Annotated in this window: 107 protein-coding genes and 2 pseudogenes (1 of these 109 only partly in view); 74 read left to right on the forward strand and 35 right to left on the reverse strand. The window is 71.5% G+C overall.

Annotated elements, in window-relative coordinates; translation table 11 throughout:
* From ACZ4VW_RS19200 to ACZ4VW_RS19220, 5 genes are all read right to left on the reverse strand, one after another.
* Positions 1-1,289 (reverse strand): cellulase family glycosylhydrolase (locus ACZ4VW_RS19200; RefSeq protein ID WP_467963830.1); only part of this gene is annotated, 1,289 nt, incomplete at its 3' end.
* A gap of 302 nt (positions 1,290-1,591) precedes the next feature.
* Positions 1,592-2,233, reverse strand: a complete 642-nt coding sequence (locus ACZ4VW_RS19205; protein ID WP_467963832.1) for a hypothetical protein — start codon at positions 2,231-2,233, stop codon at positions 1,592-1,594.
* A 22-nt stretch (positions 2,234-2,255) separates the two neighbouring features.
* Positions 2,256-3,677, reverse strand: a complete 1,422-nt coding sequence (locus ACZ4VW_RS19210) for a flotillin family protein (RefSeq protein ID WP_467963834.1) — start codon at positions 3,675-3,677, stop codon at positions 2,256-2,258.
* A gap of 58 nt (positions 3,678-3,735) precedes the next feature.
* Positions 3,736-4,242 (reverse strand): hypothetical protein, encoded by a 507-nt coding sequence (locus ACZ4VW_RS19215; protein WP_467963836.1) that lies wholly within the window; start codon positions 4,240-4,242, stop codon positions 3,736-3,738.
* A gap of 145 nt (positions 4,243-4,387) precedes the next feature.
* Positions 4,388-5,296 (reverse strand): MBL fold metallo-hydrolase, encoded by a 909-nt coding sequence (locus ACZ4VW_RS19220; protein ID WP_467963839.1) that lies wholly within the window; start codon positions 5,294-5,296, stop codon positions 4,388-4,390.
* A gap of 133 nt (positions 5,297-5,429) precedes the next feature.
* On the opposite strand from ACZ4VW_RS19220, the gene ACZ4VW_RS19225 reads away from it, so the two are divergent.
* A complete protein-coding gene (locus ACZ4VW_RS19225) occupies positions 5,430-5,687 on the forward strand; it encodes an FAD-dependent monooxygenase (protein WP_467963841.1) in 258 nt (85 codons plus the stop codon).
* Between the two features lie 406 nt (positions 5,688-6,093).
* Here ACZ4VW_RS19225 and ACZ4VW_RS19230 read toward each other — a convergent pair whose 3' ends face one another.
* Positions 6,094-7,218 carry a magnesium and cobalt transport protein CorA gene (locus ACZ4VW_RS19230; RefSeq protein WP_467963843.1) on the reverse strand — a complete coding sequence of 375 codons (1,125 nt, stop codon included), beginning with the start codon at positions 7,216-7,218 and terminating at the stop codon, positions 6,094-6,096.
* 182 nt (positions 7,219-7,400) lie between these two features.
* Here ACZ4VW_RS19230 and ACZ4VW_RS19235 point away from each other — a divergent pair, with 182 nt between their 5' ends.
* On the forward strand, positions 7,401-8,561 hold the full coding sequence (locus tag ACZ4VW_RS19235) for a winged helix DNA-binding domain-containing protein (protein ID WP_467963845.1): 1,161 nt from the start codon (positions 7,401-7,403) through the stop codon (positions 8,559-8,561).
* A gap of 123 nt (positions 8,562-8,684) precedes the next feature.
* On the opposite strand, the gene ACZ4VW_RS19240 is transcribed toward ACZ4VW_RS19235, so the two are convergent.
* Positions 8,685-9,500 carry a helix-turn-helix transcriptional regulator gene (locus ACZ4VW_RS19240; protein ID WP_467963847.1) on the reverse strand — a complete coding sequence of 272 codons (816 nt, stop codon included), beginning with the start codon at positions 9,498-9,500 and terminating at the stop codon, positions 8,685-8,687.
* Positions 9,501-9,591: 91 nt separating this feature from the next.
* Here ACZ4VW_RS19240 and ACZ4VW_RS19245 point away from each other — a divergent pair, with 91 nt between their 5' ends.
* Both ACZ4VW_RS19245 and ACZ4VW_RS19250 read left to right on the forward strand, forming a co-directional pair.
* Complete coding sequence (locus tag ACZ4VW_RS19245; RefSeq protein WP_467963849.1) at positions 9,592-11,268, forward strand: AMP-binding protein; 1,677 nt, start codon at positions 9,592-9,594, stop codon at positions 11,266-11,268.
* A complete protein-coding gene (locus ACZ4VW_RS19250; protein ID WP_467963851.1) occupies positions 11,265-12,872 on the forward strand; it encodes an AMP-binding protein in 1,608 nt (535 codons plus the stop codon). Before ACZ4VW_RS19245 ends, ACZ4VW_RS19250 begins: the two co-directional genes overlap by 4 nt.
* Before the next feature lie 57 nt (positions 12,873-12,929).
* On the opposite strand, the gene ACZ4VW_RS19255 is transcribed toward ACZ4VW_RS19250, so the two are convergent.
* Entirely contained in the window at positions 12,930-13,475 is a 546-nt protein-coding gene (locus ACZ4VW_RS19255) for a GNAT family N-acetyltransferase (RefSeq protein WP_467963853.1), read from the reverse strand.
* 29 nt (positions 13,476-13,504) lie between these two features.
* Complete coding sequence (locus ACZ4VW_RS19260) at positions 13,505-14,239, reverse strand: TIGR04222 domain-containing membrane protein (protein ID WP_467963855.1); 735 nt, start codon at positions 14,237-14,239, stop codon at positions 13,505-13,507.
* Positions 14,240-15,003: 764 nt separating this feature from the next.
* Here ACZ4VW_RS19260 and ACZ4VW_RS19265 point away from each other — a divergent pair.
* The 12 genes from ACZ4VW_RS19265 (at position 15,004) to ACZ4VW_RS19320 (ending at position 28,595) form a co-directional block, all read left to right on the forward strand.
* Positions 15,004-15,828 (forward strand): methyltransferase, encoded by an 825-nt coding sequence (locus tag ACZ4VW_RS19265; protein ID WP_467963857.1) that lies wholly within the window; start codon positions 15,004-15,006, stop codon positions 15,826-15,828.
* A 92-nt stretch (positions 15,829-15,920) separates the two neighbouring features.
* The gene (locus ACZ4VW_RS19270; protein ID WP_467963859.1) at positions 15,921-16,712 is read left to right on the forward strand and encodes a HalD/BesD family halogenase; all 792 of its coding nucleotides are present in this window, start codon (positions 15,921-15,923) and stop codon (positions 16,710-16,712) included.
* A gap of 31 nt (positions 16,713-16,743) precedes the next feature.
* Positions 16,744-18,006 carry a fatty acid desaturase gene (locus ACZ4VW_RS19275; protein WP_467963861.1) on the forward strand — a complete coding sequence of 421 codons (1,263 nt, stop codon included), beginning with the start codon at positions 16,744-16,746 and terminating at the stop codon, positions 18,004-18,006.
* 4 nt (positions 18,007-18,010) lie between these two features.
* The gene (locus ACZ4VW_RS19280; protein ID WP_467963863.1) at positions 18,011-19,471 is read left to right on the forward strand and encodes a phosphoribosylamine--glycine ligase; all 1,461 of its coding nucleotides are present in this window, start codon (positions 18,011-18,013) and stop codon (positions 19,469-19,471) included.
* Between the two features lie 8 nt (positions 19,472-19,479).
* Positions 19,480-20,799, forward strand: coding sequence for an ATP-grasp domain-containing protein (locus ACZ4VW_RS19285; protein ID WP_467963865.1), 1,320 nt, complete (start codon positions 19,480-19,482; stop codon positions 20,797-20,799).
* 35 nt (positions 20,800-20,834) lie between these two features.
* Positions 20,835-22,166: a diaminobutyrate--2-oxoglutarate transaminase gene (locus ACZ4VW_RS19290; RefSeq protein WP_467963867.1), complete on the forward strand. Its 1,332-nt coding sequence runs from the start codon at positions 20,835-20,837 to the stop codon at positions 22,164-22,166.
* Positions 22,167-22,186: 20 nt separating this feature from the next.
* Entirely contained in the window at positions 22,187-23,455 is a 1,269-nt protein-coding gene (locus ACZ4VW_RS19295) for an ATP-grasp domain-containing protein (RefSeq protein WP_467963869.1), read from the forward strand.
* A 43-nt stretch (positions 23,456-23,498) separates the two neighbouring features.
* Entirely contained in the window at positions 23,499-24,779 is a 1,281-nt protein-coding gene (locus ACZ4VW_RS19300; protein ID WP_467963871.1) for an MFS transporter, read from the forward strand.
* On the forward strand, positions 24,776-26,026 hold the full coding sequence (locus ACZ4VW_RS19305) for an ATP-grasp domain-containing protein (RefSeq protein WP_467963873.1): 1,251 nt from the start codon (positions 24,776-24,778) through the stop codon (positions 26,024-26,026). Before ACZ4VW_RS19300 ends, ACZ4VW_RS19305 begins: the two co-directional genes overlap by 4 nt.
* 2 nt (positions 26,027-26,028) lie before the next feature.
* Complete coding sequence (locus ACZ4VW_RS19310; protein ID WP_467963875.1) at positions 26,029-26,370, forward strand: hypothetical protein; 342 nt, start codon at positions 26,029-26,031, stop codon at positions 26,368-26,370.
* A 56-nt stretch (positions 26,371-26,426) separates the two neighbouring features.
* On the forward strand, positions 26,427-27,368 hold the full coding sequence (gene nudC / locus ACZ4VW_RS19315; RefSeq protein ID WP_467963877.1) for an NAD(+) diphosphatase: 942 nt from the start codon (positions 26,427-26,429) through the stop codon (positions 27,366-27,368).
* Positions 27,369-27,467: 99 nt separating this feature from the next.
* Entirely contained in the window at positions 27,468-28,595 is a 1,128-nt protein-coding gene (locus ACZ4VW_RS19320) for a DUF6421 family protein (RefSeq protein WP_467963879.1), read from the forward strand.
* A gap of 90 nt (positions 28,596-28,685) precedes the next feature.
* On the opposite strand, the pseudogene ACZ4VW_RS19325 reads toward ACZ4VW_RS19320, so the two are convergent.
* A pseudogene (locus ACZ4VW_RS19325) lies at positions 28,686-29,117 on the reverse strand (hypothetical protein); the annotation flags it as partial.
* A gap of 922 nt (positions 29,118-30,039) precedes the next feature.
* Between ACZ4VW_RS19325 and gcl the strand changes: the two are divergent.
* Positions 30,040-31,827 (forward strand): glyoxylate carboligase, encoded by a 1,788-nt coding sequence (gene gcl, locus ACZ4VW_RS19330; protein ID WP_467963881.1) that lies wholly within the window; start codon positions 30,040-30,042, stop codon positions 31,825-31,827.
* Between the two features lie 28 nt (positions 31,828-31,855).
* Here gcl and ACZ4VW_RS19335 read toward each other — a convergent pair whose 3' ends face one another.
* Positions 31,856-32,875: a transcriptional regulator gene (locus ACZ4VW_RS19335; protein ID WP_467963883.1), complete on the reverse strand. Its 1,020-nt coding sequence runs from the start codon at positions 32,873-32,875 to the stop codon at positions 31,856-31,858.
* A 58-nt stretch (positions 32,876-32,933) separates the two neighbouring features.
* Between ACZ4VW_RS19335 and ACZ4VW_RS19340 the strand changes: the two genes are divergently transcribed.
* Positions 32,934-34,136 carry an MFS transporter gene (locus ACZ4VW_RS19340; RefSeq protein ID WP_467963885.1) on the forward strand — a complete coding sequence of 401 codons (1,203 nt, stop codon included), beginning with the start codon at positions 32,934-32,936 and terminating at the stop codon, positions 34,134-34,136.
* Here ACZ4VW_RS19340 and ACZ4VW_RS19345 read toward each other — a convergent pair.
* The 4 genes from ACZ4VW_RS19345 to ACZ4VW_RS19360 form a co-directional block, all read right to left on the reverse strand.
* Entirely contained in the window at positions 34,072-34,737 is a 666-nt protein-coding gene (locus tag ACZ4VW_RS19345) for an HNH endonuclease family protein (protein ID WP_467963887.1), read from the reverse strand. The genes ACZ4VW_RS19340 and ACZ4VW_RS19345 overlap by 65 nt on opposite strands.
* A 463-nt stretch (positions 34,738-35,200) precedes the next feature.
* Positions 35,201-36,658 carry a catalase gene (locus ACZ4VW_RS19350; protein WP_467963889.1) on the reverse strand — a complete coding sequence of 486 codons (1,458 nt, stop codon included), beginning with the start codon at positions 36,656-36,658 and terminating at the stop codon, positions 35,201-35,203.
* Between the two features lie 190 nt (positions 36,659-36,848).
* On the reverse strand, positions 36,849-37,739 hold the full coding sequence (locus ACZ4VW_RS19355; protein WP_467963891.1) for a 2-hydroxy-3-oxopropionate reductase: 891 nt from the start codon (positions 37,737-37,739) through the stop codon (positions 36,849-36,851).
* A gap of 42 nt (positions 37,740-37,781) precedes the next feature.
* Positions 37,782-38,633 carry a TIM barrel protein gene (locus ACZ4VW_RS19360; protein WP_467963893.1) on the reverse strand — a complete coding sequence of 284 codons (852 nt, stop codon included), beginning with the start codon at positions 38,631-38,633 and terminating at the stop codon, positions 37,782-37,784.
* Between the two features lie 140 nt (positions 38,634-38,773).
* Between ACZ4VW_RS19360 and ACZ4VW_RS19365 the strand changes: the two genes are divergently transcribed.
* The 9 genes from ACZ4VW_RS19365 (at position 38,774) to ACZ4VW_RS19405 (ending at position 46,805) form a co-directional block, all read left to right on the forward strand.
* Positions 38,774-39,022: a thiamine-binding protein gene (locus ACZ4VW_RS19365; RefSeq protein WP_467964317.1), complete on the forward strand. Its 249-nt coding sequence runs from the start codon at positions 38,774-38,776 to the stop codon at positions 39,020-39,022.
* A gap of 44 nt (positions 39,023-39,066) precedes the next feature.
* Positions 39,067-39,405 carry a helix-turn-helix domain-containing protein gene (locus ACZ4VW_RS19370; protein ID WP_467964319.1) on the forward strand — a complete coding sequence of 113 codons (339 nt, stop codon included), beginning with the start codon at positions 39,067-39,069 and terminating at the stop codon, positions 39,403-39,405.
* A gap of 156 nt (positions 39,406-39,561) precedes the next feature.
* A complete protein-coding gene (gene uraD / locus ACZ4VW_RS19375) occupies positions 39,562-40,077 on the forward strand; it encodes a 2-oxo-4-hydroxy-4-carboxy-5-ureidoimidazoline decarboxylase (protein ID WP_467963895.1) in 516 nt (171 codons plus the stop codon).
* Entirely contained in the window at positions 40,074-40,463 is a 390-nt protein-coding gene (gene uraH / locus ACZ4VW_RS19380) for a hydroxyisourate hydrolase (protein WP_329114186.1), read from the forward strand. The genes uraD and uraH overlap by 4 nt, the downstream gene beginning before the upstream one ends.
* Before the next feature lie 5 nt (positions 40,464-40,468).
* Positions 40,469-41,392 (forward strand): factor-independent urate hydroxylase, encoded by a 924-nt coding sequence (pucL, locus tag ACZ4VW_RS19385; protein WP_355106816.1) that lies wholly within the window; start codon positions 40,469-40,471, stop codon positions 41,390-41,392.
* Positions 41,393-41,461: 69 nt separating this feature from the next.
* Positions 41,462-42,868, forward strand: coding sequence for a nucleobase:cation symporter-2 family protein (locus ACZ4VW_RS19390; RefSeq protein WP_467963898.1), 1,407 nt, complete (start codon positions 41,462-41,464; stop codon positions 42,866-42,868).
* Between the two features lie 48 nt (positions 42,869-42,916).
* Complete coding sequence (locus tag ACZ4VW_RS19395) at positions 42,917-44,305, forward strand: 8-oxoguanine deaminase (RefSeq protein ID WP_467963900.1); 1,389 nt, start codon at positions 42,917-42,919, stop codon at positions 44,303-44,305.
* A gap of 302 nt (positions 44,306-44,607) precedes the next feature.
* On the forward strand, positions 44,608-46,056 hold the full coding sequence (locus tag ACZ4VW_RS19400; RefSeq protein ID WP_467963902.1) for a nucleobase:cation symporter-2 family protein: 1,449 nt from the start codon (positions 44,608-44,610) through the stop codon (positions 46,054-46,056).
* A gap of 98 nt (positions 46,057-46,154) precedes the next feature.
* Entirely contained in the window at positions 46,155-46,805 is a 651-nt protein-coding gene (locus tag ACZ4VW_RS19405; protein ID WP_467963904.1) for an aspartate/glutamate racemase family protein, read from the forward strand.
* 64 nt (positions 46,806-46,869) lie between these two features.
* Here ACZ4VW_RS19405 and ACZ4VW_RS19410 read toward each other — a convergent pair whose 3' ends face one another.
* A complete protein-coding gene (locus ACZ4VW_RS19410; RefSeq protein WP_467963906.1) occupies positions 46,870-47,460 on the reverse strand; it encodes a TIGR03086 family metal-binding protein in 591 nt (196 codons plus the stop codon).
* A gap of 106 nt (positions 47,461-47,566) precedes the next feature.
* A complete protein-coding gene (locus tag ACZ4VW_RS19415; protein ID WP_467963908.1) occupies positions 47,567-48,145 on the reverse strand; it encodes a hypothetical protein in 579 nt (192 codons plus the stop codon).
* Between the two features lie 132 nt (positions 48,146-48,277).
* Here ACZ4VW_RS19415 and ACZ4VW_RS19420 point away from each other — a divergent pair, with 132 nt between their 5' ends.
* Together ACZ4VW_RS19420 and ACZ4VW_RS19425 are read left to right on the forward strand one after the other, a co-directional pair.
* Entirely contained in the window at positions 48,278-49,228 is a 951-nt protein-coding gene (locus ACZ4VW_RS19420; protein WP_467963910.1) for a fibronectin type III domain-containing protein, read from the forward strand.
* Positions 49,229-49,282: 54 nt separating this feature from the next.
* Positions 49,283-51,148, forward strand: a complete 1,866-nt coding sequence (locus tag ACZ4VW_RS19425) for a hypothetical protein (protein WP_467963912.1) — start codon at positions 49,283-49,285, stop codon at positions 51,146-51,148.
* Positions 51,149-51,219: 71 nt separating this feature from the next.
* Here ACZ4VW_RS19425 and ACZ4VW_RS19430 read toward each other — a convergent pair whose 3' ends face one another.
* From ACZ4VW_RS19430 to ACZ4VW_RS19440, 3 genes are all read right to left on the reverse strand, one after another.
* Positions 51,220-52,377 carry a GDSL-type esterase/lipase family protein gene (locus ACZ4VW_RS19430; RefSeq protein ID WP_467963914.1) on the reverse strand — a complete coding sequence of 386 codons (1,158 nt, stop codon included), beginning with the start codon at positions 52,375-52,377 and terminating at the stop codon, positions 51,220-51,222.
* A gap of 293 nt (positions 52,378-52,670) precedes the next feature.
* Entirely contained in the window at positions 52,671-54,293 is a 1,623-nt protein-coding gene (aceB, locus tag ACZ4VW_RS19435) for a malate synthase A (RefSeq protein WP_467963916.1), read from the reverse strand.
* Between the two features lie 224 nt (positions 54,294-54,517).
* The gene (locus tag ACZ4VW_RS19440) at positions 54,518-55,132 is read right to left on the reverse strand and encodes a nucleotidyltransferase family protein (protein WP_467963918.1); all 615 of its coding nucleotides are present in this window, start codon (positions 55,130-55,132) and stop codon (positions 54,518-54,520) included.
* Between the two features lie 155 nt (positions 55,133-55,287).
* Between ACZ4VW_RS19440 and ACZ4VW_RS19445 the strand changes: the two genes are divergently transcribed.
* A complete protein-coding gene (locus ACZ4VW_RS19445; protein ID WP_467963919.1) occupies positions 55,288-55,611 on the forward strand; it encodes a DUF5955 family protein in 324 nt (107 codons plus the stop codon).
* A 61-nt stretch (positions 55,612-55,672) separates the two neighbouring features.
* On the opposite strand, the gene ACZ4VW_RS19450 is transcribed toward ACZ4VW_RS19445, so the two are convergent.
* Positions 55,673-56,311, reverse strand: coding sequence for a response regulator (locus ACZ4VW_RS19450; RefSeq protein WP_467963921.1), 639 nt, complete (start codon positions 56,309-56,311; stop codon positions 55,673-55,675).
* On the reverse strand, positions 56,308-57,480 hold the full coding sequence (locus ACZ4VW_RS19455) for a sensor histidine kinase (RefSeq protein WP_467963923.1): 1,173 nt from the start codon (positions 57,478-57,480) through the stop codon (positions 56,308-56,310). Before ACZ4VW_RS19455 ends, ACZ4VW_RS19450 begins: the two co-directional genes overlap by 4 nt.
* Before the next feature lie 112 nt (positions 57,481-57,592).
* Here ACZ4VW_RS19455 and ACZ4VW_RS19460 point away from each other — a divergent pair, with 112 nt between their 5' ends.
* Together ACZ4VW_RS19460 and ACZ4VW_RS19465 are read left to right on the forward strand one after the other, a co-directional pair.
* Entirely contained in the window at positions 57,593-58,678 is a 1,086-nt protein-coding gene (locus ACZ4VW_RS19460; protein ID WP_467963925.1) for an ABC transporter permease, read from the forward strand.
* Positions 58,675-59,355 carry an ABC transporter ATP-binding protein gene (locus ACZ4VW_RS19465; RefSeq protein WP_467963927.1) on the forward strand — a complete coding sequence of 227 codons (681 nt, stop codon included), beginning with the start codon at positions 58,675-58,677 and terminating at the stop codon, positions 59,353-59,355. The genes ACZ4VW_RS19460 and ACZ4VW_RS19465 overlap by 4 nt, the downstream gene beginning before the upstream one ends.
* Before the next feature lie 133 nt (positions 59,356-59,488).
* Here the strand turns inward: ACZ4VW_RS19465 and ACZ4VW_RS19470 are convergent, their stop codons facing one another.
* Complete coding sequence (locus ACZ4VW_RS19470; RefSeq protein ID WP_467963929.1) at positions 59,489-60,298, reverse strand: IclR family transcriptional regulator; 810 nt, start codon at positions 60,296-60,298, stop codon at positions 59,489-59,491.
* Between the two features lie 334 nt (positions 60,299-60,632).
* On the opposite strand from ACZ4VW_RS19470, the gene allB reads away from it, so the two are divergent.
* Both allB and alc read left to right on the forward strand, forming a co-directional pair.
* Entirely contained in the window at positions 60,633-61,967 is a 1,335-nt protein-coding gene (allB, locus tag ACZ4VW_RS19475; RefSeq protein ID WP_467963931.1) for an allantoinase AllB, read from the forward strand.
* A 1-nt stretch (position 61,968) separates the two neighbouring features.
* Complete coding sequence (gene alc / locus ACZ4VW_RS19480) at positions 61,969-63,084, forward strand: allantoicase (protein ID WP_467963933.1); 1,116 nt, start codon at positions 61,969-61,971, stop codon at positions 63,082-63,084.
* 105 nt (positions 63,085-63,189) lie between these two features.
* Here the strand turns inward: alc and ACZ4VW_RS19485 are convergent, their stop codons facing one another.
* Positions 63,190-63,930: an SDR family NAD(P)-dependent oxidoreductase gene (locus tag ACZ4VW_RS19485; protein ID WP_467963935.1), complete on the reverse strand. Its 741-nt coding sequence runs from the start codon at positions 63,928-63,930 to the stop codon at positions 63,190-63,192.
* A gap of 170 nt (positions 63,931-64,100) precedes the next feature.
* Here ACZ4VW_RS19485 and ACZ4VW_RS19490 point away from each other — a divergent pair, with 170 nt between their 5' ends.
* The 3 genes from ACZ4VW_RS19490 to ACZ4VW_RS19500 all read left to right on the forward strand — a co-directional run bounded on the left by ACZ4VW_RS19490 (position 64,101) and on the right by ACZ4VW_RS19500 (position 65,944).
* Positions 64,101-64,712, forward strand: coding sequence for a dihydrofolate reductase family protein (locus tag ACZ4VW_RS19490; RefSeq protein WP_467963937.1), 612 nt, complete (start codon positions 64,101-64,103; stop codon positions 64,710-64,712).
* Between the two features lie 102 nt (positions 64,713-64,814).
* Positions 64,815-65,567 carry a DMT family transporter gene (locus ACZ4VW_RS19495; protein ID WP_467963939.1) on the forward strand — a complete coding sequence of 251 codons (753 nt, stop codon included), beginning with the start codon at positions 64,815-64,817 and terminating at the stop codon, positions 65,565-65,567.
* An 11-nt stretch (positions 65,568-65,578) separates the two neighbouring features.
* Positions 65,579-65,944, forward strand: coding sequence for a hypothetical protein (locus ACZ4VW_RS19500; protein ID WP_467963941.1), 366 nt, complete (start codon positions 65,579-65,581; stop codon positions 65,942-65,944).
* 191 nt (positions 65,945-66,135) lie between these two features.
* Here the strand turns inward: ACZ4VW_RS19500 and ACZ4VW_RS19505 are convergent, their stop codons facing one another.
* Positions 66,136-67,170, reverse strand: a complete 1,035-nt coding sequence (locus tag ACZ4VW_RS19505) for a helix-turn-helix domain-containing protein (protein ID WP_467963943.1) — start codon at positions 67,168-67,170, stop codon at positions 66,136-66,138.
* Between the two features lie 109 nt (positions 67,171-67,279).
* Between ACZ4VW_RS19505 and ACZ4VW_RS19510 the strand changes: the two genes are divergently transcribed.
* Entirely contained in the window at positions 67,280-68,176 is an 897-nt protein-coding gene (locus ACZ4VW_RS19510; RefSeq protein WP_467963945.1) for an alpha/beta hydrolase, read from the forward strand.
* A gap of 244 nt (positions 68,177-68,420) precedes the next feature.
* Positions 68,421-69,500 (forward strand): serine hydrolase domain-containing protein, encoded by a 1,080-nt coding sequence (locus ACZ4VW_RS19515; RefSeq protein ID WP_467964321.1) that lies wholly within the window; start codon positions 68,421-68,423, stop codon positions 69,498-69,500.
* Positions 69,501-69,590: 90 nt separating this feature from the next.
* On the opposite strand, the gene ACZ4VW_RS19520 is transcribed toward ACZ4VW_RS19515, so the two are convergent.
* A complete protein-coding gene (locus ACZ4VW_RS19520; protein WP_467963947.1) occupies positions 69,591-69,809 on the reverse strand; it encodes a hypothetical protein in 219 nt (72 codons plus the stop codon).
* A gap of 146 nt (positions 69,810-69,955) precedes the next feature.
* Here ACZ4VW_RS19520 and ACZ4VW_RS19525 point away from each other — a divergent pair, with 146 nt between their 5' ends.
* Genes ACZ4VW_RS19525 through ACZ4VW_RS19540 form a run of 4 tightly spaced genes read left to right on the forward strand, consistent with a single transcriptional unit; the run spans position 69,956 to position 73,577 of the window.
* A complete protein-coding gene (locus ACZ4VW_RS19525) occupies positions 69,956-71,173 on the forward strand; it encodes a sensor histidine kinase (protein ID WP_467963949.1) in 1,218 nt (405 codons plus the stop codon).
* Positions 71,170-71,838: a response regulator gene (locus ACZ4VW_RS19530; RefSeq protein ID WP_467963951.1), complete on the forward strand. Its 669-nt coding sequence runs from the start codon at positions 71,170-71,172 to the stop codon at positions 71,836-71,838. The genes ACZ4VW_RS19525 and ACZ4VW_RS19530 overlap by 4 nt, the downstream gene beginning before the upstream one ends.
* Positions 71,839-71,894: 56 nt before the next feature.
* Entirely contained in the window at positions 71,895-73,073 is a 1,179-nt protein-coding gene (locus tag ACZ4VW_RS19535) for a cytochrome P450 family protein (RefSeq protein ID WP_467963953.1), read from the forward strand.
* A gap of 6 nt (positions 73,074-73,079) precedes the next feature.
* Positions 73,080-73,577: a PaaI family thioesterase gene (locus tag ACZ4VW_RS19540; RefSeq protein WP_467963955.1), complete on the forward strand. Its 498-nt coding sequence runs from the start codon at positions 73,080-73,082 to the stop codon at positions 73,575-73,577.
* A 57-nt stretch (positions 73,578-73,634) separates the two neighbouring features.
* Here the strand turns inward: ACZ4VW_RS19540 and ACZ4VW_RS19545 are convergent, their stop codons facing one another.
* Together ACZ4VW_RS19545 and ACZ4VW_RS19550 are read right to left on the reverse strand one after the other, a co-directional pair.
* The gene (locus ACZ4VW_RS19545) at positions 73,635-74,066 is read right to left on the reverse strand and encodes a DUF4383 domain-containing protein (protein WP_467963957.1); all 432 of its coding nucleotides are present in this window, start codon (positions 74,064-74,066) and stop codon (positions 73,635-73,637) included.
* 83 nt (positions 74,067-74,149) lie between these two features.
* Entirely contained in the window at positions 74,150-75,160 is a 1,011-nt protein-coding gene (locus ACZ4VW_RS19550) for a Gfo/Idh/MocA family protein (protein WP_467963959.1), read from the reverse strand.
* 141 nt (positions 75,161-75,301) lie between these two features.
* Here ACZ4VW_RS19550 and ACZ4VW_RS19555 point away from each other — a divergent pair, with 141 nt between their 5' ends.
* From ACZ4VW_RS19555 to ACZ4VW_RS19605, 11 genes and pseudogenes are all read left to right on the forward strand, one after another.
* Entirely contained in the window at positions 75,302-76,021 is a 720-nt protein-coding gene (locus ACZ4VW_RS19555) for a GntR family transcriptional regulator (RefSeq protein WP_467964323.1), read from the forward strand.
* A gap of 87 nt (positions 76,022-76,108) precedes the next feature.
* Entirely contained in the window at positions 76,109-77,128 is a 1,020-nt protein-coding gene (locus ACZ4VW_RS19560; RefSeq protein WP_467963961.1) for a sugar ABC transporter substrate-binding protein, read from the forward strand.
* On the forward strand, positions 77,125-78,174 hold the full coding sequence (locus ACZ4VW_RS19565) for an ABC transporter permease (RefSeq protein WP_467963963.1): 1,050 nt from the start codon (positions 77,125-77,127) through the stop codon (positions 78,172-78,174). The genes ACZ4VW_RS19560 and ACZ4VW_RS19565 overlap by 4 nt, the downstream gene beginning before the upstream one ends.
* On the forward strand, positions 78,171-78,968 hold the full coding sequence (locus ACZ4VW_RS19570; RefSeq protein ID WP_467963965.1) for an ATP-binding cassette domain-containing protein: 798 nt from the start codon (positions 78,171-78,173) through the stop codon (positions 78,966-78,968). Before ACZ4VW_RS19565 ends, ACZ4VW_RS19570 begins: the two co-directional genes overlap by 4 nt.
* Positions 78,969-79,004: 36 nt before the next feature.
* On the forward strand, positions 79,005-80,183 hold the full coding sequence (locus ACZ4VW_RS19575) for an ROK family glucokinase (RefSeq protein ID WP_467963967.1): 1,179 nt from the start codon (positions 79,005-79,007) through the stop codon (positions 80,181-80,183).
* Entirely contained in the window at positions 80,180-80,755 is a 576-nt protein-coding gene (locus ACZ4VW_RS19580) for a hypothetical protein (RefSeq protein WP_467963969.1), read from the forward strand. The genes ACZ4VW_RS19575 and ACZ4VW_RS19580 overlap by 4 nt, the downstream gene beginning before the upstream one ends.
* 153 nt (positions 80,756-80,908) lie before the next feature.
* Positions 80,909-81,247 carry a MerR family transcriptional regulator gene (locus ACZ4VW_RS19585; RefSeq protein ID WP_467963971.1) on the forward strand — a complete coding sequence of 113 codons (339 nt, stop codon included), beginning with the start codon at positions 80,909-80,911 and terminating at the stop codon, positions 81,245-81,247.
* A gap of 286 nt (positions 81,248-81,533) precedes the next feature.
* Positions 81,534-81,737 carry a cold-shock protein gene (locus ACZ4VW_RS19590; protein ID WP_467963973.1) on the forward strand — a complete coding sequence of 68 codons (204 nt, stop codon included), beginning with the start codon at positions 81,534-81,536 and terminating at the stop codon, positions 81,735-81,737.
* A 211-nt stretch (positions 81,738-81,948) separates the two neighbouring features.
* Positions 81,949-83,472, forward strand: a complete 1,524-nt coding sequence (locus ACZ4VW_RS19595) for a DEAD/DEAH box helicase (RefSeq protein ID WP_467963974.1) — start codon at positions 81,949-81,951, stop codon at positions 83,470-83,472.
* Between the two features lie 43 nt (positions 83,473-83,515).
* A pseudogene (locus ACZ4VW_RS19600) lies at positions 83,516-83,782 on the forward strand (CBS domain-containing protein); the annotation flags it as partial.
* Between the two features lie 57 nt (positions 83,783-83,839).
* Positions 83,840-84,148, forward strand: a complete 309-nt coding sequence (locus ACZ4VW_RS19605) for an SCO5918 family protein (RefSeq protein ID WP_467963976.1) — start codon at positions 83,840-83,842, stop codon at positions 84,146-84,148.
* A 190-nt stretch (positions 84,149-84,338) separates the two neighbouring features.
* On the opposite strand, the gene ACZ4VW_RS19610 is transcribed toward ACZ4VW_RS19605, so the two are convergent.
* A complete protein-coding gene (locus tag ACZ4VW_RS19610; protein WP_467963978.1) occupies positions 84,339-85,847 on the reverse strand; it encodes a right-handed parallel beta-helix repeat-containing protein in 1,509 nt (502 codons plus the stop codon).
* A gap of 169 nt (positions 85,848-86,016) precedes the next feature.
* On the opposite strand from ACZ4VW_RS19610, the gene pcaDC reads away from it, so the two are divergent.
* The 3 genes from pcaDC to ACZ4VW_RS19625 are packed head-to-tail and all read left to right on the forward strand — an operon-like array spanning position 86,017 to position 88,792.
* Positions 86,017-87,285, forward strand: coding sequence for a bifunctional 3-oxoadipate enol-lactonase/4-carboxymuconolactone decarboxylase PcaDC (gene pcaDC / locus ACZ4VW_RS19615; RefSeq protein ID WP_467963979.1), 1,269 nt, complete (start codon positions 86,017-86,019; stop codon positions 87,283-87,285).
* A gap of 40 nt (positions 87,286-87,325) precedes the next feature.
* Positions 87,326-87,958 carry an MBL fold metallo-hydrolase gene (locus ACZ4VW_RS19620; RefSeq protein WP_467963980.1) on the forward strand — a complete coding sequence of 211 codons (633 nt, stop codon included), beginning with the start codon at positions 87,326-87,328 and terminating at the stop codon, positions 87,956-87,958.
* A 54-nt stretch (positions 87,959-88,012) separates the two neighbouring features.
* On the forward strand, positions 88,013-88,792 hold the full coding sequence (locus ACZ4VW_RS19625; protein ID WP_467963982.1) for an exodeoxyribonuclease III: 780 nt from the start codon (positions 88,013-88,015) through the stop codon (positions 88,790-88,792).
* Between the two features lie 166 nt (positions 88,793-88,958).
* On the opposite strand, the gene ACZ4VW_RS19630 is transcribed toward ACZ4VW_RS19625, so the two are convergent.
* On the reverse strand, positions 88,959-89,990 hold the full coding sequence (locus ACZ4VW_RS19630) for a glycerophosphodiester phosphodiesterase (protein WP_467963984.1): 1,032 nt from the start codon (positions 89,988-89,990) through the stop codon (positions 88,959-88,961).
* A gap of 131 nt (positions 89,991-90,121) precedes the next feature.
* Between ACZ4VW_RS19630 and ACZ4VW_RS19635 the strand changes: the two genes are divergently transcribed.
* The 5 genes from ACZ4VW_RS19635 (at position 90,122) to ACZ4VW_RS19655 (ending at position 93,926) form a co-directional block, all read left to right on the forward strand.
* Entirely contained in the window at positions 90,122-90,559 is a 438-nt protein-coding gene (locus tag ACZ4VW_RS19635; protein ID WP_467963985.1) for a DUF6278 family protein, read from the forward strand.
* 141 nt (positions 90,560-90,700) lie between these two features.
* Entirely contained in the window at positions 90,701-91,447 is a 747-nt protein-coding gene (locus tag ACZ4VW_RS19640) for an amino acid ABC transporter ATP-binding protein (RefSeq protein ID WP_467963986.1), read from the forward strand.
* 16 nt (positions 91,448-91,463) lie between these two features.
* Positions 91,464-92,381: a glutamate ABC transporter substrate-binding protein gene (locus ACZ4VW_RS19645; RefSeq protein ID WP_467963987.1), complete on the forward strand. Its 918-nt coding sequence runs from the start codon at positions 91,464-91,466 to the stop codon at positions 92,379-92,381.
* A gap of 16 nt (positions 92,382-92,397) precedes the next feature.
* Entirely contained in the window at positions 92,398-93,042 is a 645-nt protein-coding gene (locus ACZ4VW_RS19650) for an amino acid ABC transporter permease (RefSeq protein WP_467963988.1), read from the forward strand.
* Positions 93,039-93,926 carry an amino acid ABC transporter permease gene (locus ACZ4VW_RS19655; protein ID WP_467963989.1) on the forward strand — a complete coding sequence of 296 codons (888 nt, stop codon included), beginning with the start codon at positions 93,039-93,041 and terminating at the stop codon, positions 93,924-93,926. Before ACZ4VW_RS19650 ends, ACZ4VW_RS19655 begins: the two co-directional genes overlap by 4 nt.
* A gap of 39 nt (positions 93,927-93,965) precedes the next feature.
* Here ACZ4VW_RS19655 and ACZ4VW_RS19660 read toward each other — a convergent pair whose 3' ends face one another.
* Positions 93,966-95,492, reverse strand: coding sequence for an alpha/beta fold hydrolase (locus tag ACZ4VW_RS19660; protein WP_467964325.1), 1,527 nt, complete (start codon positions 95,490-95,492; stop codon positions 93,966-93,968).
* Between the two features lie 200 nt (positions 95,493-95,692).
* On the opposite strand from ACZ4VW_RS19660, the gene ACZ4VW_RS19665 reads away from it, so the two are divergent.
* The gene (locus tag ACZ4VW_RS19665) at positions 95,693-97,147 is read left to right on the forward strand and encodes a hypothetical protein (RefSeq protein WP_467963991.1); all 1,455 of its coding nucleotides are present in this window, start codon (positions 95,693-95,695) and stop codon (positions 97,145-97,147) included.
* 7 nt (positions 97,148-97,154) lie between these two features.
* Here ACZ4VW_RS19665 and ACZ4VW_RS19670 read toward each other — a convergent pair whose 3' ends face one another.
* On the reverse strand, positions 97,155-98,507 hold the full coding sequence (locus tag ACZ4VW_RS19670) for a radical SAM protein (RefSeq protein ID WP_467964327.1): 1,353 nt from the start codon (positions 98,505-98,507) through the stop codon (positions 97,155-97,157).
* A 141-nt stretch (positions 98,508-98,648) separates the two neighbouring features.
* Here ACZ4VW_RS19670 and ACZ4VW_RS19675 point away from each other — a divergent pair, with 141 nt between their 5' ends.
* On the forward strand, positions 98,649-99,266 hold the full coding sequence (locus ACZ4VW_RS19675; protein ID WP_467963993.1) for a hypothetical protein: 618 nt from the start codon (positions 98,649-98,651) through the stop codon (positions 99,264-99,266).
* Positions 99,267-99,324: 58 nt separating this feature from the next.
* Entirely contained in the window at positions 99,325-100,581 is a 1,257-nt protein-coding gene (locus ACZ4VW_RS19680) for a cytochrome P450 (protein WP_467963995.1), read from the forward strand.
* On the opposite strand, the gene ACZ4VW_RS19685 is transcribed toward ACZ4VW_RS19680, so the two are convergent.
* A complete protein-coding gene (locus tag ACZ4VW_RS19685) occupies positions 100,532-101,263 on the reverse strand; it encodes a hypothetical protein (RefSeq protein WP_467963997.1) in 732 nt (243 codons plus the stop codon). The two genes, ACZ4VW_RS19680 and ACZ4VW_RS19685, sit on opposite strands and share 50 nt — an antisense overlap.
* Positions 101,264-101,367: 104 nt before the next feature.
* On the opposite strand from ACZ4VW_RS19685, the gene ggt reads away from it, so the two are divergent.
* Entirely contained in the window at positions 101,368-103,170 is a 1,803-nt protein-coding gene (gene ggt, locus ACZ4VW_RS19690) for a gamma-glutamyltransferase (protein ID WP_467963999.1), read from the forward strand.
* 165 nt (positions 103,171-103,335) lie between these two features.
* Here ggt and map read toward each other — a convergent pair whose 3' ends face one another.
* Positions 103,336-104,103 (reverse strand): type I methionyl aminopeptidase, encoded by a 768-nt coding sequence (gene map, locus ACZ4VW_RS19695; protein ID WP_467964001.1) that lies wholly within the window; start codon positions 104,101-104,103, stop codon positions 103,336-103,338.
* A 33-nt stretch (positions 104,104-104,136) separates the two neighbouring features.
* On the opposite strand from map, the gene ACZ4VW_RS19700 reads away from it, so the two are divergent.
* From ACZ4VW_RS19700 to ACZ4VW_RS19710, 3 genes are all read left to right on the forward strand, one after another.
* On the forward strand, positions 104,137-104,439 hold the full coding sequence (locus ACZ4VW_RS19700) for a helix-turn-helix domain-containing protein (protein ID WP_467964003.1): 303 nt from the start codon (positions 104,137-104,139) through the stop codon (positions 104,437-104,439).
* Positions 104,436-104,816 carry a PPOX class F420-dependent oxidoreductase gene (locus ACZ4VW_RS19705; protein ID WP_467964005.1) on the forward strand — a complete coding sequence of 127 codons (381 nt, stop codon included), beginning with the start codon at positions 104,436-104,438 and terminating at the stop codon, positions 104,814-104,816. The genes ACZ4VW_RS19700 and ACZ4VW_RS19705 overlap by 4 nt, the downstream gene beginning before the upstream one ends.
* A gap of 109 nt (positions 104,817-104,925) precedes the next feature.
* On the forward strand, positions 104,926-106,278 hold the full coding sequence (locus tag ACZ4VW_RS19710; protein ID WP_467964007.1) for a UL36 very large tegument protein: 1,353 nt from the start codon (positions 104,926-104,928) through the stop codon (positions 106,276-106,278).
* 59 nt (positions 106,279-106,337) lie between these two features.
* Here ACZ4VW_RS19710 and ACZ4VW_RS19715 read toward each other — a convergent pair whose 3' ends face one another.
* Positions 106,338-106,946 (reverse strand): DUF2867 domain-containing protein, encoded by a 609-nt coding sequence (locus ACZ4VW_RS19715; protein WP_467964009.1) that lies wholly within the window; start codon positions 106,944-106,946, stop codon positions 106,338-106,340.
* A gap of 96 nt (positions 106,947-107,042) precedes the next feature.
* Between ACZ4VW_RS19715 and ACZ4VW_RS19720 the strand changes: the two genes are divergently transcribed.
* The 5 genes from ACZ4VW_RS19720 to ACZ4VW_RS19740 all read left to right on the forward strand — a co-directional run.
* Complete coding sequence (locus tag ACZ4VW_RS19720) at positions 107,043-107,600, forward strand: TetR/AcrR family transcriptional regulator (protein WP_467964011.1); 558 nt, start codon at positions 107,043-107,045, stop codon at positions 107,598-107,600.
* Positions 107,601-107,840: 240 nt separating this feature from the next.
* Positions 107,841-108,683 (forward strand): nitrilase-related carbon-nitrogen hydrolase, encoded by an 843-nt coding sequence (locus ACZ4VW_RS19725; RefSeq protein WP_467964012.1) that lies wholly within the window; start codon positions 107,841-107,843, stop codon positions 108,681-108,683.
* Positions 108,680-109,960 carry an aspartate aminotransferase family protein gene (locus ACZ4VW_RS19730; RefSeq protein WP_467964014.1) on the forward strand — a complete coding sequence of 427 codons (1,281 nt, stop codon included), beginning with the start codon at positions 108,680-108,682 and terminating at the stop codon, positions 109,958-109,960. The genes ACZ4VW_RS19725 and ACZ4VW_RS19730 overlap by 4 nt, the downstream gene beginning before the upstream one ends.
* A gap of 28 nt (positions 109,961-109,988) precedes the next feature.
* Positions 109,989-111,392 (forward strand): dihydropyrimidinase, encoded by a 1,404-nt coding sequence (gene hydA, locus ACZ4VW_RS19735; protein ID WP_467964016.1) that lies wholly within the window; start codon positions 109,989-109,991, stop codon positions 111,390-111,392.
* 9 nt (positions 111,393-111,401) lie between these two features.
* Positions 111,402-111,885: the start of a TIGR03842 family LLM class F420-dependent oxidoreductase gene (locus tag ACZ4VW_RS19740; RefSeq protein WP_467964018.1), read on the forward strand. It continues 518 nt past the right edge of the window; 484 of the gene's 1,002 nt are visible here — the first part of the coding sequence; the start codon lies at positions 111,402-111,404; its stop codon lies off the right edge, out of view.

Here is a 111,885-nt window from a genome sequence, read left to right on the forward strand (position 1 = left end):
ACGACGCAGGAGCGGTTGTTCTCCCAGCCCCAGCCGTCCCCGTCGGGGTCGGAGGCGGAGCCGTGGACGCAGTACGGGTAGCCGTTGGGCGCCGTTCCACCGCCTGTGCCGCCGCCCGTGCCGGTGTCCGCCGAGCTGCCGCGGACGACGCAGGAGCGGTTGTTCTCCCAGCCCCAGCCGTCCCCGTCGGGGTCGGAGGCGGAGCCGTGGACGCAGTACGGGTAGCCGTTGGGCGCCGTCCCACCGCCCGTACCACCGCCGGTGCCGCCGCCCGTTCCGCCGTAGACGGTGGCGGTCCTGGACGTGGTGGCGATGCCGTCAGGGCCGTTGAAGAGGCGGTTGCCCCAGTTCGTCAGGGAGCCGGCGTCGAAGCCGTTGACCAGGTCGAGGTACTCGACCCCGCTGCCGTTGCCGCTCCACGACCAGCCGAGGTAGCCCACCCTGAGCGACTGGGCGGTCGCCATGATCGCGTTCTCGTCCGGGTTGCCGTCACTGTGCTGGTCGCCGAACTCCCCGACGACGATCGGGAGACCGTTGTTCACGAAGTGCCCGAGGTAGCTCTGCACCTCGGCGGCGGTGTCGTACACCCCGTACATGTGGATCGAGAAGATGGTGTTGCGGTCGGGGTCGGAGGCGAAGACCGCGGCGGCGTTGTTCCGCATGGTGTGCGACCAGTCCTGGCCCCAGTTGGGCGCGTCGACCATCAGGGCGTGGCCGATGCCCGCGTTCCGGAGCTTGCCGATGGCGTTCTTGGTGGCCTGCGTCCAGGCGGCGTGGTCGGTGTTGCCGAAGGGCTCGTTGCCGATGTTGACGACGACGTAGTTCTCCTGGCCCTGCAGCGCGCTCCTGATGCCGATCCAGTAGTCCGCCGCCCTGTCGAGGGAGGTGGCGGCGCCGTCCTCCCCGTAGCCGGTGGTGTCGTGCACCTCGAGCACACAGATCAGCTTGCTCGCCTTGCACCGGCCGATGAGGGAGGCGACTTCCTCCGTGCTCGTCCGGGTCCATCGGTCGCCGCTGCTGAGCACGACACGGACGGTGTTGGCGCCCTTGGCGGCGATGTCGGCGATCGAGCCGGTCCGGTCCGGGTACCAGGTGTGCGCGTGGTTGACGCCACGCATCACGAACTCGTTGCCGTTGGCCTCGTACACACGGCCGTTGCTGACCCGGATGCCCGTGGCGGCCGCCTCGGCCTCACCGGCGGGCCCGAGTACGGGCAGCAGGAGCCCTGCGACGCCGGCGATCGCAGCGCCGAGGGCCGTGAGCCACGTGCTGCGCGATGATTTCTTCATGCCTCTCCTCAAGGGGCGTTCTTGCGTGGGGGACCGGCCGGTCACCGAAGAGGGCAGCTTCTGACAACGTTGTCTTGCGATGGAGAGCAGCCAGACGAATGCCAAAGGAACGGCCGTTGTGCGGCGGAATTCCCTCTGGGTGGCGCGAGTTGGCCGGAGGTCCTCACCATGAGGCACTGCGCGTTCCTTCCGCGTCAATAGGCGGGTAATCGCGAATTCGCCTCGACCGCTAAACTCCCACTGAACCAAATGACTTTGGACGAGAAAGGGTTGCCCCGGCTTCCCGATACGCTTTACGGTCCTCATCGGGATTCGACCGCCCCGGGTGACGCGGACCGGATCACCGCGACGCAGCACAGCGCCGCGAGGGCGAGAGTCGCCGCCGCCGGCCCCGCGAGGGCCTCGGTGGCGGTGGCGGGAAGGACGCGGTCGGTCGGCGCGACGGCGCCCTCCGGGTCGAAGACCATCGCGAGGTGCCGGCCCGGGCGCGCAGCCGCGCCGCAGGTGCGCCACGCCTCGGTCGGGACCGGGGTGCCGTCCAGGAGGTGTACCGAGCAGGAGTTCTTGGCGTGGTTCCGTCCCTCGTGGCGGTGGACGTGAACCTCGGTCACCACCACCGTACGGCTCTCGCCGCGTGCCACGAGGACGGCCTGCGCGGTCATGCCCGGCAGCCACCAGGCGAGGGCCCCGGCGAGCAGGGCGACCGCGCCCACCAGGACCCGTCCCGCGTTCGTCGAGAAGAGGTACCACGCGCCGGCCAGGCCCACGACGACACCGACCGCCGTGCCCGCCGCGACGAAACCGGTCAGCGCACCCGTCACCGCCGCACCCGCGACCGGACCGGCTGTCAGGAGGCCGACGGCCAGGCCCTCCACGACCAGCCTGGCAGGCGGCCGTCCGGTGACGTTTGCCGTGCCCCACCAGAACGCCTTGTCGTCAGACACGCAGCTCCGCTCGTCGTCCCCGTCATCCCTTACCGACCTCGTCGCCGATCTCGACCGCCGTGCTCTCGGACACCGGCTTCTTCCGGGTGATGCCCTCGAGGAGCGAGGCCAGGTCGACTCCCGTCGTGGAGCTGAGGAGTTCCATGCCCTGGGCGACGTTGTCGGCGACCGTACGGGACAACTGGCTCGCCCCGTCCGTGGAGATCACCGTCATCTTGTCGATGGCGGACAGCGGTTCGGCTGCCTTGGCGACGACCTGGGGCAGGACCTCCACGAGCATCTGCAGGACGGCGGCGTCGCCGTACCGGGCGAAGGCGTCGGCCTTCTTACGCATGGCCTCCGCCTCGGCGGAGCCCCGGGCGGCGATGGCGGCGGCCTGGGCCTCGCCCTCGATGCGTACGGCGTCGGCGAGCGCCGCGCGGTGGGCCTTCTCGCCCTCACCGGTCAGGCGCGAGCGCTGGGCGTCGGCCTCGGCCTGCTTGACCAGGGCGACGCGGCGCGCCTCGGCCTCCTGCTCGGCCTGGTAGCGGGCGGCGTCGGCGGGCTTGCGGACCTGCGTGTCGAGCTGACGGTCGGTCAGTGCCGCCTGCCGCTCGGCGACCTTCTCCTGCTCGGCGAGGATCTGCTGCCGGCGGTCGGCTTCGGCGAGGGGACCGGCGGCGTTGGCCTGGGCGGCGGCCTCGTCGGTCTGGGCCTTGATCTCGGCCTGCTTCAGGTAGAGGGTCCGCTGCGCGATCGCGATCTCCTCCTCCGCCTTCAGCCGGGCCTGTTCGGCGGCGCGGCGGGCGACGGCCTCGGCGATGTCGGCCTCCTGCTTGGCGCGGGCGGCCTCGGGGCGGCCGAGGTCCTCCAGGTAGGAGCCTTCGGTGGTGATGTCCTGGATCTGGAAGGCGTCCAGGACCAGACCCTGCCCCGACAGGCTCGCCTCGGCCTCCTCCGCGACCTGGCCGGCGAACGCGGCGCGGTCGCGGATGATGTCCTCGACCGACATGCGGCCCACGATGGAGCGCAGCGCGCCCGACAGCACCTCCTGGGTGAAGCCGACGATCCCGTCCTGCTGCATGAGGAACCGCTGGGCGGCGGCCCGGATCGAGTCCTCTGTGCCACCGACCTTGACGATCGCGACCCCCTCCAGATTCGCCTTGACCCCCCGAAGGGTCACCGCGCCGCGCACGGCCACCGGAATGTGGCGGCTGGACAGGTCGAGCGTGAACTTCTGCTGCACGAAGGGGACGACGAACACGCCACCGCCGACCACGACCTTCTGGCCGCTGTTGTCGGTGAACACCCGTCCGGTGGCCGGATCGGTGGCCTGCTTGCCGCGTCGTCCGGTGATGATGAAGGCCTCGCTGGGCCCGGCGACCTTGTAGCGCGTGACGATGGCGAGGGCGAGCAGTACGACGAGTACGACGATGCCCACCACAGCGGTGAGGACAGGGCTCATGACGCACATCCCTTGAGACTGGATCCGACGGAAAGGTGCAACGGGGTACGGGGGAGGGTCAGAGCTCGACGGGACGCACGGCCACCGACGTCGGGGAGAGCACCGACTCGACCCAGACCTCGACGCCGCGCGGCACGGGGCGGGCGGACCTCGCCGCGTACTTGACCGGCTGACCGGCCAGGTACAGCAGCACCTCGCCGTATCCGCCGGCGGGAATCGCGGTGACCACCGAGCCCGTACTCCCGGTCAGGTCCTCACCCCTCGGTGCGGGCGCGGCTCCGTCGCGCATCAGCATCCGGCTGAACTTCCACGACAGCCGGCTCGCGACGACCCCCGCCGCCACACCCGCACCGGTGGCGACCCCCGCCCCCGTACCGGTGGTCCCCAGGACGATCGCGCCCGTGAAGCCGAGCGCGGACACGAACCCGGCGATCACCGGCAACGACAGGAATCCGTCCAGTCCCCCGCCGATCCCTTCGAGAACCCCCTCCAGCACCCCGTCCAGGACCAGGGACAGAACGAGCAGCACGAGTCCTGCCATGCCGAAACCGAGAAACCACGTCATGCCATGTCCCCTCGGTCCGCACGCGCAGGCCGTGCCGTTTCTGCCGTCGGCGGATGTTCCCACCGAAGCGCACGGCAGTTCATTGCCGGACTCCGGCAATCTTTACGCGTTCTTGATGCCGGTCACGCACACCACCGCCGACGGGTCACATGGCGCGGAACCGTCCTTCTTCGACCTCGGTGACCAGCCCCGCGCCGGTCAACCGCTCCAGGTGCTGCACCGCGGTCCGTCGCTCCACCGGCTGCACATGGGCGCCTTCGACGTGGGGCCGGTAGACCAGCCTGTGGTGGGCGATCTCCTCGACGGTCCGCGGTTCGTGGAGGAACGCCAGGAGGGTCGCGTCCCGTCTCTCCACCACCCCGACGAAGGCGTCGAGCCGCTCGGAGAACTCCGCGGCGCCCTCGATCACGCCCTTCTGGTGGGCCGTGCCGTACCAGCGGGCGTCGATCTCCCGGCACCGGCGCATGGACGCCTCGAAATCCGGGAGGCTGCTGCCGATGTCTCCGTAGTAGGGGCCGAACGACGTCAGATCGATGTCCGACACGAAGAGGAAGCCGTCCGGCTCGATCAGGAAGCCGCTGTGGCCCGGGGTGTGGCCGGGGAGATGCACGACGGTCACGGTGCGACCGCCGAGGTCGAACACGGCGCCGTCGGTGAATCCCTTCGCGTCGGGACGGTCCCGTACGTGGAACTGGTCGCGCAGCATCCGCTCCGTGTGCTCGGTGGCGTCCGGCGGTTGGTCGTAGTTGGCGGCCATGACCGCGCGAGAGCGCAGCGCGGCGAGGTCCTTCTCGTGGGTCTGGACGGGTACGTGGTCGTCGTAGTCGGCGAGACCCGCGACATGGTCCTCGTGCGCGTGGCTCACGAGAGCGAGGTCCGCGGGTGGTGCCGATCCGACGAGTGACAGCGACGGGTCGATGATCAGCGTCTCGGAGGTGCCGCGTACGAGCATGGAGTTGGCGTACGGGTAGGTGCCCCGCTCGGCGCCGACGAGCACGGTGACTCCGCCGTTCACTCCGCCGTACTGCGCTTCCGTGTACCCCGTCGTGAGCAAGGTCGGCACTCCTTCGTTCGCGCGGCGACGGGGGCATCGTCGTTTCCGGTCCGCCGGCCGGCGCGCCCCGCCCTTGACAATCAGTCATGCTCCTGACAGCAGTGGCATTGCACCACAAGGGGGCGATCAGCGCATGACCGAGCCCGAGAGCGCGAGGGACGACTACGACGTCGTCATCAGCGGAGCCGGCCTCGCCGGCAGTGCCGCGGCGATCCTGCTCGCCCGGCGCGGAGTCCGCCTCGCCCTGCTGGAACGCCGCTCGGACCCCGAGGCGTACAAGGTGCTGTGCACCCACTCCCTGACGGCCAACGCCTACCCGGTGCTGGACGAACTCGGACTCGTCGCCGCGCTGGAAAAGGCGGGCGCCGTCCGCAACGAGGCCCGCTGGTAGACCCGTTGGGGCTGGATCGAGCCGAGGGCCGCGCCGGAGGGCCCTGAGCTGCCGTACGCGTACAACCTCCGGCGCAGCACCCTCGATCCGTTGATCAGGTCCCGCGCGGGGGAGACCCCCGGCGTCGATCCGCTCCTCGGGCACATCTGTTCGCATCCCGCCTGATCAGCCCGGTGCGCTTCTTGAACCCCCTGGCGCCGGCCAAGGCCGCGGCCGTCAACATCCAGCACCGCCGGGCGTCAGCGGCCCCCGCCCGCTGACCGGCGCTGAGGGGGACGGTCGCTCCCGCTCACGCGGGTGGCGACCCGCGTCGCACCGGCCGTCCTCGCCGCCGCCCGGGCCGACCGCGGCGGCTGCTCCGCCCCGCCCGGACATGACAGCGGCACGGCACCCGTCCGACCGCCGGCTACAGCCAGTCCCGCCGCTTGAAGATGACGTAGAGACTCGTGCACACCACGGCCATCAGCAGGATCGCGAAGGGATAGCCACCCGCCCAGTGCAGCTCCGGCATGTTGTCGAAGTTCATGCCGTAGATCGTCCCGACCAGCGTGGGGGCGAAGAGGATGGCCGCCCACGAGGAGATCTTCTTGATCTCCTCGTTCTGCTCGAAGCCCGCCTCCGCCAGTGCCCGCATCTCCGCGTTCTGCTGCTGTGTCACCAGGGTCGCGTTCACCGTCAGGATCTCCGTCAGGGCCTGGCGGAAGCCGTCCACGCGTTCGCTCGTGTGGGTCACGTGGTCGGCGACGTCGCGGAGGTAGCGCTGCAGTTCCTCGTCCGTGCCGTACTTGGCGAAGCCCGCCATCAGGCCGTGCAGCATGCTCACCAGCGGGCGGGTGGCGCGCTGGAACTCGACCATCTCGCGGGAGAGTTCGTAGATGCGGCGGGAGACCGCCGGGTCGCCGCCGAAGACCTCCGTCTCGATCTCGTCGATGTCGTTCTGGACGCCAGCGACCACCGGGGCATAGCCGTCCACCACCGCGTCCAGGATCGCGTACAGCACCGCCTCGGGGCCCAGGGCCAGCAGGTCGGGGTTCTCCTCCATGCGGTGGCGGACCGCCGAGAGGTCGGGGGCCGCTCCGTGGCGGACCGTGATCACGAAGTCCTGGCCCACGAAGACGTGGAGCTCGCCGAAGTCCACCTCTTCCTGGGCGTCCAGATAGCGGGCCGCGCGCAGGACGACGAAGAGGGTGTCGCCGTAACGTTCCAGCTTGGGTCGCTGGTGCGCCTCCAGGGCGTCCTCGACGGCCAGCTCGTGGAGGTCGAACTCACCGGCCAGCGAATGGAGTTCGGACTCCGTCGGCCGATGCAGGCCGATCCACGCCATGCCGTCCGGGTACTCGCGCAGCTGCCGGAAGGTCTCGGCCAGGGTGGCGGGGGAGGACACCCGGCGGCCGTCCCGGTAGACGGTCGCCTGGACGACGGCCGGCCGGGCGGCCGGCGCGTCGGCCGCGGGGCCGGGCGGCCGCTCGGGCGGCGCGGCCGGGGGTTCCGGCTGGCGGCGCCAGGCGGCGCGGGGGCGGCGCTCCGACATCGTGGGTCCATCTCCCTGTACATGATCGGGGCCAGGGTCTCCCGGCAGGATATACGGGGCGAATTACGGCAGCGCGACGGCGCCGGGCCCGGCCCTTGCCCGGCTTGCGGACCGTACCTGTCCCCAGCCCTTGCCCGGCTTGCGGACCGTACCTGTCCGCAAGCCCGAGTAGCGTGCCGCACATGGCCTCCAAGACGACGAAGACGACGAAGGCGACGAAGATGTCGAAGGCCACGGTGACGACGCATCCGGTCCTCTCCCCCCGCGCGCTGGGCCGCGCCACGCTGGCCCGCCAGCTCCTCCTCGCCCCCGCCGCGATGTCCGCCAAGGACGCCGTCTCCCACCTCCTCGGCCTCCAGGCGCAGAACACCAAGCCGCCGTACGTCGCGCTCGCCGCCCGCCTCGAAGGCTTTCGCCCCGAGCACCTCTCCGCGCTCATGGAGTCCCGCGAGGTCGCCCGCATCGTCACCATGCGCTCCACCATCCACACCCACACCGCCGAGGACGTGCTCACCCTGCGACCCCTGGTCCAGGCCGCCCGCGACCGCGAGCTCGGTATCTTCCGCAAGGGCCTCGCCGGCGTCGACCTCGACCGGCTCGCCGCCCTCGCCCGCGCGTTCGTCGAGGAGCGGCCCCGCACGCCGAAGGAGATCCGCGAAACCCTCCTCGTCGAGTGGCCCGACGCAGACCCGCAGTCCCTCGGCGTCGCCGCGCGCTGTCTGCTCCCCCTCGTCCAGGTCACGCCGCGCGGCCTGTGGCGCCGGAGCGGGCAGGTCTCCCTGACGACGGCCGAGACCTGGCTCGGCCGTCCCGCCGCGCCCGTTCCCGCCCCCGACGACACCGTCCTGCGCTATCTCGCCGCGTTCGGCCCCGCCTCCGTCAAGGACATGCAGACCTGGTCCGGGCTCACCCGTCTCCGCGAAGCTTTCGAGCGCCTGCGGCCCCGGCTCCTCACCTTCCAGGACGAGCAGGGCGTCGAACTCTTCGACCTGCCCGACGCCCCGCGCCCCGCCGAGGACACCCCCGCCCCGCCGCGCTTCCTCCCCGAATTCGACAACCTGCTCCTCTCCCACGCCGACCGCAGCCGCGTCCTCTCCCCGGAGGCCAGGCGCCGCACCTGGAAGGGCAGCCAGGCGTACTGCGTCTTCCTGCTCGACGGCCTCCTCGCCGGCCTCTGGCGCCTGGAGGAGACCAAGGAGCGCACGACGATGACCATCCAGCCCTTCGGCAGTCCGACCAGGACCCAGCGCGCCGAACTGGAGGCGGAGGCCGAGCGCATGCTGGGGGTGCTGGCCCGGCCGGACCTTCCGTACGAGGCGGGGTTCGGCACCGTGGAGTCCTAGGGGGTGTCTTGCCGATCTTGCCGGGCCCGCGACGCCCGGCCCCGTCCTGCGCGCGGACGGCGACACGGAAACTCCCGGCGGGCGCCCCCCGGCACCCGGCCCCGGCACCCGGCCCCGACATCCCTACGGCAGCACCCCCGCCCTCCGCGCCGCCACCACCGCCTCCAGTCGCGTGTGCGCACCCAGCTTCCGCATGGTGGAGCGGAGGTAGCCCTTCACCGTTTCCGGGCGCAGGCCCAGACGGGCCGCCGCCGCCGCGTTCGTCGCTCCCGAGGCCACCGCCGCCAGCACGTCCAGCTCGCGCGGTGTCAGCGACACGCCCGGTCGGCGTTCCGGCTCCGCCGAGGCCGTCTCCAGCCGGCCGCACACCGCCAGCAGCCGCGCCCGCAGCCGCGGGTCCGCGATCTGCGGGGCCAGTTCGCGCAGCTCGCCGTGTGCCTGGCGGACCTCCTCCCACGACGGGCCCGCGGCCGGCGCCGCCGGTGGCCGCCGCACCTCGTCCCGTACCGCCAGCGCCTGTTCGACGTCCCGCGCCGCCGCCACCACCGCGTCGGCGACGCGCTCACCCAGCGGCAGGGCGTCCCGCAGCGCCCCGTACAGCACCCCGCGCACCCTGCGCCGTACGACCACGGGCACCGCGATCACCGAGCGCAGGCCCTCCGCCGACACCGGACCGTCGTACTCGTGTGTGATGTGCCGCGCCGACGGATAGTCGACGACCGCGCACGGCCGCGCCAGGGCCAGGCACTTCCCGCCCAGGCCGCTGCCCGCCGAGATCGCGAGTCCGCGCAGGGCCGGAGTGACGGTGCCGTTCAGCTCCGTGATGTGCAGCGGCCTGCCCTCGTGCAGCAGTCCGCCGAAGACCACCTGCAGTCCGGTGGTCCGGCGCAGCCGCAGCAGAGCTCCGCGCATCTCCACCGCATCCGTCCGCTCGGGCACGCGACCACTCCTTCACCCCCGAACGGGGGTAGTGAGACCTGGGTCACTGATTACACGATGTCCGGGACCGGTCCCGCAACGAGGAGGACACATGACGGCTACCACGGCGACGGAGAGGTTCCGGGCCGCCCGCGACTTCCTGCTGCAGCACCGCGAGGACTACGAGACGGCCTACGACGGCTTCGCCTGGCCCCGCCCCGAACGGTTCAACTGGGCCCTGGAGTGGTTCGACGTCATCGCGGCCGGCAACGACAGGACCGCCCTCCACATCGTCGAGGAGGACGGCACCGAGACGCGCCTCAGCTTCGCCGAGATGAGCGAACGCTCCCACCGCGCCGCCAACTGGCTGCGCGCACAAGGGGTTCGGGCCGGCGACCGGATCATCGTCATGCTCGGCAACCAGGCCGAGCTGTGGGAGACCGCGCTCGCCGCCATGAAGCTGCGCGCCGTCGTCATCCCGGCCACCCCGCTCCTCGGCCCCGCCGACCTGCGGGACCGTGTCGAGCGCGGCCGGGCCCGTCATGTGATCGTGCGCGCCGAGGACACCGCGAAGTTCGACGACGTGCCGGGGGAGTACACCCGGATCGTCGTCGGGGGAGGGCGCGACGGCTGGCTCCCGTACGAGGAGGCCGCCGGCGCCTTCGGCACCTTCGAGGCCGACGGAGTCACCCGCGCCGACGACCCGCTGATGCTGTACTTCACCTCCGGCACGACGGCCCGGCCCAAGCTCGTCGAGCACACCCACACGTCGTACCCCGTCGGCCACCTCGCCACCATGTACTGGATCGGCCTCAAGCCCGGCGACGTGCATCTGAACATCTCCTCGCCGGGCTGGGCCAAGCACGCCTGGTCCAACCTCTTCGCCCCGTGGAACGCCGAGGCGACCGTCTTCATCCACAATTACACCCGCTTCGACGCGGCCCGCCTGATGGCCGAGATGGACCGGAACGGCGTCACCAGCTTCTGTGCCCCGCCGACCGTCTGGCGCATGCTGATCCAGGCCGACCTGACGCAGCTGAAGAACCCGCCGCGGGAGGTCGTCGCCGCAGGAGAGCCGCTCAACCCGGAAGTGATCGAGTCCGTGCGCCGCGCCTGGGGCGTCACCGTCCGCGACGGATTCGGCCAGACCGAGACGGCCGTCCAGGTCTCCAACAGCCCCGGCCAGCGCCTCAAGGAAGGCTCCATGGGCCGGCCGAGCCCCGGCTTCCGGGTCACCCTGGTCGACCCGGTGAGCGGCACGGCGGACGTGGACGAGGGCGAGATCTGTCTGGACCTCGCCACCGACCCGGTCGGCCTGATGACCGGCTACCACGGCGACCCGGAGCGCACGGCCGAGGCGATGGCCGGCGGCTACTACCGCACCGGTGACATCGGCTCCCGCGACGCCGAGGGCTACATCACCTACGTCGGGCGGGCCGACGACGTCTTCAAGGCCAGTGACTACAAGATCAGCCCCTTCGAGCTGGAGAGCGCGCTCCTGGAGCACGAGGCGGTGGCCGAGGCCGCGGTCGTCCCGGCCCCGGATCCCCTGCGGCTCGCCGTCCCGAAGGCGTACGTCGTCCTCGCGGACGGCTGGGAGCCGGGCGAGGACACGGCGAAGGCGCTCTTCGCGCACTCGCGCGCGGTGCTCGCCCCGTACAAGCGGGTCCGGCGCATCGAGTTCGCCGAGCTGCCGAAGACGGTCTCGGGGAAGATCCGCCGGATCGAGCTGCGCGAGCGTACGGCGAAGGGCGAGGGCACGGAGTACGCGGAGGGGGACCTCGCATGACCCTCTCCTACGCACACGGGGCGAGCTCCACCGAGCTCCTCGGCGACACCATCGGCGCCAACCTCGACCGAGCCGTCGCGGCCTGGCCCGAGCGCGAGGCGCTCGTCGACGTCCCGACCGGGCGCCGCTGGACGTACGCCGAATTCGGCGCGGATGTCGCGAGGTTGGCGGACGCGCTGCTCGGCAGCGGGGTCGGCAAGGGGGACCGGGTCGGAATCTGGGCGGTGAACTGCGCCGAGTGGATGCTCGTGCAGTACGCCACCGCCCGCATCGGCGCCGTCATGGTGAACATCAACCCGGCCTACCGGGCGCACGAGGTGGAGTACGTGCTCCGGCAGGCCGGGATCTCCCTGCTCTTCGCCTCCCTCGCGCACAGGACGAGCGACTACCGGGCGATGGTCGAGCAGGTCGGCCCGAACTGCCCGGAGCTGCGGGAGACCGTCTACATCGGCGATCCGAGCTGGGACGCGCTGCTCACCCGTACGGCGGGGGACCGGCGGCCGGCGGAGCTGTCCTGCGACGAACCGGTCAACATCCAGTACACCTCGGGGACCACGGGATTCCCCAAGGGCGCGACCCTCTCCCACCACAACATCCTCAACAACGGCTATTTCGTGGGCGAGATGATCGCCTACACCGAGCGGGACCGGATCTGTGTCCCCGTCCCGTTCTACCACTGCTTCGGCATGGTGATGGGGAACCTCGCGGCCACCTCCCACGGCGCCTGCGTGGTCATCCCGGCACCGTCCTTCGACCCCGCGGCCACCCTCCGCGCGGTCGAGCGGGAGCGCTGCACCTCGCTCTACGGCGTGCCGACCATGTTCATCGCGGAGCTGAACCTCCCCGACTTCGCCTCGTACGACCTCTCCACACTGCGCACCGGGATCATGGCGGGCTCGCCCTGCCCGGTGGAGGTGATGAAGCGGGTGGTCACCGAGATGAACATGGCGGAGGTGTCGATCTGTTACGGGATGACGGAGACCTCGCCCGTCTCCACCCAGACCAGGATCGACGACGACCTGGAGCGCCGCACGGGCACGGTGGGGCGGGTCATGCCGCATGTGGAGGTGAAGATCGTCGACCCGGTGGACGGCACGACGCGGCCGCGCGGGGAGGCGGGCGAGCTCTGCACCCGCGGCTACGGCGTGATGCTCGGCTACTGGAACGATCCCGAGAGGACGGCCGAGGCCGTCGACGCGGGCCGCTGGATGCACACCGGCGACCTGGCGGTGATGCGCGAGGACGGCTACGTCCAGATCGTCGGCCGCATCAAGGACATGATCATCCGTGGTGGGGAGAACGTGTACCCGCGGGAGATCGAGGAGTTCCTGCACGGATACGAGAAGATCGCCGACGTCCAGGTCGTCGGGGTCCCCGACGACCGGTACGGCGAGGAGATCCTGGCCTGCGTGATCCCGTGCGACCCCGCGGACCCGCCGACCCTGGACGACATCACGGCGTACTGCCGCGACCGTCTGGCGCACTACAAGGTCCCGCGCCGGGTGGAGATCCTCGCGGAGTTCCCGATGACCGTGAGCGGCAAGGTGCGGAAGGTGGAGCTGCGCCGGCGGTACGGGGACGGGGGCGCGGAGGAGGAGGGATGACGGGGCTTCACCGAGGCGTTCCCTGCCGCTCAGGGCCCGCTCGTCGGGGCGGCGCCGTCACCCGTCCGACGGCGGGCGGGCGGGGGCGGCGCCCAGTTCGCGGCGCATGCACACCCGGGGCCAGGTCGCCAGGCCGTGAGCGGCCTCGGCCCGCTGGATGGCCCGCAGGCCGGCCGTGAGCGCCGGGTCCGTGTCGGCGAGGGCGCGGAAGCCGAGGCGCGTGTAGTACGGGGCGTTCCACGGCACCTCGTCGAAGGTGGTCAGCGTCAGGGCGGTCAGCCCCTGCCGCGCCGCCCCGGTCGCCAGGTGCTCGATGAGCGAGCGTCCGATGCCGCGACGGGAGGCGGCCGGGTGCACCGAGACCTGCTCGATGTGGGCCGCCCCGTCGACGGGGTCCGTGAGCAGGTACCCGACGGGAAGGTCGCCCGCGTCGACCGCCACCCAGGCGCGCCCGGCCCGCCGGTAGGTGTCCAGGACGTCCAGGGGCAGGGGTTCGTCGTCGGCGATGACCGCCATGCCGAGGGAGCGGAAGGGTTCACCCGCGGCCCGTTCGATGTCCTGGAGCAACGGGAGTTCGGCCGGCGTGGCCGCTCGGATGCGCATACGACGAGTATGGCGCGGTCTCCAAGCGGTCAGGAGCGGTCGGGGCGGTCCGGGGCCAGAAGCCCGCCGTCCCGTGAGAAACGGGGGAGGAAGAGGGCCAGCGCGGGGTCGCCGTACAGGGCGACGTACAGCTGGACCAGCTCTCCGTCGGTGACCTCGGAGCGGTGCGCGGGCAGCGGGTGCCGCTCGCGCAGCTCCGCGAGGAGCCGGTGCGCGGCACGCGACGTCGGCGCCGCCACGAACAGGGCGGCCGCCGCCAGGACCGGTACGGCGCCCATGCCGAGGGCCAGGGTGAGGACGGCCCCCGTGGGCAGCGCGGTCAGCAGCCCCGCGGCCACCGTGAGCGGCACGCACCCGAGCAGGACACGCACGACCGTGACCCGTTCCGGCGGCCGGACCAGCCCGGCCCGCCCCAGCTCGGCCCACAGCGCGTCGACGGCCCGGCGCGCCGGCGGGCGCGAGGCCAACGTCCTTATGTCAAGGGCTCGTTGGAGGGAGCGGTGCACTCCGAGCTGCACCGGGTCGCGGGTCTGTCCCGGCCCACCATTGGCGCGAATGGTCCCCTTGCGGCCGGCGGCGACCGCGCCCCGCTGGTGGAGGGCGACGAGCGCCACGGTGACGGCGGCCCGCCGTCCGCCCCGCAGGAGGGCGAGCGCCTGCGGGGAGAGCTCCACCCCTCGCGGGCTGCGGTTTCGCGACAGATAGGCCGCGGCGGCCAGTTGGCCGCAGGCCGCGGCAAGGAACCACCACATCTCGATCGGCATCACGCCCACCCCCCAAGGGAGTTGTGCCCACGAGAAGCTTGATCGTCACGCGGCGGATGGCCGGATCTCGTGGCCCGCAACGCCCGGTTGTGGAGGGATATCCACCCTTTCCAAGCTCGGAATCATTTATTCCGAGCACCGTACAACTTTCCCGTTGTGTAATTGCCCGATCGCCGGAGGTTGACGGGTGGCATTGCCGATCATTAGCTTGTCGCATGCCGCGCACACCATGCCCGGCCGCACACATCGAAATACTGCTCGACTCCCCGCAGAGGATCACCCCTTCCTCGCAGGTCCGCATACGGTAACCCGCCAGCCGGAGGCAGTACGTTGTATGAACACCCGACCACGGGTGGGTTTGCGCTTATGGCGTTCCCCCCACCCGTTCAGTCCTTCACGCACCTTTTTCACCCCCGCTGGGCCCCACTGATCTCTGCAGTGGCCTCTGAAGCGAGCCAGGCGGCGGTGTTCTGACGGTCGTCCCTGGAGACGGCCCTCCTCTGCGATTGCGGATCAATACCACGTCCGGCATGCCTCGCGTGCTCTTTTCGACACACGCGTACATGCCCTGAGACGTGTCATGTCCATGCCTTGACGGCTGGTTTCCCTGTCAATTCTTCTTTTCTCGCTCTGCCCTGCCCTGCCCTGCCCTGCGCGCCCCGGTTCTGCCTGCCTTTTCGGTCCGGCGTGCATGGGTCCGTACATGTCCGGCGCAGGTGAATTCAGGCTGTCCGTCATACACGAGTCGAAAGGTCCCGGCTGAGATGACCCACGCCCCCACGAAGGTGCTCACCAGGAAGCGCGTCCTGCCCGTCGGCGAGAACGGATCCCTCTGGGCCGCGAGGCCGTCCTTCGGAGTCTTCGAGTTCCGCGGCAGAAAGCTGCGCATCGGCGTCGACGACCCCTCCGAGGTGCTCTTCCCCACCGACTGCGGCCTCAGCCTGGTCGCCGCGCTCGACGGCGAGCACGCCCTGGACCTCGAAGGTGTCCGTGCGCTCGACGTGGGCTGCGGATCCGGCCTCTACACCGTCGCCCTGCTCGCCGCCGGCGCCGCGCACGTGACCGCCCTGGACATCAACGCGGCCTCGGCCCCCGAGACCCGGGCCAACGTCGAGCTCAACGGCCTGGACACCGGCCGCCTGTCGTGTGTCACGGCCGACCTGGCGCTGTACGTGCCCGACCGGAAGTTCGACCTGGTCGTCACCAACCCGCCGCACCTGCCCCACGACCCGAGCTACTCCACCGACAACGGCCTGGAGACGGCCCTGGTGGCGGGCCGGAACGGCCGGGCGCTGTACGACGCCGTCGTCGCGCGGATGGACGATCTCCTCGCCCCCGGCGGCCGGCTGATCATGGCGCATTCCTCGCTGGCCGACGTGCCGCGCACCATCGCCGACCTGGAGATGCGCGGTTACGAATGGCGCACGCTCGAAGTCTGCGAGATGGACATTCCGCTGCTGGCGTACGCCGAACACAAGGAGACCATGCTCGGCATTCTCGAGGCGCAGCGTGCGATCGGCAGCGCCGAATTCGAGGGCGAGCGGTTCACGGTCCACGCGCTGGAGTTCCGGCGGCCGGCGGACGCCTGACGCGCGTCAGGGGACTCCGGAGGTGAGTTCCGGGTCCCGGTATTCCGACCGCACAGCTCCGCACCGCACCACCACACCACGAGGGAAATCAGATGACCGCTGAGGGAAGCACGCTGCGCGTCACCGCAGCCGAGGTGAACGGGCTGCTCGGCCGCCATTTCACGGAGACCTTCGACGCCGACAGGAAGGCCGCGCTGCGCGAGCAGTTCGCCTCGGAACACATCGTCCCGCTCCGCCGACTCCTGCCGCCCGAACTCTTCGGGCCGATCAAGGACGAAGCCTGTTCCATCATGGACAGGTACGGAGTGAAACACGACCTCGTCTTCGAGATCACCGACAACACACCGCGCAGTATGACGACGGTCGGGCAGCCGGTGATCAAGGACGAAGGTCCGCTGATCGACGCGTTCTACTTCTCCCCGGAAGTCCTCGGATTCGTCTCCGACCTCGTGGGTGAGCAGGTGCATTCCTGCCCGTACGCCGGCGAGCACTACGTCATCAGCCGCCTCGGGAAGTCGGGCGACACCCACGGCTGGCACTGGGACGACTACACCTACGGCATCATCCTGGTCCTCGAAGCGCCGCACTACACCGAGGGCGGCTTCGTCCAGGCCGTGCCCCACACCTCCTGGAACAAGGAGAACCCGGACGTCTACGGCGCCCTGATCAGCAGTCAGGTGCGCTCGTACGCGCTGGAGGCCGGCGACGCCTACGTCGTGAAGACGAACACCACCATGCACCGCGTGCACCCCATCCGCGGCGAGGGCCGACGCACCATCGTCAACATGACGCTGGCCAGCACCGACGACCTGACCAAGCCGATGACGCACGAGACCAACGACACGCTCTTCGGCGGCGTCCGGGACCCCCGAAGTGCGGGCTGAACCGGTGCGGCCGTCCACCGAGGAGCCGTCGATGCCCGCACACGAGCCGATGCCGTCCCCCGGGACGCCCCGCCCCGAGGAGCCGACGCCGTCGTCCGAGGCGCCGCGAGCCGCCGGTACCGAGGTGCCGCGAGCCGCCGGTACCGAGGCGCGTCCTGGTGAGGCCGTGCAGCCGCGCGAGACGATGCGTGGCCTGCCGCGCGCCGTCCAGCCCTTCCTGACCTGGGTGACCGGCGTACCGCTGGCCGGGGCCCGGCCGCGGGTGCTGTGGCGGCCCACCCTGGCCCTGATCGCCGGCGCGGTCCAGACCGCCTTCGGCATCGCCCTCGGCGTCCACGCGCTGACCCGGCCCTGGTACGTCCTCGTCCCGCTGGTCCTGCTCTCCTGGCCCACCACGGCCGGCGGCATGCGCCGTCTCGACGTGGTCGTCGTCCACCAGACGCTGCACAAGATGTTCACCGGCTCCACGGCGGGGAACCGCGTCGTGAGCGAGATCATCACCACCCTGCTGTGGCGCCCGCCGTACGACGGCAACCGCCAGGAACACCTCACCCACCACGCCTTCCCGTGCTCCCTCAAGGACGGCGACACCCTCTACCTCCTGAGCACCGGAGCCGGACCGGGCATGAACCGGCGGGAGTTCCGCCGCTACCTGCTCAAGGCGGTCCTGTCGCCGGCCCACCACTGGGGCTTCCTCTCCAGCCGGATCCGCGGCAACTTCCTCACCCGCTCACCGCTCTACCGGATGGCGATGGCGTACACCTACCTCGCCGGCACCGCCACCTTCCTCGCCCTCACCGGCTGGTGGCTCGAATGGCTGCTCTTCTGGTTCCTCCCCGCGACCTTCTTCTTCCAGAACCAGACGCTGCTCTACACCCTCAGCGAGCACCGGTGGTGGCTGTACGACAACGCCGAACGGCTCACCAAGGCACAGCGCGACCAGCTCACCTTCGGCCGCTTCTGCGGTGTGCCCGTCCCCGCGACCACCGGCGCCGGGGCGCTGGCCCGCTGCGGCGCCTGGACCGGCTGGTGGCTGCGGATGGTGCTGCTCTACGCGCCGTACCGGATGTGGGTCCTCGTCGGCGACACCGTGCAGCACGACCTGCACCACGTCCGCCCGAAGGTCGACTGGGCGAACTCCTCCTGGATCCGCAACGAGGACCTGGAGACCGGCAACGCCGACCGCTACTTCGAGGCGTGGGGCGGTCTGCTCACCCACGTGTACGTCGGCAACAGCGTCCGCGACTGGACCGCCGTACCCTCCGCACCGCTCACCCCGACCAGGGCGGGGTGACCCGGTGACCCGGAGACCCCACGCCGTCCTCGTCGTGGACGGCACCGGACGCGGCCACGCGATCTGCGAGCTGTTCACCCGCACCGACCCGCACGTGACCGTCCACTACGGCCCTGGTTGCGACGTCGTGGACCATCCGCGCATCGTGCCCGCCGGCTCCGTCAGCCTGGACGACCCGCGCACGGCCCTCGCCTACCTGGACGCCCACCCCGTGGAGTTCGTCTTCGTCTCCCACATCGACGCCCTGTCGCTGGGGTACGTCGACGAGCTGCGCCGGGCCGGGCACCGGGTCATCGGGCCCACCGCCGCCGCGGCCGCCCTGGAGACGAGCAAGGCGCGGGGCAAGGCGTTCTGCCGCGACCACGGCATCCCCGTGGCCGAGTTCGAGGTGTTCACGGACGCGGCGAAGGCGAAGGAGTACGTCGGCTCGCGGCCGTACCGCTGTGTCGTCAAGACCGACGGGCTCACCCCCGACGGCGACGGCTCGGTGGTCTGCGACTCCCCGGCCGAGGCCCTCGCGGCGATCGACCGCTTCGACGCGGAGGCCCGGCGGGCCGCCGGCGCGGAGCGCGCCGGCGGCACCGACTCCGGCCTGCGGGTCGTCGTCGAGGAGCGCCTGACCGGCCGCGAGGTCTCGGTGTTCGCCCTGCTCGACGGGGACACCGCGCTCCTCTTCCCGACCGCCATGGACTACAAGCGCACCCTGGAGGCCGACGCCGGCAAGAACTGCGACGGCATGGGGTCCGTGGCCCCGCACCCGTACGACAGCCCGGCGCTGCGCGAGCGGCTGCGGGCCACGCTCGTCGACCCGCTGGTGCGCGGGCTGAAGGCGGAGGGCCTCGACTTCACCGGCTTCGTCTACATCGGCGCCATGCTCACCTCCCGCGGCCCGGTCGTCATCGAGATCAACGCCCGGTTCGGCGACTCCGAGGCCGAGGCCGTCCTGCCGGGCGTCCGCAGCGACTTCACGGAGCTGTGCCGCGCCGTCCTCGCCCGCGACCTGGCCCGGCATCGCCTCGACACCGACGGCCTCGCCCGCTGCTCCGTCGCTCTGGTCCAGGGCTGCCTCGACCCGGCGGACCCGGACGCCCTCGTGGGCTGGCCCTTCGGCCCCTTCGCCACCGGCCAACCGGTCCACGGCCTGGACCGGACCGACGGGATTGACCGAGGCGAAGCACTCGACGGAGGCGGAGGATCCGACGGAGGCGAAGGACCCGACAACCCCGACGCGGCCCTCGTCTTCTGCGCCCACGTACGCCGCGACGCCGCCGGCACCCCGCGGACCACCGGCGGCCGCGTCGTCCATGTCGTCGGCGCCGGACAGACACCCGACCAGGCCCGCCGCCGGGCCTACGCCCGCATCGAGCGCATCTCCTTCCCCGGCATGCGCTACCGCACCGACATCGGGGCCGAACCGGCCACGGCCACCGCGCCGCACGCCGTCGCCGTCCCCACAGGGAAGTGAGAACGCCCATGCCCCGCAGAAAAGCGTTCGTCCTCTTCGAGCTGATGAACGCCATGATCTACACCGCGCGGGAGGCGAAGGCGCGCGGCTTCGACATCGTCGCCCTCAACCACAACCCGCTCTGCGCGACCGGCCCCTTCACCGTCCCGGACGGCCTCGTGGACGAGCTCGTCACCGTCGCCTCCTGGAGCGGCACTCCGGCGCTCGACAGCGTCCTGAAGGACCTGGCCGGCCGGTACGACATCGTCGGCACGCACAGCATGCTCGAGCCCGCCCTGCCCCACCAAGCCGCCCTGCGACAGCTCGCCGGCCTCCCGACGACCGACCCCGACACCCTGCTGCGCATCCTCGACAAGACCCAGGTGCGCGCCACGCTCCACGAGGCCGGCCTCTCCGCCCTGCGCGGCGTACCGCTCGACGAGGCGCTGGCCTGGCAGAGCTGGGAGTTCGCCGGAGCGGCCGTGCTCAAGCCCGCCAACGGCACCGGCAGCGCGCTCTGCTTCGAGGTCTCCACGATCGCCGAACTGCACGCCGTCGCCGCCCGCGTCCGCACCGCCGACGTCGTCAACCCGCTGATGCGGGAGTACATCCGCGCCCATGGCGGATTCGTCCTGGAGGAGAAGGCCGAGGGCGAGCTGCTCTCCGTCGAATCCGTGGTGCACCGGGGGGAGGTCGGCTTCGTCACCCTGACCGGCCGCTACGTCCTCGCCTCCGACCCCGTCGTCGAACAGGGCATGCAGACCCCCTACCACCACCCACACCTGCCGCGGCTCGTCGAGAAGTCCCGGGCCGTCCACGAGTGCCTCGGCTTCCACCACGGCGGCACACACCTGGAGTTCATCGTCGCCGACGACGGCACCGCCGAACTCATCGACTTCAACCCGCGCCCCGCCGGCTTCGCCTCCCCGGTGTCCATCGGAGAGGCGTACGGACTCGACTACGCGAGCGTCCTCGTCGACATCGGCTGCGGCATCGAACCGGACCTCGGCTTCACCGCACGGACGCCGCGGTACGCCGTCGAGATGGTGGTGCTGCCCCCGCCGGGCACCACCGAGTTCCGGACCATCGAGTTCCCCGGGGACAGCATCGCCGCCCGCGCCACCAAGAGCCCGGGGGAGCGGCTCAGCGGCCGCGCCGACCAACTGGACGCCGTCGGCATGTTCATCGTCACCGCGCCCACCGCCGCCGAGGCGCACCGACGCGGCCTCGCGGCCCGGCAGGAGGTCGTCGTCAACGGCGTACGGCTCGGCGACAACCCGCACAACATCGTCGCCTTCTCGGAGCACATCGGCCGGGACCTGCCCGCGTCCGACGGACGGCAGCCATGACCGCCCCCGCACCCGACAGAGAGGGAAAGGGAACCATGACCCAGGGCCCAGACCTGGCCGAGGTGTTCGAGGACCGTGAATCGGCGGTCCGCTCGTACGCGCGGTCCTTCCCCGCCACCTTCGAGACCGCCAGCCGGGAATTCATGGTCAGCGCGGACGGGACCCGCTACCTCGACTTCCTCGCCGGCGCGGGCGCCCTGAACTACGGCCACAACCCCGGCTTCGCCAAACAGGCCCTCATCGACCACGTGGAGCGGGACGGGCTGACCCACGGCCTCGACCTGGCGACCACCGCCAAACAGGACTTCCTGGAGGTCTTCCGGGACCTGGTGCTCCGCCCGCGCGGCCTCGACCACAAGGTGATGTTCTGCAGCCCGTCCGGGACCAACGCGGTGGAGGCCGCGCTGAAGGTCGCCCGCCTGGTGACCGGCCGCACGAACGTGATCGCCTTCGGCGGCGGCTTCCACGGGATGAGCACCGGCGCGCTCGCCGCGGTCGGCTCCGACTTCTACAAGCAGGGCCTGCGCCCCACGCTGTCCGGCGTCACCCACGTGCCCTACCCGGACTCGCCGATGGGCCCGTTCGACAGTCTCGACCTCCTGGACCGGCTGGTGGGCGACCCCAGCTCCGGTGTCGAGAAACCGGCCGCGGTGCTCCTGGAGACCGTCCAGTGCGAGGGCGGGGTGTACGTCGCCCCGGACGCCTTCCTCACCGGGCTGCGCCGCTGGTGCGACACCCACCGGGTGCTCCTCGTCGTCGACGACATCCAGGTCGGCTGCGGCCGGACCGGCTCGTTCTTCTCCTTCGAAGAGGCCGGGATCGCACCGGACCTGATCACCCTCTCCAAGTCGATCAGCGGCTTCGGCCTGCCGATGGCGCTGCTCCTGCTCAAGCCGGAGTACGACATCTGGAAGCCGGGCCAGCACAACGGCACCTTCCGCGGCAATCAGCTCGCCTTCGTCGCGGCCGCCGCCGCCCTGCGCGCCCACTGGGCGGACGGCGCCGCCCCGGCCTTCGGCGCGGAGGTGCGCCGCAAGGGCGAGCTGGTCGCCGGCTTCCTCCGCCGGGAGGTGGTCGCCCGGTTCGGCGCCCGGCTGCGGGGGCGCGGCCTGATCCAGGGCATCGACCTCGGCGCCACCGGCATCTCCGGAGCCAAGGTCTCCCGCCGCTGCTTCGAGCACGGACTGATCGTGGAGACCTGCGGCCGCGACAGCGAGGTGGTCAAGATCCTTCCGCCGCTGATCGCGGAGGACAGCAGCCTGCTGCGTGGCCTCGACATCATCGTCGAGGCCCTCTACGACGAGGCGGAAGGCGCCCGCCGGCGCCCCGCGACCGACGGAATCGCCCCGATGACGGCGACCTCATGACGAGCGAAGGAGCGGCCCACGTGAACACCGACACCCCCTCCCGTACCCCCGGTGGCGACGACCCCGCCACGATCCTCATCATCGGCGGACGCCTGGAGGCCCTGCAAAAGGCCAAGGAACTCGGCCTGCGGATCGTCTTCCTCCAGCACAAGGAGCGCCTGCTCCCCGGCCAGGCCGAGATGGCCGACGCCCTGCTGCTCGTGGACTACCTCGACTGGGAGGTGACCCGCCCGATCGTCCGCGCCGCCCACGAGGCGTACGGCTTCACCGCGGTCATGACCCTGGTGGAGCAGGCGACCGAACTGGCCGGCCGCATCAACGACATGCTGGGCTTCGACGGCACCTCGTACGAGGTGGCGCGCCGCTTCCACGACAAGCTGCGGATGCGCGAGTGGCTGCACAGCACCGGATTCGAGTCGGTGGGCTGTGCCGAGGTCGCCTCGTCCGCCGACGTCCGCGACTTCGCCGGACGGTACGGCTTCCCGGTGATCGTCAAGCCGCTGGACGGCACCGCCAGCCGGGGCATCGCCGTCATCCACGGCCCGGAGGAGACGGACGAGGCGTGGGCGGAGCTGACCGGGCTGCGCGGCCGCGACGACCTGCCGATGGCCACCTTCTACCCGGTGGACCGCTTCATCGCCGAGGAGTACATCGACGGCGTCGAGTACAGCGTCGAGAGCTTCTCCTTCGACGGCCGGCACATCGTCGTCTCGATCACCGACAAGTTCCACGAAGGCTGCGTCGAGATGGGGCACGCCCTCCCGGCGATCCTGAGCGAGGAGGACGAGTCCACCATCGTGGACCACGTCGTCGGCTTCCTGACGGCCATGGGGCTGAGGCACGGCGTCGGCCACACCGAGATCAAGCTCTCCTCCAAGGGCCCGCGGATCATCGAGGGCCATGACCGGGTCGCCGGCGACCGCCTGCTGGACTTCATGGCCGTCACCCACGGCTTCGACATCGAGCGGTACGCCTCCGGCTGGCCGACGCGCGTCCTGCCCGCGCTCACCGACCGCCCCGAGCCCGTCCTCGGCGCCGCCACCAAGTGGGTCAACGGCGAGCCCGGCATCGTCGAGACCGTCGAGGGAGTCGAGGCACTGCGCGCCGAGCCCGGGGTCCTGGGGGTGGACGTCCACGTGCGCCCGGGGGACGTGATCGAGCCGATGAGCGACAACTTCGGCCGTCACGTGCAGGTCCTGGTCACCGCCGACACCACCGCGGCCGCCATCGAGCGCATCGACGCGCTCATCGGCCGGGTGCGGGTGGTCACCCGACCGGCCGCGGGCTGAGCCCGACCCCGCCCCCACGAGCCAACGAGAGAGAGCCGGGACAGTGGCAACCACCCTCGCACCCGAGACGGTATGGCAGAAACTCGGCATACCGCGTCTGAAGGGCAACGGCAGGTTCGTCTCCGCGAGCCTCATCGACAGCCTCGGCACCGGGCTGATCATGGCGTTCACGCTGGTGTACTTCGCCAGGACGACCTCGGTCTCCGTCACGGCGATCGGCGCCGCGATGACCGTCGCGCGGCTGATCGCGCTGCCCGCCGCGCTCGTCGTGGGGCCGCTGATCGACCGCTTCACCGCCCGCCGTACCGCCGCCTGGGGCAACCTCGTCTCGGTCGCCGGCTATCTCGGCTTCCTCATGGCCCACTCCGTCTGGCAGATCGTCCTCGTCGTCTTCCTGGTGCAGGTCGGCCACACCACCTACTGGACCTCAAGCAGCGGTCTGGTGGTGCTGGCCTCTCCGGAGGACCGGCGCACCAGCTGGTTCGGCTTCATGACGGCCCTGCGGAACACGGCGATGGGCATCGGGGGCGCGCTCGCCGCCTTCGCGTTCACCCTGGGCGAGGGCACCGCCCTGCACGCCATCGTGGTCGGCAACGCGGTCAGTTACGTCCTGGCCGCGACCCTGCTGTTCCTGTGGAGGCCCGTGCGGCGGGAGCCCCCCGAGCCCGTGGCACCCGCCGGCGTAGGGGAGCAGGTGGATCAGGCCAGGGCGAGTTACGCCACCGTCCTGCGGGACGTCTCGTACACCCTTCTCATCGGGGTCAACGCCACCCTGGTCTTCGGCCAGATGCTGATCAAGGTGCTGCTCGCGATCTACATCGTCGACGCGCTGGAGCTGCCCGCCTGGACCGCCGGCACCCTGATCGTGGTCAACGCGGTCCAGGTCTCCCTCACCCAGACCCTCGTCTCCAAGCGGACCGAGGGGTCCCGGATGACCCGCGTCATCATGCTGGCGGCGGTGCTCAACGCGGCGGCCTTCGGCCTCTTCGCGATCCTGTACACCACACCCGACGCCGTCACCTACGCGGGACTCTTCCTGGCGATGGTCGTCTTCACCCTCGCCGAGGTCATCGCCTTCCCCGCCGTCGAGACGCTCAGCGTGTCGATGGCCCCCGCGCACATCCGCGGCCGCTATCTGGCCACCTACCAGTTGTCCTGGACCGTCGGCGAGGTCGCCGCGCCAGGTCTGCTCACCTTCCTGCTGGCCAGGGGCAAGGTCCTGCCGATGCTCTTCCTGCTCGGACTGAGCCTGCTGGCGATCCCGCTGCTGCTGGTGCTGGAACGGCGAGCGCACACCACGAAGCCGATCGGAGAAACCGCATGAGGACAGTCGCAGTGATATCGACGCGTGGCTTCGGAGTCTTCCGCCACGACCTGCTGGTGGAGCCGGAGAAGGTCCGCTTCGTGGGGATCTTCTCCGAGCAGGACAGTGCCAACGTCTCGGAGGCCGAGCGGGCCTACTTCCACCGGATCCATGTCGTCCCGTGCGGCCTGGAGGACCCGTCGTACACCGAGTCCTCGATCGTCGACCCCGCCGCCACCCGCGCCATCGTGCGGGAGATGGCCGCCGCGGCCGGCCCCGGAGAGCTCACGCTGCACTGCTTCGACGAGCGCAACCTGCTGCTGACGGCCGAGCTGCGGGAGGAGTTCGGCCTCTCCGGGCCCACCTACGAGCAGCTCCTGCCGTACCGGGACAAGTGCCTGATGAAGGAGAAGCTGGCCGGGACCGGTCTGCGCGTGCCCCGCTTCGGCCGCTTCGACCAGCGGGCCCACCAGGACGACCCGGCCGCCTGCCTGGACCGTATCGTCGCGGACGTCGGCATGCCGTTCGTCCTCAAACCGGTCGACGCCGCCTCCGCGGACGGCGTGTACAAGATCTTCACGGCGGAGGAGTTCTTCGCCCTGCCGCGCGACCTCGGCCGCAGCTACGAGTACGAGGAGCACATCGACGGCACCATGTTCAGCGTCAACCTCGTCGTCCGGGACGGGCGGACCGTCTTCGGCGGAGTGACGGAGTACCTGGTCAACTCCACCGAGGTGCAGCGCGGCCGGGTGAACGCCGACATCAATCTGATCGACTCCGACCCGCGCGTCCCCCGCATGATCCGGTTCGCCGAGACCGTCCTCGACGCGCTCGGCAAGCTGGACGGTGCCAGCCACCTGGAGCTCTTCCACACCAAGGACGACGAACTGGTCTTCCTGGAGGTCGGCGCCCGCTTCAAGGGGCTCGCCGGGCTCGCCGCCATGCAGCAGAACTACGCGGTCGCGCTGCTCAACCTGGCCTTCGAGATCGAGGCCGGCCTGGAGAGCCACCCCTGGGACCAGGAGCAGATGTACTGCTTCGACGCGGTCATGCCCAAGCGGCCGGGGATCGTCGCCGAACTGGTGGAACCGGACGTGGAGAGCGAGGTCGAGATGAAGTGGAAGGTGCGGGTCGGGGAGGAGATCAAGCAGGGCGCCTCCCTCATCGACAACGGGGGCACGTTCCTCGTCCGCAACCACGACTACGCCACCCTCTACCGCGACTTCGAACGGCTCGCCTCCTACGAGCCCATCCGCTACGAGGACTGACCGTGCTCCGCAGACGACGACCCGACCCCGTCGACATCGCATCGGTCCGTTCGGCGGTGAAACACATCGTCGAATCGGACCGGTTCGACGGATGGCTGATCGAGACGCCGGACCACGTCCTCGTCCAGATCGCCGCCCCACTGGAGATGCTGGGCTTCCAGCACTTTTTGACGCCCTCTCAGGACCATCTCCTGGTCAGAGCGGCGCGGGTGGTGTGGGACGCTGTCGCCGGCCTCCTGGACGACTGTCCGGACGATCTGGCCGCCGCCTTCGCCGTGCTCGGCGCCTCCCTCGCGGATCGTGCCCGCGAACCGGAGCCTGCCACGGCGGGCGGCCAGGGGTGAGCCACCCACCCCCGGCCCCGGCCTTCGGCGGGGCGAGGAACGACAGGAGAACTTCCGTGCACTACACCGGACTCGACATCGACCGGGCCGGCGGCCGACGCACCGACGCCGCGTGGATCACGGGCCTCGCCGCCCGGCCCGGCACCCGGGTCGTCCCGCTCTGGCGCGACCAGTGCCTCGTGCGCGACGGCGCGCCGGTCACCCTGGGAGCGGTCGAGGCCCGCGCGCTCCTGGACGCTGCCCCCGAGCCGGTGTTCCTGGGCCTGGACGGCGAGACCGCGGTCCTCGCGGCCGACCTGTCCGGGCTGCCCCGCGAGGAGGCCCTCACTCTGGCGGGGGCGGACACCGTGCAGGACGTACGCGCCCTGGTGTCGGCCATCGGCACGGCGGAGGCGGGCCTGTTCGCCTACGCCCGGGGCATCACGCACTGGACACGCAACCAGCGGTTCTGCGGGGCGTGCGGCGGCCCGGCCGAGAGCCGCGACGGCGGCCATGTGCGGGTCTGCCAGGACTGCGGCAAGCTGCTCTTCCCGCGGATCGAACCGGCGGTGATCGTCCTGGTGGAGCGGGCCGGGCAGCCCCGGCGCTGCCTCCTGGGACGGCACGCGGGAGCCGAGCCGGAGGCCTTCGGCACCCTCGCCGGGTTCGTCGAGATCGGCGAGAGCCTGGAGGACGCCGTCCGCCGGGAGGTCTTCGAAGAGGCCGGCGTGGTGGTCAAGGACGTCGTCTACCAGGGCTCGCAGGCCTGGCCGTTCCCGGCCGGGCTGATGGTGGCGTTCCGGGCCGAGGCCGTCTCGGACGAGACGGTCGCGGACGGCGAGGAAGTGGTCGAGACCCGCTGGTTCACCCCCGCCGAGCTGAGCGCGCACATCGAGGCCGGTCACGGCTACCGGCCGGACTCCATCGACAGGTTCCTCATCGAGAGCTGGATTGCGGAGAACGAGAACGCGGATGAGCAGATCACACAGGACACAGTCCCCGACGGACCGGAGCGGTGACGCAGGGGCCGCGCGCGGGAACTCCGGTTCCGGGGTTCCCGGCGGCCTCGAGCGCGGGAAGCGGCAGAAACATCCCACGACGAAGACGAGGCGGTAGCGGTGTCGAACGAGATCAAGCCGGTCATCGACGAGGTCAACGAGATACGCCGACGGATCACCCCCGGCACGGATGTCACGAGCCCCGTGTTCCTGGCCGAACTCCTGCGCCACCTGGAGACCTCCGAGCACGCGCGCCACCAGCCGGTCGTGCGCGCCTTCATGGACGACCTGCGCGACGACCTGCGCGAGGGCCCGCCGGAGCGCCGGCTGAGCCGTACCAAGGAGCACATCAACACCGAGCGCGACCGGCACCTCTTCTCGCTGTTCAACGCCTCCTACTTCCCCCGTCTCTCCCTCGACTACCTCACCTACGAGCCGCTGCCGACCCACCCGCATCTGGCCCGTCGCTACGGAAGCAACACCATGCCGGTGAACATCACGGCGTGCTCGGACGGATTCAACTCCCGGGTGGTCGTCGCGCTCTTCCCGGAGAACCACATCGACGGCCGGCAGGACCCCGACGACCTCATCTTCTATTTCATCGACAAGTTCGTCGAACGCCACAACCGCATCACGCGGAAGATGATCGACGAGGTGATGGCGCCGGGCAGCTTCCCGCTCATCCAGGGAGCCGACGACGACCTGGTCGAGGCGGCTTCCTCCTGGTGGGTGCGGCTGCACGAGTTCCACCACCGGCAGGGCGACATGCCGATACCCGACTACCTGCACGCGAAGAAGCTGAAGCCGCTCGCCGGGCTGGAGGAGCTGCGTGTCGACGTCTCCTCCATGCTCGTGTGCCTGAACGACCGGGAACTCCCGGCGGAGGAGGCCCGCCGCGCGTACGAGTACATCCTCGCCGAGCGGCTGCTGCGGTACGCGGTGGAAGGCATCCCGCGCCCCAACTACGACGCCGTGGCCTCCCAGTTGCTCTTCAACTACCTCTCGAAGCACGGCGGCATCGCACTGCGCGACGAGCGGATCCACCTCCGGCCCGAGCTGCCGGAGGTGCTCGCGAGCTTCCTCGGTGAGATCCGGACCGTCGAGCGCCGGATCCACACCGCGTCGGTGGCCCAGGTGAAGTCCGGTCTGCTGGAGTTCACGAACCAGTACACCGACTACGACGAGGAGGCGCGGGACTACCGCCACCTCCCCTTCTTCGCCGACGTCAAACAGCGGCTCGGGGTCTGAGCCGGAGCCCGTGCCTCGGGCGGGCCACGACAGCGGGACGCGTTCGCCGCCGAGGAGGACGGAGCGTGGCCACGGCACGCCGGGGCGGGGTCATCCGGTGGTCCTGGAGATCAGATCCTCGGCGTGCGTGTTGACCGCCTGCGGGGTGCCCGTCAGGTCGAGGACGAAGAGCGGGATGCCGAGCTCGTCGGCGCGGGAGCGGGCCTCGGGGGTGTAGCCGGCGAGGGAGAAGAAGACACTCGCGGCCGAGCCGCTGAGCCCGTTCAGCCAGAGGCACTCGACGGCCCGCAGCGCCGAGGGGCGGGTGCTCGGATCGACCTGGGCGACGAGTCCGGGTGCCCGCAGGTCGACCCCGGACGCGGACCGCTCCTCGGGCTGGACGACGTCCCGGAACCCGAGCCAGCGCAGATACCCGGCGGACGCGGCGACCGCGTCCCGGGCGGTACGGATGGTCACCGGCCGGAACGAGGGCCGCGGGGGCGCGGGGTGCCGGGCCGTGGGCGGCAGCGGGATGTGCGCGGGGTAGCGCTCGACGAACGCCCGGCGCCGCGCCGCTCCTGAATCGAGGCCGGTACCGAGATCGAGGCCGGGTCCGAGGGCGGTTCCGATCTCGGAACCCAAGCCGGCCCCGAGATCGGAACCGGGACCCTCGGCAGGTCCCTCGGCGACGTCGTGGGGGCCGTCCGGCCCGCCCTCGGCCTCTCCGGGCCGCGCGCCCGGCGCCGGTGCCGTCTCGCCCGTTCCGGCGGTACCGGGCAGCGCCTCCGGGCCGGCGTCGAGGCCCACGTCCGCGTCACCGTCCGGGAGGGCCGTGGCGCCGCTCCCCGTACCGTGCCCGTGGCTGTGCCCGGCCGACGTCGGGCCCGGCAGGGCGCCGCTGTCCCGCCCCACGCCGTCCGTCCGCCCCGGGATGCCCTGGAGAGCGGGAGCGCCCGGCGACGTGCCGCCGCCGGCCTGTCCCGCCTCGCGGACCGGGACGCGGAGGACCGCGCCACAGGTGCAGCCGAGCTCCGGGTGGGGCCACTCGTCCTGACGGCCGCAGGCGAGGCAGCGCACGGCGACCCACTCGTCCGTCCAGTTGCGGTGCGTGACCGGCTCACCCGTCGCCCCGTGGATCACCGGTGGCACCACCGGCGTCCCGCACGCGCACGGGAACACCGGCGCCGCGTACGGAAGCGTACGGAGGCATTCCGGGCAGTGCACCGGTACCGACTCACTCACACCGAACCCCACGCCGAACCCCCTGTCGTCCCGACTCCATCGTCCATCAATCCGCCACGGGAGGGGAGGTACTTCGGCCAACCTCCGACCGCCGTCTCTTGACGGCCGTCGGCCCCCCGACCTACATTGCTTCCACATAGTAGAACAATACTTCCGCAATACGGAAACGAGCCCACGGGACGGTGGCGCACCCGTTTCCGCCTGGCCGAAGCAGGAGCCCTCCATGCCTCGTATGACCGCCGCCGCAGCGGCCGTTGAGATCCTCAAGCGCGAAGGCGTCACCAACGCGTTCGGCGTGCCCGGCGCGGCGATCAACCCCTTCTACCGCGAGCTCAAGAACGTCGGCGGGATCAGCCACACCCTCGCCCGCCACGTCGAGGGCGCGTCCCACATGGCCGAGGGCTACACCCGGGCCAAGGCCGGCAACATCGGTGTCTGCATCGGTACCTCCGGCCCGGCCGGCACCGACATGATCACCGGTCTGTACTCCGCGATCGCGGACTCGATCCCGATCCTGTGCATCACCGGCCAGGCGCCGGTCTCGAAGCTCCACAAGGAGGACTTCCAGGCCGTCGACATCGCCTCGATCGCCAAGCCCGTCACCAAGGCCGCCACCACGGTCCTGGAGGCCGCGCAGGTCCCCGGTGTCTTCCAGCAGGCCTTCCACCTGATGCGCTCCGGCCGCCCCGGCCCGGTCCTCATCGACCTGCCGATCGACGTCCAGCTGACCGAGATCGAGTTCGACCCGGAGACGTACGAGCCGCTGCCGGTCTACAAGCCGCAGGCCACCCGTGCCCAGGTCGAGAAGGCGATCCGGTTCCTGCTGGAGTCCGAGCGCCCGCTGATCGTCGCCGGTGGCGGCATCATCAACGCCGACGCCTCCGACCTGCTGGTCGAGTTCGCCGAGCTGACCGGCGTCCCGGTCATCTCCACCCTGATGGGTTGGGGCACCATCCCGGACGACCACGAGCTGGCCGCCGGCATGGTCGGTGTGCAGACGGCCCACCGCTACGGCAACGCGACCTTCCTCGAGTCGGACTTCGTCCTCGGCATCGGAAACCGCTGGGCCAACCGCCACACCGGCTACAACATGGAGGCCTACACCAAGGGCCGGAAGTTCGTCCACGTCGACATCGAGCCGACCCAGATCGGCAAGATCTTCGCCCCGGACTACGGCATCGCCTCCGACGCCAAGGTCGCCCTCGAGCTCTTCATCGAGGTCGCCAAGGAGCTCAAGGCCTCCGGCGAGCTGCCGGACTTCTCCGCCTGGGCCGCCTCCGCGCAGGACCGCAAGGCCACCCTGCAGCGCCGTACGCACTTCGAGAACATCCCGATGAAGCCGCAGCGCGTCTACGAGGAGATGAACAAGGCGTTCGGCCCGGAGACCCGCTACGTCACCACCATCGGCCTCTCCCAGATCGCCGCCGCGCAGTTCCTGCACGTCTACAAGCCGCGCCACTGGATCAACTGCGGCCAGGCCGGCCCGCTCGGCTGGACCATCCCGGCCGCCATCGGCGCCGCCACCGCGGACCCGGACACCCCGATCGTCGCGCTCTCCGGCGACTACGACTTCCAGTTCATGATCGAGGAGCTGGCGGTCGCCGCGCAGCACAAGGTCCCCTACGTCCACGTCCTCGTGAACAACGCGTACCTGGGCCTGATCCGCCAGGCGCAGGGCAACCTGGGCATCAACTTCGAGGTCAACCTCGAGTTCGAGAACATCAACACCCCGGAGATCGGCGTCTACGGCGTCGACCACGTCAAGGTCGCCGAGGGCCTGGGCGTCAAGGCCATCCGCGTCACCGACCCGGAGGAGCTGGGCGCCGCCCTGGAGGAGGCCAAGAAGATGGCCCAGGAGTTCCAGGTCCCGGTCGTCGTCGAGGCCATCTTGGAGCGCATCACCAACATCGCGATGAGCAAGACGGTCGACATGAGCGACGTCACCGAGTTCGAGGAGATCGCCACCGAGCCCGGTCACGCGCCGACCGCGATCAAGGCCCTGAAGGTCTGATCGCCCGATCGAGGCCCTGAAGGCCCGATCACCGTACGGCGGTGACGGCCCCCGCTCCGAGAGCACCGGAGCGGGGGCCGCCCTGCGCCCGCACCAGAGCCGCCCCGGCCTCCGTCCAGTCGTAGAGGACGGACCTCCCGGCCCGCCTCCGCCGCACCAGCCGGGCGTCGAGCAGCACCTTCAGATGCCGCCCCACCGACCCGAGCCCCTGGCCCGTCAGCGCCACCAACTGACTGGTGGACAGCGGGGACTCCAGCCGGACGAGCACTCCGGCCCGGCCGCTCCCGAGCAGCGCGGCAAGGGCCGAGGGCACGGCCGGGCCCTCCGAGCCGGCGAGGGCTCCCGCGCAGGGGTAGACGATCGCGAAGCGCTCCGTCCCCTCCCACGAGACCCATCCCCGGCTCGGGGTCACGGGCACGAGGAACAGGCGCCCGCCCGCGGCCGATCTCGGCGGACCGGCACGGGTGTTGACCTGCAGCCGTCCTTCCCCGAGCCACCGCGTCCTGCCCGGGCACAGCTCGTCGAGCGCCGCCGCCCAGCCGCTCCGTGACAGCCGCGCCGTACGCGCCAGCACATCCGCCTCCAGCACGCGCCGGCGCTGCGGCCAGGTCGGCAGGACCGTCTCCCGCCACACCCAGGTGAGCAACTCCGCCATCCGGTGCGGCAGATCGGTCGCCGACGCCAGCGGCTCCGGCACCGGACCGCCGAGCGAGACGGCCAGATCCGCCACCGCCGCCGCGGGCGGTGTCTCCCGGATCCGGGCCAGCTCCCGGTCGAAGTCGGGCTCGCCCTCGCCAAGCGGTGTGGGCGTCACGAAGTCGGCGTTCCACGCCGTCCCGAGCGCGGCCCGTACCAGCGGGGCGTCGAGCGGATCGGCCGTCAGACGTGCCCGGTAGGCGGGCAGATGGTCCGCGAGCCAGGCACTCTCGCCCGGATGGGAGGGCCGCGGCAGGTCCAGCGTCTGCAGCGCGGCGATGGTCTCGGCCAGCGGGGACACCAGGAACCGGCTGCCGGCGAGCGCGTCCGCGTCGATCTGCCACCAGCCCATGTTTCGCCTCCCCGCGAAGATTATCGGCCGGCCGCCGCGCTCTCGGAGACTCCGACGCATGCGCAGCTACCAGGAGCTGTTCCGTACGCCGGAGTTCACCCCGCTCTTCCTCACGGCGGCCGTCCAGGTCGCGGCCCAGACGGTCGCGGGTCTGGGCATCGCCACGCTCGTGTTCCGGTCGACGGGCTCCCCCTTCCTCTCCGCGCTCGCCCTGTTCGGTCCCGCGCTCGCCCAGGTCCTCGGCGCGACGACGCTCCTGTCGGCCGCGGACCGGCTGCCGCCGCGCGCCGCCCTGTCCGGCGTCGCGCTGGTCTTCGCCCTCGGAACGGCCGCCCAGGCGGCTCCCGGACTTCCGGTGGCCGCGGTCTTCGCGATCCTCCTGGTCCTCGGTCCGGCCGGTTCCGTGGGCGGCGGGGTGCGCTACGGACTCCTCGGCGAGATCCTGGCCCGCGAGGGCTATCCGCTCGGCCGCTCGGTGCTGAACATGGCCGCCGGTGTGTGCCAGATCGCCGGGTTCGCGACCGGCGGAGTGCTGGTGGCGATGCTCTCGCCGCGCGGAGCGCTGCTGGTCGGCGCCGCCCTCCATCTCGCCGCGGCGCTCCTCGCCCGCCTGGGCCTCTCCCGTCGCGCGCCACGGACCACCGGCCGGGTCACGGCCGCCGAGACCTGGCGCGGCAACGCGCTCCTGTGGTCCTCTCGTCCGCGCCGGCTCGTCTATCTCGCCCTCTGGGTCCCGAACGGCCTGATCGTCGGCTGCGAAGCGCTGTTCGTCCCGTACGCTCCCGAGAGCGCGGGGCCGCTCTTCGCCTGCGCCGCGTTCGGGATGCTGGCCGGGGACACGGTCGTCGGGCGTTTCCTGTCGCCGGAGCGGCGGGCCAGGCTCGGCCCGCCGCTCCAGATGCTGCTGGCAGCCCCGTACCTGCTCTTCGCGTTCGGCCCGGGGCTGCCGCTCGCCCTGGTGGCGGTGACCGTGTCCGCGGTGGGCTACAGCGCGAGCCTGCTGTACCAGGAGCGGCTGGTGGCCCTGGTGCCGGAGGCGCTGCGCGGTCACGCTCTCGGGCTGCACTCCTCGGGAATGGCGGCGCTCCAGGGGCTGAGCGCGGCGCTGGCCGGCGCCGTCGCCCAGGTGACCTCGCCGGCGACGGCGATGACGGTGCTCGCCGCCGCCTCGCTGGCCGTCAGCGTCGGGCTCGTCGCTACTGAGGGGCCTTCGACCGGACCACGACCGTCTCCTCGCAGGGCCCGTCGGCGAACAGCTTGAGCGCCTCGATCTCCTCCTTGTCGGCGGTCAGGCCCCAGCGCAGCTTGGTGCCGACCCATTCGGAGACGTAGCGGCAGTACTGGCTGGAGGCCGACGGGACCCAGTCGGCGGGGTCCCGGCCGGCCTTGTCCCGCCGGCTGCGGGCGGTGACGGCGACGAGCGTGCCGGGCGAGCCCAGGTCGTTGGCGTACCTCTCGCGCCGGGCCGCGGTCCAGTCGGAGGCGCCGGACCGCCAGGTCTCCTCCAGGGAGACGACGTGGTCCACGCGGAGGGCGGCGGGGTCGCTGACGCTCTGACCGTCGTAGTACGAGGTCCACCGGCCGCCCCTCAGGGTGCAGCCGGGGCCGGTCTTCGGGGCCTCGACGGCTTCCTCCAGGAGGACCTCGCCACGGGTGTCGCAGCCGTCGTCGGGGTCGAGACCGGCGTTCCAGTGGCGGAAGGCGGTCACCTTGTAGCCCTCCGGGTCCTCGGTCGCCTCGGTGAGGTCGGCGAGGGCGTCGGGGAGGAGGACGACGTTCGCCGACAGGGCGGGGGAGGGCACGGCGAGCGCGGACAGGATCAGCGCGAGCGGGGTCAGGCCCCGCACCAAGTTCTTGATCATGCAGGAGTGGATAGCGGCGGGGGAGGGGCGCAGTGAAGGAGAAGCGCGGTGCGCTCGCCCGAGCGGGTGGGGATCTTCACCGCAGAAACGATGCGCTGGCGGCCGGGGGTGACGAGCACGCGGAAGAGCGCGGAACCAGGGACCGTAAACCTGGTTCCGCGCTCTCGTCTGAAACCCGCCCGACGGTGCGAGGCTGGCGCGACAGGACGTTCGCGCCGCCGGGCGGAGTCTTGGGGGAGGTGGGGCGTTGGGACCGCGGCGGCGACGACGGGCTGCCCGGATCCCTTCCTTCAGGTCAAGAAGGGGCCTGGTTCGCCCTTACCACCGCACTGGCTCGTACGCCGCCGCGGTCCTCACGCTGTCCGTTCCGCCGGCCACCCCTCATCCGGGCCGTCGGTCCGGACGGCGTACGGCAGCTGACCTCCCGTCAAGTGCCGTACGCGGTCTGGAAACTCCGTGAGGGTCAGTCCTCGCGCAGGGCGCGGACCGCCTCCTCCACGCGCTTGCCGTACTCCGGGTCGGCGGCGGCGAAGTGCGCGATGTTCTTCTCGATCACGTCCTCGCGGGAGACCTGGGACAGGCCGCCGGCGATGTTGGCGATCAGACGGTTCTTCTCGTCCTCGGACATCAGGCGGTAGAGCTCACCGGCCTGGAAGAAGTCGTCGTCCTTGTTGTGCAGCGGGGCCTCGTGCGTGCCGGTCCAGCCGTGGATGGCCAGCGGGGCGGAGAGCGCCGCGTCGGTCTGCGTGGGACCGGAGTACGAGTTGGGCTCGTAGTTCTTGTCCGTGCGCGAGCCGTTGCGGGTGGCCATGAGGCCGTCGCGGCCGTAGTTCTCGGCCACGGTCGCCTTGGGGGCGTTCACCGGCAGCTGGGTGTGGTTGACACCGAGGCGGTAGCGGTGGGCATCGGCGTAGGCGAAGAGGCGGCCCTGGAGCATCTTGTCCGGCGAGGGACCGATGCCCGGGACGAAGTTGTTCGGGGAGAACGCGGCCTGCTCGACCTCGGCGAAGACGTTGTCCGGGTTGCGGTCGAGGACCAGACGGCCCACGCGCTGCAGCGGGTAGTCGGCGTGCGGCCACACCTTGGTGAGGTCGAACGGGTTGAAGCGGTAGTCCGCGGCCTCGGCGGCCGGCATGACCTGGACGTACAGGGTCCACGAGGGGTTCACACCGCGCTCGATGGACTGCAGCAGGTCGGTCTGGTGCGAGTTCGCGTCCGACCCGACGACCTCGGCGGCCTGCTCGGCGGAGAGGCAGCGGATGCCCTGGTTCGTCTTGAAGTGGTACTTGACGAAGAAGGCCTCGCCCGCCTCGTTGGTCCACTGGTAGGTGTGCGAGCCGTAGCCGTTCATGTGACGGTACGAGGCCGGGATGCCGCGGTCACCCATCAGCCAGGTGATCTGGTGCGTGGCCTCGGGGGCGTGCGCCCAGAAGTCCCAGACGTTGTCCGGCTCCTGCTTGCCCGTGAAGGGGTCGCGCTTCTGGGAGTGGATGAAGTCGGGGAACTTGATCGGGTCCTTGATGAAGAACACCGGGGTGTTGTTGCCGACGAGGTCGTAGTTGCCCTCTTCGGTGTAGAACTTCAGCGCGAAGCCGCGGGGGTCGCGGACGGCGTCCGCGCCACCGAGCGAGTCGGCCACGGTCGAGAACCGGATGAAGGTCTCGGTGCGCTTGCCGACCTCGGAGAGGAAGGCGGCCTTCGTGAAGCCGGTGACGTCGTCGGTCACCTCGAAGTAGCCGTACGCGCCGGAGCCGCGGGCGTGGACGACGCGCTCCGGGATCCGCTCACGGTTGAAGCGCGCGAGCTTCTCCAGCAGGTGCTGGTCCTGCAGCAGGATGGGGCCACCGACGCCGGCGGTGGCGGAGTTCTGGTTGTCGGCGACCGGGGCGCCGGACTCGGTCGTAAGCACGCGCTTCGACATCGTGACCTTCCGTACGGGAGCTGCACTGCTGGGGGGTGGCTGGAGCGTAAGTACGTCCCGAAGCCAACGTCAACAGTTTGTTGAAAATGAAGTGTGGTGTTCCGGACGGCGACGACGCCTGGGCGCGACAGGACAGGTGTCAGCGCCGCCGCCGTCCGGAAATCTGGGGCCCCCTGGCGAGGGCGGAGGGTCAGACCTGCCGGCCGGAGAGGCGCTCGACGGCGCGCAGCAGGGCCGAGTGGTCCAGGCCGCCGTCACCCTGCGCACGCAGGGAGGCGACGAGCTGGGCGACGACGGCACCGACCGGGAGGGCCGCGCCGACATTGCGGGCGGCGTCGGTGACGATGCCCATGTCCTTGTGGTGCAGGTCGATCCGGAAGCCGGGCTTGAAGTCCCGGTTCAGGAAGTTGTCCTTCTTGCGGGTCAGGACCGTGGAGCCGGCCAGACCGCCGTTGAGGACGTCCAGGGCGGCCTGGAGGTTCACGCCGGACTTCTCGAGGAAGACCACGGCCTCGGCGCACGCCTGGATGTTGACGGCCACGATGAGCTGGTTGGCGGCCTTCACCGTCTGGCCGGAGCCGTGCGGGCCGCACAGGACGATGGTCTTGCCGAGGGCCTCGAGGACCGGCAGGGCCTCGTCGAAGTCGGCCTGCTCGCCACCCACCATGATCGACAGGACGGCCTCGATGGCGCCGGCCTCGCCGCCGGAGACGGGCGCGTCGATGACGCGGATGCCCTTCTCCTTGGCGTTCTTGGCCAGGTCCACGGAGGTCTGCGGGGTGATCGACGACATGTCGATGATCAACGCGCCCTGCCTGGCGTTCTCCAGGATGCCCTCGGGGCCGTAGGAGATGGCCTCGACCTGCGGGGAGGCGGGCACCATCGTGATGATCACGTCGGCGTCCTCGACGGCCTCGGCGATCGACGTGGCGGCGGTGCCGCCGGCCTTGGCGAGGCGGTCGAGCTTGTCCTGCTCCAGGGTGAAGCCGGTGACGGAGTAGCCCGCCTTGATCAGGTTCTCGGACATGGGGGAGCCCATGATGCCGAGGCCGATCCATGCGATCTTGGGAAGAGTGCTCATGGTGAGGGTGCCTCTCGAAAAACTGGTGGTACGGGGAGGAAGTCAGCGGGCCGCGCGGGCCTCGGCCGGGAGCCACTCGAAGGACGCGGCGGCGTCGGCGGCCTTGTACTCCAGGCCGACCCAGCCGTCGTAACCGGCCTTCCTGAGCTCGTCGAGGAGCTGCGCCAGGGGGAGCTCGCCGGTGCCCGGCGCGCCACGGCCCGGGTTGTCGGCGATCTGGACGTGGCCGGTCTTGTCGGCGTACTGCGCGATGACCTGGCTGACGTCCTCGCCGTTCATCGACAGGTGGTAGATGTCGAGGAGGAACTTGGCGTTGCCGAGCCCGGTGGCCGCGTTGACCTTGTCCACGACCTCGATCGCGGAGGGGGCGCTCACCAGCGGGTAGAGCGGCGACTCCGGCTTGTTCAGGGTCTCGATCAGCAGGATCGCGCCGATCCGGTCGGCCGCGCGGGCCGCCAGGACCAGGTTCTCCAGGGCGAGGGCGTCCTGGATCTGCGGGTCGACGCCCTCGACGCGGTTGCCGTAGAGCGCGTTGAGCGCCTTGCAGCCGACCGAGGCGGCGAAGTCGGCCGCCACGTCGATGTTGGCGCGGAAGCGGTCCGACTCCTCACCGGGTACGGAGAGGGCGCCGCGGTCGGGGCCGGGCAGCTGACCGGCGTAGAAGTTCAGGCCCACCAGCTGGGTGCCGGCGTCGTCCAGAGCCTTCTTGAGCGCGTCGAGCTCGCTCTGGTCGGGGATGGCGGTGTCGATCCAGGGCCACCACAGCTCGACCGCGGTGAAGCCCGCCGCGGCGGCGGCCGCGGGGCGCTCCAGGAGCGGGAGTTCCGTGAAGAGGATCGACAGGTTCACATCGAAGCGCTGGTCCGTGACTGCGCCTTCTGAGAAGCGGGCCATGAGGGGCGGCGCTCCTTCCGTATTGCGGAAGTAACTTTCTGTCTGACGGAATGTTGCAAGTGGAGCGGCTGACTTGTCAAGAGGGTTCGGCAGCTCAGGGCTGCCGTCGGCCGACTCCCGGCCAGTAGCGTGGGGGCATGGTGCGTTTGAAAGTGGAGTTCACGACCGAGCCGTTCGACCTGGACGAGGCGCCGGCGCACGCGGTCGTGGCGCGTGAGGTCATCCAGGCGGCCGAACTGGACGCGGTGGATGTCGGTCCCTTCGGAAACACGGCGGAAGGGGAAGCCGACGCGGTGCTGACGGCCGTGGACGCGCTGCTGCGCCGGTCTCTGGCGGCCGGCGCGACCCGTGTCTCCCTCCAGGTCAATGTGATCGGGGAGGAGTCGTGACCGAACACCCTCTGATCGCCGCGGTGAAACCGCTGGTCGACGCGATGGGCGCGGAGATACTGGGCCCCGAGCAGGCCGAGACCGACGACGTGGTGCTCGCCTGGGAGGGCGAGGACGTCCTCGCCGTCCGCCTTCCGCAGCTCTCGGACTCGCTCGACCACATTCTGGCCGCCATGGAGCGACGGCACGGGATGCCGCTGGCCGAGCTGGACCGCAAGGCGAAGCAGGAGGCGGTCCGGATGCTCGAGGCGCGTGGCGCCTTCTCCGTACGCCATGGAGTGGAGACGGTGGCCGGGGCACTGGGTGTCAGCCGGTTCACCGTATACAACTACCTGAACAGGGAGACCGCCCTGAACAGGGAAAAGGCCCCCAAGAACAGCTAGTTGATCATGTGTGGCCACAAGCCGTCGTCCGGATGTCGGGACGACGGCTTTTGTGTGGCCGAGTTTTCAACAAAGTGTTGACGTGGTGTTGCGGGAGGGCGTTAGCTATCCGCAGCCCGTCCGACGCACAGCGAAAAACAGCCACGGAGGCTTCCCGTGACTTCAGGTACGACACCGGGCCTCACCCGGTTCAACACCTCGGCGGACAGCGACGCTGTCGCCGCGCTCCACGAGGTGTGTTCCAGTTCGGCGTGGGGGAGCAAGATCCTCGCCCAGCGCCCGTACGCCACCGTCGAAGCCCTCTTCCTCGCCAGCGACGCCGCCATGGCCGAGCTGACCGCCGAGGATCTGGCCGAGGCGATGGCGGGCCACCCGCCGATCGGTCGTCCGAAGGCAGGGGACCCGACCTCCTCCCGCGAGCAGAGCGGGATGGCCGGCGCCTCCGAGGAGCTCAAGGCCGAGATGCTCGAACTCAACCTGGCCTACCAGGACAAGTTCGGTCATGTCTTCCTGATCTGCGCCACCGGCAAGACCGGCGAGCAGATGCGCGACGCGGTCCGCGAGCGGATCGAGCACTCGCCCGAGCAGGAGCGGGAGATCGTCCGCACCGAACTGGGCAAGATCAACCGCATCCGCCTGACCCGTCTCGTAGAGGAAGAGAGCGCCGTATGAGCACCGACACCACCGCCTCGGTGTCCACGCACATCCTGGACACCAGCATCGGCCGCCCCGCCGAGGGCGTGGCCATCACGCTCGCGGCCCGCAGCGGCTTCGACGCGCAGTGGGTCACGCTCGGAGGCTCCGCCACCGACGCGGACGGGCGCTGCAAGGACCTGCCGGCCCTGCCGGAGGGCACCACCCACGTACGACTCGACTTCGAGGTCGAGGAGTACTTCTCCAAGAAGCAAGCCGAGGCGCAGCAGGACGCCCCCCGCGTAAGGGACAGCGGTGCGTTCTTCCCGGAGGTGGCGATCACGTTCGCCGTCAAGCCGGGCGAGCACTACCACGTACCGCTGCTGCTCAACCCGTTCGGCTACTCCGTTTACCGAGGGAGCTAGCAGACATGCCCACGATTCTCGGCCAGAACCAGTACGGCAAAGCAGAGAACCGCGTCGTCAAGATCACGCGGGACGGCGACACCCACCACATCAAGGACCTGAACGTCTCCGTCGCCCTCTCCGGCGACCTCGACGATGTCCACCTCTCGGGCTCCAACGCCCACTGCCTGCCCACCGACACGACCAAGAACACCGTATTCGCCTTCGCCAAGGAGTACGGGATCGAGTCGGCCGAGCAGTTCGGCATCCACCTCGCCCGTCACTTCGTGACGAGCCAGGAGCCCATCCACCGGGCCCGGATCCGGATCGAGGAGTACGCCTGGGACCGCATCGCGACCTCGGACGCCAACTCCAAGTTCATCGGCTCGGACGAGGTGAACCACTCCTTCGTCCGCCAGGGCCAGGAGACCCGCGTCACCCAGATCACGTACGACGGTGAGAAGTGGGAGGTCATCTCCGGCCTCAAGGACCTCGTCGTGATGAACTCCACCAACTCGGAGTTCTGGGGCTACATCAAGGACAAGTACACCACCCTGCAGGAGGCGTACGACCGCATCCTGGCCACGCAGGTGTCCGGCCGCTGGCGCTTCAACTGGACCGACGACGACCAGCGGATGCCCAACTGGGAGCGCTCGTACGCCGAGACGAAGAAGCACATGCTGCAGGCATTCGCCGAGACGTACTCCCTCTCGCTGCAGCAGACGCTGTACCAGATGGCCTCGCGCATCATCAACCACCGCTCGGAGATCGACGAAGTGCGCTTCTCGCTCCCGAACAAGCACCACTTCCTGGTGGACCTGGAGCCCTTCGGGCTCAAGAACGACAACGAGGTCTACTACGCCGCCGACCGCATGTACGGCCTCATCGAGGCCACGGTGCTGCGTGACGGAGCCACGGCGCAGATCCCGGTCGACATGACCAACCTCTAGCGGCACCCCGTGGCCGCCCCCGCCCGCCCGCAGCAGGGCGGGGGCCGCCACCACCGGAGGGACCTACCAATGGCACAGCCCGTCATGGGGCCGGCATCCGCAGAAGGCCCGTGTTCCATCCCATCGGCCACCTCGACCGAGGTCCACCCGGTGGACGAGAAGCTCCCCGCCTCGCGGCTCGTTCCCGCCGCGCTCCAGCACATCGCCGCCATGTACGCGGGTGTCGTCACCCCTCCGCTGATCATCGGCCAGGCGGTCGGCCTGGACGCCGCCGGGATGACCCGGCTCATCGCCGCGAGCCTCCTCATCGCGGGCTGCGCCACCATCCTCCAGACGATCGGCGCCGGCCGCTTCGCCGGAAACCGGCTCCCGTTCGTCAACGCCGCCTCGTCGGCCGGCATCGCACCGATGCTCGCGATCGCCGAGACCAGCGCCCCCGGCCACCAGCTCCCCGCCATCTACGGCGCGGTGATGGTCGCCGGAGTCTTCTGCCTCGCCGTCGGACCCTTCTTCGGCCGGCTGCTCCGCTTCTTCCCGCCGCTCGTCACCGGCGTCGTGATCACCCTCATCGGCGTCACCCTGATGCCCGTGCCGGTGAGCTGGGCCCAGGGCGGGAACAGGGAAGCCGCCGACTTCGGCGCCATGAAGTACCTCGCGCTCGCCGCCTTCACACTCGTCGTGATCCTGCTCTTCCAGCGCTTCGGCAAGGGCTTCGTCAAGCAGGTCGCCCTGCTGCTCGGACTGTTCGTCGGAACGCTGGCCGCGATCCCCTTCGGGATGGCCGACTTCACCGCCCTGCGGGAGGCGCCGGTCGCGGCGCTGCCCTCGCCCTTCGCCTTCGGCGCGCCGGAGTTCCAGCCCGCCGCGATCCTCTCCCTGTGCATCGTCATGCTCGTCCTGATGACGGAGTCCAGCGCCGGAATGCTCGCCCTCGGCGAGATCTGCGACCGCAGGAGCGACGGCCGGACGATCACCCGGGGCCTGCGGACCGACGGCGTCGCCACTCTGATCGGCCCTGTCTTCGGCGGCTTCCCGACCTCCGCCTTCGCCCAGAACGTCGGCGTGGTCTCGCTGACCCGGGTCCGCTCCCGCTACGTCGTCGCCGTCGCCGGTGGCGCCCTGCTGGTCCTCGGCGCCTTCCCGGTCCTCGGCGCGGTCGTCTCCATGGTGCCGATGCCCGTCCTCGGCGGCGCCGGCATCGTCCTCTTCGGCTCGATCGCCGTCTCCGGCATCCGTACGCTCTCGGAAGCCGGACTCGACGACAGCTCCAACATCATCCTGGTGGCCGTGGCGCTCGGCGCGGGCATCATCCCGCTCGCCGCTCCCACCTTCTACGCGGACTTCCCGGCCTGGGCGCAGACCGTGCTCGGCTCCGGCATCAGCGCCGGAGCGCTCGTCGCGGTCATGCTCAATCTGTTCTTCCACCATCTCGGCACCCGGAGCCGTCACGCGGCCCCGGCACTCAAATCCTCCTAGGGTCCTGCCGTGCCCACACCACCGCAGAGGAATGAAGGAACCACCGCCATGGCAGCACCTTCGGCAGCCCAGCGCATCGTCATCGAGAACTGTGCGATCGCGACCGTGGACGCCAACGACACCGAGTACGCCTCCGGGTACCTGGTCGTCGCCGGCAACAAGATCGAGTCCATCGGCGCCGGCAAGGCGCCCGAGGGCCTGGAGAACGTGGTACGCCGGATCGACGCCACCGGTCATCTGGTGACGCCCGGTCTGATCAACACCCACCATCACTTCTACCAGTGGATCACCCGGGGCCTGGCCACCGACCACAACCTCTTCAACTGGCTGGTCGCGCTCTACCCGACGTGGGCCCGCATCGACGAGTCGATGGTCCGTGTCGCCGCCCAGGGCTCGCTGGCCATGATGGCCCGCGGCGGTGTCACCACCGCCATGGACCACCACTACGTCTTCCCGAAGAACTCCGGTGACCTGTCGGCCGCCATCATCGGTGCCGCCTCCGACATGGGCGTGCGCTTCACTCTCGCCCGCGGTTCGATGGACATGAGCGAGAAGGACGGCTTCCTGCCGCCGGACTTCGCCGTCGAGACGACCGAGGGCGCGCTCGCCGCGACCGAGGAGACGGTCAAGAAGTTCCACGACGCCTCCTTCGACGCGATGACCCAGGTCGCCGTCGCCCCGTGTTCCCCCTTCTCCATCTCCACCCGCCTGCTCAAGGAGGGTGCCGAGCTGGCCCGCCGCCTCGGCGTGCGGATGCACACGCACGGCTCGGAGACGGTGGAGGAGGAGAAGTTCTGCCACGAGCTGTTCGGCATGGGCCCGACCGACTACTTCGAGTCCACCGGCTTCCTCGGTGAGGACGTGTGGATGGCGCACTGCGTCCACATGAACGACTCCGACATCGCGGCCTTCGCCCGTACCGGTACGGGTGTGGCGCACTGCCCCTCCTCCAACGCGCGCCTCGCCGCCGGCATCGCCCGGGTCCCGGACATGCTCAAGGCCGGCGTCCCGGTCGGCCTCGGCGTCGACGGCACGGCGTCCAACGAGTCGGGCGAGCTCCACACCGAACTGCGCAACGCGCTCCTCGTCAACCGCCTCGGCGCCCACCGCGAGGCCGCGCTCAACGCCCGCCAGGCCCTGCGCCTCGGTACGTACGGTGGCGCCCAGGTCCTCGGCCGAGCCGACAACATCGGTTCTCTGGAGCCCGGCAAGCTCGCCGACTTCGTGCTCTGGAAGGTCGACGGCCTCGGCCACTCCTCGATCGCCGACCCGGTCACCGCGATCGTGTTCGGCGCCGCTGCCCCGGTGACGGCCTCGTTCGTCAACGGCAAGCAGATCGTCGAGAACAACCGCCTGCTGTTCGCGGACGAAGAGGCGATCGCCCGCGACGCGCGCGCGGAGGCGCAGCGCCTGGCCCGCATCACGGCCCAGGGCTGATCCGCCCCAAGGAGTCCGACCGAGGGGGACGGCCCTCGGTCGGTCGCCACGGACCCGAGCGGGGTCCGTGGCCGGCCGGACGGGGGGTGCCCGTACGAAAAGAGGTACGGCACCCCCCGGACGGTCGACGTGTCCAGCCCTCCCCGGACACCTGACGCACCGCACCACCCCCGAGAAATCCCTTTGTAGAAGCACCCCCCACTTCCTCATGAGCCGCACCCGTGAGGCGCAGGATCTGCACCACTTTGCACCACCTCCCTGACATCCGCGTCGCCGACGTGTAACCGACCGGAGGAACCGCCGTGGCCGCCAAGCCCAGGTTTCGCAATGATGCACCCGATGCAAGCGCCGACACCGAAGACCAGAGGCATCCGGTCGACGAGACGCTTCCGCCCCTGAAGATGTTCACCAGCGGCCTCCAGCACGTGGCCGCCATGTACGCGGGTGTCGTGGCCCCGCCCCTGATCGTCGGCGCGGCCGTCGGACTCTCCGGCACCGAACTGACCTTCCTCACCGGGGCGAGCCTCTTCACCGCCGGACTCGCCACCTTCCTCCAGACGCTCGGCGTCTGGAACATCGGCGCCCGGCTGCCGTTCGTCAACGGCGTCACCTTCGCCGGCGTCGCGCCCATGCTCGCGATCGTCGACACCACCGACGACAAGTCCGACGCGCTGCCGATCATCTTCGGCGCGATCATCGTGGCCGGAGTGCTGGGCTTCATAGCCGCCCCGTACTTCTCCAAACTCGTCCGCTTCTTCCCGCCCGTCGTCACCGGCACCGTGATCACCCTCATCGGTGTCTCGCTGCTCCCGGTCGCCTTCGGCTGGGCCCAAGGGCCCAATCCGACGGCGAAGGACTACGGTTCGACGACCTATCTGAGCCTCGCCGCGATCACGCTCGTGGTCGTCCTGGTCCTGCGCCGCTTCACCCGGGGCTTCCTGAAGCAGATCGCCGTCCTGGTCGGTCTGGTCATCGGCACCCTCATCGCGATCCCGTTCGGTGTCACGGACTTCAGCCCGGTGACCGAGGCGTCCGTGGTCGGCTTCCCGACCCCGTTCCACTTCGGTGCCCCGCAGTTCGCGCTCGCGGCGATCATCTCCATGTGCGTCGTCATGCTCGTCTCGATGACGGAGTCGACCGCCGACATGCTCGCCCTCGGCGAGATCGTCGACCGGCCCGCCGACGAGAAGACCATCGCGGCCGGGCTGCGCGCCGACACCCTCGGCTCCGCCATCAGCCCGCTCTTCAACGGCTTCATGTGCAGCGCCTTCGCCCAGAACATCGGGCTGGTCGCCATGACGAAGATCCGCAGCCGGTTCGTCGTCGCCTGCGGAGGCGGCGTGCTCGTCCTGATGGGTCTGTCGCCGATCGCCGCCTCGCTGATCTCGGTCGTCCCGCGGCCGGTGCTCGGCGGCGCGGGCGTGGTCCTCTTCGGCTCGGTCGCGGCGAGCGGCATCCAGACGCTCGTCAAGGCCGGTCTGGAGAAGGACAACAACGTGCTGATCGTGGCGGTCTCGCTGGCCGTCGGCATCATCCCGATCACGGTGCCGGAGTTCTACCACGCCTTCCCGGAGACCGCGAAGATCATCCTGGACTCCGGCATCTCGACCGGCTGCGTCGCCGCGGTCCTGCTCAACCTGGTCTTCAACCACTTGGGGAGGCGCCGGGACGACGACGAGGTCACGGCGCCCATGGAGCCGGGCGAGGAGATCTCCGGGACCCGCACGGCCAAGGCGGCGCACGTCCACTGAACGCGCCCCTTCCGCTCCCCGAGCCGGTCCCCGCGTACGCCGCGGGGACCGGCCGCGCGCGTGTGCCCTCGCCCCGGGGCCCGGGCCCCCGCACGCTCGTGCTCATCAACCCCAACACCTCCGCCGCCACGACGGCGATGATGACCGCCGTCGCGCGGCGGACCCTCGGGCCGGCGCTGCGCGTCCAGGGCGTGACCGTGGAGCGTGGGCCCCGGATGCTGACCGACCCGGCGGCGCTGCGGGCCGCTTCCCCCGAGGTCGTCGCGGCCGGCCGCCGGACGCTGGCCACCGGCTCCCCCGCGGCCCTGGTCGTGGCCGCTTTCGGCGACCCGGGCCTCGACGAACTCCGGGCCCTGGCGGGCGTGCCGGTCGTGGGGATCGGTGAGGCCGCCCTGCTCGAGGCGTCCGCCGCCGGTACGCCCTTCGGCATCGTGACGACGACCCCGCTGCTCGCGGACTCGATCGCCGACCGGGTCGCCCGGCTCGGCCTCACCGCCCTCTTCACCGGCCTCCGCCTGACCCAGGGCGCCCCCGAACGGCTCTCCGCCCATCCGGACCGGCTCCGCGAGAGCCTGGCCCTCGCGGGGGAGCGCTGTGTCGTACGGGACGGGGCCCGCGCCCTCGTCGTCGCCGGTGGCCCCTTGAGCGATGCGGCGGAAGCCCTCCGCCCCCGCTTCGCCGTCCCCGTCATCGCCCCCGTCCCGGCCGCGTGCCGACGCCTCCGGGAGATCCTGACGCCCTCGCGCTGACCGGCGCGGGACGCCGCGGGACGCCGAGGGCCGGCGCAAGACGCCGCGGGCCGGGCGGGCGTGCCTACGCCGGCCGCCAGTCCGGCCGGCGGCCGCTCAGCCCGATCACCCGGTCGAGGAGAGGCGCGTCCTCCGGCACGGGGACGATCGGGCCGAAGAAGCCCTCGTCGTCGGCGGAGTCGGCCGTGGGCGTCAAAAGCTCCTGGGAAGACGCCAGTTCCTCCTCTCCCGCCGCGTACTCCTGGTCCGTCGCACGGGCCAGGTCCCAGCCGTGGATCAGCAGTTCGTTGAGCGCGACCCGGCCCATGACCGCGGCGGGCAGCTCCACCCCGCCCGCCTGTGTGTCCCCGTCCCACGCACCCGGTTCCCGCCAGGCCGCCGCCAACTCCTCCACAGCCTTCGGCAGGGCCGTGCGCCAGTCGTCCTCCAGCACCGGCAGCTCCGAGCCGGGCGGCGTGCTCGTCGTCGGGCCGAAGTCCTTGCGGGCCGCGTCGCGGAAGGCCACGCTCAGCCCCACGAGATGGGCGAGCACCTCCCGTACCGCATAGGCGGGGCACGGGGTCGGGTCCCCGAGCCGCTCGTCGCCGATGCCCTCCGCCAGCCGCGCCACGCGCTCCGCCGCCGGACCCAGATCGATATGCGTCGTCTTCTCCATGCAGGACAGACCGTCCGGCCCCCCCGGAACTCATCGCACCGTCCCGGACGACGCCGCCGGAACGCGTCGCAGGCCCCCGGACCACGCCCCCGGAACCACCCCGGCCTCATCGCCGCGCTCCGATCCGCCGCAGGCACTCCGGCGCGAGCGCCGGGTAGGCGGCGGCGATCGCCTCGTACAGCCGCCTGCGCAGAAGCCGCTCGGCCTCGGCCCGGCCGGTCGACCCGTACAGGCCGTCGAGCAGCGTCTCGTACCGCGACAGGGCGTGCCACAGGTAGTTCACCTGCCAGCGCACCAGCGCCCCGGCCGCGACCCCTCCGGGGCTGCGGGCCCCGAGCATATGCCGGTGGCGCACCGCCCGGCGCTCCAGTTCGGCAGAGGGCAGTCGCGGCACCTCGATCGGCTCCGCCCGGATCGCGGCGAGCACCGCCTGCCGCCGCGCCTCGGCCCCCGCCTCCGCCGCCGAGGAGCGCCGGCCCGCCGCGTCCGCGCACTGGGCGAACTCCGGAGTCCGCTCCACCGCCTCCACCCGCGCCACGAGATACAGCCGCACCGGCGCGAGCGACCAGCGCCGCGGATCCCGCCCTTGCACATCGGGCGTGCCGAGCAGGTCGCGCACCATCGCGTCGGTCCAGCCGCGCTCGCGCAGCCCGGCGAGCGTCACATACGTCATACGGTCCGTCATGATTCCCCCACGATTCGGTCACGGAGAGTGACGAACTCAGTGAAGCGCACGCCACTGACAGCGACCCTCTTGCCGCCTCGCCGGGCTCATGCCATACAGGTCTGGACCATTCCGACGGACGGAGGCATTCCTGTGCAACGCCCGCTCGCCGCAAGCCTGTCGGCCCTCGCCGCCTTCTCCCTCATGGCCTGCTCCGGCGAACCCGAGAAGGACACCCACAACCCCACCACCCCCACCGGAATCACCGCCTCCGCGGGCAGCGCGAGCACCGTGCACGTGATGTGGAGCGCGGCCACCGACGACCGCGCCGTCACGGGCTACGAGGTGTACCAGCAGGGCCGCAAGGTGAAGGACCTCCCCGCCACGACGCTCATGACGGACATCGTGAACCTCACGCCCGCCACCGCCTACACCTTCACCGTCCGCGCCCGCGACGCCGCCGGGAACCGCTCCGCGCCCAGCGCGCCCGTGCCCGCCACCACCCTCGCCGCGACCGCCAGGGACCGCACGCCCCCGACGACCCCCGGAGCCCTGCGCGCCACCCCCGACGGACGCCACGCGGCCACCCTGACCTGGACGCCGGCCCGCGACGACACCAAGGTCACCGCGTACGACGTCTACCAGGCCGACGCCCGCGTCCACACGGTCCCCGGCACGGCGACCACCGCCCGCATCACCGGCCTGCGCCCCGGCACGGTCTACTCCTTCACCGTCCGCGCCCGTGACGCCGCCGAGAACTCCTCCCCGGACAGCGGCCCCGCCGACCTCACCACCGCCCGCGCCCCCGGAGCCCCCGCGAACACCGCCCCCACGCACCTCGGGGCGACCGCCACCCCGGACGGGATCACCCTGACCTGGACGCCGCCGAGCACCGGAGCCGCGGTCAAGGAACACCAGCTCTACCTGAACGGATCCTTCGCCACCACCATCGTCTGGGGCGCCGGCCCCCCACCCGGCCCGGCCACCTACACCTTCACGGTCACCGACGCCCCGGGGACCCGCTACAGCGTCAAACTCCGGGCGAGACTGCCCGACGGCACCTGGGGTGACTTCTCCGCCCAGCGGACCGTTGTCGTCCCATGACAGCCGCCCCGCCCACCTCGGCGGCCGGGGCGCGCCGGAACTACCCTGGGAAAGGTGGCAGCGACCGTGCTCACCAACACCGGGCTCGACACGTTCCTCGACGGAACCCCCGAGTCCCGAGCCTCCTCGTACGCGCGCGCCGCCGACGCGCTGCTCGGGCTGTTGTCCCTGCGCGGGGCCGATCGCAGGAGCGGGCTGCCCGAGCCGACCGTGGACCTCGTGCGTCACGTGCTCGTGGAGGACGTGCCGGCCTTCGTGTACGCGACGCCCGAGGAGCTGTCCGCGTATCCCGCCGTCCTCGTGGCGCTCACCGAGCGGGTCCGGGAGGCCGGGCGGCTCAACGGCAAGCGGCAGGCGCGCATCCTGGCCGCCGTCGAGGAGACCGTGCCCGACTTCGAGCGGGCGATGAAGGATCCCGCCAACCTCACCTGGCAGCGCTGGTACGCCTCGCTGCTGCGGGCCGACGGCACCGACCCCCGGGACCCCGCCGCTGTCCGGACCTGGCTCGCCGCCCACGACGGGATCACCCCGCCGGACGGGCTGCGCCGGGCCGACCTCATGAACCGCAGCGAGCTCGCCGACATGGTCCTCGCCGAGGCCCTCACCGGCGCGTACGTACGGGAGGCGGAAACACCGTCCCCTGCCGGCCCCCTGCTGTCCGACGGCGACGTCGCGCACGGCGTGGGCACGCTGGCGGGCCGTCTGGTCGACCGCTGGACCGCCGAGGGGCTCGCCGAGGCACTCGCGGGGCCGTACGCCCATCTCGCCCCCGGCCCGGACGCCTTTCCGCACCTCGTCCTCGCCGACACCCTCCTCGACGAACACCTGAACTACTACGAGGACTCCTCCGTCCCCCTCCCCCCGCCACCCGTCGAGGCCCATGACACCCAGCGCTCGGTCGAGGCAGGTGCCGACCTGCTCGCCGCGGCCGTCGAGGAGATGAAGAGCGAGACGGCCGGTCTGTACGACGGCGAGGCAGCGCACCTGCTGTACGCGCTCTACCAGCGCGGCTCCAGCGCCGAATCGGTCGCCCGCCGAGCCGCCGAGTTCGAGGACTGGCCGGTCGACCCCCGCCTGGAGGACGCGCCCGTCCTGGTACCGGCGAAGGCCCCCGGCGCCTATGTGGTTCCGCCCGCCGCGGAGCTCTCCCGGCTTCTCGGGACCCCCGTCACGGACGACGACCGTGCCCGCCTCGAACCCTCCGCCCGCGCCATGGCCGACACCGTCGACCGGATGGCCGGGACCGGCATGGTCTTCCGCGCCGGCGACGCCTTCGGCCTCACCCCGTGGGGCGTCGAGGTCCTGCACTACCTGCTGCGGGTCCGGGGAGTCGCGGCGCCCGACGCCGCGCAGGCCGCGGCCTGGGACGCCCCGACCGTCATCGCCGCCGCCGAGGGCTGGTCCGCCTCCGCCGCCACGCGCGTCCTCAACGAGTGGCTCCACGCGCGCGGGAACACCGTCGACGCCTGGAGCCGGCTGCTCACGGCCCTCGGCACCGTCAACGCCGGTACGCACGAGGCCGCCGACACCCGCGCCGTCTTCGGCTTCCTCGACCCGGCCGCCGCTCCCGTCGAAGCCCTGCGCGCCGCCCTCGGCGACCCGGTGATGGGGGCGTACGCGTACGGGGTCCTGCGGGCCAGGGGCGAGCCCGCGGACGAGACCCGGGTGCCACGGTCCGCCCGCGCCGTGCTCATCCTGGACCGGCTCTCCCGCCACCGCACGGGCGGCCGGGAGGTCCTCGACTCCGCCGCCGCGGGCTGGCCGGGCGGCCTCGGCGCGCTGGTCGCGGAGATGGCCGCGGCCGACCCGTACCGTGCCGAGCGGACGCTCGGCGGCCTCGGTGTCGAGGTGGCCGGGCGGCCGAGGACGGGGAAGCCGCGGGCACGGCGCCGGAGCCGGGGGAAGCGCCGCGCCCGCTGAGCGACCCCGTGGGGGGTCAGGGGATCGCCGTCGGGACAGGGCCGTCGGGAGATCGCCGTCGCGACCGGCCGTCAGGACACGGCCGTCAGGTACATCCCGGAGGCGCCGGTCCCGGCCGTGTTGCGGCAGGAGAAGTCGCCGCTCGGCTGGGCGTGGATCAGCGCGAGGCAGCGGCCGAGCGCCAACTGGCCGTAGTGGTTGGGGTGCACGTTCTCCTGGATCGGCCCCTGCGTCTGGTTCTGGTCGATCCAGCGCGCCCACTCGCTCGTCGATGCCGAGGCGGGCACCGTCGAGCTGACCTGCTTGCTGGCCTTCGCGCACACCTCACGGCCCTGCAGCATGTCCCGCAGATCCATGAACTGCACGCCCTTGGCGGCGGCGACACCCTTGAGGCGGTTGGCGACCTGCGGGACGAGCGAGTCCCGGGCCCAGTCGGAGTCCAGGTTCCAGAACGGGCAGCCGCCCGTGTTGGTGCGGGTCCAGCCGCTCTCCCCGTAGCGGTTCTCCGCGGCGCGCGGGATGGGGGACGGGTACGACTGGAGCACGATCCGGTAGGAGGAGGCGGCGTACCCGGCGCCGGACATCACCGCCCGGATCTCGTCGACGGACTTGCCGACGCCCGCCATCGCGGCGTCGATCTTCGCGTCGACGGCGGCCTGCTGGTCGTCGTGGCAGTAGGAGTACCAGACGATGTAGTCGGTGGCGCAGTTGCGGATGATGTCGGCGAAGCCCAGGTCGTTGCCGCCGATGGACAGCACGATCGTCCGTACGTCGTGGGAGGCCGCGACGGCGGCGAGCTGGTCGGCCTGCGGAGCCTCGCCCTTGTAGGCCACACCGCCGTTCGACGCCCGGAAGACGTTCTGGGTCGTGGCGCCGGAGCAGGCCAGGTTGATCAGGGCCGACGCGATCGCGCCCGCGCTCTTCACCTCGGCCGCGTCGGAACGGTGGCAGCCGTTGACCGCCGTGGTGCCGTAGACCCGGGAGGGATCGTATACGGCCCCCGTCCACGCCCGGTCGGTCCCGTTGCGGCTGCCGCTCGTGGTGAGGCTGTTGCCCTGCCAGCGCCCGGCCTCTCCGGAGATGTAGCTGTCACCCATCGAGACGACGGCGGTGGGCCCGGAACCGGAACTCGCGACGGCGGGGGAGGCGCCGCCCGCGGTGGTCAGGGCGGCGGCGGCCAGCGCGAGGGCGAGAAACCCGCGAACAGCCCGGTGGGAAGTGGGAGGCATGGCTGTGCTCCTGCGGTGCGCAGTGACGTGGGGGACAGCCGCCGGCCGGTGGCAATGCGGAATCTGGCACGCCGTGGCTTGTTACCGCTAGGTAGCTGCGTATTTCGGTTACGTCACATGGCCTGTGAAACGCACTGGAGCGAAAGTGGCTCCGCCCCCGATGCTGTGCGTACACCGGGGGCGGAGCCTGTTCGTGGTGCTGTCGAGCGAGCTGTTCGGCCGCTGTGCGGTCAGCCGGTCGGTCGGTCGCTCGATCGATGCGAAGCAGTCGATCAGACGGTCAGATCAGACGGTCAGCCGATCAGCTGGTCGTACGCCGGGAGGGTCAGGAAGTCGGCGTAGTCGGCGTCGAGGGAGACGTGGAGCAGCAGGTCGTGCGCCTGCTGCCACCTGCCGGCCGCGAAGGCCTCCTCGCCGATCTCCGCGCGGATCGCGGCCAGCTCCTCCGCCGCGACCTTGCGGGCCAGGTCCGGGGTGGCCTTCTCGCCATTCTCGAAGACGACGCCGGCGTTGATCCACTGCCAGATCTGCGAGCGCGAGATCTCGGCCGTGGCCGCGTCCTCCATCAGGTTGAAGATGGCGACCGCGCCGAGACCGCGGAGCCACGCCTCGATGTAGCGGATGCCGACCTGGACCGCGTTGCGCAGCCCGTCGTACGTGGGCTTGGCGTCGAGCGAGTCGATGGCGATCAGGTCGCCGGGCGCCACCGAGACGTCCTCGCGCAGCCGGTCCTTCTGGTTCGGCTTGTCGCCGAGGACCGCGTCGAAGGAGGCCATCGCGATCGGGACCAGGTCGGGGTGGGCGACCCAGGAGCCGTCGAAGCCGTCGCCCGCCTCACGGTCCTTGTCCGCCTTGACCTTCTCGAAGGCGACCTTGTTGACCTCGGCGTCCTTGCGGGACGGGATGAACGCCGCCATGCCGCCGATCGCGTGCGCGCCGCGCTTGTGGCAGGTGCGGACGAGGAGTTCGGTGTACGCGCGCATGAACGGGGCCGTCATCGTGACCGCGTTGCGGTCCGGGAGCACGAACTTCTGCCCGCCGTCACGGAAGTTCTTGACGATGGAGAAGAGGTAGTCCCAGCGGCCGGCGTTGAGGCCCGCGGCGTGGTCGCGGAGCTCGTAGAGGATCTCCTCCATCTCGTACGCGGCCGTGATCGTCTCGATCAGCACGGTGGCGCGGACGGTGCCCTGCGGGATGCCCACGTAGTCCTGGGCGTAGACGAAGATGTCGTTCCAGAGGCGGGCCTCCAGGTGCGACTCCGTCTTCGGGAGGTAGAAGTACGGGCCCTTGCCGAGCTCGATGAGCCGCTTGGCGTTGTGGAAGAAGTACAGGCCGAAGTCGACCAGGGCGCCGGGGACCGGGCGGCCCTCGAAGGTCAGGTGGCGCTCCTCCAGGTGCCAGCCGCGCGGCCGCATGACGACCGTGGCGAGCTCGTCGGCCGGCTTGAGAGCGTACGACTTGCCCGACCGCGGGTCCGTGAAGTCGATGTTCCGGGTGTACGCGTCGATCAGGTTGACCTGACCGAGGACCACGTTCTCCCAGGTCGGGGCCGAGGCGTCCTCGAAGTCGGCCAGCCACACCCTGGCGCCCGAGTTCAGGGCGTTGATCGTCATCTTGCGGTCGGTCGGACCGGTGATCTCGACGCGGCGGTCGTTCAGCGCGGCCGGGGCCGGCGCGACGCGCCAGGAGTCGTCCGCGCGGATCGCGGCCGTCTCCGGGAGGAAGTCGAGGGTCGAGGTACGGGCGATCTCGGCGCGGCGCTCCGCCCGGCGGGCGAGGAGCTCGTCCCTGCGCGGCGTGAACCGCCGGTGCAGCTCCGCCACGAAGGCGAGGGCCGCGTCGGTCAGCACCTCCTCCTGCCTCGGCAGGGGCTCGGCTTCGACGACGGCCAGGGGGGACGGCGCTGGTGCGGACATGAACTGTCACTTCCTTCAGCGGGCTTCACGGGCGGTGCCTTGCGGCCGCCGGGCGTCGCGGTCGGCACGGAGTGCCGCAGGCGCCGAGATACGGCCGCGAGCGCCGTCAGAGGATCAGGCGCTTCTGAACAGTGGATACTAGTTTCCTCATGGTGGAAGTTCAATGGTTTGTTGATGTCGAGATTCTTCGGGTCGACACAAGGTGGCGCTCAGTGCCACCCCCTTCACTCCAGGTGTCCCAGATCCGCCTCCGTATCGATGTCGTACGGCTCGGCCACATCCGAACAGTCCACGAGCGTGATCGCATCCCGGTGCTCCCTCAGATAGTCGCGTGCCCCCTGGTCGCCGACCGCACCCGCCGCGATCCCCGCCCATCGGTCCACGCCGAACAGCACCGGATGGCCGCGCTTCCCGTCGTACGAGGCCGCCACGAGGGAATCGCGCGAGCGGTACGCCGAGTGGATCCGCGCCACCGCTTCGGCGCCGATCCCCGGCTGGTCGACCAAGGAGACCAGCGCGGCCTCCACCGGCAGCGCCTCGGCGGCGAGCGAGGCCAGCCCCACCCGGAGGGACGACCCCATGCCCTCGGCCCACTCCGGGTTGTCGACCAGGACGCAGCCGGGCAGCTCGGCCCGCTCCCGTACGCGATCGGCCGAGGCGCCGAGCACCACATGGACCACCTCGCAGCCCCCCTCGCGCAGCACGCGCACCGCGTGCTCGACCAGCGGACGGCCGCGGTGGGTCAGGAGCGCCTTGGGCCGGCCGCCGAGCCGCCGCCCGCCGCCCGCGGCGAGCAGCAGACCGGCGATCAGGGGAGGGGTGTGTGCTGTGTGCGTCATGAGCCCTGCATACCTCATGGGGCGTCACCGAAGCCCGTACACACGTATGCCTGAATTACGTCCACGGAGTGGCGCCGCCGGCGCGCGATGGCGTTAACTTGCCCGCGACCCTGGGCGCCTGGACGACCGCACAGAGTCGTGAGAGGGGGAGAATCGTGTTGCGAAGCGTGGGGCAGAGGCGTGTGACGACCGGTGGCGGCGAGGACCCGAGGGTGGCGGAGCTGACCGCGGCCGTCTCCCGGCTCCGTCGCGAACTGGCGGTCCACCGGCCCGAGTTCGCCGACCGGGGGATCGCCGAGGACGAACTGGCCGCGCTGCACGCGATGGCCGTGAGCGGGATCCCCGAGGTGCGGCGGCTGCGCCGCTCCCTGCTGGTGATCGCCGGTGCGATCGGGTCCGTCAGCGCCCTCTCGAACGGTCTGGCGGGGGTCCGCCAGGCGGTCGAGCTCTTCGGGGAGCCGTCCCGCGAGGCACCCTGAACGGGGCGGGGCGGGGGCCCCGTTCCTCCACCTCCCGCGCGCCGAAGGGTGAGCGCCGCGCCTACCGCCGGATCAGACGGCGTGCCGTCGCCGTGGCCACCGCCGCCGTGCGCGAGTCGACACCCAGCTTCGCGAAGATGTGCACCAGGTGGGACTTCACCGTCGCCTGGCTGAGGAACAGCGCCTTGCTGATCTGCTGGTTGGACAGCCCCTCGCCCACCAGCCCCAGCACCTCCAGTTCCCGCTTCGTCAGCGCCTCCGCCGGGGTCCGCATCCGGTCCATCAGGCGGTGCGCCACCGCCGGGGCCAGCGCCGACTGCCCCGCCGCGGCCGTCCGGACCGCCGCCGCCAGCTCCTCCGGCGGCGCGTCCTTCAGCAGATAGCCCGAGGCGCCGGCCTCGACCGCCGCAAGGATGTCCGCGTCCGAGTCGTACGTGGTCAGGATCAGGACTTTCGGCCCGCCGGCCCGCGCGGTGATCGCCGCCGTGGCCTCCGAACCGTGCATCCCCGACCCGAACTGCAGGTCCATCAGCACCACGTCCACCCCGCCCCCGGCGGACAGCTCCCCGGCCAGCTCCACCGCCCGCTCGGCCGTCGCCGCCTCGCCGACCACGGCGAAATCCGGCTCCGTGTCCAGGACCGCGCGCAGCCCGGCCCGTACCACCGGATGGTCATCGGCCAGAAGAAGACGGATCGTCATGTCGGCACTCCGGAGGGTCCGGCGGGAAGGGGCAGGGCCACGGCGACGGCCGTGCCCTGATCGGGCGCGGACTCCACCGTGAAGGTGCCGCCCAGCGACTCCGCCCGCGAGCGCATCGCCGGCAGCCCGAACCCGCCCTCGGCGGAGGGCGCGAGCGGCGCCGGATCGAAGCCCTTGCCGTCGTCGACCACGTCCAGCGTCACCGAGGCGTCCATGAACGACAGCGTGATCTCCGCGCGCGCGGCCGAGGCGTGCCGCACCGTGTTCGCGAGCGCCGACTGCGCGATGCGCAGCAGCGCGACCTCGTACGGGGTCGGCAGCTCCACCGGCGTCCCGCTCACCGAGAACCGCACCCGCGGCCCCGCCTCCACCGGCTCGCACAGCCGCTCGAGCGCCGCCGCCAGCGAACCGTGTTCCAGGTCCGGTGGCGACAGGGCCCGTACGAACCGCCGGGCCTCCGCCAGGTTGTCCTGCGCCGCCCGCCGCGCCCGCTCGATGTGCACGGCGGCCGGCGCGCCCTCCGGCAGCGCCCGCTCGGCGGCCCGCAGCAGCAGCTGGATGGAGGAGAGGCCCTGCGCCAGCGTGTCGTGGATCTCCCGGGCCAGTCGCTCGCGCTCCGCGAGTGTGCCCGCGTGCCGCTCGGCGGCCGCCAGCTCGGCCCGGGTCGCGATCAGCTCCTCGACCATCCGCCGTCGTCGCTCGCTCTCCCGGTACAGCGCCTGATAGCCGAGCACCGTCGCCACCGCCACCGCCCCGCCGAGCAGCGGCCCGATGAAGACGCCGGGATTGAGCGGCGCGCCGTGCCGTACGTACGAGAGGATCGCCGCGGCCGCCGTCAGCCCGACCGCCGGCAGCGCCGCGCGCACGGGCAGCAGGTGCAGCTGGAGGAAGTACAGCGGGAACGCCACCCACAGCCCGTCGGGGGTGGCCCACAGCAGCGCCAGCCAGGACGCGCACAGCACGCCCAGCCAGAGCGCGGCGGCCCGCTGAGAGTCCCGTACGGCGGAAAGCGCCGAGCCGGCCGCGTACACCCCGCCCGTCACCACCGCGAGCGCGACCCCGGCCCAGGAGTCCGCCCGGAGCGCCGCGAGGGCCAGCAGGCCCGCCATCAGCAGATGCAGGCAGAGGCGCAGAGCGCGCAGGGCAGGGGTGAGGGAACGCGGGTCCATGATCCCTCAAGGGTAGGTCGTGGCATCCAATCCGGACTCAACCGAAAGTTTGACGGCGGAGCAATCCGTGGCGCGATGCCCCGGCCCGGCGTCCTTCGGAAAGCTTGGCCCCATGTTCGTGGCATGGAGAGACCTCAGATTCGCCAAGGGGCGGTTCACCCTGATGGGCACGGTGATCGTGCTCATCACACTGCTCGTCGGACTGCTGTCCGGGCTGACCTCCGGGCTGGCCCGCGAGAACATCTCGGCGATCACCGGACTGCCCGCGGACCGGCTGTCCTTCGCCGCCCCGCCGTCCGGCCGGTCCGTCTCCTTCACCAGCTCCACGGTCACGGAGGACGAGTGGCGGCGGTGGGCGGAGCGGCCGGGCGTCACGAGCGCGCAGCCGCTCGGCATCCGCACGCTCAACGCGGCCGCCGGGGACCGCACGGCGGCCGTCTCCGCCTTCGGTACCGAGCCGTCGGCCGGTCTCGCCCCCGAGAGCGGCCGGCTCGCGCCCGGCCGGATCGTCCTCTCCGAGTCCGCCGCCGAGGAACTCGGTGTCGAGGCGGGCGGGACCGTACGCCTCGGCCCCCTGGAGGCGACCGTCGCGGCTGTGGCGGGCGACGCCTCGTACAGCCACACGCCCGTCGCCTGGACCTCGCTCGACGACTGGCAGAAACTCGGGCACGACGGCACCACGCCCGAGGAGCAGGCGACCGTCATCGCGCTGCGCACCACCGGCGAGGCGGAGGTCGCCGCCGGCGACGAGGCCATCGGCACGCGGTCGCGGACCATCGAGGAATCCCTCACCGCCCTGGGGTCCTACCAGGCCGAGAACGGCTCGCTGCAGCTGATGCGCGGTTTCCTCTTCGTCATCTCCGCGCTCGTCATAGGCGCCTTCTTCACCGTCTGGACCATCCAGCGCAGTGGGGACGTGGCCGTCCTGAAGGCGCTCGGCGCCTCCACCCCGTACCTGCTGAAGGACGCGCTGGGTCAGGCGGTCCTGATGCTCGGCGCGGGCACGCTGCTCGGCACGGGCCTCGCGGTCGGCGCCGGGGCGCTGATCAGCGGCGGGGACGTGCCGTTCGTCCTCGAACCGCTGACCGTGCTCGGACCGGCCGCCGTGATGATCGTCCTCGGCGTCCTGGGCGCCGCCCTGTCCATCCGGCGGATCACCGCCGTCGACCCGCTGACCGCGCTCGGGAGCGCCCGATGAGCCTTGTCCTGGACGATGTGACGCTGACCTATCCGGACGGCGAGGGGCGTCTGACCGCCCTCGACGCGGTCTCCCTCGAGGTTCCGGCCGGTCGCCTCACGGCGGTCGTCGGACCCTCGGGCTCCGGCAAGTCGAGCCTGCTGGCGGTGGCAGCCACGCTGGTGACCCCGGACCGGGGGCGGGTCGTCGTGGCCGGTACGGAGACGGGGAAGCTGGATCCGGCGGGGCGGGCGGCGCTGCGGCGGAAGCGGATCGGGATCGTCTTCCAGCAGCCGAACCTGCTGCCGTCGCTGACGGCCGTGGAGCAGCTGCAGGTGATGGCCCACCTGTCCGGTGCCGGGCCGAAGGCGGTACGGGAACGGGCCCTGGGTCTCCTGGAGGCGGTGGGTCTCACTCGGCAGGCGGCGCGCCGTCCGCACCAGCTCTCGGGCGGTCAGCGTCAGCGCGTCAACATCGCGCGGGCCCTGATGAACGAGCCCTCCGTCCTCCTCGTCGACGAGCCGACCAGCGCGCTCGACCACGAGCGGGGCGCGGCGATCGTGGAGCTGCTGACGGGCCTGACGAGGGAGCGGGGCACGGCGACGGTCCTGGTGACCCACGACCGCACCCACCTGTCCCGCGCGGACACCACGGTCCAGGTCCGGGACGGCCGGCTGTTCGCCACGGTCGCGGCCTGACGGGTTGGCCCACGGGACGGTGCCCTCGCGGGGCCCTGGCTCCCCGGCGCGGGGTGCCGACGGGTGCGGCGCCGCCGTGGGTCGTGCCCACCCCTTCCGCCCCGCGGAACGGATGCCCACAACCTCCGGGAGGCTACGCGCCGCCGTTCCCCGTGGTGTTGGCCAGGGCCGTCGACAGTTCCTGGGCCACCTCCTGGAGGATCGGGACGATCTTCTCCGTCGCCGATTCCGTCACCCGGCCCGCCGGACCCGAGATCGAGATGGCCGCCGCCGTGGGGGAGTTCGGGACCGACACCGCGAGGCAGCGGACCCCTATCTCCTGCTCGTTGTCGTCGACCGCGTACCCCGCGTCCCGGACCACCGCGAGCGCGTCGAGGAAGCCCTCCGGCGTGGTGATCGTTTTCTCGGTCGCGGCCGGCATGCCCGTACGGGCGAGCAGCGCGCGTACCTCGTCCGCCGGGGTGTAGGCCAGCAGCGCCTTGCCCACGCCCGTGGAGTGCGGCAGCACCCGGCGGCCGACCTCGGTGAACATGCGCATCGAGTGCTTGGACGGCACCTGCGCGACGTACACGATCTCGTCGCCGTCGAGCAGCGCCATGTTCGCCGTCTCGCCCGTCTCCTCGACGAGCCGCGCGAGGTACGGGCGGGCCCAGGTGCCGAGCAGCCGGGCGGCCGACTCGCCCAGGCGGATCAGCCGGGGACCGAGGGCGTACCGGCGGTTGGGCTGCTGGCGTACGTAGCCGCAGGCCACGAGCGTGCGCATCAGCCGGTGGATGGTGGGCAGCGGAAGCCCGCTGCTGGCGGAGAGCTCGCTCAGCCCGACCTCGCCTCCGGCGTCGGCCATCCGCTCCAGGAGGTCGAAGGCACGCTCGAGGGACTGGACGCCACCGCTCGCGGCGGCGGGCTTGGCGGCGTCGGTGGTGCTGGCGCTGGACGTCGGCACGTCAAGGTCCTTTCGGGGCAGGCGGGCAAGGCAGCAGCCTACCGGGCGGTCCTGTCGGACACACGGTCCCGGTACCGGCGTACGGGCCGGTCAGGGGGGCGTTTGTCCGGTGTCGGCGGCTGCCCGGTGGCATCCGCCTCCACCCCGCATGTACGGAGCTACGTTCTACTGTACGAAATTTCCATTCCACTTCATGGAAACATCCAAGTCGAGCGGTGGCGACCCGGTGCGGCGGGGTCATGCTGAAAGTGTGCCCTTGACGACATGTCGTCCTGAGTGAAGACTCCTTCAACAGTTCGTTGAATTTCTGCTGGGTGAAAAAGAAGGGGTACGGGTGGACGTCAACCTGGTACTGCGCTCGACACGCGTCATCACCCCCGAGGGGACGCGCCCCGCGTCGATCGCCGTCGCCGGCGGGACCATCGCCGCGGTGCTGCCGTACGACGCCGAGGTGCCGGCGGGTGCGCGGCTGGAGGACGTCGGCGACGACGTCGTGCTCCCCGGGCTCGTCGACACCCACGTCCATGTGAACGACCCCGGCCGCACCGAGTGGGAGGGCTTCTGGACCGCCACCCGCGCGGCCGCCGCCGGTGGCATCACGACCCTCCTCGACATGCCGCTGAACTCGCTCCCGCCGACGACCACCGTCGAGCACCTGCGGATCAAGCAGGACGTCGCCCGCAGCAAGGCGCACATCGACGTCGGCTTCTGGGGCGGCGCGCTGCCCGACAACGTCAAGGACCTCCGCCCGCTGTACGACGCCGGTGTCTTCGGCTTCAAGTGCTTCCTGTCGCCCTCCGGCGTGGAGGAGTTCCCCGAGCTGGACCAGGAGCAGCTGGCGAACTCCCTCGCCGAGATCGCCGGCTTCGACGGCCTGATGATCGTGCACGCGGAGGACCCGCACCACCTCGCCGCCGCTCCCCAGCGGAAGGGCGAGAGGTACGCCGACTTCCTCGCCTCCCGGCCGCGCGACGCCGAGAACACCGCCATCGAGAACCTGATCAACCAGGCCCGCCGGCTGAACGCCCGCGTCCACGTGCTGCACCTGTCCTCCTCGGACGCGCTGCCGCTGATCGCCGCCGCCAAGGCCGAGGGCGTCAAGATCACGGTCGAGTCCTGCCCGCACTTCCTCACCCTCACGGCCGAGGAGGTCCCGGACGGCGCCACCGAGTTCAAGTGCTGTCCGCCGATCCGCGAGGCGTCCAACCAGGACGCCCTGTGGGAGGGGCTCGCCGACGGGACGATCGACTGCATCGTCTCCGACCACTCGCCCTCCACCGCCGACCTCAAGACCCCCGACTTCCTCTCCGCCTGGGGCGGCATCTCCTCCCTCCAGCTCGGCCTGCCCGCCATCTGGACCGAGGCGCGCCGCCGCGGCCGTGATCTGGAGGACGTCGCCCGCTGGATGTCCGAGGCCCCGGCCCGCCTCGCGGGGCTGTCGCGGAAGGGCGCGATCGAGGCCGGCCGGGACGCCGACTTCGCGGTCCTCGACCCAGAGGCGACCTTCACCGTCGACCCCGCCGAGCTCCATCACCGCAACCGGATCACCGCGTACGCGGGCAAGACCCTGCACGGCGTCGTGAAGTCCACCTGGCTGCGCGGTGAGCGCATCGCCGACCACGGCACCCTGGCCGAGCCCTCCGGCCGCCTCCTCGAAAGGAACAACTGACGTGTCCGCCATACCCAGCTTCACCGGTGACGCCAGCCCCTACGGCGGTGGCGACCCGTACGCGGACTACCGCACGGCCGACTTCCCCTTCACGCAGTACGCGGACCTCGCCGACCGCCGTCTCGGCGCCGGGGTGATCGCCGCCAACGACGAGTTCTTCGCCGAGCGCGAGAACATGCTCAAGCCCGAGCCGGCGGAGTTCGACCCCGAGCACTTCGGCCACAAGGGCAAGATCATGGACGGCTGGGAGACCCGCCGCCGCCGTGGCGTCTCCGCCCAGCAGCCGCACCCCACCGAGGACGACCACGACTGGGCGCTCGTACGCCTCGGTGCCCCCGGCGTCGTACGCGGCATCGTGATCGACACCGCGCACTTCCGCGGCAACTACCCGCAGGCCGTCTCCGTCGAGGCCACCTCCGTCGCCGGCTCGCCCTCCCCCGAGGAGCTGCTCGCCGACGACGTGAAGTGGACGACCCTCGTCCCGCGCACCGCCATCGGCGGCCACGCCGCCAACGGCTTCGCCGTCGACGTCGAGCAGCGCTACACGCACCTGCGCGTCAACCAGCACCCGGACGGCGGCATCGCGCGGCTCCGCGTGTACGGAGAGGTCGCCCCGGACCCGAAGTGGCTCGGTGCGCTCGGCACCTTCGACCTCGCCGCGCTCGAGAACGGCGGCCAGGTCGAGGACGCCTCCGACCGCTTCTACTCCCCGGCGACCAACACCATCCAGCCGGGCCGCTCCCGCAAGATGGACGACGGCTGGGAGACCCGCCGGCGCCGCGACAAGGGCAACGACTGGATCCGCTACAGCCTGGCCGCCGAGTCAGAGATCCGCGCGGTCGAGATCGACACCGCGTACCTGAAGGGCAACAGCGCCGGCTGGGCCGCGCTGTCCGTGGCGGCCGAGGGCTCGGAAGACTGGAACGAGATCCTGCCCCGGACCCGCCTCCAGCCCGACACCAACCACCGCTTCGTGCTCGACGCGCCGGTGATCGGCTCCCGCGTACGGATCGACATCTACCCCGACGGCGGCATCTCCCGCCTCCGCCTCTTCGGCTCCCTGACCGAGGAGGGATCGGCGCGGCTGACGGCCCGCCACCAGGAGCTGGGCGGGTAACGACACCCCGCCCAAGCCCGCGAGGGCGCACCGGCCCGACAGCACCGGTGCGCCCTCGCGGCCCCCTCTTCTCTCAGGCCCGGTCCGGGCGCCCGCCTGCCGGCGTCACGCCGCGTGGCCGCCGTCCACCGAGAACTCGGCACCCGTCACGTAGGCCGCGTCCGGACCCGCCAGGAACGCCACCATCGAGGCGACCTCGTCCGCGGTGCCGAAGCGGCCCAGGGCGGTCATGTCCGCCTGCCCCCGCGCGTACGGACCGTCCGCCGGGTTCATGTCGGTGTCGATCGGCCCCGGATGGACGATGTTGGCGGTGATGCCGCGCCCGCCCAGTTCCCGCGCGAGCGCCTTCGTCAGGCCGATGAGCGCCGACTTGCTCGTCGTGTAGAGCGTGCCGCCCGGCCCCGGCACCCGGGCCGTCATGCAGGTGCCGATCATGACGATCCGCCCTCCCCGGTCCATGCGGGCCGCCGCCGCCTGGGCCGCCAGGAAGGCCGCCCGGACGTTGACCGCGAGGACGCGGTCCACCTCCGCGAGGGTCAGCGACTCCAGCGGACCGAGCACCCCGAGCCCCGCGTTGTTGACCAGTGCGTCGAGCCGCCCGAGCGCGTCCGCCGCCCACTCCACCGCACCCGCCGCGTCCCCGGCGTCCGCCGCGTCGGCGCGCAGGGGGAGCGCCTTGCGTCCGAGCGCCTCGATCCGCGCGGCGACCTCCTTCGCACGCTCCTCCCCGTCGACGTACGTGAAGGCCACGTCCGCGCCCTCCCGGGCCAGACGCAGGGCCGTCGCCGCGCCGATCCCGCGGCTGCCGCCGGTGACCAGAACCGCCGTGCCGTTCATCGTGGACATCCCGAACCTCCTGAAACGTGCCGTGTGGTTGCGAGTTCAATGAAAGTCGGCGCGGGGAGCGGGCGCTGGCGGCAATCGGACACCGATGACTTTCGCCGGGCGGTGGAGTCGGAGCCGGTGAGACACGATGGACCGGGGGACACCCGGCCCGAACCGAAAGGCACCGCGCCATGGGCAAGCTCAGCCTCACCCAGTTCGTCACCCTCGACGGCGTCTACCAGGCACCCGGCGGTCCCGACGAGGACCGCAGCGGCGGATTCGAGCACGGCGGATGGTCCGTGCCGTACGGCGACGAGGACTTCGGCGCCTTCGTCGACGAGGTCTTCGCCCGGCCCGCCGCCTTCCTCCTGGGCCGCCGCACGTACGAGATCTTCGCCGGCTTCTGGCCGAAGCGGACCGACCCCGCCGACCCGGTCGCCTCGAAGCTCAACGCCCTGCCGAAGTACGTCGCCTCGACCACGCTGACGTCGGCCGACTGGTCCGGCACGACCGTCCTCGGCGGCGATCTCGTGCGGGAGGTCACGGCGCTGAAGGAGCGCACCGACGGCGAGGTGCAGATGCACGGCAGCGGCCGCCTCGCCCAGTCCCTGCTGGCGCACGACCTCATCGACACCCTCCACCTGCTGGTCTTCCCCGTCGTGCTCGGCACGGGCATGCGGCTCTTCACCGACGGCGCACGGCCCACCGCCTTCCGGCACACCGGCGCCAGGACGACCGGGGCGGGCGTCGCCATCCACACGTACGAGCTGGCGGGCCGCCCCGAGTACGGGAGCTACGCGTAGCGAAACATGTAGCCACCACCTGCTTCTCCCGGTACGGTGATCGTCCCGCGTGCGAGCCACTGAAGTCTCCACCCCGTCCGACGAGTTGGAGCAGGCCCCGCGATGACGTCGATTGCCGCTTCCGTCCCCTTTCGCGCCCGGCGCCGCGCCTGGCTCACCGACCTTCCGGTGCTCCTGGTCGCCGTCGTCTGGGGGGCCAGTTATCTCGCGGCCAAGGGCATCACCACCACCCACACGGTCGTGGCCGTCCTGGTCCTGCGGTTCGCCGTCGTGCTGCCCGCCCTCGTCGTCGCCGGCCGGCGGGGGCTGCGGGCGCTGAACGCCGCCCAGTGGCGGGGCGCCGGCCTCCTCGGTCTGATCCTCAGCGGCATCTTCCTCCTGGAGACGTACGGCGTCGTCCACACCTCCGCCACCAACGCGGGCCTGATCATCAGCCTGACCATGATCTTCACGCCGCTCGCCGAGGCCGCCGTCACCCGGACCGTCCCCTCCCGCGCCTTCCTGGCCGCCGCCGGGCTCTCGGTGGGCGGCGTGGTGCTGCTGACCCAGGGCGGCGGCTTCACCACCCCGTCCCCCTGGTCCGTGGCGCTCGGCTTCGGACCGCGCGAATGGGCCGGACTGATCTTCCTCTCCGTCTTCTGCACGCTCTTCGCCTTCTTCGTGCAGATGTGGGCCGTCCGCCGCACCTCGCCGTCCCGAGTCAGCCTCCTCCTCGGCACCGAACCGCTGTGGGCCGCGGCCGCCGGCATCGCGATCGCCGGGGACCGCCTCGGCGTGCTCGGCATCGCGGGCGTGGCGCTGGTCCTCGCGGGCACGACATGGGGCCGCCGCGCCGCCGACGGGGGCGACCGATAGGTTCTTGCCCCATGCGTTCCCTCTCGTACGACATAGAATTCCGCGCCCGCGCACGGCGCACCCAGGGATGGGGGCTCGGTCTGCTGGCCGTCGCCGGTCTCATGTGGATCATGCTCGGGGTGGGCATCTTCCTGCCGTACACCACCTCGGACGGCCGTGACGAGGACGACTGCAAGGCCCGCTGGACCAGCGAGAACCTGCACGACGACGACAGCGCGTGCGTGGACGAACGCGACTGGCCCGAACTCCTCGCCCTCCTCGGCGGCTCGGTGCCCGTCGCCGTCGTCGGCGCCGTCCTCTACACCAGCGGTTCGGTCTCCCACCGCATGGCGGAGCACCTCGCCGAGGTCACCCGCCTCAACGAGGCGCGCGCGTAGGGCGTGTTGCGAAAGGAACGCCGTCCGCCCGTAGGGCCGGGCGGGACTTTCGCACCACTCCCTGGGACCGGAGTCGTCCGACGGGCCGGTGGCGGCGAGCACCCCCGGCCACGGGGCTCTCGCCTCCCGGGGCGCCGTGCAAGCGCCGACCCGGCCGGGTCGGCGCTGTGCCGATGGCTCTCCCGCCCTGCTCAGTCGTGGAGCAACCGCCATGCGGTGAGGGCGATCCTGGCCCGCGCCAGGCCGGTGGGCGCCGTGATTTCGATGCCCAGGGTCCTTCCGATCTGGTCGAGCCGGCGGGCGATGCTGCTGTGGTGCAGATGGAGAAGGTCGGCGGCCCGGCGCTGGGAGCCGGTGGCACAGTAGGCGTCCAGGGTCTCCAGGTCCTCCGGGCTGCCGGCGAGCCGGGCGAGGGCGGCCACGTCGGCGTTGTCCCGTACGGCCTCCCTCGGTATCTCGGCCAGGAGCGCCAGCGCGCCCAGGTCGCCGTGGCGCAGGACGGGTTCGCGCGGGGTGGTGAAGCGGAGGGCGGTCCGGGCCTGCCGCCAGGACACATCCGGTCCGGCAGCGGCGCCGATGCCCGCGCGCACGCCCTCCGGGAACCGGGCCCGGTCGAAGGCGGGGGCCAGGAGGACGCCCACACCGGCGAGCGGCGCCGCCTTGACCGGCCGGGCCGGGCAGACCAGGCCGCCGATCCGGTCGAGCGGGAGCCGCGAGCGCACGGCGGCGACATGGACCGGCACCTCGGCGGCGAACCCCAGGAGCCGCAGCGCCCGGGCCCTGGCCGCCTCGTCGCTCTCGGGGCTGATCACCAGTTCCACGAGGGCCGGGTCGGCCATCGTGGTGGGGGCGGGACCGTACCGTTCGACGGCCGTCGCGACGGCGAGGGCGAGCCGGTCGAGCAGGACGTCGTCGAGTGCGCCGGGCGGACCCGGGCGTTCCAGCCACACCGTGCCGATCTCCTCCCCGTCGAGGGTGATCGGCGCCGTGCTGGACGCGGGTGCCGGCGGAGAGGCCGCCTCCGTGCCGTGCGGTGAGACACGGGTCGCCCGCCCCGCGCCGTGGAGCCGTATCCCCACGACGCACTCCGCCAGACCGGCCGAGGCCCGGGCGAGCGCCGGAAGATCCACGCGCCGGCGCATCAACGTGTCGTAGAACATCACGACACGGATCGCGCCGTCGACGTACGGATCCAGTCCCGACAGCCGTACGGCCAGTGCCTCCATGACACGAAGCATAGAAGGACAACGGCGCGCCGACCGGTGCGTGTTCGGGCCCGGACGCGCGACGGATGGCGGATGACCGGCCGGGGCGGTCACCCCCAGGATGATCGTCATGGATCCCGAACTCGAAGCCTTCGTCCCGCTGTTCCCCCGACTTCCCGTCGACGACCCGGTCGCCGGGCGCACGACGTACGCCCAGCTGGCCGCCGCGCGGCCGGCACCGGACACCTCCGGCATGGAGATCGAGGACCGCACCGTGCCCGGCGATCCGGACGTGCCGGTGCGGATCTACCGCCCGGCCGGGGCGCGGGGAGCCGTCGTCTGGCTGCACGGCGGTGGATTCGTCATGGGTGACGTGGACACCGAGCACCCATGGGCCACCCGCCTCGCCCAGGACACCGGCGCCGTGGTGATCTCGGTGAGCTACCGGCTGGCCCCCGAGCACCCGTTCCCGGCGGCCCTGGACGACGCCTACGCCGTGCTGACCTGGACGGCCGGGCACGCGGCCGAACTAGGGGTCGACCCCGGGCGGATCGCGGTCGGCGGCCACAGCGCCGGCGCGGGACTCTCGGCGGCGCTGGCACTGCGGTCCCGTGACGAGCAGGGACCCCCGATCTGCTTCCAGCTGCTCAACGAGGCCGAGATCGACGACCGCCAGGAGACCTGGTCGGCGCGGAACTTCACCGACACGCCCTGGTCGAACCGCGACGTCGTCACCGCCTCCTGGCGGCACTACCTGGGCTCCGCGCCCGCCACGCCGTACGCCGCCCCGGCCCGGGCCGCCGACCTGTCCGGCCTGCCCCCCGCCTACATCGCCACCGCCGAGTTCGACCCCAACCGCGACGAGGACATCACCTACGCGGTGCGGCTGCTGCAGGCGGGCGTGCCGGTCGAGCTGCACCAGTGGCCCGGGACCTTCCACGGTTCGCAGGCGATCATGTCCGCCGACATCTCCCAGCGGCAGATGGCCGCGCTCGAAGCCGCTCTGCGCCGGGCTCTGGCCGCGTGAGCGTCCCGCTCACCTCCCCGACTCCCTCCGACGACCCGTCGTCGACCAGGAAAGGACGCCTGTCATGAAGATCCGCTGGATGTTGTGTGCCGGCATGGCCGCGCTGAGCGTGGGCGGCGGCACGGTCGCGGCCGCCCCCGTGCCGCCGCCCGCGCCTCCCGAGACCCGGACCGCGCCGGCCGGCGCCCCGAGCGCCGGGACCGGCTCCGCGCGAGGCCTCGACCCCGCCGAACTGGGGTCCCTCATGGACGGGGTCCACCGCGCGGGGATGCCCGGGGTGTGGGCCGAGGTGCGCGACGACGGCCGGACCTGGCGCGGTGCCTCCGGGGTCGCCGACGTGACCACCGGCCGCCCTGTCAGGCCCGACCTGCGGCACCGCGTCGGCAGCGTCACCAAGACCTTCACCGCCGCCGCCGTCATGCAGCAGGTCGAGCGGGGCCGGATCCGGCTCGACGCACCGATCGGTGACCACCTGCCGCAGCTCGTGCCGGGCGAACGCGGCAGGAGGATCACGGTACGGATGCTGCTCAACAACACCAGCGGCATCCCCGACTACATCCCCTACGCCTTCCCCTCGCTCCAGGGGTTCCCCTCCCTGCCGGACATCTCGGCCGACAGCCTGGACGCCAACCGGTTCAGGCAGTTCACTCCGGTCGAGCTGATCGAGATGGGGCTGGCCGCGCCCCCCGCCGGCGAACCCGGCGCTTCCCCAGGGGTCTACTCCAACACCAACTACCTGCTCCTCGGCCGGCTCCTGGAGCAGGTGACCGGCACCACGGCGGAGGAGTACATCACCCGGAACGTCATCGAGCGCGCCGGCCTCCGGCACACCGCCTTCCCGACCGGCCCGCGCATCAAGGGGCCGCACTCGCGGATGTACGAGGCGCTGTGGGGCGTGCTCGACCCGCCTCGCGACTACAGCGTCTACGACATGTCCTGGACGGGGACGGGCGCCGCACTGGTGTCGACCATGGCCGACCTCAACCGCTTCTACGGCGAGTTGCTCGGCGGCAGGATCGTCAGCCGGTCGTCGCTGGCGCAGATGCGGAAGACGGTGCCGGTCATCGCCCTGGACGGATCGACGATCCAGTACGGCCTCGGCCTGCACCGGGTCGACATCCCCGGCTGCGGCACCTTCTGGGGCCACGACGGCACCGTCTGGGGGGCCTGGACGTTGTCCCTGACCCGGGACGACGGCGGGCGGCAGATGTCCGTCGCGATCAACCTGATGCGGTGGAGCGCGCCGGACGCGTCGGGGAAGGAGCGCCCCCACCCCATCGACGACGCGCTGTCGAAACTGCGGGAGCACGCGATGTGCGGCTGACGACCGGGCCACGGGCCGCAGACCCGCGCCGAGAAGCGGCCGGCACCCACGACGCCGTGGGCGCCGGCCGGACCGGCCCTCAGCCCGGGGCTACGCCTTCACCCGGTCCGAGGCGATCATGAGGACGAGGCCCAGCACCGCGATCACGATGTTCGCGAACAGTTCGCGGCCCTCCAGGAACCAGACGTTCTCCGTCAGGAAACGGGTGAGACCCATCAGGTCGAACCAGCCGTCCGTCAGCTCGCGGATCACCCCACAGACGCCCACCACCATGGTCAGAAAGCCGACAACTTCCAGGAATCGCTTCATGGGACGAGCCTGATCCCTCCCGGACGGAGCTCGCGTCGGCCGGGGGGACACCACCGGTGCTACCGAAGTCTCGGACCGTGCGACTTTGGTAGCCGGCCGCCGTTTCCGACCGCCCGCACGCCCCCGACGTGCGTACGTTGGTGCGTATGACACGTACGGACCGCCACGCCTGGCTGCTGCCCTCGGCCCTGGCAGACCCCCCGGCCGGCGGCCCCCCGGACCGCGGGCCGCGGCGCACCGTACGCGACTGGGCCGTCGACACCACCCTGTTCCTCTGCGCCGTGCTCTTCGGACTGGTCGCGGCCGACACCACCGAACAGTTCAACAGCGACACCGTCGCCCTCGCCGATCAGATCGCCGGAGCCGCTGCCTGCTGCGCCCTCTGGCTGCGCCGCCGGTGGCCCGTCGGGCTCGTGGTCGCGCTCGCCCTCGCCGGCGTGGTCGCGCCCCTCACCGGCGGCGCCTTCCTCGTCAGCCTGTTCAGCGTCGCCGTCCGGCGGCCCTTCCGCGAGGTCGCCTGGATCGGGGCGCTCGCCGCCGCCTGCACCACCGCCCAGGTCTTCGTACGCCCGGACCCCACCACCGGCACACCCCTCGGGATCGCCATCGGCGTCATCCTGGTCCTGCTGATGACCGCCTGGGGCATGCTCGTACGCTCCCGGCGCCAGCTCGTCGAAGCCCTGCGCGAACGCGCCCGGCGCGCCGAGGCCGAGGCCGAGCTGCGTGCCGAGCAGGCCCAGCGCCTCGCCCGGGAGGCCATCGCCCGCGAGATGCACGACGTCCTCGCCCACCGGCTCACCCTGCTCAGCGTGCACGCCGGGGCTCTGGAGTTCCGGCCCGACGCCCCGCCCGAGCAGGTCGCCCGCGCCGCCGGAGTCATCCGGGACAGCGCCCACGAGGCGCTGCAGGACCTCCGCCAGATCATCGGCGTGCTGCGCGCACCCGGCGAAGGCGCGGAGGGCGACCGGCCGCAGCCCACCCTCGCCACCCTCGACGCGCTGGTCGACGAGTCCCGCGAGGCCGGTACGAAGGTCGTCCTCGACTCCGCCATCGACGACCCGGACACGGTCCCCGCCGCCACCGGCCGCACCGTCTACCGCATCGCCCAGGAGGGCCTCACCAACGCCCGTAAGCACGCCCCGGGCACCGAGGTCACCCTCACGGTGCGCGGCCGTCCCGGCGACGGTCTGACGGTCGGGATCCACAACCCGGCCCCCACCGGTCCGGTCCCACACGTCCCCGGCTCCGGTCAGGGCCTCATCGGCCTCACCGAGCGCGCCACCCTCGCCGGCGGGCGCCTGGACCACGGCCCGACCCCCGACGGCGGATTCGCCCTGCGCGCCTGGCTACCGTGGCCCTCATGACCATCCGGCTGCTCATCGTCGACGACGACCCCCTGGTCCGCGCGGGCCTCACCCTCATGCTCGGCGGCGCCGACGGCATCGAGATCGTGGGCGAGGGCGCCGACGGCCGCGACGTCCCCGAACTCACGGCCCGCCTCGCCCCGGACGTCGTGCTCATGGACATCCGGATGCCCCATGTCGACGGCCTCACGGCCACCGAACTCCTGCGGGCCCGTCCCGACGCCCCCGAGGTCGTCGTCCTCACCACCTTCCACGCCGACGAACAGGTCCTGCGCGCCCTGCGCGCGGGCGCGGCCGGATTCGTCCTGAAGGACACCCCGCCGGCCGAGATCGTGACCGCCGTGCGCCGTGTCGCGGCCGGTGACCCCGTGCTGTCCCCGGCCGTCACCCGCCAGCTGATGAGCCATGTCGCGGGGCGCCCGGAGCAGCCGCGGAGCACGACCGCCGCGAGCCGGCTCGCCGAACTCGCCCAGCGCGAACGCGAGGTCGCCGTCGCGGTCGGCCGAGGGCAGTCCAACGCCGAGATCGCCGCCGCCCTCTACATGAGCGTGCCGACCGTCAAGACCCATGTCTCGCGGATCCTCGCCAAGCTCGGCCTCAACAACCGCGTCCAGGTCGCGCTTCTCGTCCACGACGCCGGCCTCCTCGACGACGAGCCGGCCTGAGCGGCTTCCGGCCGATCAGCCCGGCGAGATCGGCACGACCGGCCTAGGGTGGAGCGATGTCCGTCATCGAACTGGGGGAGTGGGGCGCGGACTTCACCGCGAATCCCTATCCCTATTACGCGAAGCTCCGTGAGAGTGGCCCCGTCCACCGCGTCCGTATGCCGGACGGCTGGGAGTTCTGGCTGGTCGTCGGCCACGAGGAGGGGCGGGCGGCGCTCGCCGACCCGCGCCTGGTGAAGTCGCCCTCCGTGGTCGGCTTCGTCCCGCTCGACGAGGAGATCATCGGCCCGAACCTGCTCGCCGTGGACCCACCCGACCACACCCGGCTGCGCAAGCTCGTCACCCGGGAGTTCACCGGACGGCGCGTGGAGGCCCTGCGCCCCCGCATCCAGGAGCTCGCCGACGAACTCGCCGACGCCATGGCCCCGGCGGGCCGCGCCGATCTCGTGGACGCCTTCGCGTTCCCGCTGCCGATCACCGTCATCTGCGAGCTCCTCGGGGTTCCGGCGGCCGACCGGGACTCCTTCCGCCGTTGGTCGAACGAGCTGGTCGCCCCGACCGACGGCACGCTCGCGCGGGACGTCGTCGAGGGCTTCGGCGCCTATCTCGACGCGCTCATCGAGGACAAGCGGGCCTCCCGGCCCACCGACGACCTGCTGTCCGCCCTGATCACCACCCGCGCCGAGGACGGCGACATGCTGTCCCTGCCCGAACTGCGGGGGATGGCCTATCTGCTGCTCGTCGCGGGGCACGAGACCACCGTCGGGCTGATCACCAACACGATCCGTGCCCTGTTCGCCCACCCGGACCAACTCGCCGCGCTGAGAGCCGACTCCGGCCTGATCGACGGGGCGATCGAGGAGGGGCTGCGCTACGACGGACCGGTGGAGAACACCACCTTCCGGGTGGCCAAGGAACCCACCGTGATCGGGGACACCCCCATCCCGGCCCACTCGGCCGTCTTCGTCTCCCTCGCGGGCGGCGACCGCGACCCGAAGCGCTTCCCCGAACCGGACCGCTTCGACATCCGCCGCGAGCCGCGCGGTCACCTGGCCTTCGGACACGGCATCCACTACTGCCTCGGTGCGCCGCTCGCCCGCCTCGAGGGCACCATCGCCCTCCGGACGCTCCTGGAGCGCTTCCCGAGGCTGGAGCTCGACCCCGAGGGCGCTCCCTGGGAATGGATGCCCGGCCTGCTCGTACGCGGCGTACGCCGCCTTCCCGTCAGATGGTGACCTTCGATGCCCGATTCGTCGTACGACCCCGGCGCCGCCCACGCTCCCGCCCCCGTCGGCCCGGCCCCCGACTCCGACCCCCGCCTCGACCTCGCACGCAAGGTGCTGGACGCCCAGCCGTTCAGCCGCCTCGTCGGCGCCCGGATCACCGCCTTCGGTGACGGCGGCGCCACCCTGGAGGTGGACCTCCGCGAGGAGCTCCGCCAGCAGAACGGCTTCGCGCACGGCGGCGTGCTGTCGTACGCCGCCGACAACGCGATCACCTTCGCGGCCGGCACCGCGCTGGGCCCCGCCGTCCTCACCGCCGGCTTCTCCATCCAGTACATCCGCCCCGCTCAGGGCCGCACGCTCGTCGCCCGGGCGAGCGTGGTCCACGCGGGGCGGCGGCAGGCCGTGGTCCGTTGCGACCTGCTCACCGTCGACGGCGCGGACGGCGCGGACGGCGAGTGCCGCGAGACCCTGTGCGCGGTGGCCCAGGGCACGGTCCTGTCGGCGGGCGCCTGACGTCCCCTGCGGGTGAGGGCCTGTCTCCTGGACCCGGCCCGGTCCAGGAGTCAGGCTCTAGCGGACCACGCGCCTCCTCCGCGAGCCGAGCAGCGCGCCGAGGATCACCATGGCCGCGCCCAGGGCGAGGTGGAGCCAGTTGTCCGCGGTGTTGACGGGGATGAAGTTGGCGTCGCTGTCCAGGTCGATGATCAGTCCGTAGACCCACAGAGCGAGATAGACGACACCGCCGCCGATCAGGAACGCCCGGGCTCCCGCGGCGGTGCGGGCCATGAGGATGCCCGCCACTCCGAACGCGAGGTGGACGAGGTTGTGCAGGATCGACACCTGGAACACACCCAGGAGCTCGGCCCCGGAGTGGTGCTCGGCGAACTCCATGGCGTCGTAGTTCGTCGTGACGCCCGGAATGAACCCGAGGATCCCCACCAGGAGAAAGACCGCTCCCACCAACATCGCCGCCTGCTGCACCATGGTGCGGTTCACGGCCATGACGATCGCCTCCTCGACACGCACGTCGGTCCGCGGCGCGACTACCCGGTCCGCGCCGGTTCAGCCGCCGTTCGGCCGCCCGTTCAAGCGGGTGCCGAGGGAATCTCGGCCAGCGCGACCGGGCGGCGCTCGCGCCGCGACCGTTCGCACGCCTCGGCGATCCGCAGCGCCTCCAGGGCCTCGCGGCCGTCGCACGGGTTGGGCGCCTCGCCCCGGACCAGCCGGACGAACGCGTCCAGCTCGGCCTCGTAGGCCGGGGCGAACCGCTCAAGGAAGCCCGGCCACGGCTTGACCGGGGCGGCCGGCCCGGACGGCTCCACCGAGGTCAGCGGGGTCCGGTCGTCCAGGCCGACGGCGATCTGGTCCCGCTCGCCCGCCAGCTCCATCCGTACGTCGTAACCGGCCCCGTTGCAGCGGGTCGCCGTCGCCGTCGCGAGCGTGCCGTCGTCCAGGGTGAGCACCGCCGCCGCCGTGTCCACGTCCCCCGCCTCGCGGAACATCGCCGGGCCGGCGTTCGAGCCGGTGGCGTACACCTCGACGACCTCGCGCCCGGTCACCCAGCGCAGGATGTCGACGTCGTGCACCAGGCAGTCCCGGAAGAGCCCGCCGGAGAGCGGCAGGTACGCGGCGGGCGGCGGGGCCGGGTCCGAGGTGGCCGCCCGTACGGTGTGCAGGCGTCCGAGCCGGCCCGTCCGCACGGCCTCGCGCGCGGCGGCGTACCCCGCGTCGAAGCGCCGCATGAAGCCCAGCTGGAGTTCCGTGCCCGCCGACTCGACGGCCCGCAGCGCGCCCAGCGTGCCTGGCACGTCCAGGGCGATCGGCTTCTCGCAGAAGGCCGGCAGTCCCGCTTCCGCCGCGCGGCCGATCAGCTCGGCGTGGGCGGCGGTGGCGGAGGCGATGACCACCGCGTCGAGGGCGTGGCCGAGGAGGGCGTCGACCGTGGGCGCCGTGCCGGCCCCGATCGCCCCGGCGACCCGTGCCGCGCGGGCGCCGTCCACGTCGGTCACGACGAGTGACTCCACCTCCGGATGGCGGGCGAGCACGCCCGCGTGGAAGGCCCCGATACGTCCCGTTCCGATCAGTCCGATGCGCATGGCCCCCAAGGTGGTGCCGAGCGGACCCGCTGTCAAGGATTTGTCAGGACAATCGGACTTCACCACTTCCTGTCATCTTCTCCTCGGGCTACGCTCCCGTCCGTGTCCAAGCCGTCGTCCGCCTCGCTCCCGCCCCTCGCCGTGGACCGCACCAGCCCGGTTCCCCTCTACTACCAGCTCGCCCAGCAGCTGGAAGCGGCCATCGAGAAGGGGGCCCTGACCCCCGGCAGCCTGCTCGGCAACGAGATCGACCTCGCCACCCGCCTGGGCCTGTCCCGGCCCACCGTCCGCCAGGCCATCCAGTCGCTGGTCGACAAGGGTCTCCTGGTCCGCCGGCGCGGCGTCGGCACCCAGGTCGTGCACAGCCAGGTCAGGCGCCCCCTGGAGCTGAGCAGTCTCTACGACGACCTGGAGGCGGCCGGCCAGCGCCCCACCACCCGGGTCCTGGCCGACCGCGTCGAGCCCGCCACCGCCCGGATCGCGGCCGCCCTCGGCGTACCGGAGGGCAGTGACGTGCGGTACGTGGAAAGGCTGCGGTCCGCGCACGACGAGCCGATGGCGTACCTGCGCAACCACCTGCCGGCCGGGCTCCTCGACCTCGACACCGGGCGGCTCGGGGCCACCGGCCTCTACCGCCTGCTGCGCGGCGCCGGTATCACTCTGCACAGCGCCCGTCAGACCGTCGGCGCCCGGGCCGCCACGGCGGCCGAGGCGGAACTGCTCGCCGAGAAGGAGGGAGCCCCGCTGCTCACGATGGAGCGCACCACCTTCGACGACACCGGGCGTGCCGTCGAGTTCGGATCGCACCTCTACCGCGCCTCGCGGTACTCCTTCGAATTCCAGCTTCTGGTGCGTCCGTAGCCGTACATCCGCCCCGCGAAGAACCGCGCGACCCCCATGACCGATACTGCAATGCACGCAGAAGGACACAAAGGAGGGCACGGCCTCGTGACCAGGCTTCGGACAGGAGGGGTACGGGCCGCAGTCGGCGCCGTGCTCGCGGTGGCGCTCACCGCCGCACTCGCGGGGTGCAGCAGCACCGGCGGGAAGCGCGCGGAGGACGCCCGCAAGGCGGCCGCGGCCCAGGGGAAGGCAGCCGTGAACACCCCCCGGTGGACCTTCGCCATGGTGACCCACTCGGGAGACGGCGACACCTTCTGGGACATCGTCCAGAACGGCGCCGAACAGGCCGCCGTCAAGGACAACATCAACTTCCTCTACGCCCACAGCGACGAGGCGCAGCAGCAGGCCCAGCTCATCGACTCGTACATCGCCAAGGACGTCGACGGCCTCATCGTCACCCTCGCCAAGCCCGACGCGATGAGGACCGCCGTCGAGAAGGCCGTCAAGGCCGGCATCCCGGTGATCACCGTCAACTCCGGCTCCGAGCAGTCCAAGGCCTTCGGCGCGCTCACCCACATCGGCCAGGACGAGGCCGTCGCGGGCGAGGCGGTCGGCGAGGAGCTCGAGAAGCGCGGGAAGAAGAAGGCCCTGTGCGTCCTGCACGAACAGGGCAACGTCGGCCACGAGCAGCGCTGCGCGGGCGCCAGGAAGACGTTCGGCGGCGATCTGCAGAACCTGTACGTCGACGGCACCAACATGCCCGACGTCACGGCCTCCATCGAGGCCAAGCTCCAGTCCGACCCCGCCATCGACGCCGTCGTCACCCTCGGCGCGCCCTTCGCCGACGCCGCCGTGCAGGCGACCAGGACGGCGGGCTCCCGGGCCGAGGTCGACACCTTCGACCTCAACGCCAAGGTGGCCGCGGCGCTCGGCGCCGGCACCCTCGGCTTCGCCGTGGACCAGCAGCCCTACCTCCAGGGCTACGAGGCCGTCGACCTGCTCTGGCTGTACAAGTACAACGCCGACGTCCTCGGCGGCGGCAAGCCGGTCCTCACCGGCCCCCAGATCATCACCAAGGACGACGCCGCCGCGCTGAAGGGCTACACGGAGCGGGGGACCCGATGAGCCCGACCGCACCGGCGGAGCTCGACCACGTCGACGAGCGGCTGCTGCGCACCTCCCCGCTGAAGAAGCTCCTGGCCCGCCCCGAGCTCGGCTCGGTCGTCGGCGCCGCCGCCGTCTTCGTCTTCTTCTCGCTGGTCGCCGACGGCTTCCTGCGCGCCTCCAGCCTCGGCACGGTCTTCTACGCGGCCTCCACGATCGGCATCATGGCGGTGCCCGTCGCGCTGCTGATGATCGGCGGGGAGTTCGACCTCTCCGCCGGCGTGCTGGTCACCACCTCGGCGCTGATCTCTTCGATGATCAGCTACCAGCTGACCGCCAACGTCTGGGTCGGCGTCGGCGTCTCGCTGCTCGTCACCCTCGCGATCGGCGCCTTCAACGGCTTCATGCTCACCCGCACCAAGCTGCCGAGCTTCATCATCACCCTCGGCACCTTCCTGATGCTGACGGGCCTGAACCTCGGCTTCACCAAGCTGATCAGCGGCACCGTCTCCACCAAGTCGATCGCCGACATGGAGGGCTTCCCCTCCGCGCGGAAGCTCTTCGCCTCCCAGCTGACCCTCGGCGGCGTCGACCTCAAGGTCACCATCCTGTGGTGGATCGGCCTGGTCGCGCTCGCCACGTGGATCCTGCTGCGCACCCGCTTCGGCAACTGGATCTTCGCCGTCGGCGGCGGCGCCGACGCGGCCCGCGCGGTGGGTGTCCCGGTCTTCAGGACCAGGATCGGCCTGTACATGGGCGTGGCCTTCTGCGCCTGGATCTCCGGCCAGCACCTGCTCTTCTCCTTCGACGTGGTGCAGTCCGGCGAGGGCGTCGGCAACGAGCTGATCTACATCATCGCGGCGGTGATCGGCGGCTGCCTGATCACCGGCGGATACGGCTCCGCCATCGGCTCGGCGGTCGGCGCGTTCATCTTCGGCATGACCAGCAAGGGCATCGTGTACGCCGAGTGGAACCCGGACTGGTTCAAGTTCTTCCTGGGAGCGATGCTCCTCCTGGCGACCCTGCTGAACGCCTGGATCCGACGGCGTGTGGAGGCGACCAAATGACGGCCCAGGCTCTCGTCGAACTCGACGACGTCAGCAAGTACTACGGCAACGTCCGCGCCCTCGAAGGGGTCTCCCTTGAGGTCCACGCGGGGGAGATCACCTGTGTCCTCGGTGACAACGGCGCCGGAAAGTCCACCCTCATCAAGATCATCGCCGGGCTGCACCCGCACGACGCGGGCGGCTTCCGCATCGAGGGCGAGGACGTCTCCCTGGCCGGCCCGCGCGAGGCCCTGGACCGCGGCATCGCCACCGTCTACCAGGACCTGGCCGTCGTCCCCCTGATGCCGGTCTGGCGGAACTTCTTCCTCGGCTCCGAGCCCACCAAGGGCAAGGGCCCCTTCAAGCGCCTCGACGTCGAGCTGATGCGGCAGACCACCCGCACCCAGCTGCTGCGCATGGGCATCGACCTGCGCGACGTCGACCAGCCCATCGGCACCCTCTCCGGCGGCGAACGCCAGTGCGTGGCCATCGCCCGCGCCGTCCACTTCGGCGCCCGGGTCCTCGTCCTCGACGAGCCGACCGCCGCACTCGGCGTCAAGCAGTCTGGAGTGGTCCTGAAGTATGTGGCCGCGGCCCGTGACCAGGGCCTCGGAGTGGTCCTCGTCACCCACAACCCGCATCACGCCTATCTCGTCGGCGACCGCTTCGTCCTGCTCAAGCGCGGCGTCATGTTGGTCAGCCACACCAAGTCCGGCCCGGACGCCGTCACTCTGGACGAGCTCACCCGGCAGATGGCGGGCGGCAGCGAGCTGGAGGATCTGCGCCACGAGCTGGAGCGTCCGACCCCGTCGTAACCCTTCCCCGACAGCGCACCTGGCAGAATCGAGCCGATGAGTACCTACCGCGATCTGACCCAGCGCGGGGCCGCCCGAGGAGCCGCGCTGCGGACCGTCGGCACCCGGGAGCGGCGCTCCCATCTGACCGCGCCCCGGGTGCCCACCGTCGGCATCGACATCGGCGGTACCAAGGTCATGGCCGGGGTCGTCGACGCGGACGGGACCATCCTGGAGAAGGTCCGCACCGAGACCCCCGACAAGTCCAAGAGCCCCAAGGTCGTCGAGGACACCATCGTCGAGCTGGTCCTGGACCTCTCCGACCGGCACGATGTGCACGCCGTCGGCATCGGCGCGGCCGGCTGGGTCGACGCCGAACGGGCCACCGTGCTCTTCGCCCCGCACCTCGCCTGGCGCAACGAGCCGCTGCGCGACGCCCTCCAGTCCCGGCTCGCCGTCCCCGTCATGGTCGACAACGACGCCAACACCGCCGCCTGGGCCGAGTGGCGCTTCGGCGCCGGACGGGGTGAGGACCACCTCGTCATGATCACCCTCGGTACCGGCATCGGCGGGGCGATCCTGGAGGACGGCCGGGTCAAGCGCGGCAAGTACGGCGTGGCCGGCGAGTTCGGCCACATGCAGGTCGTGCCCGGCGGCCACCGCTGCCCCTGCGGCAACCGCGGCTGCTGGGAGCAGTACAGCTCCGGCAACGCCCTGGTCCGCGAGGCCCGGGAACTGGCCGTCGCCGACTCCCCGGTCGCGTACAACATCATCGAGCGGGTCAAGGGCCACGTCCCCGAGATCACCGGACCCCTCATCACCGAGCTGGCCCGCGAGGGCGACGCCATGTGCGTCGAGCTCTTCCAGGACATCGGCCAGTGGCTCGGCGTCGGCATCGCCAACCTCGCCGCCGCGCTCGACCCCTCCTGCTTCGTCATCGGCGGAGGCGTCAGCGCCGCCGACGACCTGCTCATCGGCCCCGCCCGGGACGCCTTCCGCCGCCACCTCACCGGCCGCGGCTACCGCCCCGAGGCCCGGATCGTGAAGGCCCAGCTCGGGCCCGAGGCCGGCATGGTCGGCGCCGCCGACCTCGCCCGGCTCGTGGCCCGCCGCTTCCGCCGTGCCAACCGCCGCCGCGTCGAGCGCCACGAGAGGTACGAGCGCTACGCCCAGGCCCTGCGGGGCGGCGGCACCGAAGGACGTACCCCCCGCACCACCCAGGATCCGGACTCATGACCGTTCCCACCCAGTCCGTCGCTCCCGAGCAGGAGACCAAGCTGCCGGAGGACCGGCGCCACATGATCCGCCGTCGCTGGCTGACGGCGATCATCATCGTCCTGCTCGTCGGCATCCCCGCCGGCTATCTGGTGATCTCCGCCGGGCAGAGCCGCGACAGCGGCCGCGACAAGGAACGCGAGTCCTCGGCCACCGGGCTGCGGGACAGCTGGCCCTCGCTCATGAAGCGCCGCGTCTTCGAGGTCCCGATCCCCCCGGGCAGCACCGGCGTCGCCTACTACGAGACCAGCAACTGGAAGACGAGCCGGCTGTACGTCCAGTTCACGACGAACGCCGGCTGGCTCGACATCTTTCTGGGCAGCGTCGGCTCCAGCCGCTCCCAGCTGGTTCCCGGCGAGGTCACGGTCGGCGAACGCGACGCCGACATCGCGGGCTGGAACTTCGCGACCGACCGGGACTGGTCGGGCACCACCGTCGGCCGGGACAAGCCGCGCCCGAGCCAGGACATCACCGTGGACCTCACGGACCCCGCCGCCCCCAAGGTGTTCGTGGTGTCCACCACCACACCGTGACCGCCCCCAAGCGATGACCTCGCTCCTCCACGGGCGAAATTCTACGCCGGCCGAAATAGACATTCGAAACCGGCAGATGGTATAGCAGTTTCTCCGGGGTCCTGGTGCCGTACGGCGCCAGGGCCCCTCTACGCGTTCCACGGAGAGGTGCAAATGACAGCAGATGACTCGTACGGCCGTCTCGACGACGACGACTACCCGGCGTACACGATGGGCCGGGCCGCCGAGATGCTCGGCACCACCCAGGGCTTCCTCCGCGCCATCGGCGAGGCCCGCCTGATCACCCCGCTGCGCTCCAAGGGCGGACACCGCCGCTACTCGCGCTACCAGCTCCGCATCGCCGCGCGGGCCCGGGAACTCGTCGACCAGGGCACCCCCATCGAGGCCGCCTGCCGCATCATCATCCTCGAGGACCAGCTCGAAGAGGCCCAGCGCATCAACGCCGAGTACCGCCGCGCCGCCGAATCGGTGAATCCACCGCCCGAGGCCTGAGTGCCCGTATCTATGACCGCGAGATGAGGATTAGAAGCGTGGCGCGGGGAGAGTTCTTGCCCTGCTGAAGAGGGCGGAGTTATCGAGCGTACGCAGGCCGATGCGGCATGCTACTGTCGATCTCAGTTGACGTCGTGGCTCCCCATAATTCAGGCACCTCAGCGGGTGTTTCGGCCACTGGAAGCGTTCTGTATCTCCGGCGATTCTTCCGGTCGGGCCATCATCGCGGCGATCCGGTATCCGCGCATCGCGGATCTGCCGCACGTACTTCCCTAGGAGATATGACATGGCGTCCGGCACTGTGAAGTGGTTCAACGCAGCCAAGGGATTCGGCTTCATCGAGCAGGAAGATGGCGGCGCGGACGTGTTCGCCCACTTCTCGAACATCGCCGCCCAGGGCTTGTACGAACTCGTCGAAGGTCAGAAGGTCATCTTCGACATCGCACAGGGCCAAAAGGGTCCGACGGCCGAGAACATCGTTCCCGCCTGACTCGAACGCGCATTTCTGCAGCTGGGGCCCGCATCCCTCGGGGTGCGGGCCCCAGCTGCGGGCATTTATCTCCAGGGCTCTTCGGAGCCACGTCGTCGAACCGCAGATCAAATGAGATCGTGCATTCACTGAGGCCCGTTCCTGTGATTCCCCGCGCTGCTTTACCGCTGCGGGAATTCCTTGATGCGTGCCCTGTCAAGGAAGGTTCTGAATGAACCCCACACGTACGAACAGCCGCTCCTCCCGCACCCGTCGCAGCGGCGCCCCCGCTTTCGACGCCTCCGCCGGTTCCTCGCGGGGCGGCCGCTCGTTCGCCCCGAGCCGTTCGGGAGCTCCGAGCCGTTCGGGCGGACCGAGCCGTTCGGGCGGCTACGGCCGGCGGCCCGCCGCCCCGCAGGGGGAGTTCGCCCTGCCGAAGACCATCACCCCGGCACTGCCCGCCGTCGAGGCGTTCGCCGACCTGGACATGCCGCAGGAACTCCTGGCCGCGCTCACCGCGCAGGGCCTGTCCGTGCCCTTCCCGATCCAGGGGGCGACGCTGCCGAACTCCCTGGCCGGGCGTGACGTCCTGGGCCGCGGCCGGACCGGCTCCGGCAAGACGCTCGCCTTCGGTCTCGCCCTGCTGGCCCGCACCGCCGGACAGCGCGCCGAGCCCCGTCAGCCGCTCGCCCTGGTCCTGGTCCCCACCCGGGAACTCGCCCAGCAGGTCACCGACGCCCTGACCCCCTACGCCCGTGCCGTGCGGCTGCGCCTGACCACCGTCGTCGGCGGGATGTCGATCGGCAGGCAGGCGAGCGCGCTGCGGGGTGGCGCCGAAGTGGTCGTGGCCACCCCCGGCCGCCTCAAGGACCTCATCGACCGCGGTGACTGCCGGCTGAACCAGGTCGCGATCACCGTCCTGGACGAGGCCGACCAGATGGCCGACATGGGCTTCATGCCGCAGGTCACCGCACTGCTGGACCAGGTCCGCCCCGAGGGCCAGCGCATGCTGTTCTCGGCGACCCTGGACCGCAACGTCGACCTCCTGGTCCGCCGTTACCTCACCGACGCCGTCGTGCACTCCGTGGACCCCTCCCAGGGCGCGGTCACCACGATGGAGCACCACGTCCTGCACGTGCACGGCGCCGACAAGCAGCGCACGACGACGGAGATCGCGGCGCGCGAGGGCCGCGTGATCATGTTCCTGGACACCAAGCACGCCGTGGACCGCCTCACCCAGGACCTCCTCGGCAGCGGTGTCCGGGCCGCCGCGCTGCACGGCGGGAAGTCACAGCCGCAGCGCACCCGCACACTCGCCCAGTTCAAGACCGGACACGTCACCGTCCTGGTCGCGACGAACGTCGCGGCGCGCGGCATCCACGTCGACAACCTCGACCTCGTCGTCAACGTGGACCCGCCGACCGACCACAAGGACTACCTCCACCGCGGCGGCCGTACCGCCCGGGCGGGCGAGTCCGGCTGTGTCGTCACCCTGGTCACCCCCAACCAGCGGCGCGACATGACCCGCCTCATGGCGGCCGCCGGCATCGTGCCCCAGACCACCCAGGTCCGCTCCGGCGAGGAGGCCCTCAGCCGGATCACCGGCGCCCAGGCCCCCTCCGGCATCCCCGTGACGATCACCGCGCCCCCGGCGGAGCGGCGTCAGGGCAAGCCCGCCTCCCGCGGCCGACGCAGCCGCTCCTCGTCCACCCGGCGCGTGAGCGCGCGGCAGAACACCTTCGACGCGGCGGCCTGATCGCCCACTCCGAAAGCCGACCCATCTCCGCAGGAGGCATGTTGTGACGCTGGTTCAGACGCATCCCCGCCCGTCGAGCGCCATCCCCGTCCGCCGGACGGTGGCCGACGCCATGGACACGGCCGGACCCCAGGTCGGTGACGACATGACCGTCGAGGTGGCCCTGTCCGTCATGGCCAGTGCCCGTACCGGACATCTGCTCGTCTGCGACAACGACGGCCTGTGCACCGGTCTGGTCACCCACGCCCAGCTCACCACCGTCCGCGCCGGCTCCGCCTACACGGACCGGCTCCAGCTGCGCGACATCCTCGCCCGCTGAACCGCCCCGTCGCGGCAGAACCATCCCTCCCTCTCCCTGTGAGGCATCATGCGCTGTGTCATCGCCCGCTTCCCGTTCGACCTCACCAAGAGCGGCGTGCTCGAAACCATGAAGGGCGTCAAGCCCGAGCCGGTCACCGGTGACTCCGTGATCATCGGCCGCCGCACGTACCCCGTCATGCAGGTCGGGCAGGTCATCACCCGCCAGGACCGCCGCGACTTCAGCGCCGGTGAGGTGCTCCGGGCCATGACCATGCTCGGCTTCACCTGCCGCGGCCTTCCCCAGGCCGCGCCCACGACGGCCGTCACCCCGCTCCAGCATGCCTCGGCGCTGCTCGGCGCCCCGGCGGCCGCCTGACCGACGGGCGTCCACACGGTCGGTCGACCCGTGTGGGAGCGCGTGACACGACGAAGCCCCGCCGGAACCGTCCGGCGGGGCTTTCGCGTGCCGCTTCCCGAACACCCGCTCCCCGCGCCCCGATACGGCACCGGGCCCGCCGGGGCACGCACGTGGGGGCCGCTCGGCCTTCCGGCCACTCGTCCGAGCGTTACAGACCCGGTCCGTTGTACGCGCCGCGGTGCGGCTTCACGGTCGCGGTCACCGGGTTGGCCCAGTAGTCGCGGCCTCCGTTGCCGCTGATCACGGAGCCGTTGTTCAGGGCGGGGGAGGTGGACCGCAGCCTGTAGCCGTCGACGGAGTGGATCGTGTCGCCGCCGGTGCCCGGGTTCACGAAGTGCGGGTCGCCCGCGATGCCGTTGGCGGTCGGCCGGGGCACCCCCTGGAAGACGTTCCACCGCCAGGAGATCCCGGGGCCCGTGGGCAGCCGGGAGTCGCTGGTGCCCACCCAGATGTTGTTCTCGACGACGCTCTCCTCGGGGAGCGTGACGCTGAACTTCCTGTCCGTGCAGTAGAAGACGTTGTTGTACATGTGCAGCGCGGAGCGGCCGGCGCTGACGCTGCTCATACGGCAGTCGTTCTCGGAGATGTTGTAGCGGATGATCTGCCGGGCGCCGCCGATGGTGCCGCAGCCGTCGCAGTCGAGGAAGAAGCCGCCGATGTTGTCGCGGCTGAAGTTGTACTGGATCGTGCAGGTGCCGGTGTTGCCCCAGTCGCAGTCGAACGCCTGGCTGTCGGCCACGGACATCCGTGTGATGCCGTACACGGCGTTCTTCTGAATGGTCGGGTTGTGGTCGCCGAGCACCCAGATGCCGGCGAAGTTGCCACCGGAGAAGGGGTACGCGCCGTTGCCGACGCCGGAGGCGTTGTTGTACTGGATCATCGGCGCGTCGGCGTAGCTGACGATGATGCCGTCACCGCCGACGTCCTCGACGACATTGTGCTCGACCAGGACGCCGGAGCCCTTCACCGCCATCGTGCCGACACGGATCTTGAGGCCGCCGCCTCCCGTGTCGCTGATCCGGTTGTGGTGGACGTGGACGTCGTGGAGGGTCGAGTTGGCGCCGGTCGCGCCTGTGACGATGCCGGCGGACTGGACGAAGTCCTCGGTGGTCGGGCTGTTCTTGTTCGTCTGTCCGGCGACGTGGTCGACGACGAGATGGCCGATGTCGAAACCGCGGTGCGCCGTGCCGTCGGTGACGGAGATCCGCAGACCGGTGCGTCGGGCGAGGGAGGAGGCGGGATTGGTGAGCCTGAGGTTGCTGATGCGCCAGTGGTCCTGGTTGGTGAAGGAGACGGCGCCGGCGGCTCCGTTGCCGTCGATCACCGGCAGTGCGCCGGTGCCGTAGGCGGTGAGGGTGATGGGGTCGGTGGCGGTGCCGCTGCCCCGAGGGGCGAGGGAGCCGGTGCAGGTGGTGCCGGAGGCGAGGGCGAGCGTGTCACCGGGGCCGTACGTCCTCGCGTTGGCCTGGCCGATGCTGTGGAACGGCGACGACTCGCTGCCGTCGCCGGCCGTAGCGCGCGAGCAGTCGACGTAGGTGGTGCTTCCGGCGGCGGAGGCGGGCGCGCCGGTGAGGGCGACGCCACCGGTGAGAGCGAGGGCGGCGACGATGAGCCCACGGCCCGTCAACTTCCCTGCGCTCCACAGTCTGTCGGTCATGGCTCGACACCCTTCTGGCGGTCTGGTGCCGCCAGAAGCTATGTGCGGTCGATGATCGAGTCAATGTTTTAGTGTCGATTGATCGAATTTCGATCAATCGGCGATGGGGGCCCGCCGGGCTCCCGACCCGGCGAGGGGAGCCAGCGGGCGGGATGAGAGGGTCGGGCGGGTGAGCGAGACACTTCCGAACACCCTGCAATACCGCGTTGACGGGCAAGGAGACGCCCCGGTCCTGGTCATCGGGCCCTCCCTGGGCACCACCTGGCACATGTGGGACCGCCAGATACCCGAGCTCACCCGCCAATGGCGCGTCGTCCGTTTCGACCTGCCGGGCCACGGCGGGGCCCCCGCCCGTCCCTTCACCTCCGTCGCCGAGCTCGGCGACCGGCTGCTCGCCACCCTCGACGAGCTGGGCATCCAGCGCTTCGGCTACGCCGGCTGTTCCATCGGCGGCGCGGTCGGCCTCGACCTCGCCCTGCGGGCGCCCCACCGGGTCGCCTCACTCGCGCTGGTGGCCGCCTCGCCCCGCTTCGGCAGCGCCGACGAGTTCCGCCAGCGCGGCGTGATCGTCCGCACCAACGGCCTCGAGCCCATGGCCCGGACCGCCCCCGAGCAGTGGTTCACCCCCGCCTTCCGTGCCGCCCAGCCCGCGATCGTCGAGTGGGCCGTGCAGATGGTCCGGACGACCGACCCCGGCTGCTACATCGGCGCCTGCGAAGCGCTCGCGGTCTTCGACGTACGAGAAGCCCTCGGCCGCATCGGTGTCCCCGCCCTGGTGCTCGTCGGCTCCGAGGACCAGGTCACCGGCCCCGCCGAGGCCCGCACCCTGGTCGCCGGTATCGCCGACGCCCGGCTCGCCGTCGTCCCCGGGGCCTCGCACCTCGCCCCCGTCGAGCAGCCCGCGGCCGTCACCGACCTGCTCACCGACCACTTCGCCGGGATCGTGCACGACACGCAGTCCGCCCTGCATGCCCCGCCGATGCCGCCCGTCTCCGCCCCCGTCGTGCCCGTCGCCGAGATCGCCCCCGCCGAGCCCTCCGGCCCGGCGGCCGGAGCCGTCCGGCCCGACCCGTACGACCAGGGCCTCAAGCTGCGCCGCGAGATCCTCGGCGACGCCCATGTGGACCAGGCGCTGGCCGACGAGTTCGGCGCCGACCTCCAGGGCCTCGTCACCCGCTACGCCTGGGGCGAGGTCTGGAGCAGGGAGGGCCTGGACCGCCGGACCCGCAGCTGCGTGACCCTGACGGCTCTGATCGCCGGCGGACACCAGGACGCGCTCGCCGACCACACCCGCGCCGCCCTGCGCAACGGACTGACCCCGGACGAGATCAGGGAGGTCGCGCTCCAGACCGCGGTCTACTGCGGGCTGCCCGCCGCCGAGAGCGCCCTGCGCGTGATGGCCCGGGTGATCAAGGAGGAGACCACGCCCCAGGCGTAGGCTGGCCGGGCACTCTTGGCCCGTCGTGAGGTGGAGTCTTGTGAAGCTGACGAAGAAGTCGCACGCCTGCGTCCGTCTGGAGAAGGACGGGGGGACGCTCGTCATCGATCCCGGCGGCTTCAGCGAGGAGGACTCCGCCCTCGGCGCCGACGTCGTGCTGGTCACCCACGAGCACCCGGACCACTTCGACGAGGGCAGGCTGCGGGCCGGCCTGGAGTTCAACCCGGCGGCCGAGATCTGGACCCTGCGCAGCGTCGCGGACAAGCTCTCGGCCGCCTTCCCGGGCCGCGTCCACGTCGTCGGCGACGGCGACACCTTCAGCGCGGGCGGCTTCGACGTCCAGGTACACGGCGAGCTCCACGCGGTGATCCACCCGGACATCCCCCGGGTCACCAACGTCGGATTCCTCGTGGACGGCTCCCTCTTCCACCCGGGCGACGCGCTGACCGTCCCCGGGCACCCGGTGGACACGCTGATGCTGCCGGTGATGGCCCCCTGGAACAAGATCTCCGAGGTCATCGACTACGTACGGGAGGTCAAGCCGCGCCGCGCCATCGACATCCACGACGCCCTGCTCACCGACCTCGCCCGGCCCATCTACGACCGGCAGATCGGCGCCCTCGGCGGCACCGACCACGGCCGGATGACCCCGGGCGACTCCACGGATCTGTGAGCCACCGCACCGCGGGACCGGTGACTGTCACACCCCGCCGTTAGGCTTGCGCTCATGCGCATCGCGACCTGGAACGTCAATTCGATCACCGCCCGCCTGCCCCGGCTCCTGGCCTGGCTGGAGAGCTCCGGCACGGACGTGCTGTGCATCCAGGAGACCAAGTGCACCGTCGAGCAGTTCCCCGCCGACGAGCTCCGCGAGCTGGGGTACGAGTCGGTGGTGAACGCCACCGGCCGGTGGAACGGCGTGGCCCTGCTCTCCAAGGTGGGCCTGGAGGACGTCGTCACCGGACTGCCCGGCGGCCCGGACTACGAGACCGCGCAGGAGCCCCGGGCGATCTCCGCGACCTGCGGCCCGGTCCGCGTGTGGTCGGTGTACGTGCCCAACGGCCGCGAGGTCGCGCACGAGCACTACGCGTACAAGCTCCGCTGGCTGGAGGCGCTCCAGGCGGCCGTCGCCGAGGACGCGGCGGGCGAGCGGCCCTTCGCCGTGCTCGGTGACTTCAACATCGCGCCGACCGACGACGACGTCTTCGACGTGGCGGCCTTCGAGGGTGCCACGCACGTCACCGCGCCCGAGCGGGCCGCGCTCGCCGGCCTGCGCGAGACCGGCCTGACCGACGTGGTCCCGCGCCCGCTCAAGTACGACCGCCCCTTCACGTACTGGGACTACCGCCAGCTCTGCTTCCCGAAGAACCGGGGCATGCGCATCGACCTGGTGTACGGCAACAAGCCGTTCGCCGACGCGGTCAAGGACAGCTATGTCGACCGCGAGGAGCGCAAGGGCAAGGGCGCGTCCGACCACGCCCCGGTCGTCGTCGACCTGGACGTCTAGACATCCCCTGGGCCGTGTCCGGAAAGCCCCGCCCGGCCCACGACGCCCGGCACGTACCCTCGGGTGCGTTGTCGGATCGCCCGACTACACCCCGTACGAGGACGACCCTCCGCCTCGCGATCGCACGCACCGGACGCCGCGGGCCCTGCCCTGCGGGCAGACGGCGCTACTTTCCGGACACGGCCTGGGACCGGTCAGGCGTCCGGGCGGCGTTCCAGCCGGTCAGCTCGGCCGGGCGGTTGGTGATGATCCCGTCGGTGCCGAGCGCGTCGAGCGTCTTCCAGCGGGCCGGGGTGTCCACCGTCCAGGCCATCACGGCCACCCCGGCCGCGTGGAGCGCGCGCACCGTCTCGGGGTGGGCGGACAGCTCCACGGCGGACGGGTTGTAGGTGCTCAGCCCGAGTTCCCCGGCGATCGCGACCGGGTCGGCGTCCAGCTTGTCGCGCAGCAGCCCGAGAGGGAGTTCGGGGGCCAGGGCGCGGGTGTGCCGCAGGGCCTCGGGGTCGAAGCTCTGGACGAGCACCCGGCCGGTCATGTCGTGGTCGCGGATCTCGTGGACGATGCGCGCCACCTCGGCGCGGCTGTGCCTGCCCTTGATCTCCAGGACCAGGTTCCCGCCGCGGCGGCGGAGGTCGTCCAGCTGGGCGGCGAGAGTGGGGACCCGTGCGCCGGCGAAGGCGGGGGCGAACCACGAGCCGGCGTCGAGCGCGTCCAGCTCCGCGGCGGTGAGCTCGCGGATCGGCCCGGTGCCGTCGGTGGTCCGGTCGACCGTGGTGTCGTGGAGGACGTACGGCACGCCGTCCTCGCTCGGCTGGACGTCGTTCTCGATCCACCGGGCGCCGGCCCGGCGGGCGACCTCGTCGGCCACCAGCGTGTTCTCGGGCGCGGCCGAGGAGGCCCCCCGGTGGGCGATCACCGTCACCGGCGCGCCGGGTGCCCGCAGGAAGACGTTGGCGGCTCGCCGCACCCCGCTCGCGGGCCCCTTCGCCGCACCCGAAGCACCCGAAGCACCTGAAGCACCTGAAGCGCCGGAAGCACCCGAGGCGCCCTCGGCGTCCGAGGCGGCGGACGCCGGCGACGTCTCCCGCGTGATCAGAAACGCGGCGGTCGAGGCGCACGAGAGAGTCAGGACGAGGGCGACGACGACGGGGCGCCGACCACGGCGCGCGCGGGTGGTCGGGGTCTGGGGATCGGGCATGCGCCACACTTTAAGGCCGGGCGCGCGAGTCGAGGCCGGGCACGCGAGCCGGACGGCGCGCCGTCCCCGAGCCCGGATGATCTCCGCGTGCCGGGTGGTGCCACCAGAGGGTGCAATGCGACGCTGGTCAGATGAACATCCCGTTCCTGGACAACTGGCGCAAGCGGCCCGAGGTCGATCGATCCCCCTTGGCCGCGGCCTTCGACCGTGACCCGGAGGGGGTCGGCCAGCTGCTCGCCGAGTGTGAGCTGCTGCGCGCCAGGGCCCAGGACGCGGGGGTGCGGCTTGACGACACCCCGCGCTCGCTGGTGGCGCTCGACCAGCTTCCGCCGCGCTGGCGGGACGATCCGGAGGAGCTGCCCTGGCTGGGCAACGACGCCGGGCTGTACCTGGGCACGGTCATCGTCCGCACGGTGCGGGGCGCGGTCTGGCAGGTGTGGCCCGGAGGACGGCCGGTGGTCCGGCTGGCCTCGGGCCGGGAGATCGACGTGGTGGCGGCCGGGCTCGACTGGGCTGTCAGCGGAGCGCCCGAACTGTCCCAGGTGTACGCGGAGGCCGCCGAGTTCTGACCGGCCACAGCCCCCCACTGGCCACCCTTCCGCAGTAAATACGGCTAATGCGCATGTCATGCGTGTCGGGCGTGAAGTCCCTTTTTGTGGTGGATAGTTTGCGCTGACCTCGACACAGCTGAGAAGGGGGCAGGGCAGCGTATGGCCGTCGTCGATCCGTTGATCGAGCTGCGGGACGTCAACAAGCACTACGGCACCTTGCACGTTCTGCAGGACATCCGTCTCACCGTCGGTCGCGGCGAGGTGGTGGTGGTCATCGGACCGTCCGGCTCGGGCAAGTCGACGCTCTGCCGTGCCATGAACCGGCTGGAGGCCGTCGAGTCGGGCGAAATCCTCATCGACGGGCGGCCCCTGCCGGACGAGGGCAAGGCGCTGGCCCGGCTGCGGGCCGAGGTCGGCATGGTCTTCCAGTCCTTCAACCTCTTCGCGCACAAGACCGTCCTCGCCAACGTCTCCCTGGCACAGATCAAGGTCCGCGGGCGCAAGAAGGAGGAGGCCGACCGGCGTTCGCGCGAGCTGCTCGACCGGGTCGGGCTCGCCGCGCACGCCGACAAGTTCCCCGCCCAGCTCTCCGGCGGCCAGCAGCAGCGCGTCGCGATCGCCCGCGCGCTCGCCATGGATCCCAAGGCGCTCCTCTTCGACGAGCCGACCTCCGCGCTGGACCCCGAGATGATCAACGAGGTCCTGGAGGTGATGCAGCAGCTCGCGCGGGAGGGGATGACCATGGTCGTCGTCACGCACGAGATGGGCTTCGCCCGCTCGGCCGCGAACCGTGTCGTCTTCATGGCCGACGGCCGCATCGTCGAGGACCGCGCGCCGGAGGAGTTCTTCACCAGCCCGCGCAGCGAACGTGCCAAGGACTTCCTGTCCAAGATCCTCAAGCACTGAACGGGGGCGGGACGCCATGCACCGTACGCGACGTACTCTCACCGCCCTCGCGCTGCTCGCCGCCGCCGTGAGCGCGCTGACCGCCTGTGGCAAGGAGGGCAGCCCGCCCGTCAAGGGCCCGCAGCCGGACGAACTCCCCGTCTACCAGGTCCGGACGGCGTTCCAGCTGCCCGACTCCCCGACCTGGCGGAACGCGAAGAAGCGCGGCCACCTGATCGTCGGCGCCAAGGAGGACCAGCCGTACATGGGGGAGAAGGACCCGGCCACCGGACGGTACTCGGGCTTCGACATCGAGATCGCGAAGATGATGGCGGCCTCCCTCGGCTTCGACCCCGCCACCGTCGAGTTCCGGACGATCGCCTCGGCGAACCGCGAAACGGCCCTGCAGAACGGCCAGATCGACTACTACGTCGGCACCTACACCATCAACGACAACCGCAAGAAGCTCGTCGGCTTCGCCGGCCCCTACTACATGGCCGGCCAGTCGCTGCTCGTGCGCACCGACGAGAACGACATCCAGGGGCCCCAGGACCTGGACGGCAAGCGCGTCTGCTCGGCCGCCGGATCCACCCCGTACCAGCGCATCGAACAGGACTATCCGAAGGCCGATCTCGTCGCCTACGACACCTACTCCGTCTGCGTCGACAACCTCCTCACCTTCCAGGTCGACGCGGTCACCACCGACGACACGATCCTCATGGGCTACGCGGCCAAGGTCCCCGACGAACTCAAGGTCGTCGGAAAGCCGTTCTCCCGCGAGCCGTACGGCATCGGCGTCCCACGGAACGACAACGCCCTGCGCTTCGCGCTCGACGACGCCCTCGCCGCTCACGAGAAGAACGGCGACTGGAAGAAGGCGTACGACGCGACCCTCGGCCTCTCCGGGGTCCCGGCCCCGCAGCCCCCCGCCATCGACCGCTACCCGGCGAGCTGAGGAGGCACTCCCCGACATGGACGTCCTGACAGAGAACTTCTCGCTCTACGGCGAAGGCTTCCTCGGCACCGTCGAACTCACCGTCTACGCCTCGGCCCTGGCCCTCGTCCTCGGCTTCCTGATGGCCTCCTTCCGCGTCGCGCCCGTCGGCTCCTTCCGGCTCTTCGGCGCCGTCTGGGTCACCGTCCTGCGCAACACCCCGCTGACCCTGCTCTTCTTCGCCGTGATGCTCGGCCTGCCGCGCTTCGGTCTCGTGCTTCCCTTCGAGGTGTTCGCGGTCCTCGCGCTCGGCTGCTACACCTCGGCCTTCATCTGCGAGGCACTGCGCTCGGGCATCAACACCGTGCCGCGCGGACAGGGCGAGGCGGCGCGCAGCCTCGGCATGACCTTCGGGCAGACCCTGGGCACCGTCGTCCTGCCCCAGGCGTTCCGCTCCGTCATCCCGCCCATCGGCTCTACGCTCATCGCGCTCGCCAAGAACTCCGCGATCGCCGGAGCCTTCAGCGTCACCGAACTTCTCGGCACCTACAAGACGTTGAGCGAGCTCGGCTACAACATCGTCTGGACCTTCGTCTGGATCGCCGTCGGCTACCTGATCATCACCCTCACCATCAGCGCGGTCTTCCACGTCCTGGAGAAGCGCTGGGGAGTCGCCCGATGACCGAGTCCACCGCCCTCTACGACATCCCCGGCCCGCACACCCGCAGGCGGCACCTGCTCTACGGCGTGATCTCGACCGTCGTCCTCCTGGCCCTCGTGGGATGGATCCTCCACCTCCTGTTCGACACCGAGCAGTTCACCGCGACGAGGTGGTCGCCCTTCGTGTACGAGGGCATCCAGGAACTGCTGCTGCGCGGCCTCGGAAACACCCTCAAGGCCTTCGCGTACGCCTCGGTGCTCTCGCTCGCGCTCGGCGGTCTCCTGGCCGCCGGCCGCCTCTCCGAACACCGCGTGCTGCGTTGGGTCTCGACGCTCGTCGTCGAGTTCTTCCGCGCCATGCCCGTACTGGTGATGATCTTCTTCATCTTCGTGGCGCTGAAGGTGCAACCGCTGCCCGCGCTGGTCGCCGGTCTGACCCTCTACAACGGCTCGGTGCTCGCCGAGGTGTTCCGCACCGGAGTGAACTCCGTCGACCGCGGGCAGCGGGAGGCGGCGTACGCGCTGGGGATGCGCAAGACCCAGGTCATGACCTACGTCCTGGTGCCGCAGGCGCTCCGGGCGATGCTGCCCACGATCATCAGCCAGCTGGTGGTGGCCCTCAAGGACACCTCGCTGGGCTTCCTCATCACGTACGAGGAGTTCCTGCACGCGGGCAAGCTGATCGCGTCGAACCTCGACTACGATCTGCCGTTCATCCCCGTCGTCATGGTGATCTCACCGATCTACATCGGGATGTGCATGCTGCTCTCCTTCCTCGCCACGTGGGTGGCGAGGAAGGAGCGGCGCAGCCCGAAGACGAAGGCCGTGGGGGTCGCCCCGGCCGAACCGGAGACGCTGCTGCCGGGCGGGGGTCCCCCCGGGGCCCCCGGCCCGAAGGGGCAGTAGCGCGCAGGAGAGCCCTGCCCGCCCGGCAGCAGCCGGTGATCACTCCTCCCGCAGCGGGACCGACACGTACGAGGGGTCGGCCGAGGGGGAGGAGAAGGTCAGCTGCGCGCCGGTCGGGTTGTGCTCGATGTAGAGCGGGTCGACGGTGTCGACGACCAGGGCGAGGCGGTGCCCGGCCGGCACGTCGTAGGCCGTGGAGAACAGCTCCAGGTCGACGGCGAAGGGCTTCCCGGGCGTCTGGCCGTGGAAGGTGTACGGGGCATTGCTGACCAGCTTGCCGAGGCCGAGCGGGCCCACGTCGTAGAGGTACGCGACGAGGGTGCCGCTCTCCTTGGTGGAGGTGACCGTGGTGTGCAGCTTCGCCGTGCCACGCACCTGCTGGGCCGTGTCGTACCGCTCGGACTGCCAGACGCCGGCGAAGGAGCGGGGGAGGAGCGGGATCGAGGCGACGGGCGGGGTCCTGAGGAACTGGTCCAGGGCGTTGGAGAGCAGCACGATGCCGCCGTTGGCCCCGGAGTCGACGTTCGCCCAGATGTGCTGGGTGAAGCCGAGGGCGATCTTCCGCTCGTTCGCGCCCACCGACTTCCAGTCCGGGTAGCCCTCGTAGGCGCCGGTGGAACGGGACTTGAGCTGGACGGGCTGCTCGCGGTCGATGCCGTTGGCGACGCCCTTGAGGTGGTGGTCGAACCAGCGGTGGGCGTTGGTCCAGGTGTCGTTGGGCAGCCCCAGCAGGCCGGTGGCCTCGGCGGTGGCGTGGTCGCCTGGACGGAACTCCAGGCGCTTGGGGCCCTGGAGCTTCTCGTAGAAGGAGGCGTACTGGTTGGGCGGGAAGATGGTGTCGCCCCAGGCGTTGCCGAGCATGATCGCGGCGCCGTTGGCGTTGATCCGGTCCAGGTAGGTGACCGCGGAGCGCTTCTTGCCCCAGGCGATCATGTCGGCTTCCTTGTCCAGGTTCGAACCGAGGAAGTCCGTCAGTATCCCCTGGAGTTCGGGCCCCGGACGGCCCGTGAGGAAGCCGGCGCCGCCGAGCAGTGCCGCGGCCTGGAGGTGCTGCGTGCGGCCGCTGTAGATGGACTCTATGAGGTCGGCCCAGCCGCTCAGGGCCGCGACGGCCTTGATCCGGTCGTCGTGCGCGGCGGCGAGCAGGCTGATGCCCGCTCCGTAACTCACCCCTGCCATACCGACCTTGGTGGGGTCGGCCGGGGTGTGGGCGAGGGCCCAGTCGATGACCTTGGAGGCGTCGGCGACGTCCTTCGGCCCCGCCGTCTCGATCTCGCCGCCGGACTGCCAGAAGCCGCGCGAGTTGTAACTCACCACGACATAACCCGAGTCGGCGAGCTTCTGGGCCTGTGCGAGGTACTCGATCTGGGGCATCGCCCAGCTGGTCGGCAGCACGATCACGGGGTAGCGGGCCGAGCCGTCGGCGCCGGCGGGCGTGACGACATTGGCCTTGAGAACGGTGCCGCCCTCGCCGGCGATGTCGACGAAGCGTATTCCGGCGGCGGTGGCTTCGGTGACATCGGCGGCGTGGGCGGCGGGGGCGAGCCCTAGGGTCGTCCCCGCCATCAGGGCGGCGGAGACGGCGAAGGCCAGGGGTGTGCGCACGGGGCACTCCTCACTCGTGTCACTGGTGGGGACAGTGAAAGTGACCCGACGGTAACCGCCACGACTTACCGAAGGTAACCAGTCGGTAAGTTACGCGAGGGTAACGATTATTGGACAACGTGTCAGTGAGAGGCGCGCGAGGCTCGCTAGGGTGCGGTCGTATGACCGACCGCGCTCTGGAACTTCTGCGCAGCCGCCCGGACCTGGCCGACGCGGCCGCGTACCCCTTCCACTTCGACGTCAGCCGCGCGCACCACGTCGAGCAGGTGCGCCTGGCGTCCGGGGCGCCGCTGGAGCCGATCGCCGGCGACGACACCGGAGGCACGTACTTCCTGTGCGGGGGGACCGCCGTGCTCCACGCGTCGTCGGAAGGGGACGCCGTGCTCTTCGCCGACAGCGTGGGCGAGGCGCTGGAGTTACTCGTCCGGCTGCCCTGGTGGTGCGAGGACCTCTCCACCGAGCTGGACGAGGAGGGCTTGGCCGCCGCGGTGCGCGCGGCGGACGACGAGGCGCGCGAGGAGTTCGCCCCCGACCTGGACGTGCGGCGAGAGGCACTGCTCAGCGGTCTCGGCCTGCCGGAGAGGCCCCTCGTCGAACTCCTCGCCCTGTCCGAGTCGGCCGCCCGGCGCACCGACCCGGACCACGTCCTGCTCAACTCCGGCGAACTCCGCGCGTACCGGCTGGAGGAGTCCTGCCGGCCGTCCCTGCGTGACGTGGTCCTCGGCCCGGGCCGTGAGGCCCTGGAGCGCATGCGCTCCGGCGACGTCGACGTGCGCAAGGAGGTCGCCGAGGATCCGGTGCTGTGGGCCGGGGTGCTGCGGGCGGCGGGGTACGACCGCCGGGACGGCGACCTGCCGCTGCTGCGTGAGCTGCTGCGCCGCGGGCCCGCCGAACGCGACGAGTGGTACCTCGAGCGGTGGCTGGGCGCGATGCTCGTGGCGCTCCACGGGCAGGACGAGGACGTTCCCCTGCTGCGCACGGCCACCTCCGGACAGGTCACCGACATCGCCGAAGCCCTGGAGTGGGCCCACGGGCTCGACGCGGCCGAGGAGAGCCCGTTCACCTGGATCGAGCTGGCCCGCCGCCAGGGGCGCGTCGAGCACGCCCGGGCCGCGCTCATCCGCATGCTGGACGACACGGGCCCCGACGCGCGGCGGCTGCGGGAGCTGAGCCGCGCGCTGGAGCGCCTCGGCGACCACGCGCAGGCGGCCCGTGCTCAGTTCAAGCTGCTTGCGCTCAAGGACACGGCCTGGGACCGGGCGGCGGAGGCGCATGTGCTCGCCCGACTGGAGCGCCGCAAGGGCGACCTCGCGGCGGCGGGACGGGCGCTGGAGCGTGCCCGGGGCGCGGTCGGCCTCGACGGGGCCAGGACGGACGGCACGGTCGACGAGTGGCACCGCCGCGGCCTCGGTCTGCGGATCACGGAGCAGCATCTGGAGCTGACGCTCGCCGCGGTCGAGGCGGGCGACGCGGCGCTCGCGCGGGCGACGATGGCGCACGGCCGTCTCCTGCTGGGCACGATCGCCAAGGGATCGGCGAAGACGCTCAGCCCGCTGTCCACGCGGGCGAAATGGGCGGTCGCCGGGCTTCGCCCGCCCGGCGACCGAAGCGGCTGAGGCTTCCTCAGGAGGCGGAGGCGCCCTCGGCCCCCGTGTCCTCCAGCCCTTCCAGACTGTCCATGAACGAGCTCACCGAGAACACGGCACGGCCCGGGCCGGCCGGGCCGTAACCGGGCGGGGAGCTCAGGCCGAACTCCTCCAGCGTCGCCCGATATGCCTCCAGCAGACGGATGTGGTACTCGAGCGGCGCCCCCAGAGGGTTGGCCTTGCCCAGCGGCGTCGTGGGCTCCGGGCACCAGGTGGTGAAGCGCGGCACGACGCCGTTCGACATGAAGAACCGCAGTCCCTCGGTCGTCGATTCGATCGCCTCGCTCACCTTGGTGAAGCCGAAGGGCTCGGCCATCTCGATGCCCGCCACGAAATTGGGGATCACATGACGGGGGCCGAAGACCTCGGCGGAGTCCAGGATCCTGCGGTGCCACTCGTCGCGGCCGACGTACCGCTCCTTGCCCGGACAGTGCAGCTGGAACAGCCGGCGGTCCCACACCTCGAAGTTGGGGTGGTAGATCCGGATGCCGTAGTCGTGGAAACGCTGGACGTCCTCGCGGGGCAGCGCCTGGGCCACCACCTTGCCGATCCAGCGGCCGGGGAAGCGCTCCTCGATGGCCTTCGCGTAGTGGCCGTAGAAATCGGCTTCGTCGCGACCGCCGACCTGGGACGTGATCGAGCCGCCCGTGAGCGTGTACGCACGGGAGGTGCCCGCCGTGTCGTAGCGGTCGATGATCTCCAGGGCCTCCAGGACCTCCTCGACCGGCTTCACCCCGGTGTACGGCCGCCCCGCCGCCTTGTGCTGGCGCCAGTTGTGGTTGATGTCGCAGAACTGGCACTCCTCCTTGGCACCGAAGTACTGGCACACCCGGAAGACCGTCAGATAGATGAGGTAGCCCCACTGGATGGTCGGCGCGACCTCCATCACCGACTTGCCGTTCGACAGCGTGTGCCGGTAGTACTCCGGCATCGGCGGCAGACCGACGTCCGCGATCCGCACGCCGTCCAGATAGAGGCCGAGCACGCCGTCCTCGCCGCCCCGCACGACGTAGGGGGAGTCGGGATTGACGCGTACGGACACGACGGTACGGCGCAGGTCGTACGGGCCGCCGGTGAGGACGATCTCCTCGGGCGGCCGGTTGAGCGCGGCGGCCCCCAGCTCCGGCAGCGTGCGGTGGTCGAAGGAGAAGATGAAGTACGACTTCGGCTTGACGTCGCCGGCGGCGCCGTCGGCGGTGCCGCTGAGCGCCGACTCGTCGAAGGCCATGCCGCCCCGGAGGAGGTCTTCCTTGATCACGGCTTCCCGGGGCACGTGCGGGAAGCGCTCCATCAGGCCCTCGACCAGCGCGGTACGGCTGAGGCTCTCCATGTGCTGCTCCATCCTGTGACTCCATGAGGGTCCTTCGAAGCGTAACCCCGTGTAAGTGACACACCTGGAGCCGGGGTGTGACACGTCCGGCGCTACGCTCGGCCGGTACGAGCAAGCGTCAGCCGTCAGGGAGACAGCCGCATGTCCGACACCTCCGCCGGGCCCTCCGTACGGGGTCTCTCGCCGTACCAGCGCGAGTTGAGGGACCGGTTTCTCGCCGCTCCCCAGGTGGCCGCGCCCCCGCCGTGGCGGCCCGTGTTCGAGCCGTACGCGGCGGTCGGGGGACTGCTCGGGATCGGGTTCGGAGTGGATCCGCGCGGCGGAGGCGACCTGGTCATGGTCGTCTCGAGCGACGGACACGGACTGTTCGACGCGGTCACGGGGGAGCGCGTCGCCCGGGACCGCGATCCCGAGCCCGAGGGTGACATCCCCGACGGGCCCGACCTCTCCTGCCCGGGACTCGGTCCGCTGGAGGGGATACGCGTACGGATCGCCGGCCTGTACGGCGGAGGGCTGCACACCACCGCGTCCGGCGGCTGGACTGTCCGCATCGTCGCTCCGGACTGGCCGCACGAGCGCGTCCTGCTGAGCGCCCCCGGAGGCATGCCCCACCGCGGCCCGCACGGCGACAAGTGGTGGCACGTCTTCCACTCCCGCTGGTCCGAGCTGCGCGCCGTCGGCTTCTCCCCGTCCGGACGGACGCTCGCCGTCGCGACCAGCAGCGACCTGACCCTCTGGACGCGCGCGGAGGAGGGATAGCGCGGGGCGATCGGGCGGCGATCTGGAATTCCGGGGACCCGCGCCCCAAGCTGGTCCCGTGGAGAACCCCGGCGACGTACCCGATGTCTTCGATCCGCGGATCCATGCCGCCGGACCGCCGCACGAGGCGTACCGCGCCCTGCGCGACCGGCACCCCGTCGCCTGGCAGGCGGAGCACGACGTCCTCGGCTGGCCCGCCGGGCCCGGCTTCTGGGCCGTCACCCGGCACGCCGACGTCGTCCATGTGCTCAAGAACGCCACGGACTACTCCTCGTGCCTCGGCGCCACACAGATCCGTGACCCGGACCCGGCCGATCTGCCCTTCATCCGCCGGATGATGCTCAACCAGGACCCGCCCGAGCACGGGCGGCTGCGGCGGCTCGTCAGCCGGGCGTTCACCCCCGGACGTATCGGACGGTTCGCCGGAACCGCGCGGGAACGGGCGCGCGAGCTGCTGCGGGCCGCCGTCGACGCGGGCCCCGAGGTCGACCTCGTGCGGACCGTCACGGACGACTACGCGCTGCTCAACCTGACCGACCTGCTCGGGGTGCCCGCCAGTGACCGGGGCCTGCTGCACACCTGGACCGAGCGGGTCATCGCCTACCAGGACCCCGACGAGCCACCCGTCCTCGACGAGCGGGGGCGGCCCGTCAACCCCCGCTCGCCCGCCATGCTCGCCGAGATGTTCGACTACGCCCGGGAGCTCGCCGCGTACAAGCGGAAGCACCCGGCGGACGACGTCATGACCGCACTCGCCACCTCCGCACTCCACCCCGCCGAGCTGGAGATGTTCTTCTTCCTGCTCACCGTCGCCGGCAACGACACCGTCCGCAGCGCGGCCCCCGGCGGACTGCTCGCCCTCGCCGAACACCCGGGCGAACGCCGACGGCTCTGGAACGGAGAGGCCGCCGTGGACCGCGCCGTCGAGGAACTCCTGCGCGTCCACCCGCCCGTGCTCTCGTTCCGGCGGACCGCCGCCCACGACACCGCACTCGCCGGCCGTCGCATCCGCGCCGGCGACAAGGTCGTCGTCTTCCACGCCTCCGCCAACCACGACGAACGCGTCTTCGCCGACCCCCACCGCCTCGACCTGGACCGCAGCCCCAACCCGCACGTCTCCTTCGGCGAGGGCCCGCACGTCTGCCTGGGCGCGCACTTCGCGCGGCTGCAACTGCGCGTCCTGCACGAGGAAGCGCGTCAGTCCCTGCGGGACCTCGAAGTCACCGCCCCGCCGCGGCGGCTCGTCTCCAACTTCATCAACGGCCTCAAGACGCTGCCGGTTCGGGTGCGGGCGCGGTCCGCGCCGCCGACGTGACATCGGCGACGAGCTCCACCACGTCGGGGCCGTACGCGTCCGAGTTGACGACCTTCAGAAGGAGCGCGAAGGGGCCGGAGCCGTACTTCCGCGCCAGCCTCTCGTGGTGCCGGGACAGATAGCGGCTGGCGGCCTGGTTGGCGACCGCGGCCTGGCCGCACAGGAGGAAGACCGGCCGCCCACCCTCGCCACCGGTGAGACGGGCGAGGAGCACGTGCTCGGTGGACCCGTTCACGCACCGGTACACCTCGCCGCCGACCGTGATCATGCCCCGGTCCCTGTGCGGGTCCGACTCCACGTTCATCGTCAGGCCGGGCAGCAGGGACGACAGATGCGCGGCCATCCGGCGGTTGGAGTACGGGCCGCCGACGCAGAACTCCGCGCGGTCCCCCAGACCCTGCCGGGCCTCGTTGTGCTGCACTATCTCCGGGCGTGCTCCGCAGTCCTTGATCAGGGCGGAGAGTTCGAGGAGCGCGGAGACGTCGACGTTGTGCACGGCTCCCTCGCTGCCCGCCTTGCGGTTCACCACGAGCAGGCACTCGGAGCCGTCGCGCAGCCCGAAGAACGCCTGCTTGCGCCGGAGCTTGCGGCGCCACAGATACGTCCGGGTCAGCCAGCCCAGCGAGGCGCTGACCCCGGTCGCCAGGACGCCGAGCACGACGTTGCGCAGGTCTTCGTTCATGGGCGCGCATGGTAGCGGTACGACGCACCGTTGTTCGAGGCGGTCCTGACGAGAAGGCGGGACGGAAGTTACGCTGCGCGGACGGCCGTTGACTGGAGGTACAAGTGCGACGCTCCACCGCTCGGAAGGTCTCCCTGCTCGCCGTCGCCGTGACGGTGCTCTCGCTGGGCGCGGCGGCGCCACCGACCGGTACCGGCCCGAAACCACCCGTCAAGGAGCCCGTGGCCGTCGGCCACGGCGGCGCCGTGGCCAGCGTCGACGCCGACGCCTCCGCCGCCGGCATCGAGGTCCTCCGCAAGGGCGGCAACGCCGTCGACGCGGCGGTCGCGGTGGCCGCCGCCCTGGGTGTCACCGAGCCGTACTCCGCGGGCATCGGCGGAGGCGGCTACTTCGTCCACTACGACGCCAGGACCCGCACCGTACGGACGATCGACGGCCGGGAGACCGCGCCCGCGTCGGCGGGACCCGACCTGTTCCTGGAGAACGGCAAGCCCATCCCCTTCGAGGAGGGCATGACCAGCGGCCGGGGCGTCGGCACGCCCGGCACCCCGGCGACCTGGAAGACCGCGCTCGACGCCTGGGGCAGCAAGCCCCTGCGAACGCTCCTCGAACCGGCCGAACGGCTCGCCCGCGACGGATTCACCGTCGACGCCACCTTCCGCGCCCAGACGGCCGCCAACGAAGCCCGCTTCCGCGACTTCCCGGCCTCCTCGAAACTCTTCCTGCCGGGCGGGCGACTTCCCGTGGTGGGATCGACGTTCAAGAACCCCGACCTCGCCCGTACGTACGACAAGCTGGGCCGGGAGGGCGTCGGCGCGCTCTACCGGGGCCCGCTGGCCCGGGACGTCGTGAACACGGTGCGCAAGCCCCCGGTCCGGGAGGGCGCCACCCGGGTGGTCCGCTCCGGCGACCTGACGGAGCGTGACCTCGCGACGTACGAGACCGTGAACAGAAGGCCCACGAAGGTTTCCTACCGCGGCCTCGACGTCTACGGCATGGCGCCCTCGTCGTCGGGCGGCACGACCGTCGGGGAGGCGCTCAACATCCTGGAGCGGACGGACCTCTCCGCCGCCTCGCAGGCCGGCTATCTGCACCGGTTCGTCGAGGCGAGCCGGATCGCCTTCGCCGACCGGGGCCGCTGGGTCGGCGACCCGGCCTTCGAGGACGTGCCCACCCGCGAGCTGCTCTCCCAGCGGTTCGCCGACTCCCGCGGGTGCCTGATCCGCGACGACGCCGTGCTGACCAGCCCGCTCGCGCCGGGGGACCCGCGCGATCCGGCGGACTGCGCGAGCGGCGGGACGGCGGCCCCGACGACCTACGAGGGCGAGAACACCACGCACCTGACGGTCGCCGACAAGTGGGGCAACGTCGTCGCGTACACGCTCACGATCGAGTCGACGGGCGGCAGCGGGATCACCGTCCCGGGGCGCGGCTTCCTGCTCAACAACGAGCTGACCGACTTCTCCTTCGCCCCGGCGAACCCGGCCGTCCACGACCCGAACCTGCCGGGACCGGCGAAGCGGCCCCGCTCCTCGATGTCCCCGACGATCGTGCTCGACGGACACGGGCGGCCGGTGCTCGCGCTGGGCTCCCCGGGCGGAGCCACCATCATCACCACCGTGCTCCAGACGCTGACCGGGGTCGTGGACCGGGGCCTGCCGCTCGTCGACGCCATCGCGGCCCCGCGCGCCAGCCAGCGGAACCAGGCGACGACGGAGCTGGAGCCGGGGCTCTGGAACAGCCCGCTGAGGGGCGAGCTGGAGGCGATCGGCCACGGCTTCCGGCAGAACCCGGAGATCGGCGCGGCGACGGGCGTCCAGCGGCTGCCCGACGGGCGCTGGGTCGCCGCGGCGGAGACCCAGCGTCGGGGCGGCGGCTCGGCGATGGTCGTACGGCCGGCGCCGTAGCACCTCGCGCCGTAGCACCTCGCGCCGTAGCACCTCGCGTCGAGCGCACGAGCGGGCGAGCGGGCGAGCGGGCGAGCGCACGAGCGCACGAGCGGGCGGCGCCGGGGCTGAGGGGCGGGCCGGGGCGAGGCCGGGGCGGTTCCCCGGTCTCGCCCCGCCCCGCGCCTACAACGCGGTGAGAACGCGCGGCCCGTCGTCGGTGATCGCGACCGTGTGTTCCGCATGGGCCGCGCGGGAGCCGTCCATGGTGCGGATCGTCCAGCCGTCCCGCGCCGTGTAGTGGTCGTCCCCGCCCCCGCCGATCAGCATCGGCTCGATGGCGAGGACCATCCCGTGACGCAGGGGCATTCCCCGGCCGTGACGTCCCTCGTTGGGGACGCCCGGGTCCTCGTGCATGGCGCGGCCGATGCCGTGGCCGCCGAAGCCGTCCGGGATGCCGTAGCCCGCGCCCCGGCAGACCCGGCCGATCGCGTGCGCGATGTCGCCGATGCGGTTGCCGACGACGGCGGCGCCGATGCCTGCCTCCAGGGCGGCGAACGCCGTGTCGATCAGCCGGGTGTCCTCGGGACGGGCCCGGCCCACCGTGAAACTGATCGCGGAGTCGCCCGCCCAGCCGCCGAGGAGCGCCCCGCAGTCGGCCGAGACGAGGTCGCCGTCGGCGAGGCGCCGGTCGTCCGGGATGCCGTGCACGATCGCGTCGTTCACCGAGAGGCACACGACCGCGGGGAAGGGCACCGGCGCCCAGTCGGGGCGGTAGCCCAGGAATGGCGACTCCGCCCCCGCCGCCGCCAGGACCTCCCGGGCCGTCCTGTCCAGTTCCCTGAGGCTGACGCCGGGCGCCGCCTTCTCCCGTACGGCCGCCAGCGCCTCGGCGACCACCCGTCCCGCGACCCTCATGGCCTGTACGGACTCGTTCGTCTTGATCTCCACCATTCCCATTACTATACCGGTATTAGAATGGGCGTCATGGTGCGTACACCCCTGACCCCCGAAGAGCGCGAGCGCGGCGAGCGGCTCGGCCTGCTCCTGCGCGAAGCCCGCGGCGACCGGTCCATGGTCGAGATCGCCGCGGCCGCCGGCCTCTCCGCCGAGACCCTCCGCAAGATCGAGACCGGCCGGGCCCCGACCCCCGCCTTCTTCACCGTGGCGGCGCTGGCGGGAGTGCTGGACCTCTCCATGGACGAGATCGTCACGCGCTGCGCGCCGGTGCCCGTCCGAGCGGGCGGGGCGCGGGACTCCGGGAGGGCGCGGATAGTCTCGGCCGCATGATGCCCGAGGAACTGCGGCGCGGCCGCTATGTCAGCCTGACCACCTTCCGCAGGAACGGCACCGGAGTGGCGACCCCGGTCTGGTACGCGATGGAGGGTGACGTGCTGTACGCGTGGACCCGCAGCGACTCCTGGAAGGTCAAGCGGTTGCGGAACGACCCGCGCGTCGTGGTCGCGGTCTGCGACGTGCGCGGCAAGGTCGCGGAGGGCGCGGCGTCCGTGGAGGGGGCCGGGCGGCTCCTGGAGGGGGAGGAGCTGCGCCGGGTGCGCAAGCTGCTCGGGCGGAAGTACACCTGGCAGTTCTGGCTCGTGGACTGGCCGGCCATGATCGCCCGCCTCGGCAAGCGGCCGCACACGGGGATAGCGGTGACGTTCTGAGCTCTTCGCCGCCGCATGAAAACAGCCTGTAGCCGTCCCGTAACACGACTGGGGTCGAATGCCTGCGGACCGGAAGGTTCCAGTCGAGTGCGCGGATGGTGCGGGCGATATGACGGTGTATCAACTCCCGGCGGAAGTGGGCGCTTTCGCGCACTTCCTCAGAGAACTGACGGCCCGCCTGGAGCCGGGCGGAGGGTGGTACGCGATCTTCGCGAGCCGGGACCCGGAGGGTCTTCGGGCCTGCTTGGACGGCGTGGAGATCCTGCCCTGGGACGTCGTCGCGTCGCTGCTCCAGGACCTGGGGGAGAGCGATCCCGGCCCGTGGACGGCCAGGGGCAGGGAGCTGCACGCGGCGGCGGCCGCGGCCCACGACCGGCGGCCCGGCGGGGCGGAGGCGCTGCGCGAGCGCCGGGAGGTGATGGAGCGGGAACGGCGGCACGCCGAGGCCCGTTCCCACGAGCTCGGCGCCCGGCTGCGCGGGGCCCCCGACGGCCCGGAGGCCGCGCGGCTGGGCGCCGAACTGGCCTGGATCCAGGACGACCACAGCCGTGCCACGGCTCGCGTCGCGGAACTGACGGCGCGTCTCGCGGCGTTCGGTCGTGCGAACGAATCCTCGTCCGCCCCCTCGTCCGCGCCCGCCCCTTCCTCCGCACCCGCCCCTTCCTCCGCGCCCGCCCCTTCCTCCGCGCCCGCCTCCTCGTCCGCGCCCGCCTCCTCGTCGGCTCCTTCCTCCGCGCCCGCCCCGGTGGTCAGGCGGCGGCCCCGGGGGGCCCGGTACGCGTGGATGGACGAGGTCGAGGAGACCCAGCAGGCCGTCCCCGTACCGGAACTTCCCGTGGCCGGGCCGGCGGCTCCGCGCGGTGCCCGGTTCGGCGGCGCCGAGGCGTCCATCGCCCCCGTGCCCCGCGCGGCCCCGCGGGAGGTCTCGCCGGAGGCCGCCCGCGCCGCCGGGAACGCGGTGTACGCGCTACGGCGGCTGCGCGCCCAGGGGCGCAGCGGGGAGGCGCACGCCCTGCTCTGCGAGGCCGTCGCCGGCCCGCCGGACTGGCTCCCCGCCCTCGCGACGGAACTGCACCGCGCGGGCCTCGGCGCCGACTGGTCCACCCTGCTGTGGGAAGCGGCCTCCCTCCCGCCCGGCCGGCTCGCCGCCGTCGCCGGGGCGCTCGCCGACGCCGGCAGGCCCGAGGACTGCGACGAGCTGCTGCGTCAAGGGGTGGCCCGCCCGGTGGAGGAGCTGGCCGGGGCGTGCGGCGCCCTGCGCGCCGAGGGTCACCACCGCGAGGCGCACGCCCTGCTCACCGCCTTCGTCCGGGTCCGCACCCCCGAGGACGCCGCCCGGTTGGCGGCGGCCGACCCCCACGGCCTCGTCCCCCAACTCCTCGCGGCCGCCCGCTCGGTGTCCCCGACCCGTGAACGGGGCCTGCTCCACGCCCTGCGCGTCGCGGGCCTCGGCGGCGCCTGACGGGCCGGAGCCCGGAGGTCCGGAGCCGAGAGGCTGCGGCCGGGTCGTGCCCGAGCCGCTCAGCCCGCGCTCCTCTCTCCCGCACGCGCCTGCCACTCGCGCCCGATCCCCTTGATGAGCGCGGGATAGACGCCCAGGTAGCGGAACGGCTTGATGAAGGCCATGTACACGGCTCCGACCACGCCGTTCGACTTCACCAGGACCGCCATCTGGCCGCGGTGACCGCCCTGCCCGTCGGGGACCCAGCCGATGTGCATCAGTCCGTGCACCGTCCGGTTCCCCATCTCGGCGACCCACTCGTCGTGCGTCTGGTAGACGGAGGTGAAGGGAACGGTCGTGAGGTCGGGGCCGCGCGGGCCCTCGCGCAGGTCGGCGGGCAGCCGGTCGCGCAGGGTAGCCACCCGGCCGCCCACGCCGGAATCGGGCCTGTCCCAGCCGAGCAGCTTCCCGAGCTTCCAGCGGATGGCGAAGAGGAGGCGCGGAACGGGGGAGGAGATCGGCCCGTCGTGCCTGCCGTCGTCCTCGGTCGCGAACTGCTCCACGAGGAGCGCGAGGTCGTCCGGTCCACCGGGGGTGGGCAGCGCCCACACGTCCTCCAGGCGGAAGTCGGGCGCGATCTCGTGGATGCGCCAGGGACGGGAGGTGTGGGCGGTGCTGGGGAGTCTCATGGCCGGGCCCCTATCTATACGATGCCGTACAGAACAAGCTAACACCCGTCTATACGGCACCGTATAGAGCCTGGGCTCCGTGAGAGGAGACACATCATGGGCGTGACCCGCACGCCGCGCGCCACCTGGATCGACGAGGGACTGCGCGCCCTTGCCGCCGGGGGCCCGGAGGCCGTCCGGATCGAAGCGCTCGCGCAGGCGCTCGGTGTCAGCAAGGGTGGCTTCTACGGCTACTTCCGCAATCGTGGCGCTCTGCTCGACGAGATGCTCGACACCTGGGAGCGGGAGGTCGGCGAGGCGGTGATCGAGCAGGTCGAGAGTGGCGGCGGGGACGGACGGGCCCGTCTGGACCGGCTGTTCGACATCGTCGCGGCGCTCGACGGGCCGGCGACCGGCACGTCCGTCGACCTCGCGGTCCGCGAGTGGGCCCGCCGTGACGAGTCCGTCGCGCAGCGGCTCCGCCGCACCGACAACCGGCGCATGGAGTATCTGCGCTCGCTGTTCCGCGACTTCTGCCCCGACGAGGACGACGTCGAGGCGCGCTGTCTGGTCACCTTCTCGATGCGCATCGGCACCCATCTGATCGCCGCCGACCACGCGGGCCGCACTCGCGCCGAGGTGATGGAGCCGATCCGGACGTGGCTCCTGCGGTAGCCGCCGCTCCCGCGGTGGCGGCTTTTCCGAGGGGCCCGAGGGCCGGATCGGAACGTACCGGAGTGCACCCGCCCGTGTCGGTACGTGTCCGACGTGGACCACTCGGGTATGAAACATGATCGACTCCGGCGGTTCACGGCGGTGGTCTTGCTCCGGGATGTGACGGGGCTTACGTTCTCCTCCTACGCACCGCGTCTACGTGCGTAGAGGCTCTCTGACGCCGTGCCGAAGGAGCAGCTCATGACCGACGTCGTACGTGCCGCACTCGTCCAGGCGACCTGGACCGGCGACACCGAATCCATGATCGCCAAGCATGAGGAACACGCCCGTGAGGCGGCCCGGCAGGGCGCCAAGGTCATCGGCTTCCAGGAGGTGTTCAACGCCCCCTACTTCTGCCAGGTGCAGGACCCGGAGCACTACCGCTGGGCCGAGCCCGTCCCGGACGGCCCGACCGTCACCAGGATGCGCGAGCTGGCCCGCGAGACCGGCATGGTGATCGTCGTCCCCGTCTTCGAGATCGAGGACTCCGGCTTCTACTACAACACCGCCGCCGTCATCGACGCCGACGGCTCCTACCTCGGCAAGTACCGCAAGCACCACATCCCCCAGGTCAAGGGCTTCTGGGAGAAGTACTACTTCCGCCCCGGCAACATGGGCTGGCCGGTCTTCGACACCGCCGTCGGCAAGGTCGGCGTCTACATCTGCTACGACCGCCACTTCCCTGAGGGCTGGCGCCAACTGGGACTCAGCGGCGCCCAGTTGGTGTACAACCCGTCCGCGACCCACCGCGGCCTCTCCTCCCACCTCTGGCAGCTGGAACAGCCCGCCGCCGCCGTCGCCAACGAGTACTTCATCGCCGCCATCAACCGCGTCGGCGTGGAGGAGTACGGCGACAACGACTTCTACGGCACCAGCTACTTCGTCGACCCCCGCGGCCGGTTCGTCGGCGAGGTCGCCTCCGACAAGGCCGAGGAACTCGTCGTACGCGACCTCGACTTCGACCTCATCGACCAGGTCCGGCAGCAGTGGGCCTTCTACCGAGACCGCCGCCCCGACGCCTACGACGGGCTGGTGCAGCCGTGAGCAGCCTCCACGACCGCCACCGCGCCGTCATCCCCGACTGGGTCGCCCTCTACTACAAGGACCCGCTCGAGATCATCCACGGCGAGGGCCGCCACGTCTGGGACGCCGACGGGAACCGGTACCTCGACTTCTTCGGCGGCATCCTCACCACCATGACCGCCCACGCCCTGCCCGAGGTCACCAAGGCCGTCGCCGAGCAGGCCGGCCGGATCATCCACTCCTCGACGCTCTACCTCAACCGCCCCATGGTCGAGCTCGCCGAGCGCATCGCCGCCCTCTCCGGCATCCCCGACGCCCGCGTCTTCTTCACGACCTCCGGCACCGAGGCCAACGACACGGCCCTGCTCCTGGCCACCACGTACCGCCGCTCGAACCAGATCCTGGCGATGCGCAACAGCTACCACGGCCGCTCCTTCTCCACCGTCGGCATCACCGGCAACCGCTCCTGGTCCCCGACGAGCCTCTCCCCGCTCCAGACCCTGTACGTGCACGGCGGCGTCCGCACCCGCGGCCCCTACGCCCAGTACAGCGACGAGCGGTTCATCGACGCCTGCGTGGCCGACCTCGAGGACCTCCTCGGTCACACCCGGGACGTCGCCGCGCTCATCGCCGAACCCGTCCAGGGCGTCGGCGGCTTCACCTCCCCGCCCGACGGCCTCTACGCCGCCTTCCGCCGCGTCCTGGCCCGGCACGGCATCCTGTGGATCACCGACGAGGTGCAGACCGGCTGGGGGCGCACCGGCGACCACTTCTGGGGCTGGCAGGCCCACGCCCAGGCGGGCCCGCCCGACATCCTCACCTTCGCCAAGGGCATCGGCAACGGCATGTCCGTCGGCGGAGTCGTCGCCCGCGCCGAGATCATGAACTGCCTCGACGCCAACTCGATCTCCACCTTCGGCGGCTCGCCCGTCACCATGGCCGCCGGCCTCGCCAACCTCGGCCATCTGCTGGAGCACGACCTCCAGGGCAACGCCCGCCGCGTCGGCGGCCTGCTGATCGAGCGGCTGCGCGCCGCCGGCGCGGGCATCGAGGCGGTACGGGAGGTCCGCGGCCGCGGCCTGATGATCGGCATCGAGCTGACCCGGCCCGGCACCGACGAGCCCGACCCGGCGGCGGCAGCGGCCGTCCTGGAGGCCGCCCGCGAGAACGGCCTGCTCATCGGCAAGGGCGGCGGCCACAACACCAGCGCCCTGCGCATCGCCCCACCGCTCTCGCTCACCGTGGCCGAGGCCGAAGAGGGCGCCGCCCTTCTCGAAGAGGTTCTGCGCGCCCTGTAGTTCACCGCCTTCAGCCAGGGGGACACCCGTGAGCACCCGCACCCTCATCCGCGGCGGCCTGGTCATCACCGCCGCCGACGAGATCCACGCCGACATCCTGATCGAGGACGGCAGGATCGCCGCGCTCGCCGCGCACGGCTCCGACGCCGCCGCCGGCTGGACCGCCGAGCGCACCATCGACGCCACCGACCGCTACGTCATCCCGGGCGGCGTCGACGCGCACACGCACATGGAGCTGCCGTTCGGCGGCACCTCCGCCTCCGACACCTTCGAGACCGGCACGCGGGCCGCGGCCTGGGGCGGCACCACGACCATCATCGACTTCGCCGTGCAGACCGTCGGCCACTCCCTGCGCGAAGGACTCGACACCTGGTACGAGAAGGCCGACGGCGTCTGCGCCGTCGACTACGGCTTCCACATGATCCTCTCCGACGTGAACGAGCACACGCTCAAGGAGATGGACAGACTGGTGCAGGAGGGCGTCTCCTCCTTCAAGCTCTTCATGGCCTACCCCGGTGTCTTCTACAGCGACGACGGGCGGATCCTGCGCGCGATGCAGCGTTCCGCCGACAACGGCGGGCTGATCATGATGCACGCCGAGAACGGCATCGCGATCGACGTTCTGGTCGAACAGGCCCTCGCCCGCGGCGAGACCGACCCCCGCCACCACGGCGAGGTCCGCAAGGTCCTGCTGGAGGCCGAGGCCACCCACCGCGCCATCCAGCTCGCCCGGGTCGCCGGTGCCCCGCTCTACGTCGTCCACGTCTCCGCGGACGAGGCGGTACGGGAGCTCGCCGCCGCCCGCGACCTGGGGCTCCCCGTCTTCGGCGAGACCTGCCCGCAGTACCTCTTCCTCTCCACCGACAACCTGGCCGAGCCCGGCTTCGAGGGCGCCAAGTACGTCTGCTCGACGCCCCTGCGGCCGAAGGAGCACCAGGAGGCGCTCTGGCGCGGCCTGCGGACCAACGACCTCCAGGTCGTCTCCACCGACCACTGCCCGTTCTGCTTCACGGGCCAGAAGGAACTGGGCCGAGGCGACTTCTCGAAGATCCCCAACGGCCTGCCCGGTGTGGAGAACCGCATGGACCTCCTCCACCAGGCCGTCGTCGACGGCCACATCAGCCGCCGTCGCTGGATCGAGATCGCCTGCGCGACCCCGGCCCGGATGTTCGGGCTCTACCCGCAGAAGGGCACCCTCGCCCCCGGCGCCGACGCCGACGTCGTCATCTACGACCCGCACGTCCGCCAGACCCTGTCGGTGGACACCCACCACATGAACGTCGACTACTCCGCATACGAGGGGAAGACCGTCACCGGCCAGGTCGAGACGGTGCTCTCGCGGGGCGAACTCGTCATCGACCACCGGAAGTTCACCGGCCGTGCCGGACACGGCGTCTTCACCCCCCGAGCCACCTGCCAGTACCTGAACTAGGAGAACGACGTGGACTTCGGACTCGTTCTGCAGACCGACCCGCCCGCCTCGGCCGTCGTCGGGCTGATGCGCCGGGCGGAGCGCAACGGATTCCGCTACGGCTGGACCTTCGACTCGGCCGTGCTCTGGCAGGAGCCCTTCGTCATCTACAGCCGCATCCTGGAGCACACCACCAAGCTGCACGTCGGCCCGATGGTCACCAACCCGGGCACCCGGACCTGGGAGGTGACCGCCTCCACCTTCGCCACCCTCAACGACATGTACGGCAACCGGACCGTCTGCGGCATCGGCCGCGGCGACTCCGCGATGCGCGTGGCCGGCCGCAAGCCCAACACCCTGGCCCGGCTGGGGGAGGCCATCGACGTCATCCGCGACCTCGCCGAGGGACGCGAGGCGGCCGTGGACGGCAACCCGATCCGCATCCCGTGGGTACGGGACGGGAAACTGCCGGTCTGGATGGCCGCCTACGGTCCGAAGGCACTGGCGCTCGCGG

Source organism: Streptomyces sp. NPDC029139 (assembly GCF_055564335.1).

Bases quoted from the DNA above. Each gene is read 5' to 3' on its own strand.
- ACZ4VW_RS19210 (WP_467963834.1), bottom strand. From the start codon at position 3,677: ATGAGCCCTGTCCTCACCGCTGTGGTGGGCATCGTCGTACTCGTCGTA.
- ACZ4VW_RS19215 (WP_467963836.1), bottom strand. From the start codon at position 4,242: ATGACGTGGTTTCTCGGTTTCGGCATGGCAGGACTCGTGCTGCTCGTT.
- ACZ4VW_RS19225 (WP_467963841.1), top strand. From the start codon at position 5,430: ATGACCGAGCCCGAGAGCGCGAGGGACGACTACGACGTCGTCATCAGC.
- ACZ4VW_RS19230 (WP_467963843.1), bottom strand. From the start codon at position 7,218: ATGTCGGAGCGCCGCCCCCGCGCCGCCTGGCGCCGCCAGCCGGAACCC.
- ACZ4VW_RS19235 (WP_467963845.1), top strand. From the start codon at position 7,401: ATGGCCTCCAAGACGACGAAGACGACGAAGGCGACGAAGATGTCGAAG.
- ACZ4VW_RS19245 (WP_467963849.1), top strand. From the start codon at position 9,592: ATGACGGCTACCACGGCGACGGAGAGGTTCCGGGCCGCCCGCGACTTC.
- ACZ4VW_RS19250 (WP_467963851.1), top strand. From the start codon at position 11,265: ATGACCCTCTCCTACGCACACGGGGCGAGCTCCACCGAGCTCCTCGGC.
- ACZ4VW_RS19255 (WP_467963853.1), bottom strand. From the start codon at position 13,475: ATGCGCATCCGAGCGGCCACGCCGGCCGAACTCCCGTTGCTCCAGGAC.
- ACZ4VW_RS19260 (WP_467963855.1), bottom strand. From the start codon at position 14,239: ATGCCGATCGAGATGTGGTGGTTCCTTGCCGCGGCCTGCGGCCAACTG.
- ACZ4VW_RS19265 (WP_467963857.1), top strand. From the start codon at position 15,004: ATGACCCACGCCCCCACGAAGGTGCTCACCAGGAAGCGCGTCCTGCCC.
- ACZ4VW_RS19270 (WP_467963859.1), top strand. From the start codon at position 15,921: ATGACCGCTGAGGGAAGCACGCTGCGCGTCACCGCAGCCGAGGTGAAC.
- ACZ4VW_RS19275 (WP_467963861.1), top strand. From the start codon at position 16,744: ATGCCCGCACACGAGCCGATGCCGTCCCCCGGGACGCCCCGCCCCGAG.
- ACZ4VW_RS19285 (WP_467963865.1), top strand. From the start codon at position 19,480: ATGCCCCGCAGAAAAGCGTTCGTCCTCTTCGAGCTGATGAACGCCATG.
- ACZ4VW_RS19290 (WP_467963867.1), top strand. From the start codon at position 20,835: ATGACCCAGGGCCCAGACCTGGCCGAGGTGTTCGAGGACCGTGAATCG.
- ACZ4VW_RS19305 (WP_467963873.1), top strand. From the start codon at position 24,776: ATGAGGACAGTCGCAGTGATATCGACGCGTGGCTTCGGAGTCTTCCGC.
- gcl (WP_467963881.1), top strand. From the start codon at position 30,040: ATGCCTCGTATGACCGCCGCCGCAGCGGCCGTTGAGATCCTCAAGCGC.
- ACZ4VW_RS19335 (WP_467963883.1), bottom strand. From the start codon at position 32,875: ATGGGCTGGTGGCAGATCGACGCGGACGCGCTCGCCGGCAGCCGGTTC.
- ACZ4VW_RS19340 (WP_467963885.1), top strand. From the start codon at position 32,934: ATGCGCAGCTACCAGGAGCTGTTCCGTACGCCGGAGTTCACCCCGCTC.
- ACZ4VW_RS19345 (WP_467963887.1), bottom strand. From the start codon at position 34,737: ATGATCAAGAACTTGGTGCGGGGCCTGACCCCGCTCGCGCTGATCCTG.
- ACZ4VW_RS19350 (WP_467963889.1), bottom strand. From the start codon at position 36,658: ATGTCGAAGCGCGTGCTTACGACCGAGTCCGGCGCCCCGGTCGCCGAC.
- ACZ4VW_RS19355 (WP_467963891.1), bottom strand. From the start codon at position 37,739: ATGAGCACTCTTCCCAAGATCGCATGGATCGGCCTCGGCATCATGGGC.
- ACZ4VW_RS19360 (WP_467963893.1), bottom strand. From the start codon at position 38,633: ATGGCCCGCTTCTCAGAAGGCGCAGTCACGGACCAGCGCTTCGATGTG.
- ACZ4VW_RS19370 (WP_467964319.1), top strand. From the start codon at position 39,067: ATGGGCGCGGAGATACTGGGCCCCGAGCAGGCCGAGACCGACGACGTG.
- uraH (WP_329114186.1), top strand. From the start codon at position 40,074: ATGAGCACCGACACCACCGCCTCGGTGTCCACGCACATCCTGGACACC.
- pucL (WP_355106816.1), top strand. From the start codon at position 40,469: ATGCCCACGATTCTCGGCCAGAACCAGTACGGCAAAGCAGAGAACCGC.
- ACZ4VW_RS19390 (WP_467963898.1), top strand. From the start codon at position 41,462: ATGGCACAGCCCGTCATGGGGCCGGCATCCGCAGAAGGCCCGTGTTCC.
- ACZ4VW_RS19395 (WP_467963900.1), top strand. From the start codon at position 42,917: ATGGCAGCACCTTCGGCAGCCCAGCGCATCGTCATCGAGAACTGTGCG.
- ACZ4VW_RS19410 (WP_467963906.1), bottom strand. From the start codon at position 47,460: ATGGAGAAGACGACGCATATCGATCTGGGTCCGGCGGCGGAGCGCGTG.
- ACZ4VW_RS19415 (WP_467963908.1), bottom strand. From the start codon at position 48,145: ATGACGGACCGTATGACGTATGTGACGCTCGCCGGGCTGCGCGAGCGC.
- ACZ4VW_RS19430 (WP_467963914.1), bottom strand. From the start codon at position 52,377: ATGCCTCCCACTTCCCACCGGGCTGTTCGCGGGTTTCTCGCCCTCGCG.
- aceB (WP_467963916.1), bottom strand. From the start codon at position 54,293: ATGTCCGCACCAGCGCCGTCCCCCCTGGCCGTCGTCGAAGCCGAGCCC.
- ACZ4VW_RS19440 (WP_467963918.1), bottom strand. From the start codon at position 55,132: ATGACGCACACAGCACACACCCCTCCCCTGATCGCCGGTCTGCTGCTC.
- ACZ4VW_RS19450 (WP_467963921.1), bottom strand. From the start codon at position 56,311: ATGACGATCCGTCTTCTTCTGGCCGATGACCATCCGGTGGTACGGGCC.
- ACZ4VW_RS19455 (WP_467963923.1), bottom strand. From the start codon at position 57,480: ATGGACCCGCGTTCCCTCACCCCTGCCCTGCGCGCTCTGCGCCTCTGC.
- ACZ4VW_RS19460 (WP_467963925.1), top strand. From the start codon at position 57,593: ATGTTCGTGGCATGGAGAGACCTCAGATTCGCCAAGGGGCGGTTCACC.
- ACZ4VW_RS19465 (WP_467963927.1), top strand. From the start codon at position 58,675: ATGAGCCTTGTCCTGGACGATGTGACGCTGACCTATCCGGACGGCGAG.
- ACZ4VW_RS19485 (WP_467963935.1), bottom strand. From the start codon at position 63,930: ATGTCCACGATGAACGGCACGGCGGTTCTGGTCACCGGCGGCAGCCGC.
- ACZ4VW_RS19490 (WP_467963937.1), top strand. From the start codon at position 64,101: ATGGGCAAGCTCAGCCTCACCCAGTTCGTCACCCTCGACGGCGTCTAC.
- ACZ4VW_RS19495 (WP_467963939.1), top strand. From the start codon at position 64,815: ATGACGTCGATTGCCGCTTCCGTCCCCTTTCGCGCCCGGCGCCGCGCC.
- ACZ4VW_RS19500 (WP_467963941.1), top strand. From the start codon at position 65,579: ATGCGTTCCCTCTCGTACGACATAGAATTCCGCGCCCGCGCACGGCGC.
- ACZ4VW_RS19505 (WP_467963943.1), bottom strand. From the start codon at position 67,170: ATGGAGGCACTGGCCGTACGGCTGTCGGGACTGGATCCGTACGTCGAC.
- ACZ4VW_RS19510 (WP_467963945.1), top strand. From the start codon at position 67,280: ATGGATCCCGAACTCGAAGCCTTCGTCCCGCTGTTCCCCCGACTTCCC.
- ACZ4VW_RS19515 (WP_467964321.1), top strand. From the start codon at position 68,421: ATGGACGGGGTCCACCGCGCGGGGATGCCCGGGGTGTGGGCCGAGGTG.
- ACZ4VW_RS19520 (WP_467963947.1), bottom strand. From the start codon at position 69,809: ATGAAGCGATTCCTGGAAGTTGTCGGCTTTCTGACCATGGTGGTGGGC.
- ACZ4VW_RS19525 (WP_467963949.1), top strand. From the start codon at position 69,956: ATGACACGTACGGACCGCCACGCCTGGCTGCTGCCCTCGGCCCTGGCA.
- ACZ4VW_RS19530 (WP_467963951.1), top strand. From the start codon at position 71,170: ATGACCATCCGGCTGCTCATCGTCGACGACGACCCCCTGGTCCGCGCG.
- ACZ4VW_RS19535 (WP_467963953.1), top strand. From the start codon at position 71,895: ATGTCCGTCATCGAACTGGGGGAGTGGGGCGCGGACTTCACCGCGAAT.
- ACZ4VW_RS19540 (WP_467963955.1), top strand. From the start codon at position 73,080: ATGCCCGATTCGTCGTACGACCCCGGCGCCGCCCACGCTCCCGCCCCC.
- ACZ4VW_RS19545 (WP_467963957.1), bottom strand. From the start codon at position 74,066: ATGGCCGTGAACCGCACCATGGTGCAGCAGGCGGCGATGTTGGTGGGA.
- ACZ4VW_RS19550 (WP_467963959.1), bottom strand. From the start codon at position 75,160: ATGCGCATCGGACTGATCGGAACGGGACGTATCGGGGCCTTCCACGCG.
- ACZ4VW_RS19565 (WP_467963963.1), top strand. From the start codon at position 77,125: ATGAGCCCGACCGCACCGGCGGAGCTCGACCACGTCGACGAGCGGCTG.
- ACZ4VW_RS19570 (WP_467963965.1), top strand. From the start codon at position 78,171: ATGACGGCCCAGGCTCTCGTCGAACTCGACGACGTCAGCAAGTACTAC.
- ACZ4VW_RS19575 (WP_467963967.1), top strand. From the start codon at position 79,005: ATGAGTACCTACCGCGATCTGACCCAGCGCGGGGCCGCCCGAGGAGCC.
- ACZ4VW_RS19580 (WP_467963969.1), top strand. From the start codon at position 80,180: ATGACCGTTCCCACCCAGTCCGTCGCTCCCGAGCAGGAGACCAAGCTG.
- ACZ4VW_RS19585 (WP_467963971.1), top strand. From the start codon at position 80,909: ATGACAGCAGATGACTCGTACGGCCGTCTCGACGACGACGACTACCCG.
- ACZ4VW_RS19590 (WP_467963973.1), top strand. From the start codon at position 81,534: ATGGCGTCCGGCACTGTGAAGTGGTTCAACGCAGCCAAGGGATTCGGC.
- ACZ4VW_RS19595 (WP_467963974.1), top strand. From the start codon at position 81,949: ATGAACCCCACACGTACGAACAGCCGCTCCTCCCGCACCCGTCGCAGC.
- ACZ4VW_RS19605 (WP_467963976.1), top strand. From the start codon at position 83,840: ATGCGCTGTGTCATCGCCCGCTTCCCGTTCGACCTCACCAAGAGCGGC.
- ACZ4VW_RS19610 (WP_467963978.1), bottom strand. From the start codon at position 85,847: ATGACCGACAGACTGTGGAGCGCAGGGAAGTTGACGGGCCGTGGGCTC.
- ACZ4VW_RS19625 (WP_467963982.1), top strand. From the start codon at position 88,013: ATGCGCATCGCGACCTGGAACGTCAATTCGATCACCGCCCGCCTGCCC.
- ACZ4VW_RS19630 (WP_467963984.1), bottom strand. From the start codon at position 89,990: ATGCCCGATCCCCAGACCCCGACCACCCGCGCGCGCCGTGGTCGGCGC.
- ACZ4VW_RS19635 (WP_467963985.1), top strand. From the start codon at position 90,122: ATGAACATCCCGTTCCTGGACAACTGGCGCAAGCGGCCCGAGGTCGAT.
- ACZ4VW_RS19640 (WP_467963986.1), top strand. From the start codon at position 90,701: ATGGCCGTCGTCGATCCGTTGATCGAGCTGCGGGACGTCAACAAGCAC.
- ACZ4VW_RS19645 (WP_467963987.1), top strand. From the start codon at position 91,464: ATGCACCGTACGCGACGTACTCTCACCGCCCTCGCGCTGCTCGCCGCC.
- ACZ4VW_RS19650 (WP_467963988.1), top strand. From the start codon at position 92,398: ATGGACGTCCTGACAGAGAACTTCTCGCTCTACGGCGAAGGCTTCCTC.
- ACZ4VW_RS19655 (WP_467963989.1), top strand. From the start codon at position 93,039: ATGACCGAGTCCACCGCCCTCTACGACATCCCCGGCCCGCACACCCGC.
- ACZ4VW_RS19660 (WP_467964325.1), bottom strand. From the start codon at position 95,492: ATGGCGGGGACGACCCTAGGGCTCGCCCCCGCCGCCCACGCCGCCGAT.
- ACZ4VW_RS19665 (WP_467963991.1), top strand. From the start codon at position 95,693: ATGACCGACCGCGCTCTGGAACTTCTGCGCAGCCGCCCGGACCTGGCC.
- ACZ4VW_RS19670 (WP_467964327.1), bottom strand. From the start codon at position 98,507: ATGGAGAGCCTCAGCCGTACCGCGCTGGTCGAGGGCCTGATGGAGCGC.
- ACZ4VW_RS19675 (WP_467963993.1), top strand. From the start codon at position 98,649: ATGTCCGACACCTCCGCCGGGCCCTCCGTACGGGGTCTCTCGCCGTAC.
- ACZ4VW_RS19685 (WP_467963997.1), bottom strand. From the start codon at position 101,263: ATGAACGAAGACCTGCGCAACGTCGTGCTCGGCGTCCTGGCGACCGGG.
- map (WP_467964001.1), bottom strand. From the start codon at position 104,103: ATGGTGGAGATCAAGACGAACGAGTCCGTACAGGCCATGAGGGTCGCG.
- ACZ4VW_RS19700 (WP_467964003.1), top strand. From the start codon at position 104,137: ATGGTGCGTACACCCCTGACCCCCGAAGAGCGCGAGCGCGGCGAGCGG.
- ACZ4VW_RS19705 (WP_467964005.1), top strand. From the start codon at position 104,436: ATGATGCCCGAGGAACTGCGGCGCGGCCGCTATGTCAGCCTGACCACC.
- ACZ4VW_RS19710 (WP_467964007.1), top strand. From the start codon at position 104,926: ATGACGGTGTATCAACTCCCGGCGGAAGTGGGCGCTTTCGCGCACTTC.
- ACZ4VW_RS19715 (WP_467964009.1), bottom strand. From the start codon at position 106,946: ATGAGACTCCCCAGCACCGCCCACACCTCCCGTCCCTGGCGCATCCAC.
- ACZ4VW_RS19720 (WP_467964011.1), top strand. From the start codon at position 107,043: ATGGGCGTGACCCGCACGCCGCGCGCCACCTGGATCGACGAGGGACTG.
- ACZ4VW_RS19725 (WP_467964012.1), top strand. From the start codon at position 107,841: ATGACCGACGTCGTACGTGCCGCACTCGTCCAGGCGACCTGGACCGGC.